Source organism: Acidovorax sp. FG60, assembly GCF_057808995.1.
The window spans coordinates 54776-144557 of the sequence record NZ_JBMDJC010000013.1; the positions used below are offsets into that span (position 1 = coordinate 54776).

General features: G+C 65.0%; 77 protein-coding genes (1 of these 77 only partly in view). 44 read left to right on the forward strand and 33 right to left on the reverse strand.

Features of this window, described 5'->3' with window-relative positions:
• The 4 genes from ACODS0_RS18790 to ACODS0_RS18805 form a co-directional block, all read left to right on the forward strand.
• Positions 1-281: the final stretch of a hypothetical protein gene (locus tag ACODS0_RS18790; protein WP_488836414.1), read on the forward strand. Its footprint begins 613 nt before the window's first position; only the last 281 of its 894 coding nucleotides appear in the window; the start codon falls outside the window, past its left edge; it ends in the stop codon at positions 279-281.
• On the forward strand, positions 278-2581 hold the full coding sequence (locus ACODS0_RS18795; RefSeq protein WP_488836416.1) for an ATP-dependent DNA helicase: 2304 nt from the start codon (positions 278-280) through the stop codon (positions 2579-2581). The genes ACODS0_RS18790 and ACODS0_RS18795 overlap by 4 nt, the downstream gene beginning before the upstream one ends.
• 43 nt (positions 2582-2624) lie before the next feature.
• Complete coding sequence (locus ACODS0_RS18800) at positions 2625-3302, forward strand: YkgJ family cysteine cluster protein (protein WP_488836418.1); 678 nt, start codon at positions 2625-2627, stop codon at positions 3300-3302.
• A gap of 134 nt (positions 3303-3436) precedes the next feature.
• Positions 3437-3961 carry a hypothetical protein gene (locus ACODS0_RS18805; protein ID WP_488836420.1) on the forward strand — a complete coding sequence of 175 codons (525 nt, stop codon included), beginning with the start codon at positions 3437-3439 and terminating at the stop codon, positions 3959-3961.
• Between the two features lie 343 nt (positions 3962-4304).
• Here ACODS0_RS18805 and ACODS0_RS18810 read toward each other — a convergent pair whose 3' ends face one another.
• Together ACODS0_RS18810 and ACODS0_RS18815 are read right to left on the reverse strand one after the other, a co-directional pair.
• Complete coding sequence (locus ACODS0_RS18810; protein WP_488836422.1) at positions 4305-5585, reverse strand: cyclic di-GMP phosphodiesterase; 1281 nt, start codon at positions 5583-5585, stop codon at positions 4305-4307.
• Between the two features lie 232 nt (positions 5586-5817).
• Positions 5818-7536, reverse strand: a complete 1719-nt coding sequence (locus ACODS0_RS18815) for a methyl-accepting chemotaxis protein (protein ID WP_488836424.1) — start codon at positions 7534-7536, stop codon at positions 5818-5820.
• A 213-nt stretch (positions 7537-7749) separates the two neighbouring features.
• Here ACODS0_RS18815 and ACODS0_RS18820 point away from each other — a divergent pair, with 213 nt between their 5' ends.
• The gene (locus ACODS0_RS18820; RefSeq protein WP_488836426.1) at positions 7750-8436 is read left to right on the forward strand and encodes a response regulator transcription factor; all 687 of its coding nucleotides are present in this window, start codon (positions 7750-7752) and stop codon (positions 8434-8436) included.
• A 13-nt stretch (positions 8437-8449) separates the two neighbouring features.
• Here the strand turns inward: ACODS0_RS18820 and ACODS0_RS18825 are convergent, their stop codons facing one another.
• Complete coding sequence (locus ACODS0_RS18825) at positions 8450-9580, reverse strand: sensor histidine kinase (RefSeq protein WP_488836428.1); 1131 nt, start codon at positions 9578-9580, stop codon at positions 8450-8452.
• A 263-nt stretch (positions 9581-9843) separates the two neighbouring features.
• On the opposite strand from ACODS0_RS18825, the gene ACODS0_RS18830 reads away from it, so the two are divergent.
• Positions 9844-11448 (forward strand): methyl-accepting chemotaxis protein, encoded by a 1605-nt coding sequence (locus ACODS0_RS18830; protein WP_488836430.1) that lies wholly within the window; start codon positions 9844-9846, stop codon positions 11446-11448.
• Positions 11449-11550: 102 nt separating this feature from the next.
• Here the strand turns inward: ACODS0_RS18830 and ACODS0_RS18835 are convergent, their stop codons facing one another.
• Positions 11551-12162 (reverse strand): DJ-1/PfpI family protein, encoded by a 612-nt coding sequence (locus tag ACODS0_RS18835; protein ID WP_488836432.1) that lies wholly within the window; start codon positions 12160-12162, stop codon positions 11551-11553.
• 133 nt (positions 12163-12295) lie between these two features.
• On the opposite strand from ACODS0_RS18835, the gene ACODS0_RS18840 reads away from it, so the two are divergent.
• A complete protein-coding gene (locus ACODS0_RS18840; protein WP_488836434.1) occupies positions 12296-13630 on the forward strand; it encodes an aminotransferase-like domain-containing protein in 1335 nt (444 codons plus the stop codon).
• Positions 13631-13848: 218 nt separating this feature from the next.
• On the opposite strand, the gene ACODS0_RS18845 is transcribed toward ACODS0_RS18840, so the two are convergent.
• On the reverse strand, positions 13849-14823 hold the full coding sequence (locus ACODS0_RS18845) for a Bug family tripartite tricarboxylate transporter substrate binding protein (protein ID WP_488836436.1): 975 nt from the start codon (positions 14821-14823) through the stop codon (positions 13849-13851).
• Between the two features lie 97 nt (positions 14824-14920).
• Here ACODS0_RS18845 and ACODS0_RS18850 point away from each other — a divergent pair, with 97 nt between their 5' ends.
• A complete protein-coding gene (locus tag ACODS0_RS18850; RefSeq protein WP_121508717.1) occupies positions 14921-15727 on the forward strand; it encodes an IclR family transcriptional regulator in 807 nt (268 codons plus the stop codon).
• A 92-nt stretch (positions 15728-15819) separates the two neighbouring features.
• Entirely contained in the window at positions 15820-17034 is a 1215-nt protein-coding gene (locus tag ACODS0_RS18855; RefSeq protein WP_488836438.1) for an alpha-hydroxy acid oxidase, read from the forward strand.
• Positions 17035-17222: 188 nt separating this feature from the next.
• On the opposite strand, the gene ACODS0_RS18860 is transcribed toward ACODS0_RS18855, so the two are convergent.
• From ACODS0_RS18860 to ACODS0_RS18895, 8 genes are all read right to left on the reverse strand, one after another.
• The gene (locus ACODS0_RS18860) at positions 17223-17438 is read right to left on the reverse strand and encodes a TOBE domain-containing protein (protein ID WP_055393898.1); all 216 of its coding nucleotides are present in this window, start codon (positions 17436-17438) and stop codon (positions 17223-17225) included.
• A gap of 77 nt (positions 17439-17515) precedes the next feature.
• On the reverse strand, positions 17516-18325 hold the full coding sequence (locus ACODS0_RS18865; protein ID WP_488836439.1) for an ATP-binding cassette domain-containing protein: 810 nt from the start codon (positions 18323-18325) through the stop codon (positions 17516-17518).
• A 187-nt stretch (positions 18326-18512) separates the two neighbouring features.
• Positions 18513-19376, reverse strand: coding sequence for an aliphatic sulfonate ABC transporter permease SsuC (ssuC, locus tag ACODS0_RS18870; RefSeq protein WP_121506673.1), 864 nt, complete (start codon positions 19374-19376; stop codon positions 18513-18515).
• Between the two features lie 24 nt (positions 19377-19400).
• Entirely contained in the window at positions 19401-20579 is a 1179-nt protein-coding gene (gene ssuD, locus ACODS0_RS18875; RefSeq protein ID WP_431152769.1) for an FMNH2-dependent alkanesulfonate monooxygenase, read from the reverse strand.
• 43 nt (positions 20580-20622) lie between these two features.
• Positions 20623-21642 (reverse strand): sulfonate ABC transporter substrate-binding protein, encoded by a 1020-nt coding sequence (locus ACODS0_RS18880; RefSeq protein ID WP_488836441.1) that lies wholly within the window; start codon positions 21640-21642, stop codon positions 20623-20625.
• 26 nt (positions 21643-21668) lie between these two features.
• Entirely contained in the window at positions 21669-22637 is a 969-nt protein-coding gene (locus tag ACODS0_RS18885) for a sulfonate ABC transporter substrate-binding protein (protein WP_488836443.1), read from the reverse strand.
• Between the two features lie 168 nt (positions 22638-22805).
• Positions 22806-23396, reverse strand: coding sequence for an NADPH-dependent FMN reductase (gene ssuE, locus ACODS0_RS18890; protein ID WP_121419843.1), 591 nt, complete (start codon positions 23394-23396; stop codon positions 22806-22808).
• 113 nt (positions 23397-23509) lie between these two features.
• Positions 23510-24532: a sulfate ABC transporter substrate-binding protein gene (locus ACODS0_RS18895; RefSeq protein WP_488836445.1), complete on the reverse strand. Its 1023-nt coding sequence runs from the start codon at positions 24530-24532 to the stop codon at positions 23510-23512.
• Between the two features lie 158 nt (positions 24533-24690).
• Here ACODS0_RS18895 and ACODS0_RS18900 point away from each other — a divergent pair, with 158 nt between their 5' ends.
• The 12 genes from ACODS0_RS18900 to ACODS0_RS18955 all read left to right on the forward strand — a co-directional run bounded on the left by ACODS0_RS18900 (position 24691) and on the right by ACODS0_RS18955 (position 36188).
• Positions 24691-24963 carry an oxidative damage protection protein gene (locus ACODS0_RS18900; protein ID WP_015013765.1) on the forward strand — a complete coding sequence of 91 codons (273 nt, stop codon included), beginning with the start codon at positions 24691-24693 and terminating at the stop codon, positions 24961-24963.
• Positions 24964-25156: 193 nt separating this feature from the next.
• Positions 25157-27127, forward strand: coding sequence for a bifunctional tRNA (5-methylaminomethyl-2-thiouridine)(34)-methyltransferase MnmC2/FAD-dependent 5-carboxymethylaminomethyl-2-thiouridine(34) oxidoreductase MnmC1 (gene mnmC, locus ACODS0_RS18905; RefSeq protein WP_488836447.1), 1971 nt, complete (start codon positions 25157-25159; stop codon positions 27125-27127).
• Positions 27128-27240: 113 nt separating this feature from the next.
• Positions 27241-28044, forward strand: a complete 804-nt coding sequence (locus tag ACODS0_RS18910; RefSeq protein ID WP_055393880.1) for a sulfite exporter TauE/SafE family protein — start codon at positions 27241-27243, stop codon at positions 28042-28044.
• A 29-nt stretch (positions 28045-28073) separates the two neighbouring features.
• Complete coding sequence (locus ACODS0_RS18915; RefSeq protein ID WP_488836449.1) at positions 28074-29861, forward strand: nitrite/sulfite reductase; 1788 nt, start codon at positions 28074-28076, stop codon at positions 29859-29861.
• Positions 29862-29891: 30 nt separating this feature from the next.
• Positions 29892-30281: a DUF934 domain-containing protein gene (locus ACODS0_RS18920; RefSeq protein WP_488836451.1), complete on the forward strand. Its 390-nt coding sequence runs from the start codon at positions 29892-29894 to the stop codon at positions 30279-30281.
• Between the two features lie 25 nt (positions 30282-30306).
• The gene (locus ACODS0_RS18925; protein WP_488836453.1) at positions 30307-30930 is read left to right on the forward strand and encodes a phosphoadenosine phosphosulfate reductase domain-containing protein; all 624 of its coding nucleotides are present in this window, start codon (positions 30307-30309) and stop codon (positions 30928-30930) included.
• A gap of 14 nt (positions 30931-30944) precedes the next feature.
• Entirely contained in the window at positions 30945-31898 is a 954-nt protein-coding gene (cysD, locus tag ACODS0_RS18930) for a sulfate adenylyltransferase subunit CysD (RefSeq protein ID WP_488836455.1), read from the forward strand.
• Positions 31898-33262 carry a sulfate adenylyltransferase subunit 1 gene (locus ACODS0_RS18935; RefSeq protein WP_488836457.1) on the forward strand — a complete coding sequence of 455 codons (1365 nt, stop codon included), beginning with the start codon at positions 31898-31900 and terminating at the stop codon, positions 33260-33262. Before cysD ends, ACODS0_RS18935 begins: the two co-directional genes overlap by 1 nt.
• A gap of 114 nt (positions 33263-33376) precedes the next feature.
• Complete coding sequence (fdxA, locus tag ACODS0_RS18940; protein ID WP_055393870.1) at positions 33377-33706, forward strand: ferredoxin FdxA; 330 nt, start codon at positions 33377-33379, stop codon at positions 33704-33706.
• A 19-nt stretch (positions 33707-33725) separates the two neighbouring features.
• Entirely contained in the window at positions 33726-34805 is a 1080-nt protein-coding gene (locus ACODS0_RS18945) for an NAD(P)/FAD-dependent oxidoreductase (protein WP_488836459.1), read from the forward strand.
• Between the two features lie 129 nt (positions 34806-34934).
• The gene (locus ACODS0_RS18950) at positions 34935-35294 is read left to right on the forward strand and encodes a nuclear transport factor 2 family protein (protein WP_431152759.1); all 360 of its coding nucleotides are present in this window, start codon (positions 34935-34937) and stop codon (positions 35292-35294) included.
• 12 nt (positions 35295-35306) lie between these two features.
• Entirely contained in the window at positions 35307-36188 is an 882-nt protein-coding gene (locus ACODS0_RS18955; protein ID WP_488836461.1) for a GyrI-like domain-containing protein, read from the forward strand.
• A 333-nt stretch (positions 36189-36521) separates the two neighbouring features.
• Here the strand turns inward: ACODS0_RS18955 and ACODS0_RS18960 are convergent, their stop codons facing one another.
• Positions 36522-37013: a GNAT family N-acetyltransferase gene (locus ACODS0_RS18960; protein WP_488836463.1), complete on the reverse strand. Its 492-nt coding sequence runs from the start codon at positions 37011-37013 to the stop codon at positions 36522-36524.
• Positions 37014-37103: 90 nt separating this feature from the next.
• Here ACODS0_RS18960 and ACODS0_RS18965 point away from each other — a divergent pair, with 90 nt between their 5' ends.
• The 3 genes from ACODS0_RS18965 to ACODS0_RS18975 all read left to right on the forward strand — a co-directional run bounded on the left by ACODS0_RS18965 (position 37104) and on the right by ACODS0_RS18975 (position 40354).
• On the forward strand, positions 37104-38033 hold the full coding sequence (locus ACODS0_RS18965; RefSeq protein WP_488836465.1) for a LysR family transcriptional regulator: 930 nt from the start codon (positions 37104-37106) through the stop codon (positions 38031-38033).
• Positions 38034-38413: 380 nt separating this feature from the next.
• On the forward strand, positions 38414-39703 hold the full coding sequence (locus tag ACODS0_RS18970) for a purine-cytosine permease family protein (RefSeq protein ID WP_488836467.1): 1290 nt from the start codon (positions 38414-38416) through the stop codon (positions 39701-39703).
• Positions 39704-39886: 183 nt separating this feature from the next.
• A complete protein-coding gene (locus ACODS0_RS18975) occupies positions 39887-40354 on the forward strand; it encodes an SH3 domain-containing protein (RefSeq protein WP_488836469.1) in 468 nt (155 codons plus the stop codon).
• Here ACODS0_RS18975 and thiD read toward each other — a convergent pair.
• Positions 40338-41198 (reverse strand): bifunctional hydroxymethylpyrimidine kinase/phosphomethylpyrimidine kinase, encoded by an 861-nt coding sequence (gene thiD / locus ACODS0_RS18980; RefSeq protein ID WP_488836471.1) that lies wholly within the window; start codon positions 41196-41198, stop codon positions 40338-40340. The two genes, ACODS0_RS18975 and thiD, sit on opposite strands and share 17 nt — an antisense overlap.
• Before the next feature lie 287 nt (positions 41199-41485).
• Between thiD and thiO the strand changes: the two genes are divergently transcribed.
• The 4 genes from thiO (at position 41486) to ACODS0_RS19000 (ending at position 44623) form a co-directional block, all read left to right on the forward strand.
• Positions 41486-42616 (forward strand): glycine oxidase ThiO, encoded by a 1131-nt coding sequence (gene thiO, locus ACODS0_RS18985; protein WP_488836473.1) that lies wholly within the window; start codon positions 41486-41488, stop codon positions 42614-42616.
• Positions 42613-42810 carry a sulfur carrier protein ThiS gene (thiS, locus tag ACODS0_RS18990; protein ID WP_055393858.1) on the forward strand — a complete coding sequence of 66 codons (198 nt, stop codon included), beginning with the start codon at positions 42613-42615 and terminating at the stop codon, positions 42808-42810. The genes thiO and thiS overlap by 4 nt, the downstream gene beginning before the upstream one ends.
• Before the next feature lie 84 nt (positions 42811-42894).
• Positions 42895-43707 carry a thiazole synthase gene (locus tag ACODS0_RS18995; protein WP_488836476.1) on the forward strand — a complete coding sequence of 271 codons (813 nt, stop codon included), beginning with the start codon at positions 42895-42897 and terminating at the stop codon, positions 43705-43707.
• Complete coding sequence (locus tag ACODS0_RS19000) at positions 43700-44623, forward strand: thiamine phosphate synthase (RefSeq protein ID WP_228895936.1); 924 nt, start codon at positions 43700-43702, stop codon at positions 44621-44623. The genes ACODS0_RS18995 and ACODS0_RS19000 overlap by 8 nt, the downstream gene beginning before the upstream one ends.
• A 49-nt stretch (positions 44624-44672) precedes the next feature.
• Here ACODS0_RS19000 and ACODS0_RS19005 read toward each other — a convergent pair whose 3' ends face one another.
• Positions 44673-46901, reverse strand: coding sequence for a hypothetical protein (locus ACODS0_RS19005; RefSeq protein ID WP_228894886.1), 2229 nt, complete (start codon positions 46899-46901; stop codon positions 44673-44675).
• Positions 46902-46973: 72 nt separating this feature from the next.
• Here ACODS0_RS19005 and ACODS0_RS19010 point away from each other — a divergent pair, with 72 nt between their 5' ends.
• From ACODS0_RS19010 to ACODS0_RS19030, 5 genes are all read left to right on the forward strand, one after another.
• Positions 46974-48497: a 3-hydroxyacyl-CoA dehydrogenase gene (locus ACODS0_RS19010; protein WP_121419833.1), complete on the forward strand. Its 1524-nt coding sequence runs from the start codon at positions 46974-46976 to the stop codon at positions 48495-48497.
• A 42-nt stretch (positions 48498-48539) separates the two neighbouring features.
• Positions 48540-49319: an oxepin-CoA hydrolase, alternative type gene (locus tag ACODS0_RS19015; protein WP_055393851.1), complete on the forward strand. Its 780-nt coding sequence runs from the start codon at positions 48540-48542 to the stop codon at positions 49317-49319.
• A 189-nt stretch (positions 49320-49508) separates the two neighbouring features.
• Complete coding sequence (locus ACODS0_RS19020) at positions 49509-50228, forward strand: Crp/Fnr family transcriptional regulator (RefSeq protein ID WP_055393849.1); 720 nt, start codon at positions 49509-49511, stop codon at positions 50226-50228.
• Positions 50229-50262: 34 nt separating this feature from the next.
• A complete protein-coding gene (locus tag ACODS0_RS19025; protein ID WP_121419831.1) occupies positions 50263-51348 on the forward strand; it encodes a phosphotransferase in 1086 nt (361 codons plus the stop codon).
• A 54-nt stretch (positions 51349-51402) separates the two neighbouring features.
• Positions 51403-52677 (forward strand): acyl-CoA dehydrogenase family protein, encoded by a 1275-nt coding sequence (locus ACODS0_RS19030; RefSeq protein WP_055393845.1) that lies wholly within the window; start codon positions 51403-51405, stop codon positions 52675-52677.
• Between the two features lie 215 nt (positions 52678-52892).
• On the opposite strand, the gene ACODS0_RS19035 is transcribed toward ACODS0_RS19030, so the two are convergent.
• Entirely contained in the window at positions 52893-53624 is a 732-nt protein-coding gene (locus ACODS0_RS19035; protein WP_487257060.1) for a hypothetical protein, read from the reverse strand.
• Between the two features lie 258 nt (positions 53625-53882).
• On the opposite strand from ACODS0_RS19035, the gene ACODS0_RS19040 reads away from it, so the two are divergent.
• On the forward strand, positions 53883-54482 hold the full coding sequence (locus ACODS0_RS19040; protein ID WP_488836480.1) for a hypothetical protein: 600 nt from the start codon (positions 53883-53885) through the stop codon (positions 54480-54482).
• Positions 54483-54551: 69 nt separating this feature from the next.
• On the opposite strand, the gene ACODS0_RS19045 is transcribed toward ACODS0_RS19040, so the two are convergent.
• The 3 genes from ACODS0_RS19045 to ACODS0_RS19055 form a co-directional block, all read right to left on the reverse strand.
• The gene (locus tag ACODS0_RS19045; protein WP_121508721.1) at positions 54552-55559 is read right to left on the reverse strand and encodes an asparaginase; all 1008 of its coding nucleotides are present in this window, start codon (positions 55557-55559) and stop codon (positions 54552-54554) included.
• Between the two features lie 23 nt (positions 55560-55582).
• Positions 55583-58147: a penicillin acylase family protein gene (locus ACODS0_RS19050; protein WP_488836482.1), complete on the reverse strand. Its 2565-nt coding sequence runs from the start codon at positions 58145-58147 to the stop codon at positions 55583-55585.
• A gap of 118 nt (positions 58148-58265) precedes the next feature.
• Positions 58266-59195, reverse strand: coding sequence for an adenylate/guanylate cyclase domain-containing protein (locus ACODS0_RS19055; protein ID WP_199727006.1), 930 nt, complete (start codon positions 59193-59195; stop codon positions 58266-58268).
• 332 nt (positions 59196-59527) lie between these two features.
• Between ACODS0_RS19055 and ACODS0_RS19060 the strand changes: the two genes are divergently transcribed.
• Positions 59528-59881, forward strand: coding sequence for a hypothetical protein (locus ACODS0_RS19060; protein ID WP_121506697.1), 354 nt, complete (start codon positions 59528-59530; stop codon positions 59879-59881).
• Between the two features lie 66 nt (positions 59882-59947).
• Here the strand turns inward: ACODS0_RS19060 and ACODS0_RS19065 are convergent, their stop codons facing one another.
• The 4 genes from ACODS0_RS19065 to ACODS0_RS19080 form a co-directional block, all read right to left on the reverse strand.
• Positions 59948-60931: an LD-carboxypeptidase gene (locus tag ACODS0_RS19065; protein ID WP_488836485.1), complete on the reverse strand. Its 984-nt coding sequence runs from the start codon at positions 60929-60931 to the stop codon at positions 59948-59950.
• Positions 60932-61016: 85 nt separating this feature from the next.
• Positions 61017-62408 (reverse strand): tRNA adenosine(34) deaminase TadA, encoded by a 1392-nt coding sequence (gene tadA, locus ACODS0_RS19070; RefSeq protein ID WP_488836487.1) that lies wholly within the window; start codon positions 62406-62408, stop codon positions 61017-61019.
• 58 nt (positions 62409-62466) lie between these two features.
• Positions 62467-62712 carry a hypothetical protein gene (locus ACODS0_RS19075; protein WP_488836489.1) on the reverse strand — a complete coding sequence of 82 codons (246 nt, stop codon included), beginning with the start codon at positions 62710-62712 and terminating at the stop codon, positions 62467-62469.
• A gap of 64 nt (positions 62713-62776) precedes the next feature.
• Positions 62777-63397 carry a LysE family translocator gene (locus tag ACODS0_RS19080; protein ID WP_121506701.1) on the reverse strand — a complete coding sequence of 207 codons (621 nt, stop codon included), beginning with the start codon at positions 63395-63397 and terminating at the stop codon, positions 62777-62779.
• 101 nt (positions 63398-63498) lie between these two features.
• Between ACODS0_RS19080 and ACODS0_RS19085 the strand changes: the two genes are divergently transcribed.
• Positions 63499-64503 (forward strand): GlxA family transcriptional regulator, encoded by a 1005-nt coding sequence (locus ACODS0_RS19085; RefSeq protein ID WP_228894875.1) that lies wholly within the window; start codon positions 63499-63501, stop codon positions 64501-64503.
• Positions 64504-64583: 80 nt separating this feature from the next.
• On the opposite strand, the gene ACODS0_RS19090 is transcribed toward ACODS0_RS19085, so the two are convergent.
• Positions 64584-65714: a branched-chain amino acid ABC transporter substrate-binding protein gene (locus ACODS0_RS19090; protein WP_488836515.1), complete on the reverse strand. Its 1131-nt coding sequence runs from the start codon at positions 65712-65714 to the stop codon at positions 64584-64586.
• 257 nt (positions 65715-65971) lie between these two features.
• Positions 65972-66646, reverse strand: a complete 675-nt coding sequence (locus ACODS0_RS19095; RefSeq protein ID WP_121419822.1) for a hypothetical protein — start codon at positions 66644-66646, stop codon at positions 65972-65974.
• A 219-nt stretch (positions 66647-66865) separates the two neighbouring features.
• Between ACODS0_RS19095 and ACODS0_RS19100 the strand changes: the two genes are divergently transcribed.
• From ACODS0_RS19100 to ACODS0_RS19115, 4 genes are all read left to right on the forward strand, one after another.
• Complete coding sequence (locus ACODS0_RS19100) at positions 66866-68869, forward strand: peptidase U32 family protein (RefSeq protein ID WP_488836491.1); 2004 nt, start codon at positions 66866-66868, stop codon at positions 68867-68869.
• A 55-nt stretch (positions 68870-68924) separates the two neighbouring features.
• On the forward strand, positions 68925-70007 hold the full coding sequence (locus ACODS0_RS19105; protein WP_488836493.1) for a sodium:calcium antiporter: 1083 nt from the start codon (positions 68925-68927) through the stop codon (positions 70005-70007).
• The gene (locus tag ACODS0_RS19110; protein ID WP_488836495.1) at positions 69997-72702 is read left to right on the forward strand and encodes a cation-translocating P-type ATPase; all 2706 of its coding nucleotides are present in this window, start codon (positions 69997-69999) and stop codon (positions 72700-72702) included. The genes ACODS0_RS19105 and ACODS0_RS19110 overlap by 11 nt, the downstream gene beginning before the upstream one ends.
• Before the next feature lie 169 nt (positions 72703-72871).
• The gene (locus tag ACODS0_RS19115; protein WP_488836497.1) at positions 72872-74155 is read left to right on the forward strand and encodes an O-acetylhomoserine aminocarboxypropyltransferase/cysteine synthase family protein; all 1284 of its coding nucleotides are present in this window, start codon (positions 72872-72874) and stop codon (positions 74153-74155) included.
• Positions 74156-74296: 141 nt separating this feature from the next.
• Here ACODS0_RS19115 and ACODS0_RS19120 read toward each other — a convergent pair whose 3' ends face one another.
• From ACODS0_RS19120 to ACODS0_RS19140, 5 genes are all read right to left on the reverse strand, one after another.
• Positions 74297-75139 carry an SPFH domain-containing protein gene (locus tag ACODS0_RS19120; protein ID WP_055393814.1) on the reverse strand — a complete coding sequence of 281 codons (843 nt, stop codon included), beginning with the start codon at positions 75137-75139 and terminating at the stop codon, positions 74297-74299.
• Positions 75140-75292: 153 nt separating this feature from the next.
• Positions 75293-76483 (reverse strand): ergothioneine biosynthesis protein EgtB, encoded by a 1191-nt coding sequence (egtB, locus tag ACODS0_RS19125; protein WP_488836499.1) that lies wholly within the window; start codon positions 76481-76483, stop codon positions 75293-75295.
• 18 nt (positions 76484-76501) lie between these two features.
• Positions 76502-77419, reverse strand: a complete 918-nt coding sequence (gene egtD / locus ACODS0_RS19130; RefSeq protein ID WP_488836501.1) for an L-histidine N(alpha)-methyltransferase — start codon at positions 77417-77419, stop codon at positions 76502-76504.
• A 403-nt stretch (positions 77420-77822) separates the two neighbouring features.
• The gene (locus ACODS0_RS19135) at positions 77823-78413 is read right to left on the reverse strand and encodes an OmpW/AlkL family protein (RefSeq protein WP_055393808.1); all 591 of its coding nucleotides are present in this window, start codon (positions 78411-78413) and stop codon (positions 77823-77825) included.
• A gap of 130 nt (positions 78414-78543) precedes the next feature.
• Positions 78544-79530 carry a DUF808 domain-containing protein gene (locus ACODS0_RS19140; RefSeq protein ID WP_431152738.1) on the reverse strand — a complete coding sequence of 329 codons (987 nt, stop codon included), beginning with the start codon at positions 79528-79530 and terminating at the stop codon, positions 78544-78546.
• A gap of 275 nt (positions 79531-79805) precedes the next feature.
• Between ACODS0_RS19140 and ACODS0_RS19145 the strand changes: the two genes are divergently transcribed.
• Positions 79806-80489, forward strand: a complete 684-nt coding sequence (locus tag ACODS0_RS19145) for a class I SAM-dependent methyltransferase (RefSeq protein WP_121419814.1) — start codon at positions 79806-79808, stop codon at positions 80487-80489.
• A 191-nt stretch (positions 80490-80680) separates the two neighbouring features.
• On the opposite strand, the gene purL is transcribed toward ACODS0_RS19145, so the two are convergent.
• Positions 80681-84688: a phosphoribosylformylglycinamidine synthase gene (gene purL, locus ACODS0_RS19150; protein ID WP_488836504.1), complete on the reverse strand. Its 4008-nt coding sequence runs from the start codon at positions 84686-84688 to the stop codon at positions 80681-80683.
• A 137-nt stretch (positions 84689-84825) separates the two neighbouring features.
• Between purL and map the strand changes: the two genes are divergently transcribed.
• Both map and ACODS0_RS19160 read left to right on the forward strand, forming a co-directional pair.
• Positions 84826-85641: a type I methionyl aminopeptidase gene (map, locus tag ACODS0_RS19155; protein ID WP_055393799.1), complete on the forward strand. Its 816-nt coding sequence runs from the start codon at positions 84826-84828 to the stop codon at positions 85639-85641.
• Positions 85642-85727: 86 nt separating this feature from the next.
• A complete protein-coding gene (locus ACODS0_RS19160; RefSeq protein WP_121506713.1) occupies positions 85728-88337 on the forward strand; it encodes a [protein-PII] uridylyltransferase in 2610 nt (869 codons plus the stop codon).
• 189 nt (positions 88338-88526) lie between these two features.
• On the opposite strand, the gene def is transcribed toward ACODS0_RS19160, so the two are convergent.
• Positions 88527-89066 (reverse strand): peptide deformylase, encoded by a 540-nt coding sequence (gene def, locus ACODS0_RS19165; RefSeq protein WP_228895933.1) that lies wholly within the window; start codon positions 89064-89066, stop codon positions 88527-88529.
• Positions 89067-89171: 105 nt separating this feature from the next.
• Here def and ACODS0_RS19170 point away from each other — a divergent pair, with 105 nt between their 5' ends.
• Positions 89172-89591: a YbaN family protein gene (locus tag ACODS0_RS19170; protein WP_055393793.1), complete on the forward strand. Its 420-nt coding sequence runs from the start codon at positions 89172-89174 to the stop codon at positions 89589-89591.
• Positions 89592-89782 lie beyond the last annotated feature (191 nt).

Below are 89782 nucleotides of genomic sequence, written 5' to 3' on the forward strand. Positions count from 1 at the left end.
ATCAGTGGTTGTGCGAGGAGTGCTACTACGTCTTCCCGGCAGGCATAGCCGAGCCCAACGAGATCCCTGAGCACTTCGGCATTTGGGTATTGCACGGCAGCGTGGAGGACGGGCGCTTTGAGCTGCTGCGCCCCGCGCGGCACAACCGCTGCACGCTGCCCTTTGCGGTGTGGATGGCACTTTGCAAGGCCACGCCGCTGCGCAACGATGATGACATGGCTCAGACCCATTTGGGCGAGCCTGCTCCTCCCGCCACCGACACCCCGACCACCCCACCATGACCTACACCGTGGCGGTGCGCGAACTGTGCGAGTTCACCGCCAAGCAGGGCGACCTGGACCTGCGCTTTACGCCCGTACCCACCGCGCTGGAAGGCATGGCGGGTCATGCGGTGGCAGCGTCGCGCCGGGGTGCAGACTACCGCGCCGAGGTGGCACTGAGCGGCAGTTACCAAAGCCTGCGCGTGCGCGGCCGGGCCGATGGCTACGACCCCGCGCAGCAGCGCATCGACGAGGTCAAGACCTTCAAAGGGCGGCTGGACCGCCAACCCGCATCGCACCGCCACCTGCACTGGGCGCAGGCCAAGGTGTATGGCTGGCTGCTGTGCGAGCAGGAGCAGCTGGCGCACATCGACGTGGCACTCGTCTACCTGGACGTGGGCACGCAACAAGAGACGGTGTTCACCGAACGCTGCAACGCCGACGACCTGCGCCAGCACTTCGAGGCCCAGTGCCAGCGCTTCATTGCCTGGGCCGAACAGCAGGTGGCCCACCGTGCCGCACGCGACGCGGCACTGACCACCTTGGCATTTCCGTTTGGCGACTTTCGCACCGGCCAGCGCCCGCTGGCCGAGGCCGTGTACAAGACGGCAGTGGCGGGCCGCTGCCTGCTGGCCCAGGCGCCCACGGGCATTGGCAAGACCATGGGCACGCTGTTCCCACTGCTCAAGGCTGCGCCTGCGCAGCGCATCGACAAGGTGTTCTTTCTGGCCGCCAAAACCTCGGGGCGGCAGATGGCGCTGGATGCGCTGGCGCGCCTGGCCGACAGCGCACCGGCGCTGCCCCTGCGTGTGCTAGAGCTGGTGGCGCGCGACAAGGCGTGCGAACACCCAGACAAGGCCTGCCACGGCGAATCCTGCCCGCTGGCCCGGGGCTTTTACGACCGGCTGCCTGCTGCACGCGCCGCTGCGGTGGCCACCACCATCGAAGGAAAAACCGTCACCGCTTTGCAACAAGCCCGCGTGCGTGAGGTAGCCCTGCAGCACGATGTCTGCCCCTACTACCTGAGCCAGGAGCTGGCCCGCTGGGCCGACGTGGTGGTGGGCGACTACAACTACTACTTTGACCTGGGCGGCCTGCTGCACGGCCTGGCCCAGGCCAACCAGTGGCGCACGGCGCTGCTGGTGGACGAGGCGCACAACCTGGTGGAGCGCGGCCGCAAGATGTTCACGGCCGAGCTGCACCCCGCCGCCTTGGCCCAGGCCCGCAGCAGCCACACCGCTGCGCAGCATGCGCCGGTGAAAAAGGCGCTGGACAAGGTGCGCCGCGCCTGGGTGGCGCTGGACAAGGCGCACCCGGCCCCGTACACGGTGCTCGAAGCCTTCCCCGACAAGCTGCTGGCCGCGCTGCAGCAGTGCACCACTACGCTCACCGAACACTTTACCGATCACCCCACGGAGCCAGACGGCGCGCTGCAAACGTTCTACTTCGATGCCCTCCACCTGCAGCGCATGGCCGACCTGCTCGATGCGCATTCGATGGTGGACATCACCCAAACTTCGTCAGGCCCCCACCAGCGGGCCGCTAAACCCGGCGATTCCGTGGTCTGCATCCGCAACTTGGTGCCCGCGCCCTTTCTGCAACCCCGCATCACAGTTGCACACACCAGCACCTTGTTCTCGGCCACGCTGCAGCCTGCGCGCTACTACGCCGACCTGCTGGGCCTGCCCGACGGCCATGTGTGGGTGGACGTGGAATCGCCCTTTGCCGCGCACCAGCTGCAGGTGCAGGTGGCGCGCCACATTTCCACGCGCTACCCGCACCGCGCTGCGTCGCTGGCACCGATTGCGGCGCTGATGGCGCAGCAGTTTCGTGCGCGGCCCGGCAACTACCTGGCGTTTTTCAGTAGCTATGACTACCTGCAGCAGGCCGCCGCATTGTTTGCGCAGCAACACCCCGACGTGCCGCACTGGTGCCAGTCGCGCCGCATGCTCGAAGGCGAGCAGCGCGAGTTTCTGGCCCGCTTCACCGACACCAGCCAGGGCATTGCCTTTGCCGTGCTGGGCGGCGCGTTTGCCGAGGGCATCGACCTGCCGGGCCAGCGGCTGATAGGCGCGTTCGTTGCCACGCTGGGCCTGCCGCAGGTCAACCCTGTCAACGAGCAGATCCGCGAGCGCATGCAGGCGCTGTTTGGCGCGGGCTATGACTACACCTACCTCTACCCCGGTCTGCAAAAGGTGGTGCAGGCCGCTGGCCGCGTGATCCGCACGCCCAGCGACGAGGGCGTGGTGCACCTGATGGACGAGCGCTTTGCACAGGCCCAGGTGCGCAGCCTGCTGCCCGCGTGGTGGCAAACACGCTAAGGTGCGAGGCACAGCCACCTTCCCCCACTCCCGCCAACCGCCCATGCTGACCGACGACGAGCGCTCCGCCTTCCTGCAATCCATCGCCCGCGTGCGACAGCGGGCAGCGCAGGCGCTGCGGCAGGCCCAGGGCGCCGATGGTGCGGATGGCGCCGTGGCCTTCATCGCGCAACTGCACCGGGGGCTGGACACCGTGGCCGAGCAGGCCCGCGCCACCGTCCCCCAGCCCGCCTGCCAGGCCGGTTGCGCCCACTGCTGCCACCTGCGGGTCGAAGCGACCGAGCCCGAGGTCTTCCACATCGCCAAGCACCTGCGTGCCCAGCCCGCAGAGGCACTGGCCGATGCCCTCAGCGCTCTGCACCGGCATGTGACCACCGCCGCGCTCAACCCTACCAACCCAGCACGCCAGGCCTGCAGCTTTCTCGTGGATGAGCGCTGCAGCATCTACCCCGTGCGCCCCGCCGCCTGCCGCAAGGCACACTCGCTGTCGGCCCCGCACTGCGCAGAACAATCCCCCACCATCCCCCAAAACCTGCGCCTGCTGGTGGATGCCGAGGCCCTGATGGCAGGCACCGCCCTGGCCTACCGCGACCAGCCCCTGCCCGCCAGCGCCCACGAGCTGAACGCCGCCGTGCTGGCCGCCCTGAAAGACCCCACCGCCCAGGCGCGCTGGTACCAGGGCGATGCAGCCGCTTTGATGCCGAAGGACGCGCAGAATTGATTGGCGAATTGACTTCCATCAAGCCCCACCCTGCGCAGCGGCACACAATGCCCCACCGTCGATAGAGGAGGCTGGGAGCTTTCCCCCTTCACATCGCGTGCCCTCCACACCACCGCCCCATCGCCTTGATGAACATGCCATCGCCCCTGCGCTCTGCTCTCCTTCTAATGGCCGCTACGCTGACCCTGCCCCTGCTGGGGTGCAAAAAGCCCGAAGCCAGCGGCCCCGCGCAGACAGGTTTTGACGCGCTGGCAGCAGCGTGCACCCAGGCCCTTGCTGCGCGCGAGCCCCATGTGCGCCCCGGGGGCAGCGGCGAATGGATCAAGACCGGATACAGCCCCGCCCTGGTACAGCCCGAGGTCACCCGCACCGAATCAGCCGTGACCCCCTACGTGGGCAAGATCGTCATCAAAGACAACGAGGCCCAGGCCACCGCCACCACCGAAGCCGCCGCCCAGTCCATCACCCTGACCCCGGCGCACCTGCTCTCCAACCGCACCCACACCTTCATCTACAGCTTTGACGGCACGAAGTGGCGCTGGCAGAACGGACAGCGGCTGACCAAGGTACCGGGGCAAAACGACCGGCTGGAGGCACTGACGCTGCCAGATGTGAATGCGGCGGGGCCGAAGGGGTTTGCGGGGTGTTTGCCGCGTTGATTGGCGGCAATTAGTATCAGATTGATAGCTGCTAGCGCTTTTACAGAAAGCGCCAGAGCCCGATTTGATTGATTTCTTGATGGGAGAAAGTTTCTCATCCGGTGGTGCCGGGCTGCGCTATAGGCCCGGGATCACACGGCAGACCTGTGAAGGTTTCTCTCCCGCGAATGGCCTGCGTCGCTTGGTCGGCAAGGAGGTGCCATGTCTCTGGGCCCCCAGCTCGCACCATTGCACTGCAGCCCCCCAACACCGCAGAATTTGCACCTCGGGCTGCGGCAAACATGCGGACGAAAGCCCCGATCTTGATGGACTTGCCCAAACAGGCGCCAGGGCGTGCTGCCCCTCAAACTGCAGGCGTACCAGACCACATTTCGTGCAGGTCTGGGAATTTCCATTTGTCGGGGTCTTCGCGCGCCACGATCTTCTCGGTGCAGCCTGGATCTGCCAGATCGACGATGACGGGAGGAATGCGCAAAGCCGACTTGCTCGAAAAGAAGACGTTCACCTTGGGCGTGGTCAGCGATTGCCGTCCCTGTTCAGTCACCACGCCAATTCGCCCGGAAGTCAGCCGCACCAGCGAGCCCACCGGGTAGATACCGATACTCTTGACGAAAGCCTGGAACAGCTGGGGGTCGAAGTGGCCCTTGGTCCACTCGGCCATGCGGCGCAGTGACTCTGAAGGGTCCCATCCTCGCTTGTAAGGTCGGTCGGATGTGATGGCGTCATAGACGTCGCAAATCGCCGTCATGCGTGCAATGAGACTGATCTCATCGCCCTTCAGCTTGTCAGGGTAGCCTGTACCGTCCATCTTTTCGTGGTGGTGGAGGCAGGCATCCAGCACCGCGTCTTCCACATTTCCGCCTTCCTTGAGCATCTTGTAGCCCTCAACCGGATGGCTCTGAACAACGACGAACTCGGTGTCGGTGAGTTTGCCGGGCTTGTTGAGCACGGCCAGTGGAATAGCGGCTTTTCCCAAGTCATGCAACAGACCCGCCATGCCAGCGCTGCGGGTGTGCTCTTCATTGAGGTGGATTTGCTTGGCAAGCGCCACCATCAGGGCGCACACCGCCACCGAATGCATGTAGGTGTAGTCATCCGCCGTCTTGAGCCGCGCCAGGCTGATCAGTGCGCCAGGGTTGCGCGTGACCGAGTCGGATATTTCCTCCACCAGGCTGCGGGCATTTTCAGAATTCACGGCCTTGCCCATGCGCGCTTCGCGGAACATGGAGGCAACTGCCTGCTTGGACTCCACACAAATCGAAGCCGCTGCCTGCAATTCGCTGTGCATGGATGCAGGCGCCCGGTCGCGCTCGCGGCGCGCCGGTGGCGGCTTTCGAGGAGGGTCAAGCACTAGCGAAGGCAGGCTGTCGAGCATGCCGAAATCAGTGTCCACTTGGAAGTCGGCCTCTGCGCGGGATACGGAGCGCACACCGGCCGCAACGTCCAACCCCTTGGAGGTGTCGATCCACACCTCTTCAATGGCGGCCGCCTGGATTCGGGCCAGGTCCTTGGGATCTTTGAGCACAAATTTGGCACGCCAGAACGGATGATCCATCCAGGAACCGCAGAAGTCATGCACATACATGCCCTGCCTGAGATTTTCGGTGCTGATGCGCTTGAGCATGGGATTTCCGGTTTGTCAAAATTGCAGGCAGCAAAAGTGATCCACTGACAAACACGGCCCCCACCAGCACAACGGCATTCGCCACCAAGTCGCCCACTGCGAGCCTGAACGGAGCATGATCCTTCTGATTGCGCTAACTACCCAACGCCTGATAGCAAACGCTGCCCCCGGTCGCTGGTCCCGTCTCAGTCATTCCTGCATTTCTGGGCACTGGGTACTATTGCTCCAGGGCCTATTTCCAGCCGTTTTCCGTTTTGGGCGTTGTCCCTAGCCGGACGGTACGGGCCAACGCGGGTTTTACCGAGTGCGACGTCTTCTTGACCGAGGAGCCCAATACAGTTCGGGCTTGTGCGGTGGCGATGCTTGGGCCAGCAACACTTGCGCGTTGGTCAGACAGCTTGAACACGGCCACGGCCTCCACCAACTGTTGCGCCTGCACCCTCATGCTGTCTGCGGCTGCGGCGCTTTCTTCGACCAGGGCTGCGTTCTGCTGGGTCGCCTGGTCCATCTGGCTCACCGCGTCGCCAATCTGCGCAACGCCTGCACTTTGCTCTTTGCTCGCCGAGCTGATTTCTCCCATGATGTCCGTAACACGCTTGATGGAGCCCACAACCTCCGTCATCGTCGCACCGGCTTTGTCCACAAGAACCGTGCCCGCCTCAACGCGCTCCACACTGGCACTGATGAGGTCCTTGATCTCTTTGGCTGCTTGCGCAGAGCGCCCCGCAAGATTGCGCACTTCAGCGGCCACAACCGCGAAACCCCGACCTTGGTCGCCCGCACGCGCCGCTTCAACAGCAGCATTCAACGCAAGGATGTTGGTCTGAAAGGCGATGCCATCAATGACGCTGATGATGTCGGCGATCCTCTTGGAGCTTTCGTTGATGTCCTTCATGGTGGCGACCACCTCGCTCACGACTGCGCCCCCATCGATGGCGACAGCGCTGGCACTCTGAGCCAACTGGTCCGCCTGATAGGCGTTGTTGGCGTTCTGTTTGACGGTCGAGCTGAGCTCCTCCATCGAAGCCGCTGTCTCTTCGAGTGCCGAAGCCTGCTGTTCGGTGCGCCCCGAGAGATCGTTGTTGCCCTCCGCGATCTGGGCGCTGGCCGTGGCGATGCTATCGGCCGAGCTGCGAACCTGTCCTATCAATCCCACCAGTTGACCCTGCATGGTGCCCATGGACGCCAACACGCTACCACTGGGTGCGGCATCAGCGCCATGCACGGGGCTGAGATCCCCTTGGGCCACCCGTTTGGCCACATCGCTGAGTTCACCCGGCTCCGCGCCGAGCGAGCTCGCCAGACGCCGAGGAATCCGCCAGCCAAGGATCACAGCCAGCAAAACAGCAAAGGCGCTGATGGCAACCAGCATGGTGCGTTGGGAGACATATGCGATGGCAGATGACTCCACATTGAGCTTCGCCTGTTCGTCGCTGTAGCGGATGTAGTCACCTACAGCCGTCAACAGCGCCTCCAGCAGCGGTCGGCACTCGTTGTTCATTTTGTCCACGGCTTCATCATGCTTGCCTGAAGCCGCCAGTTCCACGATAGCCACTGCCACGGGGCCATATTGGGATTCAATCTTTCCGATGGCGCTGACCAGAGCACGCTCGCGCTCATTGGCGTCTGCAGCGCCTGATACTGCATCGTTCAGCGACTTGAGCGTTACCTGGAGCTGTGCATGGGCGTTGACAGCCATGGACTTGGCTGACTGGCGGTCAGAATCCTTCTTGACGAGGACCATGTCCCGCACGCCGATGGCGCGGCGGTTGGCGAGAATACGCACGTCGGTGGCCAGGCTCTTGCGTTCCGCAGCGCCATGTACATAGCCAGAGAAACGGTCGTTGGCACCGCTCAACCCGTGGAGGGCAAACAAGCTGACGACCAGTACCAGCAGTGCAAGTGCACCGAACGCCAGCGAGAGGAGCTTCTTGATGGAGAGGTTTTTCATTTTTCTCTTCGCGGGGACAGCAGTAGTTCGTTACTCGACCAGGGAGTTGATTGATCCAACGGCCCTTGCCACAGATTCAACGGAAAACGGACAACACATTTTGAATCAAATTTGTTTGCATACCGCAAATTTATTTGCAATAAGAAAATATTGCGTCTCATCGATGCACTACGCTGTGGTTAAACTGCCCCTCCCGCTCCCTCCCTTTGATACATGTTCCCCAAAACCCTGACCCTGATCGATGACGACCAGGTGTATGTGGATGGCCTAGCCGGCTATTTGCGCGGCGAGGGGATCGTCGTGAGTACGTTCGCTGATGGTCGCGACTTCCTCGCGCACCCAGATCCCTACGGTTTCAACTTCTACATTGCCGACCTGATGCTGCCCGGCATTGACGGAACGGAGTTGATCAAAGTCCTGCGCATGCGCACCAATGCAGGGGTTCTGGTCGTTTCAGGACGCGCCTTGGCGGATACCTTCAAGGAAGTCATTCGCGCCGGAGCGGATATGTATTTGACAAAACCTGTGGTTTTCGAGCAGGTCGCGCTGGCCATAGAAGCCGTGCAACGGCGGGCCAGCGCCATTGATCCCATTCAAAGCATGTGGCGGCTGGACGGACGCGTTGGTCAATTGATTGCACCCGATGGTGCCGTGGTGGACCTGAGCGATGTGGACCGAACCCTGATCGAGTGCTTCGTCAAAGCCAACGGAGAGGTCGTGCCCCGCGAGACCTTGCTCGCCCAACTGGGCAAAACTGCAGACTTTGAGGCATCAGGGGGGCTGAACGGCACCATTTTTCGGCTCCGTCGGCGCATCGAGCGTGCGACGCCAGGAGCCGTGCCCCTACAAACCAAATCCGGGGTGGGCTACGTTTTTCGCGCTCCGCTGCGCATGATGTGACTGCGCGCCTGCGCTATTCGCTCATCTCCGATTGGTGGATGGTCAACCTCAGGGTGGTCCCTTCAGCTGCCGGGCCTATGACTTCGACGGTGCTGCCGTGCAACTGCATGACCTGTCGGGCGATGTAAAGGCCGAGTCCGTGACCAGCATTCTTGTGATCGCCTCGTGCGCCGCGCGTGAAGAGTTTGTCCCGTAGCTCTGAAGAAAAGCCCGGCCCCGTGTCGGTCACATCCACGATCAAAGCCAACGGCTCGTCTGAATCAGCCACCCGCACCACCACCCGCGATCCCTTGGGGCTGAACTTCAATGCGTTTGACAGGATGTTGCGCAGGGCCAGTCGCATCAGGCTCATGTCCATGAGCACCGTCCGTGTGGTCGTCTCCCTGAGCACCTGGATGCGGTTGCGTTCGCTTTCGGGCAAATCCGCGATGACGATGCGTATCCACGTGTCAATGTCCGTGTCATCCAGCGCAATGGAGTCCGGCCGCGCCAGCAGCGAGGCGACGGCAAGGGTGTTGTCGATGCTGGTCAACACTTGGCCGATGACGGCTTGGGCTTGCACAACCCGCTCCGACGCCCCGCCCATGCCCGCACCACGCATCTCGGCCTGAGCGCTCTGCATTGCGGCGGAGGCGTTGTTCAGCGGTTGCCTCACTTCGTGGGCAAGAACGTAGAGCATTTCCGTGCGTTCCCGCAGCAGCACCTCCACCTCGGCGGCATGCTTTTCGATCTGTGCACGCTGCTCCTGTTCCCGGCGCAGGGCTTCCTGGATTTGCTTCAGCTCGGTCAGTTCGGTGACCTGCACCATGAAACCCTGCACGACGCCATCGACGATATGCGGGATGTACTCCGCCAAGCTGTTTCTCTGCACCCCCCCTGGCCCCGGTACGATCCGCTCGAATATCTGCCGTTTGCCCGCCAGCGCTCCGCGAATGTAAGGCTCGTTTTTCGCGAACAACTCCGGGCCCAGCAGATCGCGAATGGAGGTGCCCAGCAGCTTCTCGCGGCATACGCCAAACCATCGCTCGTAGGCCTGATTGGCGAACCGGCACATCAGTTGGCTGTCCCAATACGCGAGCATCGACGGAACCTGGTCCACCAATAGGCGCATATGGTGCTGGGCATCAGGGTCAAGGTCGGACATCGTGGTACTGAATGGAGGACTGTGGATGTGCCCATTCTGACCTCAATCAGAACCCGATAGGTCTTGAGCGCCCCGTCTCTACGCGCTGATGAAGAGCCAGTACGCGCACCGCAGGGATGCCGAAACGGCAATCGCACGCGTCCAAAAAACACACCCCGATTTACCCTGAAATCAACCGTTTTCGGCGCTGTTTCAAGCCAAACGGGGGTGCCTCGCACGGTATTCTGAATATTCAGTGACACAAACGGCAAGAGGGACCGTGCATGAGAAATTTCAAGATATTCACGAGACTGCTGGTGCTGGTGGGCGTGCTCTCTGCCCTGCTCGTAGCGCTGGGGGCCATCGGCCTGTTTGGCATCGCCAGGTCCAACGCGGCGATGGAGTCGATGTACCAGAACCGCATGCAGGCCCAGCGGGCGGTAGCCGACTTTCGCTACCTGACCACCCGCAATCGGCAGTTGGTATCCAACGCGCTGCTGTCGCCAGCACCGGAGAAAGTGGCCAAGGCCATTGAAGAGGCAGAGGCCAACATCGGCAAGAGCGACCAGGCCTGGGAGGCTTTGCTGGCCACCGCCATGAGCCCCGAGCGGCAGAAGTACATCCAGGCCATTGGCGAGCAGCGCCAGAAGATCATGAAAGAGGGGCTGGCCCCCGCGCTGGCAGCGCTGAAGGACGCCGACGTGGCCACGGCGCGGGTGTTGGTGGTGCGCAAGTTCGACGACCTGTACGACCCCATAGGCAGCGACATGGGTGCGCTGCTGGCCCTGACCCAAAAGGAAGCCCGGGACGAGTACGACGCTGCCGTGCAGCGGTTTGGCACCATCCGCTGGATCGTGATTGGCTCGATCGCCCTCGGGGTGCTGTTTGCCGCACTCTTTGGTGTGGCCCTGGTGCGTGGCATCACGCGGCCGCTGCAGCGGGCCGGACAAGTGGCGGATGCGGTGGCCCATGGCGACTTGAGCCAGCCCATCGACACCAGCGGCAAGGACGAGGTGGCAGCCGTGATGCAGGCCCTGGCGGCTATGCAGGCCAGCCTGTCCAACGTGGTGGCAAGTGTGCGCCAGACCTCCGACAGCGTGGCCAACGCCAGCACCGAGATCGCCCAGGGCAATCTGGACCTGAGCAGCCGCACCGAACACCAGGCCAGCGCGCTACAGGAAACCGCCGCCTCCACCGAGCAACTGAGCAGCACGGTGCGACAAAACGCAGACCATGCCCTCCAGGCCAACCGGCTGGCCTTGAGCGCCAGCACAGTGGCGGCCGAAGGCGGTGCTATGGTGGCCGAGGTGGTGCAGACCATGAAGGGCATCCACGAAAGCTCCCAGAAAATCGCCGACATCATTGGCGTGATCGACGGCATTGCCTTTCAGACGAATATCCTGGCTCTGAACGCGGCCGTGGAAGCCGCACGGGCCGGCGAGCAAGGCCGGGGCTTTGCCGTGGTGGCCAGCGAGGTGCGCAGCCTGGCCGGCCGTTCGGCCGACGCGGCCAAGGAAATCAAGCTCCTGATCTCCACCAGCGTGGAGCGTGTGGCACGTGGCACCGCACAGGTGGACAAAGCCGGTGCCACCATGACCGAAGTGGTCAACGCCATCCGCAGCGTCACCGGCATCGTGGGCGAGATCACTGCCGCCAGCAGCGAACAAAGCACCGGCGTCACCCAGATCGGCGAAGCAGTCAGCCAGATCGACCAGGCCACCCAGCAAAACGCGGCGCTGGTCGAAGAAATGGCCGCCGCCGCCAACAACATGCGCACCCAGGCACAGGATCTGGTGAACGCCGTGGCGGTATTCACGCTGCCGGGCCATGGGGGTGGCGGTGGCAGGATGCGCGGCCGCGTCCCGGCCTTGGCCCTGAGTGCGGCGTAAAGACTGCGCCTACCCAGCGCCTCTAGCCGCCACCCAGCGCCACCGAGGGGCTTGCAGCACGCTGCAGGCCTGAGCTATGCCTTTTGCAGGTGCGCGCGCGGATCAGCAGCTCGTTGTGGCACCCTGGTTTTCGATATGTCCCAGGGCGCGGGCGACATATTCCTCCTTCTCGCCCACCGGGGCAAAGTAGTGGATGACCTCGCGGGCCGCCTCGGGCCCTGCCAGCCTCGCGATCAACCAGGCGGCCAGGTACTGCGCCGACAGGCACCCGCCCGCCGTGGCCACGTTTCCCTTGGCAAAGAAAGGCTGGTTCAGCACGGTGACACCAGCCTCTTGCACCCAGGGTTTCGTGGTCAGGTCGGTGCAGGCCGGCACGCCGTCAAGCAGCCCCAACTTGGCCAGGATCAAAGCCCCCGAACACTGGGCGCCCAGCAACTGGCGAGCCGGATCGAAGTCGAGCTCCGCCATCAGGGCGGCGTCCTGCACCACCTCGCGGGTCTTCATGCCGCTGCCCACCAGCACGGCATCGGCCGACCGCGCATAGGGCAGCAGCGACTGGGCCTGCACCGTCACGCCGTTCATGGAACGCACCTGGTCTGTAGGGCAGCACAGCGACACCTCCCACCCCGGTTTCTTCACCCGGTTGAGCAGGCCCAGGGCAATCAGGGAGTCGAGTTCGTTGAAACCGTCGAAGGTCAGGATGGCGATGCGCATGGCGATGGAGTCCTGTTCTGTAGCGGAAAGGAGAGTGAATGAGGCACGGAATGTGCGAAGCGCATCCTATCGACGGCATTCAATACAATCAAAAAATTGTCATAGATACGTTTCAACGCAGGGGCACAACGCCATGGGCCAGGTTCGGTACAAGCAAGTGGTGGACGCACTGGCGTCGGACATCCGCACGGGGCTGCTGCGGCCGGGCACACGCCTGCCCACCCACCGCGCACTGGCCCAGCGGCATGGCCTGGCGCTGGCCACGGCCAGCCGCGTGTATGCCGAGCTGGAGGCCATCGGCCTGGTGGTGGGCGAAACCGGGCGCGGCACCTTTGTGCGAGACCCCGCCTCCCCGCGCGGTGCCGACGCCGACCTCACCACGCCCGCGCCCAGCGCCGCAGACCTCTCGTTCAACAACCCCAGCGTGCCGGGCCAGGCAGACCTGCTGCGGGATGCCCTGCGCAAGCTGGCCGCCTCCGGCGACCTGGAATCGCTGCTGCACTACCACCCCTACGGCGGCCGGCCGCACGAACGCGCCATCGTGGCCGGGCACCTGAAGACGCGCCAGCTGCAAGTGGCGGGCGAGCAGGTGCTCATCGTCAACGGCGCGCAGCACGGCATGGCCGTGGCGGCCATGGGCCTGCTCAACCCCGGCGACGTGGTGGCGGTAGACGCCCTCACCTACCCCGGCTTTCGCGTGCTGGCAGAACGCCTGCGGCTGGACCTGGCCCCGGTACCCATGGGCCCCGCTGGCACCGACCTGGACGCCTTACAGCGCCTGTGCGAGACCCGGCCCGTGCGCGCCATCTACACCATGCCCACCCTGCACAACCCGCTGGGCTGCGTGATGGGCGCCCGCGCCCGCAAGCGCCTGGTGGGCATGGCGCGCGCACACGACCTGCTGGTGATCGAGGACGCACCCTATGCCTACCTCGCGCCCGAGGCGCCGCCCCCCATCGCGGCGCTGGCCCCCGAGCGCACGGTGTACCTCTCCAGCCTGTCCAAGAACGTGGCCACGGGCTTGCGGTTTGGCTTTGTGGCCACATCGCACGAACTGATCGGCCCCGTCGAGCGCGCCGTGCGTGCCACCGCTTGGAACACGGCCGGAGTCGTCACCGCCATCGCCTGCGGCTGGATCGAAGACGGCACCGTGGCCCGACTGGAGGCCGACAAACGCGCAGACACCGCGCAGCGCCAGGCCATTGCCACCCGGGCGCTGGCGGGGTTGAAATTGGTACGGCACCCGAACTCCTACTTCATCTGGCTGCCACTGGGCGACGACCAACGGGCCGACCGCATCGCCGCCACCCTGGCAGAACGCGGGGTGTCCGTGTCGACCGCCGAAGGGTTTGCCACCACCACCCATGTGCCCCACGCGCTGCGCATCGCGCTGGGGTCGGTGGCGCTTGAAGACCTGGCCCGGGCGCTGGCCGTGGTCAAGGATGTGGTGGTGCAGGACTGTTCGTGAACAGGCGCAAGGAGTCCGGTAGCGCGGCCGGGTTGGGATAACTCGGCAAACGCGGCGAACCCGCCTTGACGCGGCGCACCGGCAGATCGGTGGCCAGGCGCTTCACGGCAGAACCGCGGGACGCGGGCTGAAAACCTCTCCACCATGGAGTGCGGTGGCCTTATGTTCGACCCCGCTCACATTCAGCCGGAAAACGGCTGCCATTGCAGCTCCAGATATCAGTTCAACTCGATACGAGCGTCACGGATAACCTTCTCCCAAACTGCACGCTCCTTGACCACCATTTTTTGCAAATCGTCAGGACCTGCAAGGGCGACGTCAACCCCCTGGTCATCGAATCGATGTTTCAAACCAGGGTTTTGCGCGGCCGTCCGCATTGCGGTGTAGAGCTTGTCGATGGCGCCAGCAGGGGTACGCGCTGGTGCAAAGATTGCGTTCCACGAACTGTAAGAAAACCCGGGCACGGTCTTCGAGATAAGCGGCAACCCCTTCAGCGGCCGCGAGTTGCTCGCTGCAGTAATTCCAACGGCGTGCAAAGCCCCCTTCTCGATCATCGCCATAAACGACGGCATGGTGCCGAAGATGGCATGAATCTGGCCGGCGACCAAGTCGTTGTTTGCAGCGGAGGCACCTTTGTACGGAATGTGGGTGACTTTGATGCCAGCGCTGCGAGCCAGCAGTTCAGTTCCCAGATGGGCCAGGCCTCCAACGCCGGCAGATCCGAAGTTGACCTCGCCAGGATGGGCCTTCGCGTAGGCGATCAACTCCGGCAAGGACTTGAAAGGCGCCTTGTCACTGACCACCAACACGTGAGCCGCTGAGGCAATCATGCCGACCGGCGTAACCTGGCTGAGGATATCGATGCGGTTCTTGGAGAGCAGTGGTTGCGCGGTGATGTTCCCAGAGGCGCAGAAGAGGACCGTATACCCATCGGGCGCTGCACGCGACACGTTGTTGAGCGCCGGCACGCCAGCTCCACCACCCATGTTCTCGACGACGAAAGATTGTCCGAGAGCGGGGGCCATTGCCTGACCAAGATCGCGCCCCAGCACATCGGTTGCACCACCAGCGGCAAACGGGATGATCATCCGGATAGGCTTGCTGGGGTAGTTGTCCTGAGCCTTTGCAGCGAACGGCAGAAACGCGGCAGCGCCGAGAACGCGGCGCCGGCTGAAGTGCGTAGGAATACCCATGGGCTTGTCTCCTTATAGGTTGTCGGGGCCAGAATGATCATGCGACTTCCAAGCGGCAACAACGCGTTACGCCATGCGTAACAACTATCATCGGTTTATGGCTAAAAGTTCCCGCTCCTCAACGCCCCCAGCCTCCTCCTCTGCCCGCCCTAGTTCCAAGAGTCCTGCGGACATTAGCCAGGAACCGGGGCGCGAACATGTTCATGCGGTGGTCCGTGCCATGTCACTGCTGAAAGCGTTCGACGGCGGCGATGAAGTCTTCCTCTCGCTGACCGAGTTGGCGCGACGCACTGGCATGCACAAGCCGACCGCGCTGAGGCTGGCTCGCACACTGGCGCTTTCACGCTTCCTGGTACAGCGCGAAGACGGCGCTTGGCGGTTGGGCCCCGCCGCGGGCTGGATCGGATCACGCTACCAGGCCCAATTCGACGTCGGCTCGGTCATCGAGCCCATCCTGGTTCGGCTTGCAGCAGAGACCGGAGAGAGCGCTTCGTTCTATGTGCATGAGGGCAATCTGCGCAGTTGCCTGATGCGTTGTGACGGTCCGAATGCGAGGCCAGATCATCCGCGCTCAGGAGAATTGCTGCCTCTGGAGCTTGGCGCCCCAGGGCGAGCGATTCTGGCGGCGCTGGGAGAGCCCGGCGATCTCTACGAACGCATCCGGCGCAGAGGGTTTCACTGGGCCCGCGCCGAACGTTCCACTGGCGCCGCTGCTGTTGCCGCAGCGGTGCGCGGTGGCCAGGGCATGGTGCTCGGAGCAGTCAGTACTTCCGGCCCTGTGGAGCGGCTGACACCTGTGGCCCTGCGCAAACTCGCACCCATCACGGTGGCTGCCGCTCGACAACTTGGTTTGGCGTTGGGGGGAGTTCCAGCAACCGCCTTGAGGGCAACCTGGCATCCGTGATGTTACGCACAGCGTAACGCATTGCCGATACGCTTCGACTGGATTCCAATGCGCCCGGGCCTGCAGCACCGCATGCCGCCGAAGGAATCCGCATGACAAAAAATCCACCGCGACAGCAGCTCGGCCCCGCGCCAAATGCGCGTCGACACCTGCCGCCGATATTGCGCACCGTTCTCTCTCTGGGTGACCTGGAACCCGCTGCCCGCCGCGTCCTGCCTCGCCCTATTTTTGGGTATCTCCAAGGTGGGGTTGAAGACAACGTGACGCTGCAAGCCAATTCAGGGGCGTATCGCAAATGGATGTTTCGCACGAACGTTTTGGTAGACGTCTCTCTGCGTAGTCAATCTCGCCATCTCATGGGCCAAACCTACAAAGCACCCTTTGGCATCGCTCCAATGGGGCTGTGTGCCTTGTTTTCCTTTGATGGTGACGTTGCCATGGCGAGAGCGGCCGAAGCAGCAGGTATCCCCTATGTGCTCAGCGGCGCATCGTTGACGCGCATGGAGCGTGTGGCGCAGGCAGCACCCACCTGCGCCTGGTTCCAGGCCTACATTCCTGGCGAGACTGCGCACATCGAAGGTCTGCTCGAGCGCGTCGCAAACGCTGGGTTCAAGACCTTGGTCATCACCGTGGACACAGCCACGCTGGCGAACCGCGAAAACAATGTCCGTGTCGGCTTTTCAACGCCTTTGCGCCCCAGCCTGCGGCTGGCTTGGGATGGCCTGGTGCGGCCACGCTGGTTGATCGGAACGCTTGGCCGCACTCTTGTGAAGAATGGAATTCCGCACTTCGAGAACGCAGGCCCAGGCAGAGGCGTCCCCATCATTTCCAGCAATGTAGTGCGGCAGTTTGGCTTGCGCGACCACCTGAACTGGGATCACCTTGCGCTCATTCGCGAGCTCTGGCAAGGGAAGCTGGTGATCAAGGGTTTGATATCCGCAAACGACGTGAAACGCGCGGAGCAAGTGGGTGCCGATGGCGTGATCCTGTCCAACCATGGTGGCCGCCAGCTCGATGGAACAGTGCCGCCCCTTCTGGTGCTTGCGGAGGCCGCAAAGGCCAAAGGGTCCATGGCACTGATGCTGGACAGTGGTATTCGACGGGGTACCGACGTCATCAAGGCGCTTGCATTGGGAGCGGACCACGTTTTCGTGGGACGTCCTATGGCCTATGCCGCAGCGGTGGCAGGCCAAGCTGGCGTCACCTATGCGATCGACCTGCTGCGCGACGAGATACACAGGGACATGGCTTTGATAGGCGTCAAAGACCTGAATGAACTGGGTAACGACCAATTGGTTGCCGTGTAGCGCAACCGTCTTTGGATTCAATAGAAAATCCACACTGACGACAAACCGTGAACGAGCTTTTTTTCACGATCGGTCCAGTCTGGACGCACCCACCCAAGACAAAAGTCCAGTTTTCATTCAAAGGGCCAGCGCTTACCTATCAAGCGCTGGAGCCCAATTTCACTCAAATTTCCCGGACCACGGTTGCCTCACAGCTTCGCAATCGACACCTCCGTGGACTTGACCAGCGCGACCACGTCGGAGCCGACGATGAGGCCCAGGTCGTCCACCGAGCGGGTGGTGATGACCGAGGTGACGACGCCCCATGGCGTCTCGACATCGACCTCGGAGACGACGTCGCCGCGGATGATTTCGCGGACCTTGCCCTTGAACTGGTTGCGTACGTTGATGGCTTGAATGGACATGGGGTTCTCCTTGAATAGTCCGTTGAAAAAGAGGTCAGTGAAAGAAAAACAAGCAAACGAAAAGAGAGAGAGAGAAATCAGACCGCCCAGCGCAAGCCATGCGCAGGCACGCCGGGCCAGGAAACCTCGTGCGCAGGCTCCCCCTCGGGCTTTTGCAGCACCCGGTCGAGGATGCGTTTTTCGATGGCGGCAAACGTGCCGTCGCCATGTGAGCGGGGGCGTGGCAGGTCGATGCGCTGGTCCAGTGCGATCTGGCCGTCTTCGATCAGGATCACGCGGTCGGCCAGGGCCACGGCCTCTTGCACGTCGTGGGTGACCAGCAGCGCGGTGAAGCCGCTGCTGCGCCACAGGCCTTCGATGAGGCGGTGCATCTCTATGCGGGTGAGCGCATCCAGCGCGCCCAAGGGTTCATCGAGCAGCAGAAGGCGCGGGTTGTGCACCAGGGCACGCGCCAGGGCCACGCGTTGGCGCTGACCGCCAGACAGGCGCGCGGGCCACTCGGTCAACCGATCGCCCAGGCCCACGCGGGCCAGCACGTCGGCGGCTGCGCCACGCTGCGCGGGCGGCAGGCCCAAGGCCACGTTGTCCTGCACGCGCTTCCAGGGCAAGAGGCGCGAGTCCTGAAACATGATGCGGGTGTCGCCGCTCAGGCCTGCAACGTCCTGGCCATCGAGGTGGATCGCGCCGCCGGAGACAGTTTCAAGCCCCGCCACCAGGCGCAACAGTGTGCTCTTGCCGCAGCCGCTGCGGCCCACAATGGCGACGAACTGGCCGGGTTCGATGACCAGCTCGGTCTTCTTGAGCACGTCGCGCGTGCCGTAGCGTTTGTCCACGCCGCGCACTTCCAGGCGCACGCCTTGGGGTTGTGGAGATGTAATAGTGGTCAAAATGGCCTCCCGCGCTTATATATCAAGCGCTAGCAGCTATAAAAATGTGAGTAATCTGACACAGGACCTTGCTGAGGGCGTGGCCCCATGCGAGGGACGCAGAGCAAGGGCCGCCCCGCAGCGAGTGCGTCGTCCCCCTGCCCGCGAAGCGAGAGCGGGGGGAAGGCGCGCAGCGCCTCAGGGGGTGTCACGCCTGGTATCCGGGATGCCACCTCAGCCAGTAGCGCTCCAACCCCTTGGCGAAGACGTCGGCCAGCTTGCCCAGCAGCGCATACAGCAGGATGCCCACGAGCACGATGTCGGTCTGTAGAAACTCCCGCGCGTTCATCGTGAGGTAGCCGATGCCCGCCTGCGCCGAGATGGTCTCGGCCACGATCAGGATCACCCACATCAACCCCAGCGAGAAGCGCAGCCCCACCAGGATGCTGGAGAGCGCCCCGGGCAGGATGATCTGCCGGTAGAGCTGCCAGCGGCCAAGGCCATAGGTGCGGCCCATCTCGATCAGCCCCGGGTCCACATTGCGGATGCCGTGAAAGGTGTTGAGGTAGATGGGGAAGAACACCGACACGCTGATGAGGAACAGCTTGGCCGATTCGTCGATGCCGAACCACAGGATCACCAGCGGGATGAGCGCCAACGCAGGGATGTTGCGCACCATCTGGATGGTGGAGTCGAGCAGCGTTTCGAACAGCTTGACCGAGCCGGTGAGCAGGCCCAGCGCCAGTCCCAGGCCGCCGCCAACGGCTAGCCCGGCCAGCGCACGGCCCGCGCTGACCTGGACGTGGGTCCACAGTTCGCCCGAAGCGGCCAGCGTCCACGCGGCCTTGACGACCTCCAGCGGTGCGGGCAGCACACGCGTAGACAACCAGCCCTGTGACGATGCGATCTGCCACAGCGCGATGAGGCCGATGGGCACGGCCCAAGGCAACAGGCGCTGTGCGACGCTGGCGAGAAAGCGGGCCACGGGTGCGGGCAAAAACGGCCCTTCGATGGGCAGGTCCACGGCGTCGGCCACCGGGGATACCTGCAGTTCTCTTGCGGTGTGTGTCATGGAGAGTTCCGGTTCCGGGACAAGTCAGCTTTGCGACGCGCGCGGCACAAAGTCGTTGGCCACGGTTTCGCCAAACGGGCCCAGTGGGTTGCCAAACAAGGGGTTGCCGCTGGCCAGTTGGTTGCGCAGCGGCAGGGGCAGCAGCGGGAACACCAGCTCGGCAAAGCGGTAGGCCTCGTCCAGGTGCGGATAGCCCGACAGCACAAAAGTGTCCAGCCCCAGCGCTGCGTATTCCTCAATGCGCGCAGCCACGGTCTGCGGGTCGCCCACCAGAGCGGTGCCTGCACCGCCACGCACCAAGCCCACGCCCGCCCACAGGTTGGGGCTGATCTCCAGGTCCTTGCGACTGCGCTTGGCGCCGCCCGCATGGAGGGACGCCATGCGGCGCTGGCCTTCGGAGTCCATGCGTGCAAACACGGCCTGGGCGCGCACCACGGTGTCGTCGGTCACATGGCTGATGAGTTCTTCGGCAGCGGCCCAGGCCTGTTCCTCGGTCTCGCGCACGATGACGTGCAGGCGGATGCCGAAGTTGACGGTGCGGCCGTGTTTGGCGGCACGGGCGCGCACGTCGGCCACCTTCTTCGCCACTTCGGCCGGTGGCTCGCCCCATGTCAGGTAGGTCTCGACCTGCTCGGCCGCCAGGTCGTGTGCGGCGGGCGACGAGCCGCCAAAGTACACGGGCGGGTGGGGCTTCTGCAACGGCGGAAAGAGCAGCTTGGCCCCTTTCACCGAGAGGTGCTGGCCTTCAAAGTCCAGGCTCTCGCCCCGGTGGCTGCGCGCCAGAATCTCGCGCCAGATGCGGATGAACTCGGCCGACTGTTCGTAGCGCGTGGCGTGGTCCAGGAACACGCCGTCGCCCTCCAGCTCGGCCTGGTCGCCGCCTGTGACCAGGTTGATGAGCAGGCGCCCGCCGGACAGGCGATCGAACGTGGCCGCCATGCGCGCAGCCAGCGCGGGCTGGTGCAGGCCAGGGCGCACGGCCACCAGAAACTTGAGGTTGCGCGTGACGGGCAGCAGGCTGGCCGCCACCACCCACGGGTCTTCGCACGAGCGGCCGGTGGGGATGAGCACACCCTCGTAGCCCAGGCTGTCGGCCGCCACCGCGACCTGCTTGAGGTAGTCGTGGTTGAGCTGGCGTGCGCCTTTGGCGGTGCCGAGATACCGGCTGTCGCCATGGGTGGGGATGAACCAGAAAATTTTCATGAATGCCTCGGAATAGATATGGGTTGGATGTGGCGGATGTGACTCAGGGCTTGGAGGTGGCAGCAGCCAGTTGCGCAGCCGCTGGCCGCCACACGATGTCGGCCACGTTCACGGGTTTGGGGATCAGGCCCAGCTTGAAGAACGCGTCGGCCACACGCTGCTGGTCGGCCACCGTGGCGTTGCTGAACAGCCCCACGGGCGACGAGGGACGGCGCTGGATGAACAGGCTCACCACGCCCGCGTCCAGGCCGCTGAAGTCGGCAATCAGCTTGATCGCGTCCTTGCGCGCCTCTTGCGCCAGGCGGTCGGCACGGCTGAGTTCTTCAAATAGCACGCGCAGCACCTGGGGGTGGGCCTGCACGAAGGGGCGGGCCGCCAGGTAGAAAGAGTTGTTGCTGCTGGCCAGGTCGCGCCCCGTGGCCAGCACGCGGGGCTGGATGGCCAGCTCGGTGGCGGCGTAGAAGGGGTCCCAGATGGCCCAGGCATCGACGCTTTTGCGCTCGAACGCGGCGCGGGCATCGGCGGGTGTGAGGTAGACCGGTTGGATGTCGGCCCACTGCAGCCCTGCCCGCTCGACCGCCTTGACCAGCAGGTAGTGCGCGCTGCTGCCTTTTTGCACTGCCACGCGGCGGCCCTTGATGTCGGCCAGGGTGCGCAGTGGCGAATCATTGAGCACCAGCAGCGCGGAGCTGTCGGGCTTGGGTGGCTCGGCGCCCACGTAGAGCAGGTCTTTGCCAGCGGCCTGGGCGAACACGGGGGGCGAGTCGCCGGTCAGGCCGAATTCGAGGCTGCCGACCGACAGCGCCTCCAGCAGCTGCGGCCCGGCCGGGAACTCCAGCCAGCTGATCCGCGTGCCCGGAAAGCGTTTTTCCAGCACGCCCTGCTGCTTCAGGATGACGAGGTTGACGGCCGACTTCTGATAACCAATGCGCAGTTGCTCGGGCCCTTGCACGGCGGCGCTTTGCGCGTGGGCATAGCGGCCGGCCAGCGCCCAGCTGAAAGCGGTAACGCCCAGCAGCTGCAGTGCGCGGCGGCGCTCTGGGTGGACGGTGAGGTGGGTCATGGCGATGTGTCCTTTCATGGCCCGGGTCACAGCAGATCAACCGGCGCGGCGTGCAGCAGGTTGAGCTTTTTGGGGATGAGCTTGAGGTCGAAGAAGGTGTCGGCAATCGCCTGCTGCTCAGCCAGGATCTCGCGCGTGACGGACGCGGTGCCGAAACGGGCGCGGCTCAGGTACAGGTCGGTGATGGATTTGTCCAGACCCAGCACGGCAGACAGCTCGGCCGCCGCGGCGTCCTTGTTTTTGGACGCCCAGGTGTCGATGGCGTTGACTTCTTCGATGGCGATGCGCAGCACGTCGGCGTTCTTGGTGGCGAAGTCGCGCGAGGTGAAGTAGTAGGCGCGGTTGTTGACCACGCCCGTGGCATCGACCAGCAGACGCGCATCGAGCTGCTTTTGCGCGGCGGCGAGGAAGGGGTCCCAGATGATCCAGGCATCGATCGCGCCGCGTTCAAACGCGGCCCGCGCGTCGGCCGGGGCCAGGAAGATGGATTGCACGTCGCCGTATTTCAGGCCGTTCTTCTCCAGCAGCTTGACCAGGAAATACTGCACGTTGGAGCCCTTGTTGTAGGCCACGCGCTTGCCTTTGAGGTCGGCCACGCTGCGGATCGGCGAACCGCCGGGAACGATCACGGCCTCCAGCGCAGGGCGCGGCACGGTGGCACCGGCGTAGACCAGCGGGGCGCCTGCCGCCTGGGCAAAGATGGGCGGGGCCTCGCCCACGTCGCCGAAGTCGATGGAGCCGACATTGAGGGCTTCGAGCTGCACGGGGCCCGCGTTGAACTCGGTCCAGGTCACCTTTACACCCAGCGTGGCCAGGCGCTTTTCGAGCGTGCCACGGCCCTTGAGGATGGAGAGCCAGCCCTTTTGGTGGCCCACGCGCAGCACGCGGCCAGCGTTTTGCGACCAGGCCTGGGGCGTTGCGACGGTGGCGGTCGTGGCAGCAACCGCAGCCAGCAGTTGGCGGCGTTGCAGGGAGAAGCGGTTCAGTTCGTTCATGGTGCGGATTCCAGATTCAAAACAGGTGATGGATGGGCGAGCGGGCTGGGTTGGTAGCAGGCGGCACACCGCCTTGCCCGCGCACCCGGCGCAGCAAATCAAAAATGAAAATGAAGGGGAAGGAAGGTGGCGCTGGCACTGCGGGCTTGCCGCAGCGCCAGGCCCGCGTCAGACGCTACATCGCACCTGCGAGAACGGCACCGGCGCAAACCGGGTGGCCTGGGCGGGCGACGGGCGCAGGGTTTCGGTCACCAGCACGTTCACCGCGTCGTCCAGCCGGGCGGCAATGTCGGCCTGCACGTGGTAGCTGCCCTCGGGCGTCAGCGTGACCTGGGCATCGGTGGCGTAGATGCCGGGCAAGATGCTTTTGGCGCCCAGAGACTGCAGCACGGGCCGCAGCGCGTAGTCGAGCGCCAGCATGTGGTGCGGGCTGCCGCCCGTGGCCAGGGGCAGCACGACCTTGCCCTTGAGGGCCGTTTGCGGCAGCAGGTCCAGAAACACCTTGAGCACGCCGCTGTAGGCCGCCTTGTAGACCGGGGTGGCCACCACCAGCACGCTGGCATCGGCCACCTGGTCGATGGCATGCACCACCGTGGGGTGGCCAAAGTCGGCCAGCAGCAGCGCCTGGGGCGAGAGGTCGCGGATGTGGATGCGGTCCACCAGCGCACCACGCACCGAGAGGCGCTGGGCCACGGCATCCAGCAGGGCGGCGGAGCGGGAACGCTCGGAGGGGCTACCGGCGATGAGAAGAGCGGACATAAGAGAGGATTCCAGAGGGCGTGGTCAGACCAGCGCCACCCTGGATCCGGCTTCGCCGGTCCAGCGGTGGCGCCCCTTGAGGGGAGGCGGCCGCAGGCCGCTTCGGGGTGAGCCTATTTTTTGGTGTAGATCTGGTCAAAGCTGGCGTTGTCCGCAAAGTGCTCCTTGGCCGCCTTGTCCCAGCCACCGAACGCGTCGTTGATGGTGAACAGGTTCAGCTTGGGGAACTGCTTGGCGTACTTGGCCTTGGCCTTGTCGGACACAGCCGGGCGGTAGAAATGTTTGCCTGCAATGTCCTGGCCTTCTTCGGTGTACAGGTACTGCAGATAGGCCTCGGCCACGGCACGGGTGCCCTTCTTGTCCACGTTCTTGTCCACCACCGACACGGCGGGTTCGGCCAGGATGGAGATCGAAGGCGCGATCACGTCGAACTTGGTGCCGAACTCCTTTTCGAGCAGGTAGGCCTCGTTCTCCCACGCAATCAGCACGTCACCCTGGTTGCGCTGCGCAAACGTGATGGTGGAGCCGCGCGCGCCGGTGTCGAGCACAGGCACGTTGCCATACAGCTTGGCCACGAAGTCCTTGGCCTTGGCGTCGCCACCGTACTTGCGCTTGGCAAACTCCCACGCGGCCAGGTAGTTCCAGCGCGCGCCGCCCGAGGTCTTGGGGTTGGGCGTGATCACCTTCACGTCGGCGCGCACCAGGTCGTCCCAGTCCTTGATGCCCTTGGGGTTGCCCTGGCGCACCACAAGCACGATGGTGCTGGTGTAGGGCGAGCTGTTGTGCGGCAAGCGCTTTTGCCAGTCTTTCGGAATCCAGCCGCCATTGGTGTGCAGCGCATCGGTGTCGCCCGCCAGGGCCAGCGTGGCCACGTCGGCGTCCAGCCCGTCGATGATGGAGCGGGCCTGCTTGCCCGAGCCGCCGTGGCTTTGCTTGATGGTCACGTCCTGGCCGGTCTTGGCCTTCCAGTGCTTGGCAAACGCCTGGTTGAACTCCACATACAGCTCGCGCGTCGGGTCGTACGACACATTGAGCAGCGTCACAGACTGTGCAAACGACGGCAATGCCGTCAGGGCCAAACTGCCCACCAGGGCGGCGGCGAAGGGAAACTTGATAAAGTCGCGGCGAAAGTTCATGGGAGGGCCTCTTTTGTGAATGTGTTGCGGTGCAAATCACCGATGGAACGCATTCTGGAAGGCCCTCTTCAAAACTGGAACTACTGAGATTTCAGTTCTTAATATCCAAATCATCTGAGCGAAACCTTTTTTGCTCGCCCCCACTACAAGGAATTCCCATGGCACGCACCGTTCAATGCATCAAGCTCGGCAAGGAAGCCGAAGGCCTCGACTTCCCCCCCTACCCCGGCGAACTGGGCAAACGCATCTGGGAAAGCGTGAGCAAGGAAGCCTGGGCAGGCTGGCTCAAGCACCAGACCATGCTGGTCAATGAAAACCGCCTGAACCTGGCCGATGCGCGCGCCCGCCAGTACCTGGCGCGCCAGATGGAGAATCACTTTTTCGGCAGCGGTGCAGATGCCGCGGCGGGATACGTCCCGCCCAGTGCGTAATGGAGCGAAGCGCAGTGCAGCGCTGCAAAAAGTGGTTTCGCTAAAACCACTTTTTTGGCAGCGGTGCTGACGCTGCGGCGGGATATGTCCCGCCCGGCGCGTGACGCAGCGCAACGCACCCTGGAGCGGTTCGCGGTAAAAACCGCCTTCTCTTTCCAACAGGCCGGCGCCACGCCGGCCTTTTGCCGTTTCCATGACTGAACCCATCGAGTGGCTGCCGGACGGCACCCCCTACAGCCCCCGCTTCGGCGACCGCTACCACAGCGAAAACGGCGGCCTCACCCAGGCCCGCAGGGTGTTTCTGCACGGCTGCGGCCTGCCCGAGGCCTGGGCGGGGCAATCGCAGTGGCGCATTCTGGAAACCGGGTTTGGCTTTGGCCTGAATTTCCTGGTGACCTGGGCCGCCTGGCGCGCCGACCCGCAGCGCCCCACGCTGCTGCACTTCGTATCGACAGAAGCCTGGCCCGTGAGTGCCGGCGACCTGCTGCGAGCCACCTCGGTCCACCCCGAGCTGGCGCCGCTGGCTGAGGCATTGCACCGCCAGTGGTGGGGCCTGCTGCCGGGCGTGCACCGCCTGCGTTTTGATGACGGCCGGGTGCTGCTCACCCTGTATGTGGGCGACACCCAAGCCATGCTGCGCCAGCAGAACCTGACGGTGGACTCCATCTACCTCGACGGCTTCAGCCCCCAGCGCAACCCCGAAAGCTGGGACCTGCACACTCTGAAGGCAGTGGCGCGCTGTTGCCATCGCGGTACACAGCTCGCCACCTGGACCATCGCACGCGCCGTGCGCGATGGCTTGGCGCAATGTGGCTTTGAAGTGAACCGCGTGCCCGGCGTGCCGCCCAAGCGCGACAACCTGCACGCCACCTACAACCCGCGCTGGGAGCCTCGCACCACGCGCCAAGCGGGGGCGACACCCGACCCATCCCCACCCGGCCCCTGCATCGTGATCGGCGGGGGCATTGCAGGCGCCGCCGCCGCCGCCAGCCTGGCCCGGCGCGGCTGGCTGGTCACGGTGCTGGACCAGGCACCCGAGCCCGCCGCAGGCGCATCGGCCCTGCCCGCCGGGGTGTTTGCGCCGCATGTGTCGCCCGACGACAGTATGCTGTCGCGCCTGTCGCGCAGCGGTATCCGCACAACGCTGGAGCAGGCCCGCTGGCTGCTGAGCGAGGGCATGGACTGGGCCCATTGCGGGGTGCTGGAGCACCGCACCGACGGCACGCCCGGCCTGTCGCCCGATTGGGACCAAGGGCCAGGCGCCGCCTGGAGCGAGCCTGCGTCCCCCGCCGCCCTGGCTGCCGCTCAGCTACCGCCCGATGCCACGGCCTGCTGGCACCACCAGGCAGGCTGGGTGCGCCCTGCCCGCCTGGCCTCGGCCTTGCTGGCGCAGCCCGGCATACGCTGGCAAGGGAGGTGCCAGGTGGCACAGCTACGACGCGCAGAGCCCCCCGCCGCCGATGACCACCCGGCCACCACGGTCTGGCAGGCGCTGGACGCCCAGGGCCAGGTGCTGGCCGAGGCACCCACAGTGGTCATTGCGGCGGGCGCTGGCAGTCTGGAGCTGCTCAACCACCGCTGGCCTTTGCAGCCGGTTCGGGGGCAGGTGTCGTGGGGGGACCATGCAGACCCTGCGGCGCCGCTGCTGCCGTTTCCGGCCAACGGCAACGGCAACCTGGTGCCCCGCTTTCCGCTCGGCGGCGATGCGGGTGGCCGCCAGGGCTGGGGTTGGGTAATGGGCTCCACGTTTGAGCGGGATGTGCAGGCCCTGCCGCCCAGCGCCGCCGACGTTCAGGCAGCCCATGCCACCAACTGGGGCAAATTGCAGGCACTGCTGCCCGCAATAGCACCGCAATTGGCGCCCGCGTTCCACCAAGCGTCGCTCGCTCCCCCCACCGCAGCGTCAGAACCCGAAGGGGGGCCAGCAGCGCCGCCTGCCCTGAAAACCTGGGCCGCCGTGCGCTGCACCGCGCCGGATCGCCTGCCCATCGTCGGCCCTGTGGACGCCACGGACCTTCCGGGCCTGTGGGTCAACACCGCCATGGGCGCGCGGGGGCTGACGCTGGCGCTGCTCTGTGGCGAGCTGCTGGCAGCCCGCCTGCAAGGTGAGCCCCTGCCGCTGGACGCCAAGCTGGCCAGGGCGCTGGGAACGGAGCGTCTGTAAACGCTGAAAACGCGTTAAAAAACCGCGCCCACACTTGCTTATAAGCAAATTGACATATCAGCAGAGCGAAACAATAGTTTGCTTCCATAAGCCTCTCCCCTACATTCGCACCCATGCATGAATTGGCGTTTGTTTTTGCGGGCTTTGCGGTCGGGCTGATTGTGGGCCTGACCGGCGTGGGCGGTGGCTCGCTGATGACGCCGATCCTGATTTTCTTCTTTGGCATCAAGCCCCACATGGCCGTGGGCACCGACCTGCTGTTCGCGGCCTTCACCAAGATGGGCGGCACCGTCAGCCTGGCCCGCCAGCGCCTGGTGCCCTGGAAAGTGGTGGGCCAGCTTTGCGCAGGCAGCATTCCGGCCGCGTTGCTGGCGCTGTGGGCGCTCAAGGTGATGGGCCCGGCCAGCAGCACCGCGCAGCGTGTGATGACCACCACCCTGGGTTTTGCCCTGCTGCTGACGGCAGCGGCCACGCTCTATAAGGTGGTGGCGTTTTCTGCCCAGCGCCAGGCGGCCGAAGCCGCAGCCCGCAAGAGCCACACGGGCGACCCCACACGCCCTCGCCACTGGAGCCTGCCTGTGCTGATGGGTGCCGTCATCGGTACGCTGGTCACCTTTACCTCGGTGGGCGCGGGCGCCATTGGCGTCACGGTGTTGCTGCTGGTCTACCCCATGCTGCCCCTGCCGCGCATCATTGGTGCCGACATTGCGTATGCCGTGCCCCTGACCTTGGTGGCGGGCCTCGGCCACGCCTCGCTGGGCTCGGTGGACTGGCCTTTGCTTGCACAATTGCTGGCTGGCTCACTGCCGGGCATCTGGCTGGGTTCGCGCCTGGTGACCCGCACGCCTGAGCGCCTGATTCGCTCCATCCTCTCGCTGTTGCTCGCCTGGGCGGGCTTCAAACTGATCTTGATTTGAGTTGCACGCACTGAACTGCACTGACCACGATGTACCAATACACAGAATTCGACCGACAATTTGTGCAACAGCGGGCACAGCAATTCCGTGACCAGCTCACGCGCTGGCAGACCGGCAAGCTGCCCGAAGACAACTTCCGCCCACTGCGCCTGCAAAACGGCTGGTATGTGCAGCGCTACGCCCCCATGCTGCGCGTGGCTGTGCCTTACGGCGAAATCGCCAGCCGCCAGCTGCGCGTGCTGGCCCAGATCGCCCGCGAATACGACGAGCCCGAAGCGGCCGTCTTCAAGGCCGCCATGGAAGGCCAGGGCAAGCTGGGCACCACCTTCCTGCCCAAGAACTGCGCCCACTTCACTACCCGCACCAATGTGCAGTTCAACTGGATTCCGCTGTCCAAAAGTGCGGATGTGATGGACCTGCTGGCCACTGTGGACATGCACGGCATCCAGACCAGCGGCAACTGCATCCGCAACACCACCACCGATGCCCTGGCCGGCATTGCCGTGGACGAGATCGTGGACCCGCGCCCCTATGCGGAAATCATCCGCCAGTGGACCACGCTGCACCCCGAGTTCGCTTTTTTGCCACGCAAGTTCAAGATCGCCATCAGCGGTGCCAAGGACGACCGCGCCGCCACGGGCTGGCACGACGTGGGCCTGCACCTGCTCAAGAATGAGCAGGGCGAGATCGGCTTCAAGGTGTTTGTGGGCGGTGGCATGGGTCGCACGCCGGTGATTGGCACCGTGATCCGCGAGTTCCTGCCCTGGAACCAGATCATGAATTACATCGAGGCCATCGTGCGCGTGTACAACGAGCACGGCCGCCGCGACAACAAGTACAAGGCCCGCATCAAGATTTTGGTCAAGGCCGAAGGCCAGCAGTACATCGACGATGTGGAAGAAGAGTACCGCCAGATCGTCGAGATCGACGGTGGCCCCCACACCATTCCGCAGGCTGAGTTTGACCGCGTGGCCGCCTGCTTTGTGACGCCGAAGCTGGCCAACATTGCCGATGTGCCCCCCTCAGCACTGCAGGCATCGCTGGACGCACTGGCGGCAGAGCACGTGACGTTCGGCCGCTGGCTGCAGCGCAATGTGCACCCGCACCAAAACCCGCAACTGCGCGCCGTCACACTGTCGTTCAAGCGCCCCGGCCAGTCGCCGGGTGATGCCACCAGCGAACAACTGATCGCCCTGGCCGACCTGGTGGACAAATACTCCGCCGGAGAAGCCCGCGTGACGCACGACCAGAACGTGCTGCTGCCCTGGGTGCACGCCAGCCGCCTGTTTGACCTGTGGCAAGAGGCCAAGGCCCTGGGCCTGGCCAGTGCCAACGTGCAGTTGCTCACCGACATGATCGCCTGCCCCGGCGGCGACTTCTGCGCGCTGGCAAATGCCCGCTCGCTGCCGATTGCCGAGGCCATCACCCAGCGCTACCAGGACCTGGACGAGCTGGATGACATCGGCGAGATCGACCTGCACATCAGCGGCTGCATCAACAGCTGCGGCCACCACCACAGCGGCCACATCGGCATCCTGGGCGTGGATAAGGACGGCAAGGAGTGGTACCAGGTCACGCTGGGCGGCTCCGATGGTTCCGACCTGTCGGGCGCTGCCGTGGCGGGCAAGGTGATCGGCCCCTCGTTCTCTGCGGCCGAAGTGCCCGACGTGATCGAGGCGGTGCTCAGCACCTACCGCGACCTGCGCGAAAGCGGCGAGACCTTCCAGAACACCGTGCGCCGCACCGGCCTGGACCCGTTCAAGGAAGCCGCCAAGTCCGCTCGCCACCCTGACCCCGAAGCGCTGGCCACCGCCTGAGCCACGCCCACTGCATTGACAGACGACACCATGAAAATCCTTGCCTCCCAAGACCACCAGCCGCCCACCGAAGGCGACACCCGCGTGGTGGCCCTGGCCAACGATGCCGATGCCCTGCAACTGCCGCTTGAAGGCGTTGCCCGCGTGGACCTGCACTTCCCCAACTTCACCGATGGCCGTGCGTTCAGCCAAGCCTTTTTGCTGCGCCGCCGCCGTGGCTTTGCTGGCGAAATCCGCGCCACGGGTGATGTGCTGATCGACCAACTCGTGCAAATGCAGCGCACGGGCTTTAGCAGCGCGGTGCTGGCCGAGGGGGTGGATGCCGCCGATGCCCAGCGCCAATTCGAGCTGTTCCCAGGCTTCTACCAGGGCGACGCCGTCAATCCCCAGCCGCTGTTTGCCCACCGCGCCGCCGCCTGAGAACCCAACCCACAAGCCCTGCACCATGAGCCAAATCGATCTCGCACGCATCAACGCCGACCTCGGCCGCAACGCACCAGACCTGGTGGCCTGGGCGCTGGGGCTGGGCCAGCCCACCATCGTCACCACCAACTTCCGCCCATTCGAGGCAGTGATCCTGCACATGGTCACGCAGGTCAACCCTGATGTGCCGGTGGTGTGGATGGACAACGGCTACAACACCGAAGCCACCTACCGCTTTGCCGACGAGGTGACAAAGCAACTGGGCCTGAAGCTGCAGATCTACCTGCCACGCCGCTCACGCGCGCACCGTGAAGCCGTGGAAGGCGCCACCCCCGCGCTGGATGACCCACGCCACGCAGCCTTTACCGAAGAAGTGAAGCTGGAACCCTTTGCCCGCGCCCTGCGCGAAACGGCGCCCAAGGTCTGGTTCGCCGCTCTGCGCGCCACCGACACCGCCGTGCGCGCCCAAATGGACCCGGTCAGCATCAACCCCGATGGCCTGATCAAGGTCGCGCCGCTGCTGCACTGGTCGTCCAAGGAGCTGCACGAATACTGCGTGAAGCACGGCCTGCCCAACAACTTCGACTATGTGGACCCCACCAAGGGCGAAGACAACCGCGAGTGTGGCCTGCACCTGGCCCACTGACCCCAGGCCCGACCATGAACGCCCGCACAGACTCAGCGCTGCTTGAGAAAACCAACAACATGAGCTACCACCTCAACAACTCCCACCTGGACGCGCTGGAAGAAGAAACCATCTTCATCCTGCGCGAAGTCGCCGCCGCCTTCGAGCGCCCCACCCTGCTGTTCTCGGGCGGCAAGGATTCGCTGGTCATGCTCAAGTGCGCCGAAAAAGCCTTTGGCGCGGGCCGCATCCCCTACCCGCTGCTGATGATCGACACGGGCCACAACTTCCCCGAAGTGACGGATTTTCGCGACTTCCGCGCCAAGGAACTCGGTGCTGAACTTATCGTGCGCAATGTCGAAGACTCCATGGCACGCGGCACCGTGCGACTGGCCCACCCCGGCGAATCGCGCAACGTGCACCAGTCCGTCACGCTGCTCGAAGCGATCGAGGAATTCCGCTTTGACGCCCTGATCGGCGGCGCCCGCCGCGATGAAGAAAAGGCACGCGCCAAAGAGCGCATCTTCAGCCACCGCGACAGTTTTGGCCAATGGCAGCCCAAGGCCCAGCGGCCTGAGCTGTGGACGCTGTTCAACACCCGCCTGCAGCCCGGCGAACACTTCCGCGTGTTCCCCATCAGCAACTGGACCGAGCTGGACGTGTGGCAGTACATCGACCGCGAAAACATCGCCCTGCCCAGCATCTACTACACCCACAAGCGCCAGGTGGTGGACAAGAAGGGCCTGTTGATGCCGGTGACCGAGCTGACGCCGCCCCGCGAAGGCGACGTGGTCGAGACACGCGACGTGCGCTTTCGCACCGTGGGCGACATCACCTGCACGGCACCTGTGGAGAGCACCGCCGCCACCCCGGCCGAGATCGTGATCGAGACCCTGGCCGCCGACGTCAGCGAGCGCGGCGCCACGCGCATGGACGACAAGACGAGCGACGCCTCGATGGAAAAGCGCAAGAAAGACGGGTACTTCTAATGACCACTATGAATTCGATAGCTTCCAGCGCAATCCAGAAAAGCGCTAGCGCCCAAAACAACCATATTTCCGCGCTCAAGTTCATCACCTGCGGCTCGGTGGACGATGGCAAGAGCACACTGATCGGCCGCCTGCTGGTGGACAGCAAGGCCGTGCTGCAGGACCACCTGGCTGGCGTTCAGCGCCAGGGTGAGACCGACCTGGCCCTGCTGACCGACGGCCTGAGCGCCGAGCGCGAACAAGGCATCACCATTGATGTGGCGTACCGATACTTCGCCACCGAAGAGCGCAAGTTCATCATTGGCGATGCACCCGGCCACGAGCAATACACCCGCAACATGGTCACCGCCGCCAGCAGCGCCGACGCCGCCGTGGTGCTGGTCGATGCCACCAAGCTCGACTGGAAGAACCCCTGCCTGGCCCTGCTGCCCCAAACCCGCCGCCACAGCCTGCTGGCCCATTTGCTGCGCGTGCACTCGCTGGTGTTTGCTGTGAACAAGCTCGACGCGGTGGAAGACCCCGCGCTGGCGTGGCAGCACATCCAGGGCGCGTTGCAATCCTTTGCCCAAGCGGCAGGCATCACCGTGCGCGCCATGGTGCCGGTGTCGGCCCTCAAGGGCTGGAACGTGGTGGACGCCCATGCGGGCTGGTGCGGCTATGACGGCCCCACGCTGCTGCAGGTGCTGGAAGCACTGCCCAACACCCCCGCAGACACAGCGCTGGCGCCGGCCTTCCCGGTGCAGTGGGTCGAGAAGTTCTCGTCGTCCTCCGACACCTCGCAAGGCCGCCGTGTGTTCTGGGGCCGCGTGGCTGCGGGCAGTTTTGCGCCCGGCACCGCTGTACAGATCTTCCCCAGCGGCCAGCTGGCCACCGTGGCGCAAGTGCTGGACCATGCGCGTCGCCCCAAGGACGTGCCCGCAGGTACCAGCGCCGGCATCATCCTGGACCGCGAGGTGGATGTCTCGCGGGGCGACTGGATTCTGGCGGCGCCTGCCGTCGCCACCCCCGCCGAAGACGACTTCGACACGCCCGCCAGCGTGCCTGCATGGCCCGCCAGCCGCGAGCTGCGCACCACGGTGGCCTGGATGGACGACGAGCCCCTGGTCGCAGGCCGCGTGTACTGGGCGCTGCACGGCCACCGCTGGGTCAAGGCCAAGGTCAAGGCCGTGGTGCACAAGCTCAACATCAACACGCTGGCCGAAGAGGCCGCCACCCAGCTCGACCCCAATGCCATCGGCCATGTCGACCTGCTGCTGCAAGAGGCGATTCCGGCCGCCCCCTTTGGCAAAGCCCGGGTGCTCGGATCGCTGATCCTGGTGGACACCGCGAGCCACAAAACGGCCGGTGCCGTGCTGGTGAACTGATCTAGATCAGCGCCCGTAACCCCAGTCACCCCATCGGGGTGAGGGACCCTGTAACCAAAGGTCGGTGAAAGCTTCTAAAATTGAGGGTTTTCACCGACCCACACAACTCCTGTCATGACCCACGTCGTCTCCGAAAACTGCATCAAGTGCAAGTACACCGATTGTGTGGACGTGTGCCCCGTGGACTGCTTCCGCGAAGGCCCGAACATGCTCGTCATCGATCCTGACGAATGCATCGACTGCGCCGTCTGCATCCCCGAGTGCCCGGCCAACGCCATCTTTGCCGAAGAAGACCTGCCCGCAGACCAGATCGCCTTCATCAAGCTCAACGCCGACCTGGCCTTTGCCGACGGCTGGAAGAGCATCACCAAGCGCAAGCCCGCGCTGCCTGATGCCGACGAGTGGAACGGCAAGCCAGGCAAGGTCAACGAACTGGTCAAGTAAACCGCCCCGCGCCCCGCTGGTGACCGAGACTTTGCAAGTGCCCGCAGTCGTAGAGACCGACGCCGTTGTCATCGGCGCGGGTCCTGTGGGCCTGTTCCAGGTCTTCCAGCTGGGCCTGCAAGGCATCACCGCCCATGTCATCGACGCCCTGCCCCATGCGGGCGGCCAGTGCGTCGAGCTGTACGGCGACAAACCCATCTACGACATCCCCGGCATCCCCGTGTGCACTGGGCGCGAGCTGGCTGGCCTGCTGCTTGAGCAGATCGCGCCGTTCAAAACCCAGTGGCACCTGAACACGCTGGTGTCGGCGCTCGCCGTGCAGGCCGATGGGCGCCTGCTGGTCCAAACCTCCCAGGGCGCACAACTGCTGGCCCGCACGGTGTTCATTGCTGCCGGTGTGGGCGCCTTTGTGCCACGCACGCTCAAGGTGGACGGCATCGAGCGCTTTGTGGGCACCCAGGTCCACTACCAGAACCTGCCCGACACGGCCCACGTAGCCGGGCTCCATGTGGTCGTGCACGGCGGCGACGAGCCCGCCGTGGCCCGCGCGGTGGAACTGGCCGAGCAAGGCCAGGCCGCCCGCGTCAGCCTGCTGCACCGCCGCGATGTGTTCCAGGCGCCTGAAGCCTTGCTGCAACGCCTGCAGCAATTGCGCGATGCGGGCCGCATCCATGTCGAGTCTGCGCAGATCACCGGCATTGAAACCGCTGGCGACCAGCTGACCGCCTTGCAGGTCGTGGACGCCGATGGCAGCACCAGCGCCCTGGCAATCGACCTGCTGGTGGCCGTGCTCGGCATCTCGCCCCGCCTCGGCCCCATCGCCGACTGGGGCCTGGCCATGGACCGCAAACAGCTGGTGGTGGACACCGAGGCCTTCCGCACCAGCGTGCCCGGAATCTACGCCGTGGGCGACATCAACACCTACCCCGGCAAACGCAAGCTCATCCTGTGCGGCTTCCACGAAGCCACGCTAGCCGCCTTTGGCGCCGCCGAGGCGCTCAAGGGCGACAAGGTGGCGCTGCAGTACACCACCACGAGCCCAAGGCTGCACCAGCTGCTGGGTGTGGCTCCGGCGTCTGTGCCTTCCGCCAGCACTTAGTCCAGGCGAGTCGGGGCACCGTCGTTTCGTGCCCAAACGACGCGCCCACAAATAAGCACAAAATGTCAAAAAGGCGCTCAAGCGCCCGGCACGATGGCGTCTCCATTCACCGCCCATCAGGAGCACACCATGAGCCAACAACCCCTTCAATCCATCTGGGACACCTACACCGCGTCGTGGAAAACCGACTCGGCCGCAGACAGGGAGGCCCTGTTTTCTCAGTCCCTCGACCCGGCCTGCACCTACAACGACCCGCTGGCCACCGCCCATGGCTGGGACCAATTGACGGCCTACATGGACAACTTTCACAGCCAGGTGCCCGGCGGCCATTTTGTGACCCACTACTTCGCCAGCCACAACCAGCAAAGCATCGCCAAGTGGAACATGGTGGATGGCAGCGGCCAGGTGATCGGTGAAGGCGTGAGCTACGGCCGGTACAACGACCAGAACCGGCTGGTTGCCATGACCGGTTTCTTTGAAACCCCTTGAACGGACGCCACCGTGCTTTATCTCCGGCAAATCCAGGAGGGCATCGATTTCATCGAAGCCCATCTCGAATCCGATATCCAGCTTTCCGAGGTGGCGCGGGCTGCCGGGATGAGCCAGTGGCACTTCCAGCGGATCTTCAAGGCGCTGACCAACGAAACCCTCAAGACCTACATCCGCTCGCGCCGGTTCTCGCGGGCGCTGGAGCAGTTGACCAACACGCGGCTGAGCGTGCTCGACATTGCGCTGGCGTCCGGGTACGAGACGCAGGAGAGCTTCACGCGCGCGTTCCGTGATTGCTTTCGGCTCACACCGTCGCAGTACCGTAAGATGGGCAACCGCTCGCTGTTCGTGCGCAAGATCCGGTTCGACGAAAGCTACCTCGCGCACATTCACCACAACATCTCGCTGGAACCCGACATCCAGCAGCAGCCCGCCGTGCAATTGGTCGGGCTGCCCACCGACTACTACGGCATCGACTCCGAAAAGAACAACCTGGGCCAGAAGCTGCCGCCCCTGTGGGCGAAGTTTCTGCCCCGGTTGGGCGAGATTGCGAACACCGTGCCCGGGGTCTGCTATGGCGTCGTGGCCCCGGCGGGGCCGCACACGGAAGAGTTGCGCTACCTGGCCTGCATCGAAGTGAGTGGCCCCGGTGCACTGCCACCGGGCATGGTGGCCATGGAAATCCCCGCGTCCACCTATGCACGCTTCACCCACAGAGGTCCTGCCCAGAACGTCGATGCGACGGTGAACTACATCTACTCCAGCTGGCTGCTGTCGGCCAGCCAGTCGCACAGCCTGGGACCGGATCTGGAAATCTACGGCACGCAATACCACCCGACGTCCGGCGACTCGGTGATGTACTACGCCATTCCAATCGTCCGCTCGGCGCCCTGAGCACGGTCGCCCAAAAAGGTGCCCCAGTTCCTTGTGGAATGCCAGCGCCGGGGGCATCCGGAGCCGACGGAGAGAGTCCTTTTTGAACCAGATCGAGATCAGCCCGCGACAAGACACTGCACCCCATCAGATCCGAACTCCGCCCTCGCTCCTCCATGGCGAGCGGTTCTCCACTCAACCAAAAGTTCGCCATCGGCGATGAAGCCAGCCATGAGCAGGTCAGGACCTGAAATTTTCCAAAGCCCGTTGCTTGCTGGAAGGTCGACGTTCAGGAGATGAAATGCTAGTTCCGTTCAGTGAGGACGACGGTATTTTTTTGAGGCGATGGTCGCTTCAAAGGTCCATCACCATCTCATGCCAGGCCATGCCGCCATGGTCGGATGCAGAGGGCTTCACGTAGCGGTAGCCCTGCTTGGCGTAGAGCGCCACATGACGCTCTTTGCACATCAGGTGAATGGTCTGCTTGCCCGCCTGCCGCATCTGTTTCACAAAAGTCTGCATCATTGCCGTGGCGTACCCGTGCCCCTGGTACGCGGGATCGATCACCACCGACATGATGACCACGTTGGGCGCGACCGGGTCATGCCCAACCAGCTCCTTGAAAGCCTCGTCCGACATGACGACTGCGTGGGCACAGCCACTGTTGATGAAACCGATGGTCTTGCCTTCGGTTTGCATGACCAGAAAGCCCTGCGGGTAATTGGAAATACGGGTATGGATCTTGGCCAAGGTGGCGGCTTCTTCGCCCTCGTAGGCGATGCTCTCAATCTCGAAACAGCGCTCGGCATCCGCAGGAACGGCTTGGCGAAAGGTTAGGGCTGACATGGGTAGTGGAGTGCGTGGGTAATGAAAAGCTCCATGATAAAAATGGCTGCATTGCACGTCATGCAAACTCTTCATCCATACCTGCACACCATGCACCTTGCACTTCGACGCCTTGACCTGAATCTGCTGCTGGTATTTGACGCACTGCATCGGCGGCGCAGCGTGACTGCTGCCGCGGAAGAACTCGCTCTGAGTACATCGGCCTTCAGCCACGCGCTGTCCCGGCTGCGCACAGCCTTGCACGACGAGCTGTTCTTGCGCGTGGGCGGTTCCATGCAGCCTACGCCCCGTGCGCAGGAGCTGGCCGATGGCATTTCGCAGGCCCTGCAACTGCTCGCGGACCGCATCGGCGATGCCCATGAATTCGACCCGGCAACCAGTGAGCACACCTTTGTGTTTGCCGCCACGGACTTCACGACGTATGCCCTGCTGCCCTCTGTGGTGACAGCTGTGGAGCGTGAAGCGCCGGGCGTGCGCATGCGGGTGATCCCTTCGCAGAGCCGTGACGTGCTGACGGACCTTGTGCAGGGAGCCCACTTCGTGCTGGGCTTTTCGGATGAAGTCTCGTCGGTGCCCGCTGACATCGAGCGACTAGAAGCGCCATCCGACGACTATGCGGTGGTGGCCCGCCGTGGCCATCCCCGGCTTGGCAAGCGGCTCACCCTCAACCGCTACCTGGCGGAACACCATGTAGTTGTTCGGCCCTGGCGAAACGAGGCCAGTGTGATTGACACCGCGCTGGCTGCGCAGGGCCATACGCGCACGGTGGCTATTGAACTGCCCAGCGTCATGGCGGCACCATTCATCGTCACAGGCACGGACCACCTGATCACCTTGCCCCGTCAAGCGGCGCATCAGCTTGCTGCATCCGCCCAGGTGGTGGTGCATGAAGCGCCGTTTCCGACACCGCACTACATACCTACGGTCTACTACCAGCGGCGCCATATGCACCTGGCATGGCATCGCTGGATGCGCAATCGGCTGCTTTCAGCTATCGCAACCACGATAAAGTCTGCTTAACCGAAAGTGCTGTTATCGGTCAGTGATCAGACAGTGACGGACTTCACTCCAAGGCCGGATTGGGCCCGTCGCAGATGGTCACGGTTCCTGCAAGCCCCCATTGGGAAATCCTGAGCCCGCCGCCTGCGCCATTTACGAAACAGCTCGTGGGCTCCCCTGACCTTCACTAGAATCCATTCAATCGCTGGGGGTGTCCTGCAAGAAATCCGCTGCAGGGCTGAGATCAAACCCTTCGAACCTGTCGCCCGCAACGGTTTACCTTGCAGGCTTGAGATCATCCTCGCGCAGGGAAGCATGTCTGTTCTGGCCGACTCCGAGTGACCTCGGGCCATGCCTGCAGGCCGCCGCCCTGCTCTGTATGCATTGCCACGGAGCCATCCATGTCCTCATCACCCGCCGCGCCCTCCTACAACGAAGCGCTGGCCCCCGTCTCCCCCGACCGCCGCGTCTTCCAGTGGCATGACCACGCCTCGCTCTGGTTCAGCCTGGGCGTGGGCTTGCTGGTCATGCAGGTGGGTGCGTACCTGATGCCCGCGTTGGGCACCAAAGAAGCCCTCATCGCCATCGTGGCCGGTTCCATCGTGGGCGCGGGCCTGCTGGGCTGGGTGGCCAAGCTCGGTTGCGACAGCGGCCTGGCCAGTGCGGGGCTGATGCACGCCGTGTATGGCCGTACGTTTGCCAGCCTGCCCATCATCCTGAACATCGTGCAGCTGGTGGGCTGGGGCACGTTCGAGCTGGTGGTGATGCGCGATGCCACCGTGGCCATTGGTCAGCAGTCGGGCAGCATGGCCGGTGCGCACTGGCCGGTGCTGGCCACGCTGCTGTGGGGCGGCGTGGTGATGCTGCTCATCAGCGGATCGATGGTGCAGCTGGTGCGCAAGGTGATTGCGCGCGTGGCGCTGCCGCTCGTGGTGTTGTCGCTGCTATGGCTGTCGTGGCAGTTTTTGTCGCTGGCGCAGGCCCAGGGGTTTGATGCGCTGTGGAACCGCCAGGGCGCGGGCGGCATGGGCGTGTTCCCTGCGCTGGATCTGGTGATCGCCATGCCCATTTCGTGGCTGCCACTGGTGGCCGACTATGCGCGCCACGGCAAGAACGGCGGCTCCGCGTTGCGTGGCACCTGGCTGGGTTACGCGCTGGCCAACATGTGGTGCTATTCGCTCGGCGTGCTGGTGGCGCTGACGCTGCCCAGCAAGGACCTGGTGCAGGCGCTGCTGCTGGCCCAGGGCGGGCTGATTGCGCTGTCACTGATCCTGATTGACGAGGTGGACAACGCCTATGGCGACACCTATTCGGGTGCGGTGTCGGCCCACAGCCTGCTGCCGCGCTGGGGCGTACGCAAGTGGGGCCTGGCCATGGCGGTGGTATACACTGGCCTTGCGCTGGTCTTGCCCATGCACAGCCTGGAGCCCTTCCTGCTGCTGCTCAGCTCGGTATTTGTGCCGCTGTTTGGCGTGATCCTCGGTCGCCTCGCATTTGGCGCGCCCACGCAGGCGTTGCTGCACGGCGCGCGTGGCGTGCACGCGGTGCCGGTGGCGATCTGGATCGGCGGAATCGCGTGCTTTCACCTGTTGCCACGCCTGCTGCCGCAAGCGGGCTCGTCGCTTCCCACGCTTGCGTTGTGCTTCGCTCTGGCGTTCCTCACGCGTCCGCAGATTGCTACCAATAGATAGCATTTGCCAATGTATGGGCGAAGTTTTCAAGCCATTTACATTTAAAAATGGCGCGCTTCAAGCGCCAGGCGCTCCGATAAAAATAGCAATACGGGCGAAGCGGGCTGGAACTTTGCGGGACGGGGTGGGCTCTGCCCAGACTCATTCTGTAACGCCATGTCAACTGGAAGGAGTACCTGCCCCGTGTCTTTCGACCTGCCCCGACTTTCCCACGCCCTGTTTTGCACGCTGCTGGGCGCCGCCATCGTGCTGCCCGCCACTGCGCAGGCCAACAATGGCTTCGTGAGTATCAGCAGCGATAGCGTCAACGTTCGAACGCAGCCCACCACGCGCTCAGACACCGCGTGGGAGTTGATCAAAGGCTACCCGCTCCAGGTCGAGCAGCGGCGCGGCAAATGGCTCAAGGTGCGCGACCACGAAGAGTCGCTGGGCTGGGTCTTCGCACCGCTGACGACCAAGACACCGCACCGCGTGGTGACCGTGCCCACGGCCAACCTGCGCGCGGGCCCCGGCCAGCGCCATCGGGTGATCGGTAAGCTGGACCAGCACGAGGTGGTGCGCACCGTGGGCAACCAGGGCGAGTGGGCCCACGTGAAGCGCGACGGTGGCCAGCGCGGATGGGTCGCCAAGCGGCTTACCTGGGGCTGGTAAGCACCAGCTGCGCCACAGGCGCATACCCGTGGTTGAGCGGGCCGTGGCCGCGGCCGGTGGTCACATCAGCCCCTGCGGCGATGGCGCCCAGAATGTAGGCACGCGCGCGCTCCACCGCCTGCTGCAAGGGCAGGCCCTGCGCCAGGTGGGCCGCAATGGCCGACGACAGGGTGCAGCCGGTGCCGTGCCCGTTGGGCGTGGCAATGCGTGCAGACTCCAGCCGCTGCCGCACACCGCTGCGGGTGGCCAGAACGTCCACCACCCAGTCTCCAGGCAGGTGGCCGCCCTTGAGCAGCGCCGCACGTGCACCCAGAGCGCACAGTGCCTGCGCGGCTTCGTCCAGCGTTTCCACGCCCTTGATGCTGCGCCCCAGCAGCCAGCCGGCCTCGTCCAGGTTGGGGGTGATCACCTCGGCCAGCGGAAACAGCTCCTGCACCAGCACGCTCACGGTTTCTGAAGCGATGAGCCGGTCGCCACTGGTGGCCACCATCACGGGGTCGAGCACCACGTGCGGCAGCTGGTAGGTGCGGATGGCATCGGCCACCACACGCACCACCTCGGGCGAATGCAGCATGCCGATCTTGACCGCATCCACACCAATGTCCTGCACCACGGCGTCGATCTGGGCCTTGAGCATCTCGGGCGGAATGCCGTGGATGCCCGTCACGCCGCAGGTGTTCTGCGCGGTGATGGCCGTGATGGCCGTCATTCCGTAACAGCCCAGGGCGCTGAAGGTCTTGAGGTCGGCCTGGATGCCCGCCCCGCCGCCGCTGTCAGAACCGGCAATGGAAAGCACGCGCACATAGCGGCGCGCTGCGGAGGTCGGTGGGGTCAATGAAGTCATGGCAAAAATTATGGCCTATGCGTTAGCGCAAAAAGAGCGGCTAAGGGTTGTGCTGTAATTGATTCTTTCCGGACGAAACAGGGGTGTCCCTCCGTTCAGAACCTGACCAGGTTCTTCGGTGTGCGACTGAGAAATACCCTGGGGCTCGCACGCAGCGCTGCATGGCACTGCCTGCAACGTGGCCCCGCTACCCGATCCAGGTCATGCTGGCGTGGGGAGTTTCCAAGAGCGGCGCTGCCCCCGTTTTGTCCATGGTTGCCAGCCAACACGGACACACCGACGGACCTATGCCACTTCAACCCTCTTCTTTTGCGATTCTGGGCGCGGGCCTCATGGGCCGCCTGCTTGCGGTGGAGCTGGCCCGCCAGGGTCACCGTGTGGACATCTACGACGCGGGCAGCCCGGCCGCCGAACATTCGGCCGCGACCGTGGCCGCGGCCATGCTGGCGCCGCTGGCCGAATCGGCCATCACCGAGCCCGGCGTGGTGCGCATGGGCCACCACGCCCTCACCCGCTGGCCGCAGCTGCTGGCGGCGCTGGCCGAGCCCGTGTTCTTCCAACAGGCCGGCACGCTCATCGTGTGGCACCGGCAGGACACGGCCGAAGCCCAGCGGCTCACGCGCCAGCTGGAGGCCAACCAGCACCAGGTGCCAGAGCTGCCCGCCCTGCAAAAGCTGGACGGTGCCGCGCTGGCCCAGGCGGAACCCACCCTCGCGCAGCGTTTTGCGCAGGGCCTGTACCTGCCCGGCGAAGGCCAGCTCGACAACCGGCAGCTGCTGGCCGCCCTGGTGGTGGAAATGCAGCGGCTGTCGGTGCGCACGCACTGGCACAGCCCCCAGTCGCCCGAGGCCTTTGCACCCGGCGCCCCTGGCCAACCCGACTGGGTGCTGGACTGCCGTGGCTTGGGCGCCAAGGGCCAGTGGAGTGCACTGCGCGGCGTGCGCGGCGAGGTGGTTCGCATCCACGCGCCGGATGTCACGCTGCAGCGCCCAACGCGGCTGGTGCACCCGCGCTACCCCATCTACATTGCGCCCAAAGAAGACAATCTGTTCGTCATCGGCGCCACCGAAATCGAATCGGACGACCTCTCGCCCGCCAGTGTGCGCTCCACACTGGAGCTGCTCTCCGCCGCCTACGCCGTGCACCCCGGCTTTGCAGAGGGCCGCATCCTGGAATTGGCCACGCAGTGCCGCCCCACGCTGCCCGACAACCTGCCCGCCATCCGCCAGCCGCGCAAGGGCGTGCTGGAAATCAACGGCCTGTACCGCCACGGCTTCATGATCGCGCCCGCGATGCTGGATGTGACGCTGGAAGTGCTGAACGCAGGACAATCGCAGCTTTCGCAACGATTTGACCTCGCGCTGGACCTGGAGCCCGCCCCCCTGCCCCCACCCAGCGCGGCCGCCGCTTTCGCATGAACATTTCCATCAACCAGATCCCGCACGAACTGCCCGAGGGCGCCACCGTGGCCGACGCCGTGGCCGCCATCGCGGCCCGCCCGCCTTTTGCCGTGGCCGTGAACACCACCTTTGTGCCCAACACCCGCTACGCCGCTCAGGCCCTGCAGCCCGGCGACCGTGTGGAAATCATCTCGCCCGTGACGGGGGGCTGATCCGCCGCCTGAAAATTGAAGCCAAATTGGCACCTAGCGCCTGATGGACAAGCGCTAGCAGCTATCAAAAGCATAGTAAACACCATGACCACTTCAACGCCCCAAGACCCCCTGGTGCTCTACGGCCAGCAGTTCGCCAGCCGCCTGCTGCTGGGCACCTCGCGCTACCCATCCCCCGCAGTGCTCGAAGCCGCCGTATTGCGCGCCAAGCCTGCCATGGTCACCGCCTCGCTGCGCCGCCAGGGCAGCAACCCGGCCGAAAGCGGCAGCAGCTTCTGGGAGCTGCTGCGCAAGCTCAACGTGCCTGTGCTGCCCAACACGGCAGGCTGCCACAGTGCGCAAGAGGCCATCACCACGGCACAGATGGCGCGCGAGGTGTTCAACACCCCCTGGATCAAACTGGAGCTGATTGGCGACGACTACACGCTGCAGCCCGACACCCTGAACCTGGTGGGCGTGGCCGAACACCTCATCAAGGAAGGCTTTCAGGTGCTGCCCTACTGCACGGAAGACCTGGTGCTGTGCCAGCGCCTCGTGGATGTAGGCTGTCAGGCTGTGATGCCCTGGGCGGCACCCATCGGCACCGGGCGCGGCCCCGTCAACCCCTATGCCTTGCAAACGCTGCGTGAACGGCTGAACGTGCCGATGCTGGTGGATGCCGGGCTGGGCCTGCCATCCCACGCCTGCCAGGTGATGGAATGGGGCTTTGACGGCGTGCTGCTCAATACAGCGGTCGCACTGGCGCAAGACCCTGTGGCCATGGCCGGCGCCTTCGCCGACGCAGTGAATGCCGGGCGCGCCGCGCGCCAGGCAGGTGCCATGGCAGCGCAGGATGCGGCCCAGCCCAGTACGCCCGTGCTCGGCACCCCCTTCTGGCACCATGAACAACATGCGTGACGACACCAGCGCCATGGTGCAGGCCATTCTTGCGCACCACGCCGCCACCTTCGCGGGCTTTGGCGCCGAGCCCGCCCCGGAACCCACGCGGCAGGAAGCCGCCTACCTGGCAGCCCTGCAGGCCTGCAGCACGCTGGGCTTTATTGCCCACGACGCGGAGTGCCTGGCCCAGGCCTGGCTGGCACAGAGTCTGCGCACCGGCACCTTCCAGCCTGAGCAATGGCCCGACGCGCCAGAGGATTTTGGCCTGCAACCCGTGCCACATGCCCAAGCGTTCGCCCCATGCCCTGAGCACCTGGGCCTGTACGCCGTGTTGCCCGACGCCGACTGGGTAGGCCGCATGGCGCGTGCGGGCGTGCCCACCGTGCAGCTTCGCTTCAAGTCGGACAACGCTGCCGCCATTGAACGGGAAGTGCACGCCGCCGTACGGGCCGTGCAGGGCACGGGTGCGCTGCTGTTCATCAACGACCATTGGCGCACGGCCATCCAGGCGGGTGCCTATGGCATTCACCTGGGCCAGGAAGATCTGGATGCCCTGGCCCCCGACGAACTCCAAGCACTGCGCGCTTCGGGCCTGCGCCTGGGTGTCAGCACCCATGGCTACGCAGAAATGGTGCGTGCAGATGCAGTAGGCCCCAGCTACATCGCCATGGGCGCCGTATTCCCGACCACCCTCAAGAAGATGGCCACGGCCCCGCAGGGTGTGGGCCGGTTGGGTGTGTATGCGCGCCTGCTGCGCCACTACCCCCAGGTGGCCATTGGCGGCATCGGCGCCGAGCAGTTTGCGCCGGTGCAGGCCACAGGCGTGGGGTCGATTGCGGTGGTGCGGGCCCTTGTCAATGCCCCAGACCCTGAAGCCACCGCCACGCACTTGATGCGCCTGATGGAACAAAACAGCCAGCGCGCGAGCCGCTGAAGGGACGATCCATTGGCCTATCGGCCTATCGGCCTGTCTGCCTATCGGCCTATTTGCGGTCGCCTTTCTTCTGCTCCAGTTCCAGCCGCAGTTCGACCAGGTCGTTGTCCATGCCAAAACCGACGGCCTGACCCGCGGCCGGGGGCGCGGTCACCGGCACGGCCGGCAGATCGCTCAGGGTGAGATGGGGCGGCTCTGACAGATCAAGGTCGAGGTCGAGGTCGAGATCCAGCGGCGTACCGCGCGTGTCGCCATCCAGTGCGGAGGGCGCTGCAACACCCGATGCCTGAGCTGGCCGCCCTGTAGCGGGAGGCATCCCGTCAAAGTCGAACTCCAGGCTCGCCGCGCGCGAGTCCTGCGGTAATGCCGCCGTTGTCGCAGGCACCTTCGGGGCTGGCGCTTGCTGCACCTGGGTTTCGTCCCGAGGTGCGGCGAGCGGTGTGGTGCGCTTGCGGGGCGCAGGCTCCCCTCGGGCACTTGCGGGCGTGGTCTGCGCAATGGAGAGCAACAGCAGCAGGTCGTCGTAAGCCGCAAGGTCAAAGGGCTCGACCGAACCGACACCGTTCTGCCGGAACAGCAGCTTTTCGAGCAGCTGCAGCACGGACGGAGACGTCCATTCAGCCTCGATGTCAGCGAGCGCATCGGTGTAGTGATACAGCATGCGGCCCGTGCGGTGGAAGCTGGCAAATTCCGGCACCTGCGCGTTGAACGATTGCATGAACTGCGTACGCAGTTGCGTGAACTCCTCCACCCGGCTCAGCGTGTGGTACAGCCGCAAAAGCTCCAGATACGCCAGCGGCGAAGTGGCACCGCGCTCAGCGATGTGCGTTTTCAGCACTTCGATGGCCTGCTGGTGTTCCCCCACCGAGATAAAAAACTCGGCCTGTTGCTGGATGTCGAAAAGCTCTTCCGGGCTGACGATGTGCAGCGCGGGTTGCTGCGTGACTACAGCGGCAGGTGCTGGCGGGGGAACGGTCGCCTTCAGGGGGACCGGGGCACTGGGCAAAGGGGCCGTGGCCACAAAAGGAGGTACCAGCGGGGCAGCAGCTGAGCCCGGGGAAGGTTCCCGGGCTTCGGCGGACTCGTCGGACGGCAGCCAGTGATCGCTGGGGTCGGGGGGCAGGCCCAGCGCAGCCCCATGCTCGACCACGGCATCTCGGCCACCCAGCGCAGCCACCGAATCGCGCCATGCGCGCACCGCCTTTTCGGAGGCGCTGCGCATCCGCCCCCAGGCCCACACAGCGAGCAACAGTGCTAGCAGCAGCAACCCGCCCAGCGCGTAGACCACCGTGGCAGGAAATCTCTCGCTCTCTGCCTGCTCCAGCTGTTGCTGCAATTGCGCTGCGCTGGCCCGGTCGCGGGCGGCCTGCGCCCGCAGGGCAGCAACGTCGGATTCCAGGGCCTTGAGCCGGTCAGCCTCCTGGTTGACATCCTCGGGCTGGGCATTCATCGCTTTCCAGAGCGCTGCAGCCTGGGCACGCTGGGCCGAGGGCTGGTCTGATGGCATCACCAACAGTTCAGGCGAGGTGCGCAGTGCCAGCGGACGGTCTACCCAGAGATCGAGTGGCTCGACGACCAAGCGAGCCCGGTCAGCAGGCTTGGGGGCTGTAGGCAGCTTGTTTTTTTCAGCGCTGGCCTGGGGGCGCGCCACCGGGCGCTCTGGGGGCCGTACCGGTGCCGTCCGCGCAGCGGGCTTGGCCACCGACGGGGTGCTGGGTACGGGCTCGGGCCGATTTTCGGAAGACAAGGGCACGGATGCCAACGGAGAAGGCGCCACAGGCGCAGTGGCAGCCCCTGCAGCGCGCTGCCCTGCTGCACCCTGGGCCGGACGGGGTGCTTCGACCCCACCGGCCGCAAGGGAAGGTAGCCGCGAGACGTCGACCGGCGATGCGGACCGTGCCACCGTGGATGGAAGCTCGGCAAAAAATGTGTAGGTGCGCGTGACCTTGCCTGTGCACCCTGCCGACAAGGTGACCATCAAGACCGGTTCGTCCACCGCGATGGCGGCCTGCACCCGCACCGCCGGAGACCGCCCCCGCATGTCGGGCAATGGCACTACCCGCACCTTGGCATCGCCAATCACCGTATCGCCGGCCACCAGCTTGGCCGTCACGCAGGAAGAGGCCAGATCGGTGCCTGGGTCGGGCTGGATATCGAAGGAAAGATCTACCGGGGCACCCAACACCACCACGCCCCTGCTGCCGCCCAAGGACAGTGCCGAGGCGCCTGCAGCGACCGCCCACAGACTGGTCCCCAAAATGGCGTTACGGATTTTCACAATATGTTCTGTTTTTGGTGCAGCCCATTCTTGCACATAAGTCCCGCGCAACGCCAGAGCCATAATGGCGCTATGAAAATTCAGTTTCCCAACATCGCTATCGTGGGCACCGGCGCCATGGGTCGGGGCATTGCACAAATCGCCGCACAGGCTGGCAGCCAGGTTTTTCTGCTTGATGCCAACCCCGGCGCCGCCGATGCGGCCAAGGCGGCGCTCCAGGAGCAATGGAACAAACTGGTGGCCAAAGGCCGCATCGATGCCGCGCAGGCCGGTGACCTGACCGCGCGGCTGCACCCCGTCAAGGTCGTGGCCGACCTGGCAGGCTGCGACCTCGTGGTAGAAGCCATCGTGGAGCGGCTGGATGTGAAGAAGACGCTGTTCGCCGAACTGGAAGCTGTGGTGCGCCCGGATGCGGTGCTGGCCACCAATACCTCATCCCTCTCGGTCACCGCCATCGGCGCGGGCCTGCAGCGGCCCGAGCGCCTGGCAGGTTTCCACTTCTTCAACCCCGTGCCGCTCATGAAGGTGGTGGAAGTGATTGCCGGGCTCAAGACGGATGCAGCCGTGTGCACCGCCCTGGCCACGTATGCGAGGGAAATGGGACACACCCCCGTTCAGGCACAAGACACCCCCGGCTTCATCGTGAACCACGCCGGGCGCGGCTTTGGCACAGAGGCCCTGCGCATCGTGGGCGAAGGCGTGGCCGACTTCGCCACCATCGACCGCATCCTGCGCGACCAGGTCGGCTTCAAGCTCGGCCCCTTTGAATTGATGGACCTGACGGCGCTGGACGTCTCCCACCCGGTGATGGAATCCATCTACCGCCAGTACTACGACGAGCCGCGCTTTCGCCCCAGTGTGATCACCGCGCAGCGCCTGGCAGGCGGCGTGGTGGGCAAGAAGGTGGGCGAAGGCTTTTACCGCTACGTGGACGGCGTGGCGCAGATACCGGCAGAGGCGCCGCCGCCCGTGGTGGCAGAGATTCCCCCCGTGTGGGTCTCGCCCCGTGCCGCGCGCCGCGCGGAGCTGTACCAGCTGCTCAAGGACCTGGGCGCCACCATCGAAACCGGCCAGTCGCCCTCGCCCCAGGCCATCACGCTGGTCGCGCCGCTGGGGTTTGACATCACCACCGTGGCGGTCGTGGAGCGCCTGGACCCGGCGCGCACCATCGGCATCGACATGCTGATCGACGACGCCGCTACCAAGCGCCGCGTGTTGGCCACCAACCCCGCCACCCGCGTGGACATCCGCAACGCAGCGCATGCGCTGTTTGCCCGCGACGGCAAGGCCGTGAGCGTGATCCGCGACAGCGGCGGCTTTGTCACGCAGCGTGTGGTGGCCACCATCGTCAACATCGCCAGCGACATCTGCCAGCAAGGCATCTGCTCCCCCAAGGATCTGGAAACCGCTGTGACACTGGGCCTGGGTTACCCCCTGGGGCCCCTGGCCATGGGCGACCGCTGGGGGCCGACCAACATCCTCGAAGTGTTGTTCAACATGCAGACCGTGTACGGCGACACACGCTACCGCCCGAGCCCCTGGCTGCGCAGGCGCGGCGCCATCGGCCTGAGCCTGACCCACGTCGAAGAAGCCTGATCGCGCGAACAGAGCAAGAGCCGCTCCCCAACCAAGGCCACCATGCCCGCAGAACTCCAGAGCACCAGCCAGGGCCAGACCCTGATCCTGACCCTTCGCAACCCTGAGCGGCGCAACGCCATCGACCCGGTGATGTACGCAGCGGGCGTGGAGGCGCTGGGTGTGGCCGAAAGCAGCCCTGACATTCGCAGCGTGGTCATCACGGGGGCCGATGGCATGTTCTGCTCGGGCGGCAACCTGCAGCGCCTGCTGGCCAACCGCCAGGAAGCCCCCGAGGTACAGGCACAGAGCATTGAAGGCCTGCACAACTGGATCGAAACCATCCGCACCTACCCCAAGCCTGTGATTGCAGCCGTGGAGGGCGCGGCGGCCGGTGCGGGCTTTTCATTGGCATTGGCCTGCGACTTCATCGTGGCGGCCCGCAACGCGGTGTTTGTGATGGCCTACAGCAATGTGGCCCTGTCGCCCGATGGCGGCGCCAGCTGGAGCCTGTCGCACGCCCTGCCCCGCCAGGTGGCAACCGAGATCCTCATGTGTGGTGACCGAATCAGCGCAGAACGCCTGCACGCTCTCGGGGTGGTCAACCGCATTGCAGAAACCGGCAGCGCGCTGGAGACCGCCCTGGCACTGGCCGAGCAGCTCAACGCGCGTGCACCCAATGCCCTCGCGAGCATCAAGGAGCTGCTCAACGAAGCGCCCCATGCCCAGCTCACACACCACCTGGCCCATGAGCGCGACCATTTCGTGAAGAACCTGCACCATGCGAACGGCGGGGCCGGTATTTCTGCCTTTCTAGAGAAACGAGTGCCCCGCTACGAATAGCATTGCACCGGGGTGCCGTACCCACAGAGCACCCACCGCCAAGCACCATCCCCCGGCCCGCTGCACTCCAGCGCCCGGGGGTTTTCTTTTTGGTGGCCACCGTGCAGACACGCAGGTGACAACCCTGACGCAGCACGAAGGTCCCTGACGCGACAATGGGTCTGTTTCTAGTCACCCAAAAGACAGGCCATGGACGACCCGATTCTTACTATCGAAGAACGTGAAGCGATCAACTCAGGTCGCTGGTTTTCATCTCTCTCACCTTCTCTACGCCACGACATCCTCAGATGTGCATACGTCAAACGCTTCAAGGACGGCGGCCTCATTGCCGCACGCGGAGATCCGCCCGAGGAATGGATTGCCTGCGCGCGCGGTGCAGTGCGGGTGAGCTCGACCTCCATCTCGGGCAAGCAGATCACGCTGACCTATGTGGAGCCGGGCATCTGGTTCGGCGACGTGGCGATCTTCGACGGGGACCGGCGCACACACGACGCCTACGCGCATGGCGACACCACGATCCTGTGTGTGGCCAAGGCCGATTTCCGCAAGATTCTGGCGGTGCACACCGAGCTGTACGAAGCCATGCTGCGACTGCATGCGCGGCGCATTCGCCAGCTGTTCGGGCTGGTGGAAGACCTCAACACCCTGCCCTTGCGCTCGCGCCTGGCCAAGCAGCTTGTGCACCTGGTGCGCAGCTACGGCGTGCCCAGCCTGTCGGACGGCAGCGAGATGCGCATCAGCCTGCAACTGGCGCAGGAAGAACTGGCGCAGCTCTTGGGCGCATCGCGCCAACGCGTGAACCAGGAACTCAAGGCCATGGAGCGCGAGGACGCCATTCGCATCGAGCCGGGCGGCCTGGTGGTGCGTGACCGCGAAGCCCTGATGCGCATTGCTGAAACCGACAACTGACTCATTGACTGACCGAACCTCTCCCCATTTCTCCATGAGCAACTTTGACCATTTCGTCGGCACCCGTCCTGTTTCCGATCAGCACGCCTTTGATACCGAAGCGCTGACCGCGTGGCTTGCACGGAACATGGAAGGCTTCGTGGGCCCCCTGACCGTGGAAATGTTCAAAGGGGGGCAGTCCAACCCGACGTACAAGCTCATCACGCCCGGTGCCAGCTACGTGATGCGGGCCAAGCCTGGCCCCGTGGCCAAACTGCTGCCTTCGGCCCACGCCATCGAGCGAGAGTTTGCGGTGATGAGCGGCCTGTATGGCACCGACGTGCCCGTGCCCCGCATGTTTGTGCTGTGCGAGGACGAATCCGTCATCGGCCGCGCCTTCTACGTGATGGAGTGCATGCAGGGCCGCGTGCTGTGGGATCAATCTCTGCCCGGCATGACGCCAGCCGAGCGCGGCGACATCTACAACGAGATGAACCGCGTGATTGCCGCGCTGCACACCGTGAAGTTTGCAGACCGGGGGCTGGCCAGCTATGGCAAGCCCGGCAACTACTTTGACCGCCAGATCGGCCGTTGGAGCAAGCAATACGTGGCGTCCATCACACAGCCCATCGAAGAGATGGACCGCCTCATGGAGTGGTTGCCCGCCAACATGCCCGCCAGCGCGCGGGACGAGGGCCATGTCTCCATCGTGCACGGCGACTACCGCCTGGACAACCTGATGTTCCATCCCACAGAGCCGCGCGTGATTGCCGTGCTCGACTGGGAGTTGTCCACGCTGGGCCATCCGCTGGCGGACTTCAGCTACCACTGCATGAGCTGGCACATCCCCGCCTCGCTCGGGCGCGGCATCGCAGGGCTGGACCTGGCCGCGCTGGGCATCCCCGACGAAGACACCTATATCCGCCTGTACTGCGAGCGCACCGGCATCACAACGCCCGAGGCACTGCGTGCCGACTGGAACTTCTACCTCGCCTACAACATGTTCCGCATCGCGGCCATCCTGCAAGGCATTGCCAAGCGGGTGGAGGCTGGCACGGCCTCCAGCGCGCAGGCCAAGGCATCGGGCGACACCGCGCGGCCCATGGCCCAACTGGCCTGGTCGTTTGCCCAGCGCGGCTAAACACAAGACGCAAGTACAAGCGCCGCCCCTCGATTACCAACGGAGAAGAAACCCATGGACTTTGACTACTCGCCCAAAACCAAGGAACTGCAGGCCAAGCTGCTCCAGTTCATGGATGACCACATCTATCCGAACGAGTCTGCCTACAAAGACGAACTGGCCGCCAACACAGCCGCAGGCAAGCGCTGGAGCGCGCTGAACACCATCGAGAACCTCAAGCCCAAGGCGCAGGCTGCCGGGTTGTGGAACCTGTTTCTGCCGGTCGATAGCGCCGCCGCCTCGGGCTACGAAGGCGCGGGCCTGACCAACCAGGAATACGCGCCGCTGGCCGAAATCATGGGCCGCGTGCCATGGGCCAGCGAGGTGTTCAACTGCTCGGCACCCGACACCGGCAACATGGAGACCATTGCCCGCTACGGCGACGATGCCAACAAGGCCCGCTGGCTCAAGCCGCTGCTCGACGGCAAGATCCGCTCGGCCTTTGCGATGACGGAGCCCGACGTGGCATCGAGCGACGCCACCAACATCGAGACGCGCATCGAGCGCCAGGGCGACGAGTACGTGATCAATGGCCGCAAATGGTGGATCTCCGGCGCGGCCGACCCGCGCTGCGCGGTGTTCATCACCATGGGCAAGACAGACCCCGACGCACCCCGCCATTCGCAGCAGAGCATGGTGCTGGTACCCGCCGATGCCAAGGGCATCACCATCGTCCGCCCGCTGAACGTGCTGGGCTATGACGATGCGCCCCACGGCCACGTCGAGATGACGTTCGAGAACGTGCGCGTGCCCGTCTCCAACATCCTGCTGGGGGAAGGCCGTGGCTTCGAGATCGCTCAAGGCCGCCTCGGCCCCGGGCGCATCCACCACTGCATGCGCCTGATCGGCCTGGCCGAGCGCGCGCTGGAGCTGATGTGCAAGCGTGCTTCGTCGCGCGTGGCGTTTGGCAAAACCGTGGCCCAGCAGACCGTGACACAAGAGCGCATTGCCGAAGCCCGCTGCAAGATCGACATGGCGCGCCTGCTCACGCTCAAGGCCGCCTGGCTGATGGATGTGGCTGGCAACAAGGTCGCCAAGACCGAGATCGCCATGATCAAGGTCGTGGCACCCAGCATGGCCTGCCAGGTGATTGACTGGGCCATGCAGGTGCACGGCGGCGGCGGCATGAGCGATGACTTCCCGCTGGCCTATGCCTACGCCGGTGCACGCACGCTGCGCTTTGCAGACGGCCCGGACGAGGTGCACCGCAACGCCATTGCCAAGTGGGAGCTGGGCAAGTACGGCACCTACGGCCGTGATGCGGCCGTGCCCGTCACCCGTGGAAGCTGACTGGAAATCCCCCCAGAGGCCCCTTGGGCCTTTCCCCCTCCTCTCTCGCACTAGGCGCGGGAGGGAACCGCACCCAACGCGGCTGGGCGACCCTTGCGCAGGGCATTGGCTTGCAGCGTGCCAGCGTCATAACCTGCGGGAACATATTGCAGAACACAAAACGGGGCCACAGGCTCCGTTGTGCGTTTTCTTTGGCGCAGGCGCTGGCTGGAACGCTACCGGGTGATGTTGGGCACGTCGTCCGGCCCCGCCACCGACATGGGCGGCAGGTTCTGCAGGGCCGCCTGCCCGGCCACCAGCAGCAGTTGCTTGGCATGCGCGATCTCGGCCAGGCTGCGCTGCGTGTGTTCCATGCGCAGGTAGACCTTGCCACGCGCCAGCATCAGCACCATGGGCGATTTCGCCCGTTCGGAGCCCCCTTCCCCCTCCACGGCATTGAGCAGCTGCGAGACCACGGGCGCATGGATCCAGCGCTGGGCCAGCTCAATGCGCTCTGCCACCACCGCGAAGTGCTCGCGGAATGACACGGGCAGGCCGGGCCAGGCCATTTCCTCGTACATGGACAACCAGCGCATTTCTTCGGGCAGGCTGCTGCTCACCGCGGTCTGCAGCGTATCGGTGATGGCGGTGTAGGCCGTGCCTTCCAGAATTTCCTGCAAGGGACGGTTGATCACCATCACGGCGGCATCGGGGTCGGCGCCCACGTCGGCGCGCCCGCGCAGCTCCAGGCCCGACACGTAGTCGCGTGTGGGTGTGCCGCATTCCAGCCGCCACGGGTGGCCGTGGATGTCACCGCCCAGATCGAAATGCCCCTCGGTGGAATGTGCAACGATGGCCAGCTGCTGTTTCGCAGCCCAGCGGGCCACGTCCCGGTTGGTGGCAGGCCGGCCCAGGTCCGAACCCGGGGAGCCGGAAGTACCGAATGCTTTGCGGAGGCGGTCAAACATGAGAGGCCGAAGCGCAAGGCTTCGCAAGAGTCGCGGGTGCAGGCATTATTGGGGGCATTGGCTTGTATAGAAAGCCCCCCCTGAGTCGCCTGACGGCGCCTTCCCCCGAGGAGAACGCACCTAGTGGACTGGCGAAGCCAGATCCACAGGTGCTCTGGCCTGGGGCCGCGCCGGTTTCGACGGTCGCGCGTGGTGCCCGAAGTTATGAATGAAGACATGCTTTTTTTGACCGTAAACCGCCGTTTTGCCCTGACTGTCATGGCTGCATCTTGCGTGCTGGCAGTCAACCGTGTGGCCGCTGTGGAGCTGCCCCAGGACACCTCGGCCACGGCCCGCCAGCTGGTGCGCTGGGCCACCGAAACCGGCGACCACCAGGGTCTGCCTTTTGCCGTGATCGACAAGCCCACCGCCCGCATCCATGTGTTCTCGGCCCAGGGGCAGTGGCTGAGCAGTGCTCCGGTGCTGCTGGGCGCGGCGCTGGGCGACCGGTCTGCGCCGGACATTGGGCAGCGGCCACTGTCACAGATCCGCCCGGAGGAGCGCACCACGCCCGCTGGCCGGTTCGTGACAGAACCCGGGCGAAACCTGCGCGGCGACGACATTGTGTGGATCGACTATGAATCCGCCGTCTCGCTGCACCGCGTGCGCAGCGTTCATGCCGCTGAGCGCCGCCAGCAACGCCTGGCAAGCCGGGGCGTGAGCGACAAGCGCATCAGCTACGGCTGCGTGAACGCACCCGAGGCGTTCTACAACCAGTTCATCGCGCCTGTGTTCGGCCAGGCACGCGGCGTGGTGTATGTGCTGCCGGACACAGAGCCATTTGCTACTTTTTTTATAGCTGCCAGCTCTTACCCATAAAGCGCTAGGGCCATTTTTTACTTGTTTTTTGAATCCGGCCTGCCGCCGCGCGGCGTCAGGCTTCCCGGTTCAGACAGGCCGCAGCTGGAACACGGCCCTGCGCCCGCCGACCTCCAGGCCCCGGGCATTGAGGATACGGCCCGACCGGCGCGGCGCCAGTGCCTCGCGCTGCCGGGCGTCGAGCCAGCCGAGCTGGTCCATGACCTCCACTGCGGCGGCCACCTGCGCCACCATGTTGCCGTCCATGACCTTGAGCGCGAAGGCCTCGCCCCGGCTACGGCTGCCCACCACCTGCACGCCGTCAGCGCCGGTCTTGGACACCCAGTCGCCCTCACCCACACGCATGAAATCCAGGTCGTGCCGGCCGGTGCCCGAGCCCAGCTCGGGCCGGGCGACCATGGCATCGGCCAGTTCGGTAAGGCTCTGGTCCAGGTCCGTGTCCGGTGCACCACCGGCCAAGCGAGCGTAGCCCCGGGCCAGGCTGGCCAGCGGCATGGCGTAGTTGGGCGCCGAGCAGCCGTCAATGCCCATGGCCAGCTGTTCTGGTGCCAGCCCCACCGCTTGCGCAACGTGGTCGCGAATGGCCACCTGCAGCGGATGCGCTGGGTCGAGGTGATCGTCCAGCGGCAAGCCTTGTTGCACGCAGTGCGCGACGAAGCCCGCGTGTTTGCCGCTGCAGTTGTTGTGGCGTTCGTCTGGCACAAAACCTTGTGGCAGCGAGGCGAGCCCCAGCTCGGCAAACAGCGGCCGGTGGCACCCGCAGCGCAGCGCGTGGTAGTCCTTGCCCACGCTGGCCAGCATGCGCTCGGCCTGCGCCACATGCATTGGCTCGCCGTTGTGGCTGGCGCACAGCAGCGCCAGCTCGCCCTGCCCCCAGCCCAGCGCGCGGGCTCCGCCCGACTGCATGAAAGGCAGCGCCTGGAACGCCTTGATGGTGGAGCGGGTGAAAGTGACGGTGTACGGGTCACCCACCTGGGCCGATACCCTGCCGTCGCGGTCGGCCACGGCCACTGCGCCCCAGTGCTGGCACTCGACCAGTCCGCCGCGGTTGACTTCGATCAACGGTACAAAACCCATGGTGTGCTTTCTTGCAGCCTGCATCACTGCGCAGCAGCGGCGGTGCTGGCGGCAGTGGAAGGCGTGAGTGTGAGCTCATGCATCCAGCGCGCGGGCTGTCGCTGCAGCGCGCGATAGCCGGTCTCGGCCCAGGTGGTGCTCATGTCGCGGTAGCGCGGCGAGAACACCAGCCCGCTCTGACCGGTTTGGTAAATGAAGCGTGACTGTTCCAGATCGGCCAGGTCGTACACCGCGCGCAGCGAGGCGGCGTGGCGGTTCACGTACGGGCCTGAGGCTTCGCCCGCGTTGTACTGGCCCACGTTCACGGTGTACGAATCGCCGTGCGAGGGCACGCTCACATCGAAGAAACGCGCCAGCGCGGGCACGTTGCCGAAGGGCCGGTGCGCGCTGAGCGCCGGGTGCGCCGCGCCCCAGCGCCACTGGGCCGGGTCTGCGCCATACGCAGCCTGCAGGCGGTCGAGCGCGCGGCCGAGGGCAGCGGCAGATTGTTCGGCACACGATGCGGGCTGGCACCACCAGGTGTCGTTGCGCTCCAGAATGCCTTCAATGGCCGCGCGGTAGTCGCGCTTGCCATACGTAGCGGTGAACCGGTCTTCGCCAATGCGCGGAATGATCAGGCCGCGCGCCAGTTCGTCCGTCCAGGCCACAAAGATCAGCGGCGCGGCTCGGCCCGCGTCCATCACGCCGTCAAAGCCCTGCAGCTCTTTCTGCGCAGCGGCGGCCAGCGGGTGCGTGGACTGCGCCTGCTGCAGGTGCGGCAGCAGGCGCCGCGTGGCGAGCGAGGTCACATCGCGGTGGATGGCCTGCATGCTGGCCGCGTCGTGCTTGGGCGTGGCCTCGATGAGCTGCGCAATGCGTTCGTAGCGGTAGGGCAAGGCCCAGTCCTGCGTCAGAAAGTGGGGGTAGCCTGGCGCCGTCACGCGCTGGTTGGCCGTGGCGATCCAGCCCCGGGCGCCCTGGACGCCCGCCCCTCCGCTGACACCGTCATCCTGCGGGGTTTGCTCATACGGCAGCCAGCCCTTCCAGTCGTAGCGCGCGTCCCAGCCCGGCGAAGGCGCCACGCCCCGAATGTCGTTGGCGGTATCGCGCAGCGGCACACGGCCTGCGGCCTTGAAGCGGATGTTGCCCTGATCGTCCGCAGCCACCACGCTTTGCATGGGCGAGTGGTAGTGCGCCAGCCCCGCAAAGAGCTCATCCACGCTCTTGGACTGGTTGGTCTTGAAGCCCGCCAGCACGGTCTGGTTGTCATCGTCCAGCGCGCTCCAGCGCAGCGCGATCACATATTTGCCTAGGTCCAGCACCTCGGCGTGCGACTTCTGAACGTCGCTCAGCACGGGGCCATGGCGCGTGCTGCGCAGCTGCAGCAACAGGTCGGCCTCTCCCTTGACGCGGATGGTTTCGTTGCGCACCGTGAACGGGGCCCATCCGTCGGGCGTGCGGTACTGCGTGGCGTCGGCGGGGTTGATCTGCTCCAGATACAAGTCCTGCACATCGGGGCCGGTGTTGGTAAAGCCCCAGGCCACTTTGTCGGTGCGGCCCAGCACCACGAAGGGCATGCCAGGCAAGGTGGCGCCTACGGCATCAATGGGGCCCAAGGGTGTGCCGTCAGACGCCTTGCCCGCAGGGGCCTGCAAGCTCGCAAAGTACCAGATGGCGGGGGCCGACAGGCCCAGGTGCGGGTCGTTGGCCAGCAGCGGCTTGCCGCTCACGGTGCGGGTGCCCGCAATGACCCAGTTGTTGCTGCCCTTGCCCTCGTTGGTGCCTGCGTTGCGGGTCAGTTCGTCGGCCCAGGCCAGCATGCCGGCGCTGATCTGCCGGGACAACGGACCTTCGCGGTTGGCTGGCGCCACTGCAGCCGCTGCAGCACCAGCGGCAGGTGCACGATAAACCCCCAGCTGGCGATACAGCGCCGCCAGGTCTGCGGACGCAGCGGGCGGCTCCCCCGGATAGGGTGGCATCAGTTGCCACAGCCGGTCGGTGTCCAGCGTGCGCGCCACCGACAGGCGTGCGAACTCGGTGCCCCAATTGCCACCCAGGTCCAGCGCCATCATCAGCGCCCAGCCCACGCTGTCCTCGGGCTCCCACACCGCGCCTGCGGCGCCTCCGGGTTGCACGCCCAGCACCAGAAACTCCGGTGGCAAGGCCTGGGGACGTTTCTGGTGGAAGGCATGGATGCCCTTGCTGTAGGCCTGCAAGGCCTCCTGGGCATACAGCGGCAGCCCAGCGTACTGCCGCCGGGCCACACCCATGATGTCCAGGCTGCGCATGAGCTTGTCGGTCTCGACCGTGGCAGGGCCAAAAACCTCGGACAGCTGGCCGTGCATGACCCGGCGGTTGAATTCCAACTGCCAGGTGCGTTCCTGCGCATGTACATAGCCCATTGCAAACCAGGCATCCTGCGGGGTCTGAGCCTGGATGTGGGTGACATCGGCGCCATCGCGCCGCACCTGTACTGCTTCGCTGAGCCCCGCCACAGCCAAGGAACCATCGAGTTGTGCAAAGCTGCGCTGCACATACACCGCCGCGCCCGCGCCTGCCAGCAGCGCCACTGCCACCAGCCCGAGGGCTGTCCGCTTCATCCATGCCATGTTTCTTGTCTCCTGCCGTTGGTCTTGTTGTTGATGTTGTGCACGCAAAGCCATGGTGGCTCCGCGCCCGCGCTGCGGCCACACTGCAATGCAGAAGGAGCCGCCAGCTCTGCGCGTGTCAGCTCAAATGCACACTGCCGCCCGCCACATGAAAGCTCATGACCGGCGCACTGGGCTCGTTGAACGAAACGCCCAGCGCAATGTGCCCCGCGCCATGCAGGATGCAGGCATCGCGCCGCAAGCGCACGGGCGAGTCGCTGCCCTCGAACCGCACCCAGGTTCCAAAGCTGCTCATGTCGGTCAGCACGAACCCGCTGTTGCGCCAGTCGATGCGCGCATGCAGGCGCGACACGCGCGGGTCGTTGATGCGCAGCTGGGCATGCTCGGCCCGCCCCACCATGACCGGGGCATCCGACGAGGTGAAGGTGCGGTCCACCCCATGCCAGGAGAACTGGATCTGCCCCAGGATGGAATCGACCGGTGCAAAGTTGCTGACCAGTGCCGCCTGCATGGTGAGGGAATCGGGCGCTTCGTCCTCACGCCATTCGACGTGGTAGAGCATGAGCAACTCGGCCTTGCCCCGAATGTCCATCATGCCCAGCTTGCGGTACCAGACATCGGGCGCCGTGCCCGCAAGCAGCACGGTGGTTTCGGTAGCCCAGATTTCAGCGGGCCCGGCCCGTTCGCACAGCCGGGAAGCCACGTTGACGGCATCGCCATAACAATCGCCATCCACATCCACCACTTCGCCGCTGGCCACGCCCACGCGGATCTCCATGCGCAAGGGGTGGGGCCAGCGGTCCAGGCGGACCTTGTGCTGGCGCAGCATGGTGGCCATAGCAGACACCGCACTGGAGGCATCGCCAAAGACGCCCAGCACCCCATCCCCGAGCTTCTTGACCACCCGGCCGCCGTGGGCCTCGATGGTGTCACCAATCCACTGGGTGACCTGCGTCACGGCCTCGGTAGCACGTTCGTTGCCCAGCGCTTCATACAAGGCAGTGCTGCCTGAGATGTCCGCAAAGACCATCGTCGACAACACACTCATGAACGCGGGCCCGTTGGTAACATCATGTGAATCAGTTTAGTGCAAGCGCCCCGGCTGCGCACCCTTCAAAGCGCCAACAAGTGTTGCCTGAGGCCGCAGCCGCAGCGAAAGGCGCGGGTGCAGCGTTCACCACAACGACTCCGCACATCGTCAGCGTCGCGAAAGGGAGGTGCAACCCCGGTCGCCTGAAAATCCACCAACACGTAAAAATTCGCAACAAGCCGGGGCAAGTTGTTGTCTTTATGCAAAAACAGGAGCACGCCCCTTGCGCTGCACCTCGCTCCCGCTTACTTTGGCCGTCCCTGTTACAAAAAGCCCGCCCTTACCCCGCCATGCGCTGGAACAAGCCGACTCTCCGCAACAACCTTCACGACCTGCTGGGCCGTGACAAGCCGTCGTCCACGGCATGGGTGCGCAACCAGGGGCTGGAAGAGGTGCGCCGGGCCATGCTGCAGAGCCTCGCCGGCATGACCGGTTGCGAGGTGGCACGCATGAACATGCGGCTGCGTTATGCCGGCGACATCGAGGCGCTTTGGTACCTGCGCACCGACCTCTTCAGCACGCTGGTACCGCTGCGGGGCGAGCACGGTGCCCGGGGCGTGATCGACCAGGTCACCCAGCTGTTCCAGGGGCAGCTCCCACGCGCCCTGCGCCCAGCACAGGCCGCCCCTCACACCCCCTCCTGACGCGCACCACGCGCGCGTGGCGAACCGCCGTTGTGGCGGTGTCATGCGGGTAAAGGCCTCACCGCGTCAGTGCTGGTGCCCCCAGTAGATCAGCGCATCGCGCTCTTCCACCGACAGCGACACCGTGGCGCCCACGGGCAGCAGCACCTTCGTTTCAACATGCCCGAACGGCAGGTTGGTCAGCACCGGCGCCTTGATCTGGGTGCGCAGCCAGTCCACCACCGACTGCAGCTTGTAGCCCTTGTCATGCGGTGCCAGCTTGAAGTTGGTGAACTGCCCCAGCACCACAGCCTTCTGCTGGGCCAGCACACCGGCGTGCAGCAGCTGGGTCAGCATGCGTTCGATGCGGTAGGGGTGCTCGTGCACGTCTTCGATGAACAGCACGCCGCCCTTGACCTGCGGGAAATACGGCGTGCCCACCAGCGATGCCAGCACCGCCAGGTTGCCACCCCACAGCGTGGCGCTTTTCACATAGACATTGGGCACGGCAGGCTTGCCCGTGGCGGCGTTTAGCTGCTCTTTGTGCATGCGCCAGCCTGTGCCTTCGCCGTGGCCGGTCAGCAGGTCGTCAAAGCAGGCTTCCATGATGTCGTCGGGCTCGCCCACCACACCAAAGTCAGCCCCCAGCGATGGCCCCGCCCAGGTGGTGGCCCTCGTCTTGGCCAACACGGCCAGCTGGAAGGCGGTGAAATCGCTCACGCCCACAAAGTGCATGCCCTTTTCAATCGCCTTGGCCACCGCCTTGTAGCGGATGCCCGGCAGGATGCGCGACAGGCCGTAGCCCCCGCGCGAGATCAGCGCCACATCGGCGCCGCTGGCCGCAGCGCGGTGGATGGCAGCCAGCCGGGTGGCGTCGTCGCCCGCAAAGCGGGTGTGGGTGGCCAGCGCGTCCTCATCCACCTCCACCTCATGGCCCAGGGACTTGAGCCGGGCAATGCCGCGCTTGAAGGCGGCCTTGTCGCGCACGGCGCTGGAGGGCGAGTAGATGTAGATGTGCTTGGGACCGTGGTCGTGGTCGCAATGGAAAGGGTCGTGATGGTGGTCGTGCAAAGCGCTCAGACCCGCCGAGGGGCCTGCTCCGTAAACAGGGGGAATGCCGGGCGCCACATGCAGTCAGGCGGCGCCAGCGGACAAGTCAGTGCGCGAAGTATTCCACAGCCTGTGCGGCAATGGCCTCGCCATGCTCCTGCACAAAGTGGCCGGCATGGGGCAGCACGATGGGCTCGGGGCAGCCTTGGATGCACTGCTGCAGCTCCCGCATGGTGGGCAGGCCCAGCACCGGGTCCTGCGCACCCACCACCATCAGGCTGCGGCCCTGCCACTGGTGCTGCCAAAAATCGCGGGCCGCGCGCGACACTGCGGCGCCCGGGACACCCGCAGCAGCGGGCACGCGTTCTGGAAAGGCCCGCAACGCGGCGCGGTAGCCTTTGTCCGGGAACGGCGCATCGTAGGCAGCGCACTCCGCCGCCGTCAGATGCGGATTGCCACGCGCCAGCAGGCGCCCTACTCCATACAGCGGCTTGTCGCGGCACATGGCACGCCAGTCGACAAATCCGGCAGGCAGTGGCGCATCACCCGTGGCCAGCAGGGTGTTCATCACCAGCAGGCCGTCAAAACGATCCGGCATGGCCATGGGCAGCGTCAGGCCCAGGATGCCGCCCCAGTCCTGCACCACCAGCACCACGTTGCACAGATCGAGCCGCTCCACCAGCTCCAGCAGCACCTGGCGGTGCCATTCGAACTGGTGGGCGCCCTCTTTCTTGGGCTTATCGCTTTTCCCAAAGCCAATCAGGTCGGGCGCCACCACGCGGTCGCCTGCAGCCAGAAAGGTGGGCAGCATGCGCCGGTACAGGTAGCTCCAGGCCGGGTTGCCATGCAGGCACAGCCAAGTGCGGGGCGCATCGCGAGGACCTTCGTCGAGGGTGTGCAAACGCAGGCCCGCCAGGCTGGGCAGGTCGCTGATGTAGTGAGGCGCCCAGGGGTAGCCGGGCACGTTGGCAAACGCCGCATCGGGCGTGCGCAAAGCGTCGTCGCGCAACGGATGGCGGGCCAGTGCCTCGGTGCGTTGTTGATGGCGGCGCTGGCGGAAAAAGCCGCTGAGCAGACCACCACATTCTTCGGCCAGCACCCCGCCTTGCACCTGGGTCTGGTGGTTGATCTCGGCATGGCCGAACAGGTTGAGCACCGAACCGGCCGCGCCTGTTTTGGGATCTGCCGCACCGTACACCACCCGCGCCAGCCGCGCATGCAGCATGGCGCCGCTGCACATGGCACAAGGCTCCAGCGTGACGTAGAGGCTGCAGCCGTCGAGCCGGTAGTTACCCAGCCGCTGCGCCGCCGCGCGCAGGGCCACGATCTCGGCATGGGCCGTGGGGTCGTGGCCCTCCACGGGGGCGTTGCGGCCCGTGGCGATGACCTGGCCGTCCTTGATCACGATGGCGCCCACGGGCACCTCACCCGCTTGCGCGGCTGCCTGCGCCTCGGCCAGGGCCAGGCGCATCCAGTGCAAATCTTGGTCAAGGGTCATTGCTATTTAAATGATAGCTACTAGCGCTTGACATACAAGCGCCAGGGGCCAATTTTGCTTATTTTTCTTCGTCGGGCATGGGCCGGGCTTGCTGCATCAGGCCTTCCACCTGTTGCTTGACCTGCTGCTGGATCTGCTGACTCTGGTCGCGCACGGTGACAGGCGGTGCCGACGCAGGGTCGGCCCCGGGCGCCGTCTGCAGCGCGGGCACCGGGGCGCGCGTGGCCGACAACTGCTTCTTGGCCAACAGGCCCACGATGGCCAGCACCACAGCCAGCCCCACCAAACCAAACAATCCCCGCATGCCTGTGCTCCCTATGCTGTGCAGGACTGCACTGTAAACCGGGCAAGGCCTTCCCTGCCTTCAGTCAGTGCGTCATGGGCAGCGCCGCCCCCATCAGGCCGAACAACCCGCCGCAGGCACGGTTGAACTTGCGGCCCGTGCGCTGCAACCAGGGCCGGATGCGGTGCGCCAGGCTCGCCAGGCCGAATTCGACCAGGCATTCGACCGCCGCGAAGGTGCCCGCCATGATCACGAACTGCACCCACAGGTCGCGCCCCGGCGCGATGAACTGCGGCAGGAAGGCCCCATAGAACAGCAGCACCTTGGGGTTAGAAATGGCTGCCAGCAGCCCTTGGCGAAACATCCTGCCGCCCGTCACCGATGCCGGTCCCGCAGCACGGGGCAAGGCCTGCACCTGCATGGCCGGCGCCCGCCACAGCTGGATGCCCAGCCACACCAGATACGCCCCGCCCACCCATTTCATCACCGTGAGCGCGTGGGCCGACGACTGCAGCAGCGCGCCGATGCCCAGCATGGACAGCCCGATCAGGCTCACAAAGCCCACCGCCCCGCCCGCAATGGTCCACAGCGTGCGCACGCGCCCATGCAGCGCGCCATGGGCCAGCACCAGCAGGCTGTTGGGCCCCGGGGTCAAGGACAGCCCGATGACCGCCAACAGGTAGACGAGCCATATTTTCAGTTCCATCGCAGCACCCTTCTTGGAAAAGCATGGTCTGGAGTCTAGGCACCTCCTGTCCGTGGTATGCAATCCAATCTGGCTATTTTTGATACCAAAATGGATACCTTATGAGCACCGCCAACGACCGCCCTCTACAGCGCCCCGACGTACGCCTGCTCTTGATGCCGCTACCCGACTTCGCGCTGCTGCCATTTGGCGCGTTTCTGGACAAGCTGCGCTTTTCGGCCGACGAAGCGGACCGCAGCCGCCAGCGCTACTGCGCCTGGACGCTGATGGGCGTCGACAGCGCGCCCGTGGTGTCCAGCAGCGGGGTGCAGGTGACGATGGAGGCCACGCCTGACTCCGTGGACCTGGCGGCATTCGACTATCTGGTGGTGTTTGGCAGCCGCACGGTGCAAGCGTCGCTGGGACATGTGCACACCCATGGGCCCGTGCTGCGACAGGCTGCAGCGCGGGGCCTGCCCCTCGTGGCGATCGACAACGCCAGCTTTTTGCTCGCCGAGGCGGGTCTGCTCAAAGGCCGCCGCGTGGCGCTGCATTGGCGCCATGTGACCGAGTTCCGCCATGCCTTCCCACGCATAGCGGTGGCCAGCGAGCAGATCTATTGCTTTGACCGCGACCGCATCACCTGCGCGGGCGGCACCGCGGCCATCGACATGGCGGTGGAGTTGCTGTCACGCCACTGCGGCCGGGAGCGCGCCTTCAAGGGCTTGGCCGACATGCTGGTGGACGAACCACGCCATCAGGGGCACCACCTGCAATCGATGGAAGGCGGCGGGCCGGACCTGGGCCGCCACCTGGTGCGTGCGGTCGCGCTGATGCGCACCTCCATGGCCGACGGCCTTACCGTGGCCAGCATCGCCGAGCGCATCGGCATTGGCCGCCGACAGCTGGATCGGTTGTTCACCGAGCGCTTCGGCCACAGCGCTCACAACCACTGGACAGCGATGCGCATGGAACACGCCCACTGGCGCGTAACCCATTCACACCACAGCCTCTCCGCCATCGCTGACGAGGTGGGTCTGGGCAACGCCAGCAGCCTGGCACGACTGTTCCGGCGGCACTACGGCACCAGCCCCGGAGCGGCCCGCGCGGGCGGTCCGAGGGACTGACTGAAGCTCCGCTTCCACTCTGCAGGCAGGGCCATCGGGTACCCGAGTCCACCGGCACCGATCCATGCGCGGGCGACCCCTCAGTTCAGCGCCACGCGGCTGCCGTCCTTGAAGGTGTATAGCGTCACGGCGGGCGTCGTCAGCTCGCCCTTGGCGGTGAAGGCGATGTTGGCGGTCACGCCCTTGTATTCGGTCTTGGCCAGGAAGGGGGTAAACACCTTCGGGTCCACCGAATTGGCGCGCTTCATGGCGTCGGCCAGCACCATGGCGGCGTCATAGGCATAGGGGCTGTAAATCTGGAACTGGCCAGAGAACTTGGCGTCGTAGCGCTTCTTCCAGTCGGCGCCGCCCTGCATCTTGTCCACCGATGCGCCGCCGGTGGCGCAGGTCACGTTCTTCAGGGCGGGGGTCTTGCCCGACAGCTCGGGCAGCTTTTCGGTGCACAGCGCGTCGCCGCCGAAGAACTTCACATTGCCCAGGCCCAGCTGCTCCATCTGGCGCAGCATGGGGCCGGCCTGCGCGTCCAGGCCGCCGTAGAAGATCGCATCGGGCTTCTTGTTCTTGATGGCAGTGAGGATGGCCATGAAGTCGGTGGCCTTGTCGTTGGTGAACTCCTCAGCCACCACCTTCAGGCCCTTTTGTTGCGCCGTGGCCTTGAAGACCGAGGCCACGCCCTGGCCGTAGGCCGTGCGGTCGTCGATGATGGCCACACTCTTGAGCTTCTGATGGTCGGCACCAAACAGGGCCAGCGCCGCGCCCAGCGCGTTGTCGTTGGCGATCAGGCGGAAGGTGGTCTTGTGGCCGGGTTTGGTCAGGTCAGGATTGGAGGCCGATGCCGTGATGTGCGGCAGGTCGCACTTGGCATAGATGGCCGATGCGGGGATGGACGTGCCCGACTGCAGGTGACCCACCACGCCCGCCACCTTCTGGTCGCACAGCTTCTGCGCCACGGCGGTGGCCTGGCGCGGGTCGCCCGCGTCGTCTTCGGCCGCAATTTCAAACTTGATCTTCTTGCCACCGATCACGAGGTTCTGGGCGTTCAGGTCGTCAATCGCCAAGCGCACGCCGTTTTCAGTGTCCTTGCCGATGTGGGCAATGCCGCCCGACACTGGGCCAGCGTGGGCGATCTTGACGGTTTGCACATCCTGTGCGGTGGCTGCAGTGGCGGCGGCAACACACACACCCACGGCAGCCAGCTGCACAACGGACACGGGGAAAGACGACGGACGCAGGCGGGTGAAAGCTCGGAACACGGTAGAAATCTCCAAAAAATATAGTCGCAACTTTTGCGCACCATTTCGGGGCAAAACGCACCGCATCCTAGCCACCATCCTCCCTTGCCGTCGCCAATTGCTATGCAAGCTTAGTAATTTGCTGGGCCATTAAAACGGCTAATGGCGCAAGATGATTCGCCGAAGTCACCCTCTGAAGCTGCCCTTTGAGCGGCAGCGCGCCCGTTGGCAAGCGCTCAACCTTTCACCATCCGCAACTTGAAGTTGGTAAACGGCAGGATGGCGTTCGGTGCGTCGCGGGGTACGCGCTCTTCCACGCAGCCCGTGTCATTGGGGGTCACGAAGTGCGGACCAATACCGGCAATGGCCACTTTGTGCGACCCCGTCCAGTCCCAGCCCCACCCAGCCCCGGTCACCTCGCCTTCAAACAAAACCGGGCCATCGGCCGCGATGCCCTGGTGGATGGTGATGCGCATCCGGTCGGCAAACCCACCCATCCTGTAGCCGGCCCGGACGTGAAGCGTGAAAACGGGGTGTACCGCCGGATTGAAGATCGCCCCCGAGGTGTTGGTAACCGTCACCAGCCCCGGCATGGCCGTGCCGTTCCATCGCTCGGCCATCACCATGCCGTCCGCAAAGATGATGAAGCCCCGCGCCTCGGACCAAAGGTTCTGGCCGTGGCGGTAAATCGGCCCGCAGTGGGGGTTGTAGCTGCCCTGCCCGCCCGTGCAGTCCAGTGCAAACACCATGTGGTTGGCACCTTCGGAAAAGAACCACGAACAGTCCACCGTGCAGACCAGGTCGTTGTGCCGCATGGGAGACAAGCTGAGCCGAGGCGGCAGGTAGCAAAAGTCTAGGTCATTGATCGCCAGTGTCAGCTGGGTGGGCTTCTTCACGCGGGAGGTGCTCATCAGAGTCCTTTCACTGGGTTTGACGGAGTGGCCACCGGTGCCTGCGGCCTTGCAAGAACGCGGTTCACGGAGGCCATGGGATGGCGCCACGGCTTGCACGCTGCGCCCGTTGTACCAGACCCCCACCGCACAATGCATCGTCACATGGTTACCAAAAGTGCAGCGCCCGATACCCGAGGGAAGCTCCACGGCACCGCGAAACTGAAATAATCACGCCCCATGTCTCTCCTGCCCCACCAGCTCGAACTGCTTTCGCCCGCGCGCGACGCAGACATCGGCATCGAAGCCATCAACCACGGCGCCGATGCCGTCTACATCGGCGGCCCAGCCTTTGGCGCGCGGGCCAGTGCGGGCAACAACATCCGCGACATCGAACGCCTGGTGAAGCATGCGCACCGCTTCAACAGCCGCATCTTCATCACGCTCAACACCATCCTGCGCGACGACGAGCTGGAGGCCGCTCGCAAAATGGCGTGGCAGGTGTACGAGGCCGGTGCCGACGCCCTCATCATCCAGGACATGGGCCTGCTCGAAATCGACCTGCCCCCCATCCAACTTCACGCCAGCACCCAGACCGACATCCGCACGCCCGAGAAAGCACGCTTTCTGCAGGACGCAGGCCTCTCGCAGATTGTGCTGGCACGCGAGCTGACGGTGCAACAGATCGCCGCCGTGCACAAGGCGCTGGGGCCCGTGGATGCGCCGGGGCGCGCCAACATCGAGTTCTTCATCCACGGCGCACTGTGCGTGGCCTACAGCGGCCAGTGCAACATCAGCCATGCGCAAACGGGCCGCAGCGCCAACCGCGGCGACTGCAGCCAGGCCTGCCGCCTGCCCTACCAGGTGACCGATGCGCAGGGCCGCTTCATTGCGCACGACAAGCACGTGCTCTCCATGAAGGACAACAACCAGAGCGACAACCTGCGAGCCCTCATCGACGCGGGCGTGCGCAGCTTCAAGATCGAAGGGCGCTACAAGGACATGGGCTATGTGAAGAACATCACCGCCCACTACCGCACGCTGCTCGACGAAATCATCGACGAGCGTGAGGCCCAGGGCCGGCCGCTCTCCCGCTCGTCCAGCGGGCGCACCACCTTCACCTTCACGCCCGACCCGCTGCAGAACTTCAACCGCGAGTTCACCGACTACTTCGTGACGGGCCGCAAGGAAGACATCGGCGCATTCGACACCCCCAAGAACCCCGGCCAGGCCATCGGCTGGGTAACCAAGCTGGGCCCAGACTTTGTGGAGCTGGAACTGAGCGACCCCGCCACCGTGCTGCACAACGGCGACGGCCTGTGCTACTACGACCTGCACAAGGAGCTGGTGGGCATGGCCATCAACGTGGCCGAGCCCGTGTCGGCCCGCAACGTCGGTCAGTGGCGGGTGTACCCCAAAGACCCGATGGAAGGATTCAAGGACCTGCGCAAGGGCACCGAGGTCAACCGCAACCGCGACATGGACTGGGTGCGCACGCTGGAGAAAAAATCCAGCGACCGCCGCATCGGTCTGTGGGCGCAGCTGAGCGAAACGCCCACGGGTTTCAGCCTGCTGCTGACCGACGAGGATGGCAATGTGGGCTGCGCCGACGTGCTGCAACCCCACCAGAGTGCTACCGACGCCACCAAGGCCGAGGCCAGCCTGCGCGAGCAATTGGGCCGCTTTGGTGCCACGGTGTTTGCGGTGCATGACATTGCGCTTCAACTCTCGCAGCCCTGGTTTGTGCCCGCCTCTGTGCTCAATGCCCTGCGCCGCGATGCTGTGGCCGACCTCGAGGCCAACCGCGCCCGCAACTTTGCCCGCCTACCGCGCGCCACGCCGGTGGAGCCGCCTGCGCCCTACCCCGAGGACACGCTCTCCTTCCTGGGCAATGTGTTCAACCACAAGGCACACGACTTCTATGTGCGCCACGGCGTCAAGGTGATCGACGCAGCCTACGAGGCGCACGAAGAGGAAGGCGAAGTGAGCCTGATGATCACCAAGCACTGCGTGCGCTTTTCGATGAGCCTGTGCCCCAAGCAGGCCAAGGGCGTGACGGGCGTGCAGGGCACCATCAAGGCCGAACCCTTGATGCTGATCAACGGCAAGGAGAAGCTGACCTTGCGCTTTGACTGCAAGCCCTGTGAAATGCACGTGGTGGGCAAGATCAAGCGCCAGGTGCTGAACCAGGCCAACGAGATCCCACTGACCTTCTACAAAGCCCGGCCGCACAAAGCACATTGATGCACATGCATGTGGCGGCTCAACAGCAATGCCCCATGCACACTGACCCGTTTTCATGCCCGCCTTGCGGGCCAGCGCCATGACGGCCACGCTGCTGGTGTGGCTGCAGTTCGCAGTCTGCGCGGGGCTGATTGGCGCGGCGGGCTACCAGCTGTCGCGCTACGGTGATGCCATTGCCCAGCGCACAGGTTTGTCGGGCAGCTGGATCGGCCTCACGCTGGTGGCCAGCGTGACTTCGCTTCCAGAGCTGGCCACCGGCATCACCAGCGTCACCATCGCAAACACCCCCAACCTGGCTGTGGGCAACGCACTGGGCAGCTGCGTGCTCAACCTGGTGTTTCTGGTGGTGATCGACCTGCTGTACCGGCCAGCACCGGTATGGACCCGGGCCGCCCACGGCCACGTGCTGGCAGGCGCTTTTGGCGTGGTGCTGCTGGGCTTTTTGCTGCTGGGGCTGCTGATGGGCCAACTGGGGGCTACTGCCAGTGCTTCCACCGGCGCTGGCACTGCCTCCCAGCGCAGCGTGGGGTTGCTCACGCCCGTCATCCTGCTGCTGTACCTGGTGGCGATGCGCACCGTCTTTGCGTATGAACGGAGCCACCCCGCTGCGCCACCGGCCGACACAGTGCCGCCCACCAACAACGCAGCAACTACGCTGCCCAGCCTTCGACAAGCGGCCACCCGCTTTGCGATGGCGGCTGCCATCGTGGTGGGGGCCGGCATGTGGCTGCCCTTTGTGGCGGTCAACCTGGCCACCACCATGGGCTGGAACCGCAGCTTTGTGGGCAGCCTGTTCGTGGCCCTGGTCACCACCCTGCCCGAGCTGGCGGTCACGTTGTCCGCCCTGCGGCTGGGTGCGCTCGACATGGCCATTGGCAACCTGCTGGGCAGCAACCTGTTCAACGTGGCCATCGTGGGCATAGATGATCTGTTCTACCGCCCAGGCGATCTGCTGGCCCATGTGTCGCCCGTGCATGCCATCACCGCCGCATCGGCCGTAGTCATGACCGGGCTGGCGGTGGTGGGCCTGTTCTTTCGCCCGCGCAGCCGTGTGCTGCGCGCGGTGGGCATGGTCAGCATCGGCATGGCGGCGGTGTACCTGGTCAACACCTACGTGGTCTTTCTATATGGAAACTGATGCTGTGAAGCACCCCCATCCTCATCTGCGCGATGCCATAGACGTGGCACGCGAGCACGCCGTTGACCCGGACGCGGGCCTGCACCCCGACGAAGCCCTGCGCCGCAGCGCCACCCACGGCGCCAATGAGCTGGCGGCGGGGCAAGACCGCCCCTGGTGGCATCTGCTGACTGACCAGTTCAAGGACTTCATGGTGCTGGTGCTGCTGGGCGCGGCCGTCATCTCGGGCCTGGTGGGGGAGGTCACCGACACGTTGGTCATCCTGGTGATCGTGGTGCTCAATGCCGTCATCGGCTTTGTTCAGGCATGGCGCGCCGACCAGGCCATGGCGGCGCTGCGCCAGCTGGCGGCGGCGCACGCCACGGTGCTGCGCAGCGGAGCCGTGCAAGTGGTGCCCGCCACGGCGCTGGTGCCGGGTGACATCGTGCTACTGGAGGCGGGCAACCAGATTCCGGCCGACCTGCGGCTGATCGAGATTGCGCAGCTGCAGGTGGATGAATCGGCCCTCACGGGCGAGTCCGTCACCGTAGCCAAGCAGACGCAGGCCCTGGCCGCCGAGGATGTGGGCGCGCTGGGCGACCGCACCAACATGGCCTTCAAGGGCACCACGGCCACGCATGGCCGGGCACGCGGCCTGGTGGTGGCCACCGGCATGCACACCGAGCTGGGCAAGGTGGCCACGCTGCTCGACACCGGCGACCGCAGCACGCCGCTGCAACTGCGCCTGGCGGCCTTTGGCAAGCGCTTGGCGATCGCGGTGCTGGGCATCTGCGCGGTGATCTTTGTGGTCGGCGTGCTGCGCGGCGAGGCGCCGCTGCTCATGGCCCTCACCGCCATCAGTCTGGCCGTGGCCGCCATCCCCGAGGCACTGCCTGCGGTGGTCACCGTGCTCCTGGCCCTGGGCGCACGCCGCATGGTGGCCGTGCATGCGCTGGTGCGGCGCCTGCCGTCGGTCGAAACCCTGGGCTCGGTCACCACCATCTGCTCGGACAAGACCGGCACCCTCACGCAAAACCGCATGCATGCCGAGCTGCTGCTGGCCCACGGCGTGCGCTGGGTGCCCGGTGACCCCCTGCCCGGCCCCGCCCATGCCGAGGCCCTGCGCGCCGCAGCGCTGTGCAACGACGCCACGCTCCAGGCGCAGAACGAAGAGGGCCAGTTCGGCACCCGCTGGCAGGGCGACCCCACCGAAACCGCGCTGGTGCTGGCCGCCCATGCGGGCGGACTGGACAAGGCCCAGCTGGATGTGAGCAGCCCCCGCGTGCAAGAGCAGCCCTTTGACTCGGACCGCAAGCGCATGACCACCTTCCACCGCGCTGCCGATGGCTTTGTGGCCTACACCAAGGGCGCCCCGGAGTCGGTCTTGCCCCGCTGCACCGCCCACTGGACGCCCGAAGGCGCTGCCGCACTGGACACCGCCAAGGTCCTCGCCACTGCCCAGCAACTGGCCGCCCAGGGCCTGCGGGTGCTGGCCCTGGCCCGCCGCAGCCACATCCGCCTGCCCGACACCAACGACATCGACGCGGTAGAAAACCAGCTGGAGCTGCTGGGCCTGATCGCCCTCATCGACCCACCCCGTGCTGAGGCGAAAGCCGCAGTGCGCGACTGCATCAGCGCGGGCATCACGCCCGTAATGATCACAGGTGACCACCCCGCCACCGCGCGCGCGATTGCGCACCGCCTGGGCATTGTGCGCAGCAGCGATGCCCCAGTGCTCACCGGCGCCGACCTGGCCACACTGGACGATGCCGCACTGCGCGCCCGCGTGGAACAGGTGCAGGTCTACGCCCGCGTGGACCCGGCGCAGAAGATCCGCATCGTCGAGGCGCTGCAGGCCCAGGGCCACTTCGTGGCTATGACAGGCGACGGCGTGAACGACGCCCCGGCCCTCAAACGCGCCGATATCGGCATTGCGATGGGCCAGGGCGGTACCGACGTGGCGCGCGAGGCATCGAGCCTGGTGCTGCTGGACGACAACTTCGCCACCATCGTCGCGGCGGTGCGCGAAGGCCGCCGCATCTACGACAACATCCGCAAGTTTGTGCGCTACGCGATGACGGGCAACTCGGGCGAGATCTGGACCATCTTCCTAGCGCCGCTGTTGCTGCTGCCCATTCCGCTGCTGCCCATCCACATCCTGTGGGTCAACCTGGTGACCGACGGCCTGCCCGGCCTGGCACTGGCGGCCGAGCCAGCCGAGCGCGGCATCATGCAGCGCCCGCCCCGCGCACCGCGCGAAAGCCTGTTTGCCCACGGTATGTGGCAGCACATATTGGGCGTGGGCCTGCTCATTGGTGGGCTGTGCCTGGCGGTGCAGGCCTGGGCACTGCACACCGGCCACGCGCACTGGCAGACCATGGTGTTCACCGTGCTCACGCTGGCGCAAATGGCGCACGTGATCGCCATCCGCTCCGAATCCGAACCCATTTGGCGCCTGGGCCTGCTGAGCAACCGCCCGCTGCTGGGCGCCGTGCTGCTCACCTTTGCGCTGCAGATGGCAACCATCTACGTGCCCTGGCTCAACCCCATCTTCCGCACGGAGCCGCTGAGCCTGGGCGAGCTGGCGCTGTGCATTGGCGCCGCGCTGGTGGTGCTGGTGGTCGTGGAAATCGAGAAGGCCTGGCGGCGCAGCCGGCAGAAGCGGCGCACCTCGCCAGAGCCCATCGACAGCGCCATGGACGAGCCTGCGGCGTGAGGTTGCCCAGCACGCACAAGAACGTCATAAGCACATAGCCAACGATTCGATGACGCCAGGGGCCAGCGGTGCCAGAATGGCCCGCGCCATCGGCGCACCGAGCTCCGCTCAGCCACGGGTGGAGACCGGTGGTGCCACTCCCTTCCCTTCAACGAAAGAGACAAGCTTCATGAAAATCGAAACCCTGGCCGTCCACGCCGGCTACAGCCCCGACCCCACCACCAAGGCCGTGGCCGTGCCCATCTACCAGACGGTGGCCTACGCGTTTGACAGCGCCCAGCACGGCGCGGACCTGTTCGACCTGAAGGTGCCGGGCAACATCTACACCCGCATCATGAACCCCACCACCGACGTGCTCGAAAAGCGCGTCGCAGCGCTCGAAGGCGGCATTGCCGCGCTGGCCGTGGCCTCGGGCATGGCAGCCATCACCTATGCCATCCAGACCATTGCCGAGGCGGGCGACAACATCGTGTCGGCCAGCACGCTCTACGGCGGAACCTACAACCTGTTTGCCCACACGCTGCCGCAGCAAGGCATCACCACGCGCTTTGCCGACCCGCGTGACCCGGCCAGCTTTGCGCAGCACATCGACGCGCGCACCAAGGCCATCTTCATCGAGTCCATCGGCAACCCGCTGGGCAACGTGACCGACATCGCCGCGCTGGCCAAGGTGGCGCACGACCACGGCGTGCCGCTGATCGTGGACAACACGGTGCCCAGCCCCTACCTGCTGCGCCCCATCGAGCATGGCGCCGACATCGTGGTGCACTCGCTCACCAAGTACCTGGGCGGCCACGGCAACAGCGTGGGCGGCGCGATTGTGGACAGCGGCAAGTTCCCGTGGGCCGAGCACAAGGCCCGCTTCCCGCGCCTGAACGAGCCCGATGTGAGCTACCACGGCGTGGTCTACACCGAGGCCCTGGGCCCGGCTGCCTTTATCGGCCGGGCGCGCGTGGTGCCGCTGCGCAATACCGGCGCGGCGCTGGCGCCGCTCAATGCCTTCCTGATCCTGCAAGGCATCGAAACCCTGGCGCTGCGCATGGACCGCATCTGCGACAACACGCTGGCCATTGCCAAGTACCTGCAAAGCCATCCCAAGGTGGAATGGGTGCGCTACGCCGGTCTGCCTGACCACCCGGACCACGCGCTGGTGCAGCGCCAGTCAGGCGGCAAGGCCTCGGGCATCCTGAGCTTTGGCGTGAAGAACAGCGACGCCGACCCACGTGCGGCCGGTGCACGTTTTCTGGATGCGCTGCAACTCTTCACGCGCCTGGTCAACATCGGCGATGCGAAGTCCCTCGCCACTCACCCCGCATCGACCACCCACCGCCAGCTCAACCCCGAGGAGCTGGCCAAGGCCGGCGTGAGCGAGGGCATGGTGCGCTTGTCGGTGGGCATCGAGCACATCGATGACCTGCAGGCCGACCTGGCCCAGGCGCTCGACAAGGTGTGAACTGCGAGTGGCCATGCCCTGAAGGCGCGTGGCCACTCAAAATTTCAAGTGTTTTTAGCCTCCAGCGCTTGACAGGTAAGCGCTATTAGCTATTATTTCAATAGCAAATCAACCCACAGTGGCACCGCTTGGCGCCCTGATTTACCGGCCCACACTGACCAGTGGTGCAGCGCCGCCGCCCATCAGCACCGTGTTGCCCTGCTTGCTGGCAATGGCCAGGGCGGTGTCGCGCTGGATCTCGGCCAGCCGGATTTCCTTGAGCGCGGGCGTGAGCGATGCGCTGATGATCTGATTGGCCCTTGCCTCGCCTTCGGCCTGCACGATCAGGCGCTCTGCCTCGGCCTTGGCCAGGTCGATCTCCTTGCGCTTTTTCTCGATCGCCTGGTCCGTCTCGGCACGCTGGCGGATGGCGGATTCGATGGCCTTGTCCGTCAGCATGTTGCGAACATTCACGGCGGTGACAGTGAAGGCGCCTTTGTCCGTGGCGTCCAGCTCGGCCTGCAAGGTGGTGCGCACGCTTTCTGCCAGCTCGGCGCGCTTGGTGTGCATGGTGGTCGCATCCATCTGGGCAATGGCCTTGTAGATGGCTTCACGGGCTTCGCGCTGCACGCGGCTGTAGGCCACCAGCAGGTCCGCCGTGCCGTCTTTGACCACTTGTCTGTGCTGCACCACATCGCCCTGGTATTTGACGAACAGCGTAGGGATGGAGGCCGGCGTGGTCTTGAAATAGATGTCGATGTCCACGTCCTGCATGGTCAGGTTGTCGCGGCTCTTGGGGGTGAGGTTCTCCAGCGAAAAGCTCACCTCTTTAGCCGTGAATTCATCCACCGTCTTGAACAGCGTGAAGTAAAGCCCCGGCGGAAGGGCCTCCTGCCCCACCTTGCCCAGCGTGCGCTCCACACCCACATTGCCGGTATCGATCTGGCTGCACGCGCCCAGCGCAACGCTCAGGCACAACAGGGACAAGGTTCGCAAAGCGGTCATGAGAGTCTCACGGTTCAAAAGGGGTTGGTAGGCACGGCGCGCCGTGGCTGCGCCGGCAGGGCGAGCGAGCGCGATTGTAGGAGAGCCCTACCCCACCAAAAACGTGCGGTTCGCCGCTGTCTACAGCAGCCTTCGGGACGGCAGAGCCCCGTATCAACCCAGGTCGCGTGCCAGCCGGATGCCCGTGAACTGCCAGCGCGCGGTGGCGGGGAAGAAGTTGCGGTAGGTCAGCCGCTCATGCCCCGGTGGCGTAACGCAGGACGAGCCCCGCAGCACGTACTGATTCACCATGAACTTGCCGTTGTATTCGCCCACGGCACCTGCCGCCACCTGAAAGCCGGGGTACGGGGCGTAGCTCGACTGTGTCCATTGCCAGGCGACGCCAAAGAGCTGCACCATGGGGTCGGCATCCTGCGCCGCAGCGTGCTCCCATTCGGCCTCGGTCGGCAGGCGGGCTCCCGCCCAGCGCGCATAGGCATCGGCTTCGTAGTACGAGAGGTGCACCACAGGCTGCGATCCCTGCAATGGCTGGAGCCCCGAGAGCGTGAAGTGATGCCACGCCCCCTCCACGCGGTGCCAGTACAGCGGGTGATTCAGACCCTGTGCTGCCCGCCAATCCCAACCTTCCGCCAGCCAGAGCATGGGGTTCTGGTAGCCCCCGCCCTCCACAAAGGCCTCAAATTCAGCCTGGGTAACAAGGCGCGAGGCCAGTGCGTAAGGGTGCAGGTACGTGCGATGGCGTGGGCCTTCGTTGTCAAACGCAAAGCCTTCGCCTTTATGGCCGATTTCGATGAGCCCTCCGTCGAAAGAATGCCACGTCAAAGTTGCAGCCACGGGCGGTGGCACCACATCGCAAGCCGCCGCATAGACAGGGAACAGCGGGTTGCACGACAGCAGGTGCTGTATGTCGGTGAGCATCAACTCTTGGTGCTGCTGCTCGTGCTGCAAGCCCAACTCGATCAGGGCACACAGCGAGGCATCGTGCACCACGGTGGGCAGCAGGCGCGCCATGCGGGCATCCACATCGGCCCGGTAGGCCAGCACCTCATGGAGCGCAGGGCGCGTAAGCAGCCCCCTCTGCGGGCGCGGGTGCTTGGCCCCCACACCGTTGTAGTAAGAGTTGAAAAGCACCCGGAACGCGGGCGCAAACGGCGCAAACCCGGGTTCGTGCGCTTCGAGAACGAAGGTTTCAAAAAACCAGCTGGTGTGCGCCAGGTGCCATTTGGTGGGGCTGGCGTCCGGCATGGACTGCGCGCAGCAGTCCTCGGGCGACAGGGGCGCCGCCAGTGCCACCGAGCGGCCGCGCACGGCGGTGTAGCGGGACTGCAGTGTGTTGGATGTCATGGTCATTGCAGCCACTGATCAGGGACGCGCGTGCACCACCGCAAACCAGCCGCGCTCGTCCGTCCACGCCTGGGCCTGTGCAAAGCCAGCGCGGGCCAGCATGTCGGTGAACACGGGCAAGGGGTATTTGTAGCTGTTCTCGGTGTGAATGCGCTCGCCCTGCTCAAACCTGCGGCCGCCGCCGGGCCAGCACACCTCGGTATCGGACGCTGCCTCCAGGTGCATTTCAATGCGCGACGCCTCGGGGTTAAAGAACGCGCGGTGCTGCCACTGCGCCACATCAAAGTCGCTGCCGATCAGGCGGTTCACGTGGCGCAGCACGTTGCGATTGAACTCGGCCGTCACGCCCGCCGCATCGTCGTAGGCTGCCTCCAGCACGGCCACGTCCTTGGGCAGATCGATGCCGATGAGCAGGCCGCCATCGTCATCCACAAGCTCGCGCATGTGGCCCAGCAGTTCCAGGGCATGCGGGGGATCGAAGTTGCCGATGGAAGAGCCCGGGTAGAACACCAGCCGGCCGGTGCGGGGAATGTCGTCCGGCAGTGCCACCCCCAGGGTCATGTCGCCCGCCAGTGCGCGGGCATCCAGCGCGGGGAAGTCGTCGCGCAGCCCCTGCACCGCCTGTTCCAGAAAATCCGCTGAAATGTCCACACCCACAAAACACGCTGGCTGCACCAGGCGGCACAGGGTGCGGGCCTTCTGGCAGTTGCCTGCGCCCAGTTCGATGAGGGTACGCCCCGGGCCCACCGTGCCTGCAATGCTGTCCGCATGCGTCTGCATCAGGGCCATCTCGGTGCGCGTGGGGTAGTACTCCGGCAGGCGCGTGATGGCCTCAAACAGCTGCGAGCCGTGCTGGTCGTAAAAATACTTGGGGGAGATGCGTGCGGGCCGCTGGGTCAGCCCGTGCGTAATGTCGGAGTAGCGAGGCAGGAGCATGGGTCAGTGAGACGTTGGGTGCGGCAGCGCCGCCGGGTGGTCAAAAAGCAGAGGCACCTGGGGCGCATCCACGGCGGCACGCCCCACACGCTCCCTCGCGCCATTGTGCGTCGCCTCGCCTGCAGCTGTGTGTAAGCCATTTTCGCACCCACAAAAAAAAGGGCTGGCGCAGGCGCCAGCCCTTTTAACCTTGGAGAACTCTTGCTGTCAGAAATACAGGGCCAACCTTGACCCAGCCCCCCTCGTGTGGTGTTGCACGCTATCCGGCACTTAAAACCGCGTCTTTTCGGCCAGGGCTGCGTTGCAAATCCTCGCGATACCTACGGGTATCGCTGTGGTTTGCGCCTTGCCCTGACCAAAAATCCATCGGTTTTAAATGTGCCGTCAAGCCTGCAACACCACACTAGAAGCGCCAGCCCAGACCCACGCCCACCAGAACGGGGTCCACCTTGAAGGTGCCCAGCTTGGCACCGCCTGCGCTCACATCGGTCTTGATGTAGACCTTCTTCACGTCGAAATTCAGGTACAGGTTCTTGGACAGCGGAATGTCCACACCGGCTTGCAAGGCGGGGCCAAAGCTATTGCGGTCAATGTCCACACCAGCGGGCAGGTGCACGCCGGAGAAGCGCGTGTAGTTCAGGCCCGCACCCACGTAGGGCTTAAAGCCGGCTACGTCAAAGTGGTATTGCACAGTGAGCGTGGGAGGCAGGTGCTTGAGCGTGCCGATGGCAGCGCCGCCCGCACGCAGGGTGTGTTTCTGGGGGACGGTGAGGATCAGCTCGGCGGCGATGTTCTTGTTGAAGAAGTAGGTGATGTCTACTTCAGGGATGGTCTTGTCGTTGACCGTCAGGCCCAGCGGTGTGCTGTCCTTGTTGGCGCTGTCAAGGTTGACAACGCGCGCGCGGACCATCCAGGGGCCTTCTGCTTGTTGCGCCAGCGCAGCGCCAGAAGACAGAACACACAGAGCGGCTACAGCCAGCAGAGTTTTTTTCATGGTGATTTCGCATCGGTTGGACGGGGACGACCCCCGTGCATGTATTGAACCGCTGCATCCACCCGCCGACCTTGCCCTATCTCAAGACCTCCGTACTAACCCTTAGACCTAGATCAAGGCATACCCATTCTCACGCTGTGGACTTGCCGCGCAGGCGCTGCACCAGCGTGACACCGGCCAGCACCAGACCCCCGGCCGCGATGCCCACCACCGCGTTGAGCAGGTTCTCCACCACCACCTTCCACAACCCGCCCGTCGGCCATTGGCCTGCTGCGGCAGCTACGCCCTCTACAGCATGGTGCAGCACCGGAACGCCATGCACCAGGATGCCACCGCCCACCAGAAACATCGCCGCCGTGCCAGCAATGGACAGGCCCTTCATGAGCCAGGGAGCAGCGCGCAGGATGCCTGCCCCCACGGCACGGGCCGCGCTGCTGGCCTTGTTGTTGAGCCACAGGCCCAGGTCATCGAGCTTGACGATGCCCGCTACCAGGCCATACACACCGATGGTCATGATGACCGCAATGCCCGACAGCACGGTCAACTGTTGAACAAAAGGCGCAGAGGCCACGGTGCCCAGCGTGATCGCAATGATTTCAGCCGACAGGATGAAGTCGGTGCGCACCGCGCCCTTGATCTTGTCCTTTTCAAAGGCTACCAGGTCCACCGCCGGGTTCGCATTGGCCTTGGCATGGCTTTCGTGCTCGGCCTCATCCTGGTGCTGGGCATGCAGCAGCTTGTGCGCCACTTTTTCAAAGCCCTCAAAACACAAAAAAGCGCCCCCCACCATCAACAAAGGCGTGACCGCCCAGGGAGCAAACGCGCTGATCAGCAGCGCGGCAGGCACCAGGATGACCTTGTTGATCATGGAGCCCTTGGCCACGGCCCACACCACAGGGATTTCGCGCTCGGCCCGCACCCCGGTGACCTGCTGGGCATTGAGTGCCAGGTCATCCCCCAGCACACCCGCCGTCTTCTGGGCGGCCACCTTGGTCATGACCGACACGTCATCGGCCATGGCAGCGCTCTTCTTGGCCGCCACCTTGGTCATGAGGGCCACGTCGTCGAGGATGGTGGCAATATCGTCCAACAGGGCAAGCAGGCTGCCAGTGGCCATGGGGAATCCTTGAAATAAGTCTGTACAAAATCGGCGGGCATGCCGCCATGCGTGCGCAGGACTATAGCAACGCCAAGGCCAACGGCGCCGCGCTGCACAGACCCCTCGGTCTGGGCGGACCATGTGCGACCTGTTTCCCCCCGCGTGCCGCCCCTTGCTCCGCCCAGCGATGGATGGCGCGAATGCCGCCCCGCACAAAGCGCATACTCGCGCCCTCACCCATCACCTCTGGGGTCCTGGAGCATGTGCTCTCATTCGGGCTTCATGCCCAAGCCATGCCCGGCTACCTCACCAAACACGAAGACATCGCCATCACTGGCGCAGCCGACCTGATCATTCGATCATTGCTCGACAGGCAACAGTTCTCTGATCCACTGGGAGCCGCCGAGGCGCTTGGCATATCGTCGGCCGCGTGGCCCTTGTTCGGCCTGCTTTGGCCATCGGGGGCACAGTTGGCACAACGCATGGCCAGCCGCCCTTTGCTGACCGGCGAGCGCGTGCTGGAGATTGGCTGTGGCCTGGGCCTGGCAAGCCTGGTGTGCCACCGGCGCGGCATGGATGTGACCGCCAGCGACTGCCACCCGCTGGCACCAACGTTTCTGCTGGAGAACCTCCGGCTGAACGGCCTGCCGCCCCTCAAGTACCGCACGGGCCAGTGGGGCGCGGACGCCGCCGCGGGAACAGGCGCGGTACAAGGTCAGTTCGACCTCATCATGGGCAGCGATGTGCTGTATGAACGCGACGCCCGCGCCTCGCTGGCCAGTTTTCTGGACCGCCACGCCGGCCAGGGCGCGCAGATCTGGATCGTGGACCCGAACCGGGGCAACCGCTCTACCTTCCACAAGCAGATGGCAGTGCACCGGTTTGAAGTGGTGGAAGAGCGCCTGGACCACCCGGCCCTGGAAGACCGCCCGGCCTACAAGGGCCGCCTGCTGATCTACCAACGCAAGATGGGATGAGCCCCTGAGCCGCCGGGAGCACCCTCACCCGAGGGGGCCAGGCTCTCGTTGCGGAGCAGCCCTTGGCTTGCCCCCTTTCACCCGCGCCGCCCACCTTTCTCAAGGGTTGGCTCCACGAAAAAAGGCCGACCCCATGAGGGGCCAGCCTTTTGGCAACAACCGCCGCAGCGGTGCAGACGATCAGCGCCGGATCAGCCTACCCACTTGCGCGCGTTGCGCCAAATGCGCATCCAGCCGCTGTACTGCGCCTTGTCTTCACTCGTCCAGCTCATCTGCACGTTGCGGAACACGCGCTCGGGGTGCGGCATCATGGCCGTGAAGCGGCCGTCGGCCGTGGTCACCGCCGTCAGGCCGCCTGCGCTGCCGTTGGGGTTGAAGGGGTACTGCTCCGTCGCGCGCCCGTGGTTGTCCACGTAACGCATGGCGGCAATGGCCTTGTCGGCGTTGCCCCGGTACTTGAAGTTGGCATAACCCTCGCCATGCGCCACAGCTATCGGCAGTCGGCTGCCAGCCATGCCCTGCAGGAACAAGCTGGGTGATTCGAGCACTTCCACCAGCGACAGGCGGGCTTCGAAACGCTCGCTCTGGTTGGTGGTGAAGCGTGGCCAGTCCTGCGCGCCGGGGATGATGTCGGCCAGCTCGGCAAACATCTGGCAGCCGTTGCAAACACCCAGGCCAAACGTATCGGTGCGACCAAAGAAGCCCTGGAACTGCGCGGCCAGCACGGGGTTGAAGGTGATGGACCGCGCCCAGCCGATGCCCGCGCCCAAGGTGTCGCCGTAGCTGAAGCCGCCGCAGGCCACCACGCCCTTGAAGTCTTCGAGCTTGACGCGGCCAGTCTGCAGGTCGGTCATGTGCACGTCATAGGCCTCAAAGCCTGCTTCCGTGAACGTGTAGGCCATCTCGATGTGCGAGTTCACACCCTGCTCGCGCAGGATGGCGACCTTGGGTTTGGCGAAGTTCAGGTATGGCGCCGCCACGTTGTCAGTGGCGTCGAACGTGAGGTGCACGTGCATGCCGGGGTCGGTGGGCTCGCCCGCTGCGGCGTGTTCGGCATCGGCATTGGCGGGGTTGTCGCGCTGCTGGCAAATCTTCCAGCTCACAGCGTCCCACACCTGGTGCAGGTCGGCCAGCGGCGCACTGAATACGGCCTTGGCATCGCGCCAGACCTGCAATTCGCCCTTGCCTGCGTCGATCTCGGACGATGCAGGACGCGTTTTGCCGACGAAGTGGCTGAACTTGGACAGGCCATGCTCGCGCAAGGTCTGCATCACGTCGTTGCGCTCGGCAGTACGCACCTGCAGCAACACACCCAGTTCCTCGTTGAACAGGGCTTTCAGCGTGAGCTCTTCGCGGCGAGCCCCCACCTGGCCTGCCCAGTTCTTGGCATCGCCCGTGTCCATGCGGCTGTCGCTGATGCCGTCGCCTTCAGTGACCAGCAAGTCCACGTTCAGCGCCACGCCCACATGGCCCGCAAAGGCCATTTCGGCGGCGGCCGCCAGCAGCCCACCGTCGCTGCGGTCGTGGTACGCCAGGATCTGGCCCTTGGCGCGCAGTGCGTTCACTGCGTTGACGAGGTTGACCAGGTCTTTCGGGTCGTCCACATCGGGCACCACGTTACCGCTTTGCTCCAGCGTCTGGCCCAGGATGCTGCCGCCCATGCGGTTCTGGCCCTTGCCCAGGTCGATCAGCACCAGCGTGGTGTCGGTCTCGGTGGCGTTGAGCTGGGGCGTGAGCGTGCCGCGCACGTCGGACAGCGAAGCGAATGCGCTCACGATCAGGCTGACGGGCGAGGTAACTTTCTTCTTCTCAGAACCTTCGCTCCACTGCGTGCGCATGGACAGGCTGTCCTTGCCCACGGGGATGCTGATGCCCAGCGCAGGGCACAGCTCCATGCCCACGGCCTTCACAGTTTCGTACAGCGCGGCGTCTTCGCCGGGCTCGCCACACGCGGCCATCCAGTTGGCCGACAGCTTCACGCGCGGCAGCTCGATGGGGGCGGCCAGCAGGTTGGTGATGGCTTCGGCCACGGCCATACGGCCTGAAGCCGGCGCGTTGATGGCGGCCAGCGGCGTGCGCTCGCCCATGCTCATCGCCTCGCCCGCAAAGCCCTTGTAGTCGGCCAGGGTCACGGCGCAATCGGCCACGGGCACCTGCCAGGGGCCGACCATCTGGTCGCGGTGGCTGAGGCCACCCACGGTGCGGTCGCCAATGGTGATGAGGAAGCGCTTGGAGGCTACCGTGGGGTGGGCCAGCACGTCGATCACGGCCTTTTGCAGCGGCACGCCGGTCAGGTCCATGGGCGCGAATTCACGCACCACGGTCTTCACGTCACGGTGCATCTTGGGCGGCTTGCCCAGCAGCACGTTCATGGGCATGTCCACGGGCAGCTTCTGGTGGTCGGCCGTCGCGGCCGGGTCGTGCAGCACCAGCTGGCGCTCTTCCGTGGCCGTGCCGATCACGGCAAACGGGCAGCGCTCGCGTTCGCAAAAGGCTTTGAACGGTTCCAGCGACTCGGGCGCAATCGCCAGCACGTAACGCTCTTGCGATTCGTTGGACCAGATTTCCTTGGGTGCCATGCCCGACTCTTCGAGCTGCACGGCACGCAAGTCAAAACGTGCGCCACGGCCTGCGTCGTTGGTCAGCTCGGGGAAGGCGTTGGACAAGCCGCCTGCACCCACGTCGTGGATGGCGAGGATCGGGTTGGCCGCGCCTTGCGCCCAGCAGTGGTTGATGACCTCTTGCGCGCGGCGCTCGATCTCGGGGTTGCCGCGCTGCACCGAGTCAAAGTCCAGCTCGGCGGCGTTGGTGCCCGTGGCCATGGAGCTGGCGGCGCTGCCGCCCATGCCGATGCGCATGCCGGGACCGCCCAACTGGATCAGCAGCGAACCGGCGGGAAACTCAATCTTCTTCGTCAGCTCGGCATCGATCACGCCCACACCGCCCGCGATCATGATGGGCTTGTGGTAGCCGCGCTGCACGCCGCCGACTTCTTGCTCGTACTCACGAAAGTAGCCGTTCAGGTTGGGCCGGCCGAACTCGTTGTTGAACGCCGCGCCGCCCAGGGGGCCTTCAACCATGATCTGCAACGCGCTGGCAATGTGCTCGGGCTTGCCAACTGTGCTTCCCCAGAGCTTGGACACCGTGAAGCCCGTGAGGCCCGCCTTGGGCTTGGAGCCGCGGCCGGTGGCGCCTTCGTCACGGATCTCGCCGCCTGCGCCGGTCGATGCGCCGGGGAAGGGCGAGATGGCCGTGGGGTGGTTGTGGGTTTCCACCTTCATCAGCACATGCTGGGTAACGCTACTCTTTTGATAGCTATTGGCGCTTGATGGATCAGCGCCAGATCCCATTTTTGCCACAAACCGCTCGACCTGGTGGCCTTCCATCACCGAAGCGTTGTCCGAATACGCGATCACCGTGTGCTGGGGCGCCAGCTGGTGCGTGTTGCGGATCATGCCGAACAGGCTCTTGTCCTGCGCCACGCCGTCGATGGTGAACTGCGCGTTGAAGATCTTGTGGCGGCAGTGTTCGCTGTTGGCCTGCGCGAACATCATCAGCTCCACGTCGGTGGGGTTGCGCGCGAGGCCCGTAAAGGCAGTCACAAGGTAGTCGATTTCATCGTCAGCCAGCGCCAGGCCAAAGCGGGTGTTGGCGGCCTCCAGGGCAGCGCGGCCGCCGGCCAGCACATCCACATGCTCCATGGGCGCGGGCTGCAGTTCGGTGAACAGCGCGGCGGCGGCGCTGCGGTCGGCCACCACCGATTCGGTCATGCGGTCGTGCAGCAATGAGGCCACCTGGGACAGCTGCTCGGCCGTCAGCTCAGGGGTTTTGCCCAGCAGACCGGATTTGAGGCTGATGCGGTATTCGGTGATGCGCTCGACCCGGCGGATGGCGATGCCGCAGTTGCGGGCGATGTCGGTGGCCTTGGAGGCCCAGGGCGACAGCGTGCCTAGGCGGGGCGTGACGATGAGCACGGCGCCGTCTTCGGGGCCCGCATAAGGGTCGCCGTAGGTCAACAGCGCGGCCAAACGTTCTTGCTCAGTGGGTGTAGGGGCCGCGTCGGTAGCGACCAGGTGCACAAAACGCGCTGCAATGCCGCTGATCTTGGGGTGGATCGCCTCCAGGGCGGGTTGAAGTTGCTGGGCGCGGAAGGAGCTGAGGGCGTTGCCGCCCGCCAGCGTGGTCATGTGCAAGGTCACGGTAGCGGCCTGTTGGGGGGTGTCAGGGGTAGAGGGTGGCTCCGGGCGCCAGCGTGCAGCCAGGACCGGAGCCCGCTATTTTACCGGGCATGGCCGCACCGCCTGCGTGGCGCGGGGGCCAATGGGATAATCCGAGGATGAGCATCACCATCAAAAGCGCTGAGGACATCGAGGGCATGCGCCTGGCCTGCCGTCTGGCCTCCGAAGTACTGGACTACATCGCCCCCCACATCAAGCCCGGCATCACCACCAAAGAGATCGACCGCCTGGGCGCCGAGTGCATGGCCCAGCAGGGCACCATCTCGGCCACCGTGGGCTACCAGCCACCGGGTTATCCACCCTACCCGGCCTCGCTGTGCACCTCGGTCAACCATGTGGTGTGCCACGGCATCCCCAACGACAAGCCTTTGAAGAAGGGTGACATCGTCAATGTGGACGTGACTGTGATCACCAAGGACGGCTGGTATGGCGACAACAGCCGCATGTACCTGATCGGCGAATGCTCGATCGCCGCCAAGCGGCTGTCGGCCATCACGTTTGATGCCATGTGGCACGGCATCGTGCAGGTCAAGCCCGGCGCGCATCTGGGCGACATCGGCCACGCCATCCAAAAGTTTGCCGAAGGCCAGGGCTTTTCCATCGTGCGCGAGTTCTGCGGCCATGGCATTGGCAAAAAATTCCACGAAGAGCCTCAGGTGCTGCACTACGGCCGCCCCGGCACGCTCGAAGAACTGGTGCCCGGCATGGTGTTCACCATCGAGCCCATGATCAACGCTGGCCGCCGCGAGGTAAAAGACTTTGGTAACGACGGTTGGACCATCGTGACCAAGGACCACAGCCTGTCAGCCCAGTGGGAGCACACGGTGCTGGTTACCGAAACAGGCTATGAAGTCATGACGCTGTCGGCAGGCTCGCCGCCGCTCCCGGCGTTTGTGACCGCGACCAAGACCTGACCCGCTCGCCGGCCCCTGCCTGCCGGCTCGCACAACTCTTGCATGGCTTTTTGCATGGCCCTTCTTCAGCGCGACCTTCGACGACCATGACCAAAATCCATGCCCTGCCTGAAGTGCACGTCCTGCGGGACGCCTACCGCAGCGACAAAGCGGCGCTGCTGGCCGCCATGAAAGCGACGGGGGCCTCCACACGCGGCATCCGGGTGCTGCTGCGCAAGCTGTCCACCCTGGCAGGCAACCTGCTGCAAACGCTGTGGCAGCGCGCCGAACTGCCTGCCGACATGGCCCTGGTGGCGGTGGGCGGTTTCGGGCGCGACCAGCTCTTTCCTTATTCGGATGTGGATGTACTGCTGCTGATGCCCGATGGTGCGGCGCCCGAGGCGGGCAGCGCACTGCGCACCCAGCTCGAAGGTTTCATCGGCAGCTGCTGGGATGCGGGGCTGGAGATTGGCTCCAGCGTGCGCACGGTGGCCGAATGCCTGGCCGAAAGTGCGGGCGATGTCACCGTGCAGACCTCCCTGCTTGAATCACGCCTCGTGTGCGGCAACGCAGCGCTGTTTGAAGACTTCCAGCGGCAGTACCGCGCGCAGATGAATCCCCAGGCGTTTCTGGTGGCCAAGACACTGGAGATGCGCCAGCGCCACAACAAGTACGAGAACACGCCCTATTCGCTGGAGCCCAACTGCAAGGAGTCTCCTGGGGGGCTGCGCGACCTGCAGATGATCTTGTGGGTCTCCCAGGCCGCGGGGCTGGGCCGCAACTGGAAAGAGCTGGCCGCCAGCGGCATGGCCACCGCGTTCGAGGTGCGCCAGATTGAGCGCAACGAGGCGGTGCTGTGCCTCATCCGTGCGCGCTTGCATGCCGCCGCTGGGCGGCATGAAGACCGGCTGGTGTTTGACCTGCAGACCGCCGTGGCCGAGTCGTTTGGCTACCGCTCACAGGCGCCCGACGGATCGCGGCTGCCCATGCGCGCCAGCGAGAGCCTCATGCGGCGCTACTACTGGGCGGCCAAGGCGGTATCGCAGCTCAGCCAGATCCTGCTGCTGAACATCGAAGAGCGCCTGAATCCCTCGACGCACGAGCCGCGCCCCATCAACGAGCGCTTCTTCGAAAAGGCCGGACTCATCGAGGTGGCCAGCGATGACCTTTACACGCGCGACCCACACGCCATCCTCGAAACCTTTTTGCTCTACCAGACCACGGTGGGCCTGAAAGATCTGTCAGCCCGCACCTTGCGTGCGCTGTACAACGCACGCGGCGTGATGGACGGCGCATTCCGCCGCGACCCGGTCAACCGCGACAACTTCATGCGCATCCTGCAGCAGCCTTCGGGCATTACGCATGCCATGCGGCTGATGAACCAGACCTCGGTGCTGGGCCGCTACCTGTGGGCGTTTCGCGGCATCGTCGGTCAGATGCAGCATGACCTGTTCCACGTGTACACGGTGGACCAGCACATCCTGATGGTGTTGCGCAACGTGCGCCGCTTCTTCATGGCCGAGCATGCGCACGAGTACCCCTTTTGCTCGCAGCTGGCTGGCGGCTGGGACAAGCCGTGGATCCTGTACATCGCCGCACTCTTCCATGACATTGGCAAAGGCCGTGGGGGCGACCACTCGCAGATCGGTGCCGTGGAAGTGCGCCGCTTTTGCCGCCAGCACGGCGTCGCCCGCGAGGACGCAAAACTCGTCGAATTCCTGGTCAGCGAACACCTGTCGATGAGCCGCATCGCCCAAAAGGAGGACCTGAGCGATCCCGACGTGATCGCCGCGTTCGCGCAGCGCGTGGGCAACGAACGCTATCTCACCGCGCTGTACCTGCTCACCGTGGCCGACATCCGTGGCACCAGTCCCAAGGTGTGGAATGCGTGGAAGGGCAAACTGCTGGAAGACCTATACCGCGCCACGCTGCGCACTCTGGGCGGCCGGGCGCCCGACGCTGCCGCCGAAATCGAGGCGCGCAAGCGCGAGGCGCTGGTGCTGCTGGCCCTGAGCGCCCTGCCCTTCGAGGCACACAAGGCCCTGTGGGCCACACTGGACGTGAGCTATTTCATGCGGCACGAGGCTGCCGACATCGCCTGGCACACGCGCCACCTGTCGCGCCATGTCGGCACGGCAAAGCCTGTGGTGCGCGCGCGCCAGTCGCTGGCAGGCGACGGGCTGCAGGTGATGGTGTATGCGGCCGACCAGGCCGATCTGTTTGCGCGCATCTGCGGATATTTCGACCGCGCGGGGTTTTCCATCCTGGATGCCCGCGTGCACACCGCGAACAACGGCTATGCCCTCGACACCTTCCAGGTGGTGGCCTCATCGCAGCCGGGGCACTACCGGGAGCTGACGCACATGGTCGAAAGCGATCTGGTGCGTGTGATCGAGGCCGGTGGCCCGCTGCCCGAGCCCGCCCGCAAGCGGGTCTCGCGCCGGGTCAAGAGTTTTCCGGTGGCGCCGCGCGTCACCCTGCGACCCGACGAAAAGGCCCAGCGCTGGCTGCTGGCCATCTCGGCCAGCGACCGGGCGGGCCTGCTCTACCTGGTGGCCCGTATCCTGGCGCAGCACCACCTGAGCGTGCAACTGGCCAAGGTCAGCACCTTGGGGGAGCGGGTGGAAGACACCTTCCTGATCCAGGGCCCCGAGCTGCAGAACAACGCCCGCCAGATCGAGATCGAGACCGAGCTGCTGCGCGAACTGTCCGCGTGAGCCACGCTCGACAAAATGCTATATTTTTAATAGCAACCAGAGCTTTACCAGAAAGCTCTAGCGGCCTTTTTTTGACATCTTTCACCCTGAGCAGCTTCAGCAACCAGGCGTACGAAGCCATCACCCACAGCAAGATCTATCCCGGTGCGGGTACACCGGTGACGGATGTGTGCCTGTCAGGCGGAGGCATCAGTCGTCCTCGTTGGCACTGATGTCCGGGAACAGCACTTCGGTAAAGCCGAACTGCGTGAAATCGCGCACCCGCATGGGGTAGAGCTTGCCGATGAGGTGGTCGCATTCGTGCTGCACCACCCGGGCATGAAACCCTTCCACCGTGCGGTCGATCGGGTCGCCATACGGATCAAACCCGGTATAGCGAATGCGCGACCAGCGGGGCACCTTGCCGCGCAACCCTGGCACCGAAAGGCAACCTTCCCAGTCCTCATCCTCCTCATCACCAAGGGGCATGATGACCGGGTTGAGCAAGACGGTGGGAGGGACCACGGGCCGGTCCGGGTAGCGTGGATTGCGCTCGCCAGATCCAAAAATCACGAGCTGCAGATCCACGCCGATCTGCGGCGCCGCAAGTCCCGCTCCGTTGACAGACTGCATGGTCTCGAACATGTCGCGCACCAGAAGGTGAAGCGCATCGGTATCGAATTCAGTGACAGGCTGGGCAACACGCAGCAGGCGCGGATCGCCCATCTTCAGGATGGTGTGGATGGTCATCGAAGGTGCATTCAGGTCAAGAGAAAAGCGGCGCATGCGCTGCTGCGGCAGCATAGCGCGTGCGCACGCCCCGGTGCTGCCGCCGGGGCATTCACAATAACGGACATGCCCCAGCCCCCCACCGAGTCCCACGAAGACGCCGCGCCGCCACTGCGCACCCTGCCCTGGCCCGTGCGCTGGCTGCTGCTCGCATTTGCCGTGCTGTGCCTGGTCATGGGCATCATCGGTGTGATCGTTCCCGGACTGCCGACCACGGTGTTCATCCTCATGGCGGCCTGGGCCGCTGCCCGCAGCTCGCCACGGCTTTACCGCTGGCTGTGGAACCACCGCTTGTTCGGCCCCCTGCTTCGCAACTGGGCCCAGGGCGGCAAGGTCAGCCGACGGGCCAAGTGGAGCGCCACACTGCTGATGGCGCTGAGCGGCATCGTGCTGTTCGCCACGGGCACCCGGCCGTGGGTGGTGGGTATCGCCATCACCTCCATGGTTTGCGTGGCAGCCTGGCTGTGGCACCGCCCCGAGCCCTGAAGCCCACCCTTCCCCTCACCGGAGTAGTGAAAGTTGGCCGTCATTCGCACACCTCGGCACGCGACCGCAACACCACGCAAGAACACGCCGTCAAATCTTCGGAGCCCCAATTTTTATGTATATAATCTAAGTCTTGTTCCTCGATAGCTCAGTCGGTAGAGCGCCGGACTGTTAATCCGTAGGTCCCTGGT

What these genes read in the sequence shown, in the direction of transcription:
- ACODS0_RS19135 (WP_055393808.1), bottom strand. Translation starts at nt 78,413, where the DNA reads ATGAAAAAAACTCTGCTGGCTGTAGCCGCTCTGTGTGTTCTGTCTTCT.
- thiD (WP_488836471.1), bottom strand. Translation starts at nt 41,198, where the DNA reads ATGACTTCATTGACCCCACCGACCTCCGCAGCGCGCCGCTATGTGCGC.
- ACODS0_RS19085 (WP_228894875.1), top strand. Translation starts at nt 63,499, where the DNA reads ATGAGCACCGCCAACGACCGCCCTCTACAGCGCCCCGACGTACGCCTG.
- ACODS0_RS19035 (WP_487257060.1), bottom strand. Translation starts at nt 53,624, where the DNA reads ATGTTTGACCGCCTCCGCAAAGCATTCGGTACTTCCGGCTCCCCGGGT.
- egtD (WP_488836501.1), bottom strand. Translation starts at nt 77,419, where the DNA reads ATGCTCCTGCCTCGCTACTCCGACATTACGCACGGGCTGACCCAGCGG.
- ACODS0_RS18855 (WP_488836438.1), top strand. Translation starts at nt 15,820, where the DNA reads ATGACAAAAAATCCACCGCGACAGCAGCTCGGCCCCGCGCCAAATGCG.
- map (WP_055393799.1), top strand. Translation starts at nt 84,826, where the DNA reads ATGAGCATCACCATCAAAAGCGCTGAGGACATCGAGGGCATGCGCCTG.
- ACODS0_RS18860 (WP_055393898.1), bottom strand. Translation starts at nt 17,438, where the DNA reads ATGTCCATTCAAGCCATCAACGTACGCAACCAGTTCAAGGGCAAGGTC.
- ACODS0_RS18970 (WP_488836467.1), top strand. Translation starts at nt 38,414, where the DNA reads ATGTCCTCATCACCCGCCGCGCCCTCCTACAACGAAGCGCTGGCCCCC.
- ACODS0_RS18880 (WP_488836441.1), bottom strand. Translation starts at nt 21,642, where the DNA reads ATGACCCACCTCACCGTCCACCCAGAGCGCCGCCGCGCACTGCAGCTG.
- ACODS0_RS19000 (WP_228895936.1), top strand. Translation starts at nt 43,700, where the DNA reads ATGCGTGACGACACCAGCGCCATGGTGCAGGCCATTCTTGCGCACCAC.
- ACODS0_RS18845 (WP_488836436.1), bottom strand. Translation starts at nt 14,823, where the DNA reads ATGGGTATTCCTACGCACTTCAGCCGGCGCCGCGTTCTCGGCGCTGCC.
- ACODS0_RS19095 (WP_121419822.1), bottom strand. Translation starts at nt 66,646, where the DNA reads ATGAGCACCTCCCGCGTGAAGAAGCCCACCCAGCTGACACTGGCGATC.
- ACODS0_RS18995 (WP_488836476.1), top strand. Translation starts at nt 42,895, where the DNA reads ATGACCACTTCAACGCCCCAAGACCCCCTGGTGCTCTACGGCCAGCAG.
- ACODS0_RS18830 (WP_488836430.1), top strand. Translation starts at nt 9,844, where the DNA reads ATGAGAAATTTCAAGATATTCACGAGACTGCTGGTGCTGGTGGGCGTG.
- ACODS0_RS19105 (WP_488836493.1), top strand. Translation starts at nt 68,925, where the DNA reads ATGCCCGCCTTGCGGGCCAGCGCCATGACGGCCACGCTGCTGGTGTGG.
- ACODS0_RS19170 (WP_055393793.1), top strand. Translation starts at nt 89,172, where the DNA reads ATGCCCCAGCCCCCCACCGAGTCCCACGAAGACGCCGCGCCGCCACTG.
- ACODS0_RS19140 (WP_431152738.1), bottom strand. Translation starts at nt 79,530, where the DNA reads ATGGCCACTGGCAGCCTGCTTGCCCTGTTGGACGATATTGCCACCATC.
- ssuE (WP_121419843.1), bottom strand. Translation starts at nt 23,396, where the DNA reads ATGTCCGCTCTTCTCATCGCCGGTAGCCCCTCCGAGCGTTCCCGCTCC.
- ACODS0_RS19080 (WP_121506701.1), bottom strand. Translation starts at nt 63,397, where the DNA reads ATGGAACTGAAAATATGGCTCGTCTACCTGTTGGCGGTCATCGGGCTG.
- ACODS0_RS18850 (WP_121508717.1), top strand. Translation starts at nt 14,921, where the DNA reads ATGGCTAAAAGTTCCCGCTCCTCAACGCCCCCAGCCTCCTCCTCTGCC.
- ACODS0_RS18825 (WP_488836428.1), bottom strand. Translation starts at nt 9,580, where the DNA reads ATGTCCGACCTTGACCCTGATGCCCAGCACCATATGCGCCTATTGGTG.
- ACODS0_RS19110 (WP_488836495.1), top strand. Translation starts at nt 69,997, where the DNA reads ATGGAAACTGATGCTGTGAAGCACCCCCATCCTCATCTGCGCGATGCC.
- ACODS0_RS18935 (WP_488836457.1), top strand. Translation starts at nt 31,898, where the DNA reads ATGACCACTATGAATTCGATAGCTTCCAGCGCAATCCAGAAAAGCGCT.
- egtB (WP_488836499.1), bottom strand. Translation starts at nt 76,483, where the DNA reads ATGACATCCAACACACTGCAGTCCCGCTACACCGCCGTGCGCGGCCGC.
- ACODS0_RS18900 (WP_015013765.1), top strand. Translation starts at nt 24,691, where the DNA reads ATGGCACGCACCGTTCAATGCATCAAGCTCGGCAAGGAAGCCGAAGGC.
- ACODS0_RS18920 (WP_488836451.1), top strand. Translation starts at nt 29,892, where the DNA reads ATGAAAATCCTTGCCTCCCAAGACCACCAGCCGCCCACCGAAGGCGAC.
- ACODS0_RS18810 (WP_488836422.1), bottom strand. Translation starts at nt 5,585, where the DNA reads ATGCTCAAGCGCATCAGCACCGAAAATCTCAGGCAGGGCATGTATGTG.
- ACODS0_RS18965 (WP_488836465.1), top strand. Translation starts at nt 37,104, where the DNA reads ATGCACCTTGCACTTCGACGCCTTGACCTGAATCTGCTGCTGGTATTT.
- cysD (WP_488836455.1), top strand. Translation starts at nt 30,945, where the DNA reads ATGAACGCCCGCACAGACTCAGCGCTGCTTGAGAAAACCAACAACATG.
- def (WP_228895933.1), bottom strand. Translation starts at nt 89,066, where the DNA reads ATGACCATCCACACCATCCTGAAGATGGGCGATCCGCGCCTGCTGCGT.
- ACODS0_RS19160 (WP_121506713.1), top strand. Translation starts at nt 85,728, where the DNA reads ATGACCAAAATCCATGCCCTGCCTGAAGTGCACGTCCTGCGGGACGCC.
- ACODS0_RS18795 (WP_488836416.1), top strand. Translation starts at nt 278, where the DNA reads ATGACCTACACCGTGGCGGTGCGCGAACTGTGCGAGTTCACCGCCAAG.
- ACODS0_RS19115 (WP_488836497.1), top strand. Translation starts at nt 72,872, where the DNA reads ATGAAAATCGAAACCCTGGCCGTCCACGCCGGCTACAGCCCCGACCCC.
- thiO (WP_488836473.1), top strand. Translation starts at nt 41,486, where the DNA reads ATGCCACTTCAACCCTCTTCTTTTGCGATTCTGGGCGCGGGCCTCATG.
- ACODS0_RS18840 (WP_488836434.1), top strand. Translation starts at nt 12,296, where the DNA reads ATGGGCCAGGTTCGGTACAAGCAAGTGGTGGACGCACTGGCGTCGGAC.
- ACODS0_RS18800 (WP_488836418.1), top strand. Translation starts at nt 2,625, where the DNA reads ATGCTGACCGACGACGAGCGCTCCGCCTTCCTGCAATCCATCGCCCGC.
- ACODS0_RS19050 (WP_488836482.1), bottom strand. Translation starts at nt 58,147, where the DNA reads ATGGCATGGATGAAGCGGACAGCCCTCGGGCTGGTGGCAGTGGCGCTG.
- ACODS0_RS19055 (WP_199727006.1), bottom strand. Translation starts at nt 59,195, where the DNA reads ATGAGTGTGTTGTCGACGATGGTCTTTGCGGACATCTCAGGCAGCACT.
- ACODS0_RS19100 (WP_488836491.1), top strand. Translation starts at nt 66,866, where the DNA reads ATGTCTCTCCTGCCCCACCAGCTCGAACTGCTTTCGCCCGCGCGCGAC.
- ACODS0_RS18805 (WP_488836420.1), top strand. Translation starts at nt 3,437, where the DNA reads ATGCCATCGCCCCTGCGCTCTGCTCTCCTTCTAATGGCCGCTACGCTG.
- thiS (WP_055393858.1), top strand. Translation starts at nt 42,613, where the DNA reads ATGAACATTTCCATCAACCAGATCCCGCACGAACTGCCCGAGGGCGCC.
- ACODS0_RS19045 (WP_121508721.1), bottom strand. Translation starts at nt 55,559, where the DNA reads ATGGGTTTTGTACCGTTGATCGAAGTCAACCGCGGCGGACTGGTCGAG.
- ACODS0_RS19145 (WP_121419814.1), top strand. Translation starts at nt 79,806, where the DNA reads ATGCCCGGCTACCTCACCAAACACGAAGACATCGCCATCACTGGCGCA.
- ACODS0_RS18950 (WP_431152759.1), top strand. Translation starts at nt 34,935, where the DNA reads ATGAGCCAACAACCCCTTCAATCCATCTGGGACACCTACACCGCGTCG.
- ACODS0_RS19075 (WP_488836489.1), bottom strand. Translation starts at nt 62,712, where the DNA reads ATGCGGGGATTGTTTGGTTTGGTGGGGCTGGCTGTGGTGCTGGCCATC.
- ACODS0_RS19120 (WP_055393814.1), bottom strand. Translation starts at nt 75,139, where the DNA reads ATGACCGCTTTGCGAACCTTGTCCCTGTTGTGCCTGAGCGTTGCGCTG.
- ssuD (WP_431152769.1), bottom strand. Translation starts at nt 20,579, where the DNA reads ATGAAAATTTTCTGGTTCATCCCCACCCATGGCGACAGCCGGTATCTC.
- ACODS0_RS19025 (WP_121419831.1), top strand. Translation starts at nt 50,263, where the DNA reads ATGAGCAACTTTGACCATTTCGTCGGCACCCGTCCTGTTTCCGATCAG.
- ACODS0_RS19040 (WP_488836480.1), top strand. Translation starts at nt 53,883, where the DNA reads ATGGCTGCATCTTGCGTGCTGGCAGTCAACCGTGTGGCCGCTGTGGAG.
- ACODS0_RS18925 (WP_488836453.1), top strand. Translation starts at nt 30,307, where the DNA reads ATGAGCCAAATCGATCTCGCACGCATCAACGCCGACCTCGGCCGCAAC.
- mnmC (WP_488836447.1), top strand. Translation starts at nt 25,157, where the DNA reads ATGACTGAACCCATCGAGTGGCTGCCGGACGGCACCCCCTACAGCCCC.
- ACODS0_RS19060 (WP_121506697.1), top strand. Translation starts at nt 59,528, where the DNA reads ATGCGCTGGAACAAGCCGACTCTCCGCAACAACCTTCACGACCTGCTG.
- ACODS0_RS19020 (WP_055393849.1), top strand. Translation starts at nt 49,509, where the DNA reads ATGGACGACCCGATTCTTACTATCGAAGAACGTGAAGCGATCAACTCA.
- ACODS0_RS18915 (WP_488836449.1), top strand. Translation starts at nt 28,074, where the DNA reads ATGTACCAATACACAGAATTCGACCGACAATTTGTGCAACAGCGGGCA.
- ACODS0_RS18820 (WP_488836426.1), top strand. Translation starts at nt 7,750, where the DNA reads ATGTTCCCCAAAACCCTGACCCTGATCGATGACGACCAGGTGTATGTG.
- ACODS0_RS19030 (WP_055393845.1), top strand. Translation starts at nt 51,403, where the DNA reads ATGGACTTTGACTACTCGCCCAAAACCAAGGAACTGCAGGCCAAGCTG.
- fdxA (WP_055393870.1), top strand. Translation starts at nt 33,377, where the DNA reads ATGACCCACGTCGTCTCCGAAAACTGCATCAAGTGCAAGTACACCGAT.
- ACODS0_RS18885 (WP_488836443.1), bottom strand. Translation starts at nt 22,637, where the DNA reads ATGAACGAACTGAACCGCTTCTCCCTGCAACGCCGCCAACTGCTGGCT.
- ssuC (WP_121506673.1), bottom strand. Translation starts at nt 19,376, where the DNA reads ATGACACACACCGCAAGAGAACTGCAGGTATCCCCGGTGGCCGACGCC.
- ACODS0_RS18815 (WP_488836424.1), bottom strand. Translation starts at nt 7,536, where the DNA reads ATGAAAAACCTCTCCATCAAGAAGCTCCTCTCGCTGGCGTTCGGTGCA.
- ACODS0_RS18835 (WP_488836432.1), bottom strand. Translation starts at nt 12,162, where the DNA reads ATGCGCATCGCCATCCTGACCTTCGACGGTTTCAACGAACTCGACTCC.
- ACODS0_RS18960 (WP_488836463.1), bottom strand. Translation starts at nt 37,013, where the DNA reads ATGTCAGCCCTAACCTTTCGCCAAGCCGTTCCTGCGGATGCCGAGCGC.
- tadA (WP_488836487.1), bottom strand. Translation starts at nt 62,408, where the DNA reads ATGACCCTTGACCAAGATTTGCACTGGATGCGCCTGGCCCTGGCCGAG.
- ACODS0_RS19010 (WP_121419833.1), top strand. Translation starts at nt 46,974, where the DNA reads ATGAAAATTCAGTTTCCCAACATCGCTATCGTGGGCACCGGCGCCATG.
- ACODS0_RS18895 (WP_488836445.1), bottom strand. Translation starts at nt 24,532, where the DNA reads ATGAACTTTCGCCGCGACTTTATCAAGTTTCCCTTCGCCGCCGCCCTG.
- ACODS0_RS18910 (WP_055393880.1), top strand. Translation starts at nt 27,241, where the DNA reads ATGCATGAATTGGCGTTTGTTTTTGCGGGCTTTGCGGTCGGGCTGATT.
- ACODS0_RS19015 (WP_055393851.1), top strand. Translation starts at nt 48,540, where the DNA reads ATGCCCGCAGAACTCCAGAGCACCAGCCAGGGCCAGACCCTGATCCTG.